Annotated in this window: 118 protein-coding genes (2 of these 118 only partly in view); 68 read left to right on the forward strand and 50 right to left on the reverse strand. The window is 71.4% G+C overall.

The annotated features are described in order from the left end of the window. The 6 genes from EDF63_RS17350 to EDF63_RS17375 form a co-directional block, all read left to right on the forward strand. Positions 1-1,040: the 3' portion of an NAD(P)-dependent oxidoreductase gene (locus EDF63_RS17350; RefSeq protein ID WP_123314245.1), read on the forward strand. Its footprint begins 28 nt before the window's first position; 1,040 of the gene's 1,068 nt are visible here — the last part of the coding sequence; its start codon lies beyond the left edge, outside the window; the stop codon is at positions 1,038-1,040. 11 nt (positions 1,041-1,051) lie between these two features. After that, positions 1,052-1,582: an ATPase gene (locus tag EDF63_RS17355; protein ID WP_123314374.1), complete on the forward strand. Its 531-nt coding sequence runs from the start codon at positions 1,052-1,054 to the stop codon at positions 1,580-1,582. A 91-nt stretch (positions 1,583-1,673) separates the two neighbouring features. Then, positions 1,674-3,518, forward strand: a complete 1,845-nt coding sequence (locus tag EDF63_RS17360) for a thioredoxin domain-containing protein (protein ID WP_123314246.1) — start codon at positions 1,674-1,676, stop codon at positions 3,516-3,518. A gap of 18 nt (positions 3,519-3,536) precedes the next feature. Beyond that, on the forward strand, positions 3,537-7,394 hold the full coding sequence (gene hrpA, locus EDF63_RS17365) for an ATP-dependent RNA helicase HrpA (RefSeq protein WP_123314375.1): 3,858 nt from the start codon (positions 3,537-3,539) through the stop codon (positions 7,392-7,394). A 19-nt stretch (positions 7,395-7,413) separates the two neighbouring features. Next, entirely contained in the window at positions 7,414-7,782 is a 369-nt protein-coding gene (locus EDF63_RS17370) for a VOC family protein (RefSeq protein ID WP_123314247.1), read from the forward strand. A 61-nt stretch (positions 7,783-7,843) separates the two neighbouring features. Beyond that, the gene (locus EDF63_RS17375; protein WP_123314248.1) at positions 7,844-8,497 is read left to right on the forward strand and encodes a CatA-like O-acetyltransferase; all 654 of its coding nucleotides are present in this window, start codon (positions 7,844-7,846) and stop codon (positions 8,495-8,497) included. A gap of 108 nt (positions 8,498-8,605) precedes the next feature. Here the strand turns inward: EDF63_RS17375 and EDF63_RS17380 are convergent, their stop codons facing one another. The 3 genes from EDF63_RS17380 to EDF63_RS17390 are packed head-to-tail and all read right to left on the reverse strand — an operon-like array spanning position 8,606 to position 12,157. Further along, entirely contained in the window at positions 8,606-10,240 is a 1,635-nt protein-coding gene (locus tag EDF63_RS17380) for an extracellular solute-binding protein (RefSeq protein ID WP_123314249.1), read from the reverse strand. Between the two features lie 4 nt (positions 10,241-10,244). Further along, positions 10,245-11,171, reverse strand: a complete 927-nt coding sequence (locus EDF63_RS17385) for a carbohydrate ABC transporter permease (protein WP_123314250.1) — start codon at positions 11,169-11,171, stop codon at positions 10,245-10,247. Next, entirely contained in the window at positions 11,168-12,157 is a 990-nt protein-coding gene (locus EDF63_RS17390; RefSeq protein ID WP_260233158.1) for a sugar ABC transporter permease, read from the reverse strand. Before EDF63_RS17390 ends, EDF63_RS17385 begins: the two co-directional genes overlap by 4 nt. 164 nt (positions 12,158-12,321) lie before the next feature. Between EDF63_RS17390 and EDF63_RS17395 the strand changes: the two genes are divergently transcribed. Beyond that, positions 12,322-13,329, forward strand: coding sequence for a LacI family DNA-binding transcriptional regulator (locus EDF63_RS17395; RefSeq protein WP_123314377.1), 1,008 nt, complete (start codon positions 12,322-12,324; stop codon positions 13,327-13,329). A 36-nt stretch (positions 13,330-13,365) separates the two neighbouring features. Then, the gene (locus EDF63_RS17400; protein WP_260233159.1) at positions 13,366-13,752 is read left to right on the forward strand and encodes a VOC family protein; all 387 of its coding nucleotides are present in this window, start codon (positions 13,366-13,368) and stop codon (positions 13,750-13,752) included. A 103-nt stretch (positions 13,753-13,855) separates the two neighbouring features. On the opposite strand, the gene EDF63_RS17405 is transcribed toward EDF63_RS17400, so the two are convergent. After that, a complete protein-coding gene (locus tag EDF63_RS17405) occupies positions 13,856-14,593 on the reverse strand; it encodes a triacylglycerol lipase (protein ID WP_311316895.1) in 738 nt (245 codons plus the stop codon). Then, positions 14,590-15,363, reverse strand: a complete 774-nt coding sequence (locus EDF63_RS17410; protein WP_148061828.1) for an alpha/beta fold hydrolase — start codon at positions 15,361-15,363, stop codon at positions 14,590-14,592. Before EDF63_RS17410 ends, EDF63_RS17405 begins: the two co-directional genes overlap by 4 nt. Before the next feature lie 83 nt (positions 15,364-15,446). Here EDF63_RS17410 and EDF63_RS17415 point away from each other — a divergent pair, with 83 nt between their 5' ends. The 3 genes from EDF63_RS17415 (at position 15,447) to EDF63_RS17425 (ending at position 17,781) form a co-directional block, all read left to right on the forward strand. Next, entirely contained in the window at positions 15,447-15,815 is a 369-nt protein-coding gene (locus tag EDF63_RS17415) for a hypothetical protein (protein WP_123314252.1), read from the forward strand. A 19-nt stretch (positions 15,816-15,834) separates the two neighbouring features. Continuing rightward, entirely contained in the window at positions 15,835-16,383 is a 549-nt protein-coding gene (locus tag EDF63_RS17420; protein ID WP_123314253.1) for a dihydrofolate reductase family protein, read from the forward strand. 99 nt (positions 16,384-16,482) lie between these two features. Then, the gene (locus tag EDF63_RS17425; protein ID WP_123314380.1) at positions 16,483-17,781 is read left to right on the forward strand and encodes an NAD(P)/FAD-dependent oxidoreductase; all 1,299 of its coding nucleotides are present in this window, start codon (positions 16,483-16,485) and stop codon (positions 17,779-17,781) included. A 130-nt stretch (positions 17,782-17,911) separates the two neighbouring features. Here EDF63_RS17425 and EDF63_RS17430 read toward each other — a convergent pair whose 3' ends face one another. Beyond that, the gene (locus tag EDF63_RS17430) at positions 17,912-18,817 is read right to left on the reverse strand and encodes an SDR family oxidoreductase (protein ID WP_123314254.1); all 906 of its coding nucleotides are present in this window, start codon (positions 18,815-18,817) and stop codon (positions 17,912-17,914) included. A gap of 109 nt (positions 18,818-18,926) precedes the next feature. Between EDF63_RS17430 and EDF63_RS17435 the strand changes: the two genes are divergently transcribed. Both EDF63_RS17435 and EDF63_RS17440 read left to right on the forward strand, forming a co-directional pair. Continuing rightward, positions 18,927-19,499, forward strand: coding sequence for a TetR/AcrR family transcriptional regulator (locus EDF63_RS17435; RefSeq protein ID WP_123314255.1), 573 nt, complete (start codon positions 18,927-18,929; stop codon positions 19,497-19,499). 35 nt (positions 19,500-19,534) lie between these two features. Further along, complete coding sequence (locus tag EDF63_RS17440; RefSeq protein WP_123314256.1) at positions 19,535-20,716, forward strand: NAD(P)/FAD-dependent oxidoreductase; 1,182 nt, start codon at positions 19,535-19,537, stop codon at positions 20,714-20,716. A 49-nt stretch (positions 20,717-20,765) separates the two neighbouring features. Here the strand turns inward: EDF63_RS17440 and EDF63_RS17445 are convergent, their stop codons facing one another. After that, a complete protein-coding gene (locus EDF63_RS17445) occupies positions 20,766-21,635 on the reverse strand; it encodes a UbiA family prenyltransferase (protein ID WP_185021501.1) in 870 nt (289 codons plus the stop codon). After that, positions 21,632-22,555: a DMT family transporter gene (locus EDF63_RS17450; protein ID WP_123314257.1), complete on the reverse strand. Its 924-nt coding sequence runs from the start codon at positions 22,553-22,555 to the stop codon at positions 21,632-21,634. Before EDF63_RS17450 ends, EDF63_RS17445 begins: the two co-directional genes overlap by 4 nt. Positions 22,556-22,626: 71 nt before the next feature. Between EDF63_RS17450 and EDF63_RS17455 the strand changes: the two genes are divergently transcribed. The 8 genes from EDF63_RS17455 to EDF63_RS17490 all read left to right on the forward strand — a co-directional run bounded on the left by EDF63_RS17455 (position 22,627) and on the right by EDF63_RS17490 (position 31,031). After that, positions 22,627-23,475, forward strand: a complete 849-nt coding sequence (locus tag EDF63_RS17455) for a LysR family transcriptional regulator (RefSeq protein ID WP_123314258.1) — start codon at positions 22,627-22,629, stop codon at positions 23,473-23,475. Positions 23,476-23,549: 74 nt separating this feature from the next. Then, positions 23,550-23,984, forward strand: a complete 435-nt coding sequence (locus tag EDF63_RS17460; protein ID WP_123314259.1) for an excisionase family DNA-binding protein — start codon at positions 23,550-23,552, stop codon at positions 23,982-23,984. 28 nt (positions 23,985-24,012) lie between these two features. Then, complete coding sequence (locus tag EDF63_RS17465) at positions 24,013-24,579, forward strand: putative toxin-antitoxin system toxin component, PIN family (protein ID WP_123314260.1); 567 nt, start codon at positions 24,013-24,015, stop codon at positions 24,577-24,579. Between the two features lie 45 nt (positions 24,580-24,624). Beyond that, positions 24,625-25,437 (forward strand): fructosamine kinase family protein, encoded by an 813-nt coding sequence (locus EDF63_RS17470; RefSeq protein ID WP_123314261.1) that lies wholly within the window; start codon positions 24,625-24,627, stop codon positions 25,435-25,437. A gap of 330 nt (positions 25,438-25,767) precedes the next feature. Next, the gene (locus EDF63_RS17475) at positions 25,768-27,930 is read left to right on the forward strand and encodes a glycosyltransferase family 39 protein (RefSeq protein WP_260233160.1); all 2,163 of its coding nucleotides are present in this window, start codon (positions 25,768-25,770) and stop codon (positions 27,928-27,930) included. A gap of 35 nt (positions 27,931-27,965) precedes the next feature. After that, complete coding sequence (locus EDF63_RS17480) at positions 27,966-28,688, forward strand: response regulator transcription factor (RefSeq protein WP_123314383.1); 723 nt, start codon at positions 27,966-27,968, stop codon at positions 28,686-28,688. A gap of 41 nt (positions 28,689-28,729) precedes the next feature. Further along, positions 28,730-30,322 (forward strand): cell wall metabolism sensor histidine kinase WalK, encoded by a 1,593-nt coding sequence (locus tag EDF63_RS17485; protein ID WP_123314262.1) that lies wholly within the window; start codon positions 28,730-28,732, stop codon positions 30,320-30,322. 220 nt (positions 30,323-30,542) lie between these two features. Beyond that, positions 30,543-31,031, forward strand: a complete 489-nt coding sequence (locus EDF63_RS17490; RefSeq protein WP_111084734.1) for a hypothetical protein — start codon at positions 30,543-30,545, stop codon at positions 31,029-31,031. A gap of 39 nt (positions 31,032-31,070) precedes the next feature. Here EDF63_RS17490 and EDF63_RS17495 read toward each other — a convergent pair whose 3' ends face one another. Further along, positions 31,071-31,886: a helix-turn-helix transcriptional regulator gene (locus tag EDF63_RS17495; protein ID WP_123314263.1), complete on the reverse strand. Its 816-nt coding sequence runs from the start codon at positions 31,884-31,886 to the stop codon at positions 31,071-31,073. 113 nt (positions 31,887-31,999) lie between these two features. Between EDF63_RS17495 and EDF63_RS17500 the strand changes: the two genes are divergently transcribed. The 3 genes from EDF63_RS17500 to EDF63_RS17510 all read left to right on the forward strand — a co-directional run bounded on the left by EDF63_RS17500 (position 32,000) and on the right by EDF63_RS17510 (position 40,989). Beyond that, on the forward strand, positions 32,000-33,307 hold the full coding sequence (locus EDF63_RS17500; protein WP_123314264.1) for a bifunctional glycosyltransferase family 2/GtrA family protein: 1,308 nt from the start codon (positions 32,000-32,002) through the stop codon (positions 33,305-33,307). A 327-nt stretch (positions 33,308-33,634) separates the two neighbouring features. Then, complete coding sequence (locus EDF63_RS17505; RefSeq protein WP_123314384.1) at positions 33,635-39,202, forward strand: glutamate synthase-related protein; 5,568 nt, start codon at positions 33,635-33,637, stop codon at positions 39,200-39,202. Further along, positions 39,199-40,989 carry a sulfite reductase subunit alpha gene (locus EDF63_RS17510; protein WP_123314265.1) on the forward strand — a complete coding sequence of 597 codons (1,791 nt, stop codon included), beginning with the start codon at positions 39,199-39,201 and terminating at the stop codon, positions 40,987-40,989. The genes EDF63_RS17505 and EDF63_RS17510 overlap by 4 nt, the downstream gene beginning before the upstream one ends. Before the next feature lie 412 nt (positions 40,990-41,401). Here the strand turns inward: EDF63_RS17510 and EDF63_RS17515 are convergent, their stop codons facing one another. The 4 genes from EDF63_RS17515 to EDF63_RS17530 are packed head-to-tail and all read right to left on the reverse strand — an operon-like array spanning position 41,402 to position 44,364. Beyond that, the gene (locus EDF63_RS17515) at positions 41,402-41,797 is read right to left on the reverse strand and encodes an ATP-dependent DNA ligase (RefSeq protein WP_111084738.1); all 396 of its coding nucleotides are present in this window, start codon (positions 41,795-41,797) and stop codon (positions 41,402-41,404) included. Between the two features lie 8 nt (positions 41,798-41,805). Beyond that, positions 41,806-42,987 (reverse strand): S9 family peptidase, encoded by a 1,182-nt coding sequence (locus tag EDF63_RS17520; protein ID WP_123314266.1) that lies wholly within the window; start codon positions 42,985-42,987, stop codon positions 41,806-41,808. A gap of 4 nt (positions 42,988-42,991) precedes the next feature. After that, a complete protein-coding gene (locus EDF63_RS17525) occupies positions 42,992-43,897 on the reverse strand; it encodes a hypothetical protein (RefSeq protein ID WP_123314267.1) in 906 nt (301 codons plus the stop codon). Then, the gene (locus EDF63_RS17530) at positions 43,897-44,364 is read right to left on the reverse strand and encodes a hypothetical protein (RefSeq protein ID WP_148061830.1); all 468 of its coding nucleotides are present in this window, start codon (positions 44,362-44,364) and stop codon (positions 43,897-43,899) included. Before EDF63_RS17530 ends, EDF63_RS17525 begins: the two co-directional genes overlap by 1 nt. Before the next feature lie 120 nt (positions 44,365-44,484). Here EDF63_RS17530 and EDF63_RS17535 point away from each other — a divergent pair, with 120 nt between their 5' ends. Further along, entirely contained in the window at positions 44,485-45,468 is a 984-nt protein-coding gene (locus EDF63_RS17535) for an SRPBCC domain-containing protein (protein ID WP_123314269.1), read from the forward strand. A gap of 82 nt (positions 45,469-45,550) precedes the next feature. Here the strand turns inward: EDF63_RS17535 and EDF63_RS17540 are convergent, their stop codons facing one another. From EDF63_RS17540 to mvk, 5 genes are read right to left on the reverse strand one after another with little or no spacing between them, the layout of a single operon-like run. Then, entirely contained in the window at positions 45,551-46,726 is a 1,176-nt protein-coding gene (locus tag EDF63_RS17540) for a hydroxymethylglutaryl-CoA synthase (protein WP_123314270.1), read from the reverse strand. After that, positions 46,723-47,787 (reverse strand): hydroxymethylglutaryl-CoA reductase, encoded by a 1,065-nt coding sequence (locus EDF63_RS17545; protein WP_111084744.1) that lies wholly within the window; start codon positions 47,785-47,787, stop codon positions 46,723-46,725. The genes EDF63_RS17540 and EDF63_RS17545 overlap by 4 nt, the downstream gene beginning before the upstream one ends. Further along, positions 47,780-48,862: a phosphomevalonate kinase gene (locus EDF63_RS17550; RefSeq protein ID WP_123314271.1), complete on the reverse strand. Its 1,083-nt coding sequence runs from the start codon at positions 48,860-48,862 to the stop codon at positions 47,780-47,782. The genes EDF63_RS17545 and EDF63_RS17550 overlap by 8 nt, the downstream gene beginning before the upstream one ends. Beyond that, positions 48,859-49,869: a diphosphomevalonate decarboxylase gene (gene mvaD / locus EDF63_RS17555; RefSeq protein WP_260233162.1), complete on the reverse strand. Its 1,011-nt coding sequence runs from the start codon at positions 49,867-49,869 to the stop codon at positions 48,859-48,861. Before mvaD ends, EDF63_RS17550 begins: the two co-directional genes overlap by 4 nt. Continuing rightward, positions 49,869-50,864 carry a mevalonate kinase gene (gene mvk / locus EDF63_RS17560; RefSeq protein WP_123314273.1) on the reverse strand — a complete coding sequence of 332 codons (996 nt, stop codon included), beginning with the start codon at positions 50,862-50,864 and terminating at the stop codon, positions 49,869-49,871. The genes mvaD and mvk overlap by 1 nt, the downstream gene beginning before the upstream one ends. A gap of 107 nt (positions 50,865-50,971) precedes the next feature. Between mvk and EDF63_RS17565 the strand changes: the two genes are divergently transcribed. Genes EDF63_RS17565 through EDF63_RS17575 form a run of 3 tightly spaced genes read left to right on the forward strand, consistent with a single transcriptional unit; the run spans position 50,972 to position 52,873 of the window. Continuing rightward, a complete protein-coding gene (locus EDF63_RS17565; RefSeq protein WP_185021503.1) occupies positions 50,972-51,430 on the forward strand; it encodes a MarR family winged helix-turn-helix transcriptional regulator in 459 nt (152 codons plus the stop codon). 21 nt (positions 51,431-51,451) lie between these two features. Next, positions 51,452-51,874 (forward strand): organic hydroperoxide resistance protein, encoded by a 423-nt coding sequence (locus EDF63_RS17570; protein WP_071406102.1) that lies wholly within the window; start codon positions 51,452-51,454, stop codon positions 51,872-51,874. 24 nt (positions 51,875-51,898) lie between these two features. Then, a complete protein-coding gene (locus tag EDF63_RS17575) occupies positions 51,899-52,873 on the forward strand; it encodes a zinc-binding dehydrogenase (RefSeq protein WP_111084791.1) in 975 nt (324 codons plus the stop codon). A gap of 70 nt (positions 52,874-52,943) precedes the next feature. On the opposite strand, the gene EDF63_RS17580 is transcribed toward EDF63_RS17575, so the two are convergent. Together EDF63_RS17580 and EDF63_RS17585 are read right to left on the reverse strand one after the other, a co-directional pair. Then, entirely contained in the window at positions 52,944-54,401 is a 1,458-nt protein-coding gene (locus tag EDF63_RS17580; RefSeq protein ID WP_123314274.1) for a sugar porter family MFS transporter, read from the reverse strand. Between the two features lie 158 nt (positions 54,402-54,559). Beyond that, positions 54,560-55,096 (reverse strand): hypothetical protein, encoded by a 537-nt coding sequence (locus tag EDF63_RS17585; protein ID WP_123314275.1) that lies wholly within the window; start codon positions 55,094-55,096, stop codon positions 54,560-54,562. 69 nt (positions 55,097-55,165) lie between these two features. Here EDF63_RS17585 and EDF63_RS17590 point away from each other — a divergent pair, with 69 nt between their 5' ends. Further along, complete coding sequence (locus EDF63_RS17590; RefSeq protein WP_123314276.1) at positions 55,166-56,065, forward strand: LysM domain-containing protein; 900 nt, start codon at positions 55,166-55,168, stop codon at positions 56,063-56,065. A 221-nt stretch (positions 56,066-56,286) separates the two neighbouring features. Here the strand turns inward: EDF63_RS17590 and pgi are convergent, their stop codons facing one another. From pgi to EDF63_RS17610, 4 genes are all read right to left on the reverse strand, one after another. Further along, positions 56,287-58,008, reverse strand: coding sequence for a glucose-6-phosphate isomerase (gene pgi / locus EDF63_RS17595; protein WP_123314277.1), 1,722 nt, complete (start codon positions 58,006-58,008; stop codon positions 56,287-56,289). A 167-nt stretch (positions 58,009-58,175) separates the two neighbouring features. Continuing rightward, the gene (locus EDF63_RS17600; RefSeq protein ID WP_123314278.1) at positions 58,176-60,416 is read right to left on the reverse strand and encodes a cation-translocating P-type ATPase; all 2,241 of its coding nucleotides are present in this window, start codon (positions 60,414-60,416) and stop codon (positions 58,176-58,178) included. Then, positions 60,413-60,631, reverse strand: a complete 219-nt coding sequence (locus EDF63_RS17605; protein WP_260233163.1) for a heavy-metal-associated domain-containing protein — start codon at positions 60,629-60,631, stop codon at positions 60,413-60,415. The genes EDF63_RS17600 and EDF63_RS17605 overlap by 4 nt, the downstream gene beginning before the upstream one ends. 35 nt (positions 60,632-60,666) lie before the next feature. After that, the gene (locus tag EDF63_RS17610; protein WP_111084793.1) at positions 60,667-60,957 is read right to left on the reverse strand and encodes a metal-sensitive transcriptional regulator; all 291 of its coding nucleotides are present in this window, start codon (positions 60,955-60,957) and stop codon (positions 60,667-60,669) included. 115 nt (positions 60,958-61,072) lie between these two features. On the opposite strand from EDF63_RS17610, the gene EDF63_RS17615 reads away from it, so the two are divergent. The 11 genes from EDF63_RS17615 to EDF63_RS19020 all read left to right on the forward strand — a co-directional run bounded on the left by EDF63_RS17615 (position 61,073) and on the right by EDF63_RS19020 (position 67,282). Further along, complete coding sequence (locus EDF63_RS17615; protein WP_185021504.1) at positions 61,073-62,281, forward strand: helix-turn-helix domain-containing protein; 1,209 nt, start codon at positions 61,073-61,075, stop codon at positions 62,279-62,281. Between the two features lie 162 nt (positions 62,282-62,443). Further along, complete coding sequence (locus EDF63_RS17620) at positions 62,444-62,911, forward strand: Asp23/Gls24 family envelope stress response protein (protein ID WP_111084754.1); 468 nt, start codon at positions 62,444-62,446, stop codon at positions 62,909-62,911. After that, on the forward strand, positions 62,908-63,099 hold the full coding sequence (locus EDF63_RS17625; protein WP_123291766.1) for a DUF2273 domain-containing protein: 192 nt from the start codon (positions 62,908-62,910) through the stop codon (positions 63,097-63,099). The genes EDF63_RS17620 and EDF63_RS17625 overlap by 4 nt, the downstream gene beginning before the upstream one ends. Continuing rightward, a complete protein-coding gene (locus EDF63_RS17630) occupies positions 63,096-63,410 on the forward strand; it encodes a hypothetical protein (RefSeq protein WP_123314280.1) in 315 nt (104 codons plus the stop codon). The genes EDF63_RS17625 and EDF63_RS17630 overlap by 4 nt, the downstream gene beginning before the upstream one ends. Positions 63,411-63,419: 9 nt before the next feature. Beyond that, on the forward strand, positions 63,420-63,995 hold the full coding sequence (locus tag EDF63_RS17635) for a DUF6286 domain-containing protein (RefSeq protein WP_123314281.1): 576 nt from the start codon (positions 63,420-63,422) through the stop codon (positions 63,993-63,995). Then, the gene (locus EDF63_RS17640) at positions 63,992-64,555 is read left to right on the forward strand and encodes a hypothetical protein (protein WP_123314282.1); all 564 of its coding nucleotides are present in this window, start codon (positions 63,992-63,994) and stop codon (positions 64,553-64,555) included. Before EDF63_RS17635 ends, EDF63_RS17640 begins: the two co-directional genes overlap by 4 nt. Positions 64,556-64,653: 98 nt before the next feature. Next, a complete protein-coding gene (locus EDF63_RS17645) occupies positions 64,654-64,827 on the forward strand; it encodes a CsbD family protein (RefSeq protein WP_123314283.1) in 174 nt (57 codons plus the stop codon). A gap of 77 nt (positions 64,828-64,904) precedes the next feature. Beyond that, positions 64,905-65,990: an Asp23/Gls24 family envelope stress response protein gene (locus EDF63_RS17650; protein ID WP_185021505.1), complete on the forward strand. Its 1,086-nt coding sequence runs from the start codon at positions 64,905-64,907 to the stop codon at positions 65,988-65,990. Further along, on the forward strand, positions 65,987-66,403 hold the full coding sequence (locus EDF63_RS17655) for an MFS transporter permease (protein WP_123314285.1): 417 nt from the start codon (positions 65,987-65,989) through the stop codon (positions 66,401-66,403). Before EDF63_RS17650 ends, EDF63_RS17655 begins: the two co-directional genes overlap by 4 nt. A 38-nt stretch (positions 66,404-66,441) precedes the next feature. Beyond that, a complete protein-coding gene (locus tag EDF63_RS17660) occupies positions 66,442-66,633 on the forward strand; it encodes a hypothetical protein (protein ID WP_123314286.1) in 192 nt (63 codons plus the stop codon). Between the two features lie 73 nt (positions 66,634-66,706). After that, positions 66,707-67,282 carry a gamma-glutamylcyclotransferase family protein gene (locus EDF63_RS19020; protein ID WP_260233164.1) on the forward strand — a complete coding sequence of 192 codons (576 nt, stop codon included), beginning with the start codon at positions 66,707-66,709 and terminating at the stop codon, positions 67,280-67,282. On the opposite strand, the gene EDF63_RS17670 is transcribed toward EDF63_RS19020, so the two are convergent. The 4 genes from EDF63_RS17670 to rimK are packed head-to-tail and all read right to left on the reverse strand — an operon-like array spanning position 67,258 to position 73,317. Next, positions 67,258-68,265: an NAD(P)-dependent oxidoreductase gene (locus EDF63_RS17670; RefSeq protein ID WP_123314287.1), complete on the reverse strand. Its 1,008-nt coding sequence runs from the start codon at positions 68,263-68,265 to the stop codon at positions 67,258-67,260. The genes EDF63_RS19020 and EDF63_RS17670 overlap by 25 nt on opposite strands. Then, positions 68,262-70,982: an alpha/beta fold hydrolase gene (locus EDF63_RS17675; RefSeq protein WP_123314288.1), complete on the reverse strand. Its 2,721-nt coding sequence runs from the start codon at positions 70,980-70,982 to the stop codon at positions 68,262-68,264. The genes EDF63_RS17670 and EDF63_RS17675 overlap by 4 nt, the downstream gene beginning before the upstream one ends. Then, on the reverse strand, positions 70,979-72,085 hold the full coding sequence (locus tag EDF63_RS17680) for a 3-oxoacyl-ACP synthase III (RefSeq protein ID WP_123314289.1): 1,107 nt from the start codon (positions 72,083-72,085) through the stop codon (positions 70,979-70,981). The genes EDF63_RS17675 and EDF63_RS17680 overlap by 4 nt, the downstream gene beginning before the upstream one ends. A gap of 53 nt (positions 72,086-72,138) precedes the next feature. Continuing rightward, complete coding sequence (gene rimK, locus EDF63_RS17685; protein ID WP_123314388.1) at positions 72,139-73,317, reverse strand: 30S ribosomal protein S6--L-glutamate ligase; 1,179 nt, start codon at positions 73,315-73,317, stop codon at positions 72,139-72,141. A gap of 87 nt (positions 73,318-73,404) precedes the next feature. Here rimK and EDF63_RS17690 point away from each other — a divergent pair, with 87 nt between their 5' ends. Beyond that, positions 73,405-73,887, forward strand: a complete 483-nt coding sequence (locus tag EDF63_RS17690) for a RimK/LysX family protein (protein ID WP_123314290.1) — start codon at positions 73,405-73,407, stop codon at positions 73,885-73,887. 118 nt (positions 73,888-74,005) lie between these two features. Here EDF63_RS17690 and EDF63_RS17695 read toward each other — a convergent pair whose 3' ends face one another. Then, positions 74,006-74,899 carry an alpha/beta hydrolase family protein gene (locus tag EDF63_RS17695; protein ID WP_123314291.1) on the reverse strand — a complete coding sequence of 298 codons (894 nt, stop codon included), beginning with the start codon at positions 74,897-74,899 and terminating at the stop codon, positions 74,006-74,008. Between the two features lie 117 nt (positions 74,900-75,016). Continuing rightward, positions 75,017-75,577, reverse strand: a complete 561-nt coding sequence (locus EDF63_RS17700) for a TetR/AcrR family transcriptional regulator (RefSeq protein ID WP_123314292.1) — start codon at positions 75,575-75,577, stop codon at positions 75,017-75,019. 53 nt (positions 75,578-75,630) lie between these two features. Between EDF63_RS17700 and EDF63_RS17705 the strand changes: the two genes are divergently transcribed. Then, the gene (locus EDF63_RS17705) at positions 75,631-76,857 is read left to right on the forward strand and encodes an MFS transporter (RefSeq protein WP_185021506.1); all 1,227 of its coding nucleotides are present in this window, start codon (positions 75,631-75,633) and stop codon (positions 76,855-76,857) included. Here EDF63_RS17705 and EDF63_RS17710 read toward each other — a convergent pair. Continuing rightward, on the reverse strand, positions 76,763-77,101 hold the full coding sequence (locus EDF63_RS17710) for a YciI family protein (RefSeq protein WP_123314294.1): 339 nt from the start codon (positions 77,099-77,101) through the stop codon (positions 76,763-76,765). The genes EDF63_RS17705 and EDF63_RS17710 overlap by 95 nt on opposite strands. A gap of 65 nt (positions 77,102-77,166) precedes the next feature. Here EDF63_RS17710 and EDF63_RS17715 point away from each other — a divergent pair, with 65 nt between their 5' ends. The 4 genes from EDF63_RS17715 to EDF63_RS17730 all read left to right on the forward strand — a co-directional run bounded on the left by EDF63_RS17715 (position 77,167) and on the right by EDF63_RS17730 (position 81,432). Then, positions 77,167-78,441 (forward strand): sensor histidine kinase, encoded by a 1,275-nt coding sequence (locus tag EDF63_RS17715; RefSeq protein ID WP_123314295.1) that lies wholly within the window; start codon positions 77,167-77,169, stop codon positions 78,439-78,441. Then, positions 78,423-79,142 carry a response regulator transcription factor gene (locus tag EDF63_RS17720; RefSeq protein ID WP_123314296.1) on the forward strand — a complete coding sequence of 240 codons (720 nt, stop codon included), beginning with the start codon at positions 78,423-78,425 and terminating at the stop codon, positions 79,140-79,142. Before EDF63_RS17715 ends, EDF63_RS17720 begins: the two co-directional genes overlap by 19 nt. A 335-nt stretch (positions 79,143-79,477) precedes the next feature. Then, positions 79,478-80,359 (forward strand): ABC transporter ATP-binding protein, encoded by an 882-nt coding sequence (locus EDF63_RS17725; RefSeq protein ID WP_123314297.1) that lies wholly within the window; start codon positions 79,478-79,480, stop codon positions 80,357-80,359. Beyond that, the gene (locus tag EDF63_RS17730) at positions 80,356-81,432 is read left to right on the forward strand and encodes an ABC transporter permease (RefSeq protein WP_123314298.1); all 1,077 of its coding nucleotides are present in this window, start codon (positions 80,356-80,358) and stop codon (positions 81,430-81,432) included. The genes EDF63_RS17725 and EDF63_RS17730 overlap by 4 nt, the downstream gene beginning before the upstream one ends. A 78-nt stretch (positions 81,433-81,510) precedes the next feature. Here EDF63_RS17730 and EDF63_RS17735 read toward each other — a convergent pair whose 3' ends face one another. The 3 genes from EDF63_RS17735 to EDF63_RS17745 all read right to left on the reverse strand — a co-directional run bounded on the left by EDF63_RS17735 (position 81,511) and on the right by EDF63_RS17745 (position 83,477). Then, on the reverse strand, positions 81,511-81,741 hold the full coding sequence (locus EDF63_RS17735) for a helix-turn-helix transcriptional regulator (protein WP_123291745.1): 231 nt from the start codon (positions 81,739-81,741) through the stop codon (positions 81,511-81,513). Further along, the gene (locus EDF63_RS17740) at positions 81,741-82,352 is read right to left on the reverse strand and encodes a hypothetical protein (protein ID WP_123314299.1); all 612 of its coding nucleotides are present in this window, start codon (positions 82,350-82,352) and stop codon (positions 81,741-81,743) included. The genes EDF63_RS17735 and EDF63_RS17740 overlap by 1 nt, the downstream gene beginning before the upstream one ends. A gap of 93 nt (positions 82,353-82,445) precedes the next feature. Next, positions 82,446-83,477 carry a YeiH family protein gene (locus EDF63_RS17745; RefSeq protein ID WP_123314300.1) on the reverse strand — a complete coding sequence of 344 codons (1,032 nt, stop codon included), beginning with the start codon at positions 83,475-83,477 and terminating at the stop codon, positions 82,446-82,448. Positions 83,478-83,534: 57 nt separating this feature from the next. On the opposite strand from EDF63_RS17745, the gene EDF63_RS17750 reads away from it, so the two are divergent. After that, on the forward strand, positions 83,535-84,200 hold the full coding sequence (locus EDF63_RS17750; RefSeq protein WP_123314301.1) for a hypothetical protein: 666 nt from the start codon (positions 83,535-83,537) through the stop codon (positions 84,198-84,200). A 17-nt stretch (positions 84,201-84,217) separates the two neighbouring features. Here EDF63_RS17750 and EDF63_RS17755 read toward each other — a convergent pair whose 3' ends face one another. Further along, entirely contained in the window at positions 84,218-84,826 is a 609-nt protein-coding gene (locus EDF63_RS17755) for an LppP/LprE family lipoprotein (protein ID WP_185021507.1), read from the reverse strand. A 64-nt stretch (positions 84,827-84,890) separates the two neighbouring features. Between EDF63_RS17755 and EDF63_RS17760 the strand changes: the two genes are divergently transcribed. Then, positions 84,891-85,706, forward strand: a complete 816-nt coding sequence (locus tag EDF63_RS17760) for an alpha/beta hydrolase (protein ID WP_123314303.1) — start codon at positions 84,891-84,893, stop codon at positions 85,704-85,706. Between the two features lie 146 nt (positions 85,707-85,852). Next, a complete protein-coding gene (locus tag EDF63_RS17765; protein ID WP_123314304.1) occupies positions 85,853-86,197 on the forward strand; it encodes a hypothetical protein in 345 nt (114 codons plus the stop codon). Positions 86,198-86,314: 117 nt separating this feature from the next. Here EDF63_RS17765 and EDF63_RS17770 read toward each other — a convergent pair whose 3' ends face one another. Next, the gene (locus tag EDF63_RS17770) at positions 86,315-86,497 is read right to left on the reverse strand and encodes a hypothetical protein (RefSeq protein ID WP_123314305.1); all 183 of its coding nucleotides are present in this window, start codon (positions 86,495-86,497) and stop codon (positions 86,315-86,317) included. Between the two features lie 147 nt (positions 86,498-86,644). Here EDF63_RS17770 and EDF63_RS17775 point away from each other — a divergent pair, with 147 nt between their 5' ends. From EDF63_RS17775 to EDF63_RS17790, 4 genes are all read left to right on the forward strand, one after another. Further along, positions 86,645-87,415, forward strand: coding sequence for a LamB/YcsF family protein (locus EDF63_RS17775; protein ID WP_123314306.1), 771 nt, complete (start codon positions 86,645-86,647; stop codon positions 87,413-87,415). Between the two features lie 5 nt (positions 87,416-87,420). Continuing rightward, positions 87,421-88,044 carry an allophanate hydrolase subunit 1 gene (locus EDF63_RS17780; protein WP_260233165.1) on the forward strand — a complete coding sequence of 208 codons (624 nt, stop codon included), beginning with the start codon at positions 87,421-87,423 and terminating at the stop codon, positions 88,042-88,044. Then, on the forward strand, positions 88,041-88,925 hold the full coding sequence (locus tag EDF63_RS17785; RefSeq protein WP_123314308.1) for a biotin-dependent carboxyltransferase family protein: 885 nt from the start codon (positions 88,041-88,043) through the stop codon (positions 88,923-88,925). Before EDF63_RS17780 ends, EDF63_RS17785 begins: the two co-directional genes overlap by 4 nt. A 101-nt stretch (positions 88,926-89,026) precedes the next feature. Next, positions 89,027-89,329 (forward strand): putative quinol monooxygenase, encoded by a 303-nt coding sequence (locus tag EDF63_RS17790; protein ID WP_123314309.1) that lies wholly within the window; start codon positions 89,027-89,029, stop codon positions 89,327-89,329. An 11-nt stretch (positions 89,330-89,340) separates the two neighbouring features. Here the strand turns inward: EDF63_RS17790 and EDF63_RS17795 are convergent, their stop codons facing one another. The 4 genes from EDF63_RS17795 to EDF63_RS17810 form a co-directional block, all read right to left on the reverse strand. Continuing rightward, on the reverse strand, positions 89,341-90,099 hold the full coding sequence (locus tag EDF63_RS17795; RefSeq protein ID WP_123314310.1) for a glycoside hydrolase family 16 protein: 759 nt from the start codon (positions 90,097-90,099) through the stop codon (positions 89,341-89,343). Between the two features lie 150 nt (positions 90,100-90,249). Then, positions 90,250-91,305 carry a DUF2891 domain-containing protein gene (locus EDF63_RS17800; RefSeq protein WP_260233166.1) on the reverse strand — a complete coding sequence of 352 codons (1,056 nt, stop codon included), beginning with the start codon at positions 91,303-91,305 and terminating at the stop codon, positions 90,250-90,252. Next, the gene (locus EDF63_RS17805) at positions 91,292-92,362 is read right to left on the reverse strand and encodes a DUF979 domain-containing protein (protein WP_123314311.1); all 1,071 of its coding nucleotides are present in this window, start codon (positions 92,360-92,362) and stop codon (positions 91,292-91,294) included. The genes EDF63_RS17800 and EDF63_RS17805 overlap by 14 nt, the downstream gene beginning before the upstream one ends. Next, the gene (locus EDF63_RS17810; RefSeq protein ID WP_123314312.1) at positions 92,359-93,066 is read right to left on the reverse strand and encodes a DUF969 domain-containing protein; all 708 of its coding nucleotides are present in this window, start codon (positions 93,064-93,066) and stop codon (positions 92,359-92,361) included. The genes EDF63_RS17805 and EDF63_RS17810 overlap by 4 nt, the downstream gene beginning before the upstream one ends. Positions 93,067-93,186: 120 nt before the next feature. Here EDF63_RS17810 and EDF63_RS17815 point away from each other — a divergent pair, with 120 nt between their 5' ends. Continuing rightward, positions 93,187-93,831, forward strand: coding sequence for a GntR family transcriptional regulator (locus EDF63_RS17815; RefSeq protein ID WP_123314313.1), 645 nt, complete (start codon positions 93,187-93,189; stop codon positions 93,829-93,831). A 46-nt stretch (positions 93,832-93,877) separates the two neighbouring features. Here the strand turns inward: EDF63_RS17815 and EDF63_RS18480 are convergent, their stop codons facing one another. Then, complete coding sequence (locus EDF63_RS18480) at positions 93,878-94,099, reverse strand: hypothetical protein (RefSeq protein ID WP_148061831.1); 222 nt, start codon at positions 94,097-94,099, stop codon at positions 93,878-93,880. Positions 94,100-94,131: 32 nt separating this feature from the next. Continuing rightward, entirely contained in the window at positions 94,132-94,707 is a 576-nt protein-coding gene (locus EDF63_RS17820) for a TetR family transcriptional regulator (protein ID WP_123314314.1), read from the reverse strand. Between the two features lie 182 nt (positions 94,708-94,889). Between EDF63_RS17820 and EDF63_RS18485 the strand changes: the two genes are divergently transcribed. From EDF63_RS18485 to EDF63_RS17850, 6 genes are all read left to right on the forward strand, one after another. Then, complete coding sequence (locus EDF63_RS18485) at positions 94,890-95,411, forward strand: hypothetical protein (protein ID WP_148061832.1); 522 nt, start codon at positions 94,890-94,892, stop codon at positions 95,409-95,411. After that, entirely contained in the window at positions 95,408-95,665 is a 258-nt protein-coding gene (locus tag EDF63_RS18490; RefSeq protein WP_148061833.1) for a hypothetical protein, read from the forward strand. The genes EDF63_RS18485 and EDF63_RS18490 overlap by 4 nt, the downstream gene beginning before the upstream one ends. Positions 95,666-95,921: 256 nt before the next feature. Further along, positions 95,922-97,391 (forward strand): DUF6421 family protein, encoded by a 1,470-nt coding sequence (locus EDF63_RS17835; protein WP_123314317.1) that lies wholly within the window; start codon positions 95,922-95,924, stop codon positions 97,389-97,391. Further along, the gene (locus tag EDF63_RS17840) at positions 97,388-98,059 is read left to right on the forward strand and encodes an SDR family NAD(P)-dependent oxidoreductase (protein WP_260233167.1); all 672 of its coding nucleotides are present in this window, start codon (positions 97,388-97,390) and stop codon (positions 98,057-98,059) included. Before EDF63_RS17835 ends, EDF63_RS17840 begins: the two co-directional genes overlap by 4 nt. 4 nt (positions 98,060-98,063) lie before the next feature. After that, entirely contained in the window at positions 98,064-99,137 is a 1,074-nt protein-coding gene (locus EDF63_RS17845) for a low specificity L-threonine aldolase (RefSeq protein ID WP_123314318.1), read from the forward strand. 18 nt (positions 99,138-99,155) lie between these two features. Further along, positions 99,156-100,622 (forward strand): SDR family NAD(P)-dependent oxidoreductase, encoded by a 1,467-nt coding sequence (locus tag EDF63_RS17850; protein WP_123314319.1) that lies wholly within the window; start codon positions 99,156-99,158, stop codon positions 100,620-100,622. A gap of 21 nt (positions 100,623-100,643) precedes the next feature. On the opposite strand, the gene EDF63_RS17855 is transcribed toward EDF63_RS17850, so the two are convergent. Next, positions 100,644-101,822, reverse strand: coding sequence for an SGNH/GDSL hydrolase family protein (locus EDF63_RS17855; protein WP_185021508.1), 1,179 nt, complete (start codon positions 101,820-101,822; stop codon positions 100,644-100,646). 174 nt (positions 101,823-101,996) lie between these two features. Here EDF63_RS17855 and EDF63_RS17860 point away from each other — a divergent pair, with 174 nt between their 5' ends. Then, entirely contained in the window at positions 101,997-103,406 is a 1,410-nt protein-coding gene (locus EDF63_RS17860; protein ID WP_148061834.1) for a family 20 glycosylhydrolase, read from the forward strand. Between the two features lie 56 nt (positions 103,407-103,462). Here the strand turns inward: EDF63_RS17860 and EDF63_RS17865 are convergent, their stop codons facing one another. After that, entirely contained in the window at positions 103,463-104,404 is a 942-nt protein-coding gene (locus EDF63_RS17865; protein WP_123314322.1) for a LysR family transcriptional regulator, read from the reverse strand. Between the two features lie 120 nt (positions 104,405-104,524). On the opposite strand from EDF63_RS17865, the gene EDF63_RS17870 reads away from it, so the two are divergent. Further along, positions 104,525-105,511, forward strand: a complete 987-nt coding sequence (locus EDF63_RS17870; RefSeq protein ID WP_123314323.1) for a putative oxygenase MesX — start codon at positions 104,525-104,527, stop codon at positions 105,509-105,511. After that, the gene (locus EDF63_RS17875; protein WP_123314324.1) at positions 105,508-106,557 is read left to right on the forward strand and encodes a methionine synthase; all 1,050 of its coding nucleotides are present in this window, start codon (positions 105,508-105,510) and stop codon (positions 106,555-106,557) included. The genes EDF63_RS17870 and EDF63_RS17875 overlap by 4 nt, the downstream gene beginning before the upstream one ends. Before the next feature lie 129 nt (positions 106,558-106,686). On the opposite strand, the gene EDF63_RS17880 is transcribed toward EDF63_RS17875, so the two are convergent. The 3 genes from EDF63_RS17880 to EDF63_RS19150 all read right to left on the reverse strand — a co-directional run bounded on the left by EDF63_RS17880 (position 106,687) and on the right by EDF63_RS19150 (position 107,793). After that, positions 106,687-107,085 (reverse strand): hypothetical protein, encoded by a 399-nt coding sequence (locus EDF63_RS17880; RefSeq protein WP_123314325.1) that lies wholly within the window; start codon positions 107,083-107,085, stop codon positions 106,687-106,689. A 152-nt stretch (positions 107,086-107,237) separates the two neighbouring features. Next, the gene (locus EDF63_RS17885; RefSeq protein WP_123314326.1) at positions 107,238-107,453 is read right to left on the reverse strand and encodes a hypothetical protein; all 216 of its coding nucleotides are present in this window, start codon (positions 107,451-107,453) and stop codon (positions 107,238-107,240) included. A gap of 4 nt (positions 107,454-107,457) precedes the next feature. Beyond that, positions 107,458-107,793: a PLDc N-terminal domain-containing protein gene (locus tag EDF63_RS19150; RefSeq protein WP_123314327.1), complete on the reverse strand. Its 336-nt coding sequence runs from the start codon at positions 107,791-107,793 to the stop codon at positions 107,458-107,460. Positions 107,794-107,870: 77 nt separating this feature from the next. Between EDF63_RS19150 and EDF63_RS17895 the strand changes: the two genes are divergently transcribed. From EDF63_RS17895 to EDF63_RS17910, 5 genes are all read left to right on the forward strand, one after another. Then, positions 107,871-108,224 (forward strand): SdpI family protein, encoded by a 354-nt coding sequence (locus EDF63_RS17895; RefSeq protein ID WP_148061835.1) that lies wholly within the window; start codon positions 107,871-107,873, stop codon positions 108,222-108,224. Between the two features lie 132 nt (positions 108,225-108,356). Beyond that, complete coding sequence (locus EDF63_RS18805; RefSeq protein WP_185021510.1) at positions 108,357-108,782, forward strand: hypothetical protein; 426 nt, start codon at positions 108,357-108,359, stop codon at positions 108,780-108,782. Positions 108,783-108,868: 86 nt separating this feature from the next. Beyond that, positions 108,869-109,441, forward strand: a complete 573-nt coding sequence (locus EDF63_RS18810) for a histidine phosphatase family protein (protein WP_185021511.1) — start codon at positions 108,869-108,871, stop codon at positions 109,439-109,441. 92 nt (positions 109,442-109,533) lie between these two features. Further along, positions 109,534-109,860 (forward strand): hypothetical protein, encoded by a 327-nt coding sequence (locus tag EDF63_RS17905; RefSeq protein WP_123314329.1) that lies wholly within the window; start codon positions 109,534-109,536, stop codon positions 109,858-109,860. A gap of 13 nt (positions 109,861-109,873) precedes the next feature. Continuing rightward, positions 109,874-110,209, forward strand: a complete 336-nt coding sequence (locus EDF63_RS17910; protein WP_123314330.1) for a hypothetical protein — start codon at positions 109,874-109,876, stop codon at positions 110,207-110,209. 129 nt (positions 110,210-110,338) lie between these two features. Here EDF63_RS17910 and EDF63_RS17915 read toward each other — a convergent pair whose 3' ends face one another. From EDF63_RS17915 to EDF63_RS18495, 3 genes are all read right to left on the reverse strand, one after another. Continuing rightward, a complete protein-coding gene (locus tag EDF63_RS17915) occupies positions 110,339-110,803 on the reverse strand; it encodes a TetR family transcriptional regulator C-terminal domain-containing protein (protein ID WP_123314331.1) in 465 nt (154 codons plus the stop codon). A gap of 30 nt (positions 110,804-110,833) precedes the next feature. Then, positions 110,834-110,935 (reverse strand): TetR family transcriptional regulator, encoded by a 102-nt coding sequence (locus EDF63_RS18815; protein ID WP_185021512.1) that lies wholly within the window; start codon positions 110,933-110,935, stop codon positions 110,834-110,836. 134 nt (positions 110,936-111,069) lie between these two features. After that, positions 111,070-111,504 carry the end of a P-loop ATPase, Sll1717 family gene (locus EDF63_RS18495; RefSeq protein WP_148061836.1) on the reverse strand. The gene runs 1,050 nt beyond the window's last position, so 435 of the gene's 1,485 nt are visible here — the last part of the coding sequence; its start codon lies beyond the right edge, outside the window; its stop codon occupies positions 111,070-111,072.

Below are 111,504 nucleotides of genomic sequence, written 5' to 3' on the forward strand. Positions count from 1 at the left end.
GCGGCACGGGCGGGATCGGTTCCGCCGTCGCCCGTGAGCTGCTCGACGCCTCCGGCCGACGCGGCGACGACTGGCAAGTCGAAGTCCTCGCCCGTCGTGGGGGCCCGGCGGCCGACGCCCTGAGCGCATCGGGCGCGAGCTTCACCGCCGGTGACCGCCGCGACACGAGCACCCTGCGTGACCTCCTCCGCCCCGGCGCGGACCTGCTCGTCGACACCGTGGGGCTGACCCGCGACGACGCGACGCAGCTCCTGCCGTTCCTAGACGACGTCGGCTCCACCGTCTTCGTCTCCTCGCGCGCGGTCTACGCCGACGAGCAGGGGCGGCACGCGAACTCGACCGACAAGCCGGTCTTCGGCGACGCGGTCACCGAGATCCAGCCGACCGTCACCGCGGGCGACGGCGACCCGACCAGCCGCGACGGCTACGGCGCCGCGAAGGTGGCGTCGGAGCAGGTCCTCCTCGACCACGGCGCCCCGGTCACGGTCCTGCGACCGTCGAAGGTGTACGGCGTCGGCATCGGCCGTCCGCGCGAGTGGTTCGTGGTGCGCCGGGTGCTCGACGGGCGCGAACGGATCCTGCTCGCCGACCACGGCCGCGGCGTCGACCACACGACGGCCGCGAGCGGGATCGGCTCGCTCGTCCGCCTGGTCGCCGATGCTCCTGACCGGCGCATCCTCAACGTCGCCGACGACGCCGCTCCGACGGCGCTCGAGATCGTGCGGACCATCGCCGGGCACCTCGACCACCGGTTCGACGAGGTCCTGCTCGACACGGACGCCCCCGCCTTCGTCGGGACCACCCCGTGGTCGTCGCCGTCACCGTTCGTCCTCGACACGACGGCGGCGCGGGCGCTCGGGTGGCAGCCGCCGACCTTCGCCACGGCGGTCCTGCCCGAACTCGACTGGTTGGTGGAGACCGCGCAGAGCACACCGGCCGACGGCGACGTGCCGTGGGCCGACGACCCGTTCTGGGAGCGCATGTTCGACTACGGCCCTGAGGACGCCGCCCTCGCGCTCCTGTCGCTCGGCCTCGGGTGACGGTGCCGAGCGTGCCCCGCTCCGAGGTCCTGTTCGTCGGCGGGCGGTCCGGCGTGGGCAAGTCCACGGCCGCCGAGGCGCTGCACGACCTGCTCGTCGCAGCGGACGTCCGTCACGCGGTGATCGAGGGCGACCTGCTGGACCTCGCGCACCCGGCACCGCACGTCGAGCACCCCGAGGCGCACCTGGCCGAACGGAACCTCGCCGCGATGTGGCAGGCCTACCGCGAGCTCGGCCACCACCGGCTGGTCTACACGAACACGGTGTCCGTGCTCGAGCACGAGCGTCTGGCCGCCGCCATGGGCGACGACCCCGTGGTCACGACGGTCCTGCTGCGCGCGGCAGACGGTCCCACCGCCGAGCGCCTCGCTCGGCGGGCAGGTGGCGAGGTCCCTGAGGCGCAGTTCGCGCACAGCACGCGGACGGCCGGGAGGCTCGACGCGGCTTCCGGGGACACGGTCGCCCGGCTGGACACGGACGATCTCGCCCCCGCCCAGGTCGCGCAGCGTCTCGCCGCGTTGACGGGGTGGCTCCCCCGCTGACCGCTCGGACGAGGGCTGTGGAGACCGACGATCCGTCCACAGATCGCGGCGATCGTTGGTCCGCCCAGTCGCCACGGGGCACGCTGGAGGCATGAACGACAACCGACTCGGCACCTCGGTCAGCCCGTACCTCCGGCTGCACGCCGACAACCCCGTGGACTGGCGCGAGTGGGGCCCCGAGGCCTTCGCCGAGGCACGTGAGCGCGGCGTGCCGGTCCTGGTGTCGGTCGGCTACGCCACGTGCCACTGGTGCCACGTCATGGCGCGTGAGAGCTTCGCCGACCCGGAGATCGGTTCACTGCTCCGCCAGGACTTCGTCGCGGTCAAGGTCGACCGCGAAGAGCGTCCCGACGTCGACGCCAGCCTGATGGCCTCGGCGAGCGCGTTCACGCAGCAGCTCGGCTGGCCCCTGACGACGTTCCTGACGCCCGAGGGCCACGTGTTCTTCGCCGGCACGTACTTCCCGCCGACCCCCGTGGGTCAGGTGCCCGCGTTCCGGCAGATCCTGGCGGCGGTGCTCGACGCCTGGACCGAGCGGCGGCACGAGGTCGACGCGAACGCCGCGGCCATCGCGACGGCGATCCGGCAGGGGGCCGAGGCGGACGCGACCGCCCGCGCCGGCGACGGTCCTGGCGGAGCCGACCCGCGCCTCCCGTCCGTCGACAGCATCCGGGCCGTCACCGGTCAGCTGTCGCGGGCACAGGACACCACCTACGGGGGTTTCGGCGGCGCGCCGAAGTTCCCGAGCACACCGTTGCTGGAGTTCCTCGCCGACGCAGCACGTGACGGCGATGCCGAGGCCGACGGTCTGCTCGACCGGTCGCTGCACGCGATCCGGGCCTCCGAGCTGACCGATGCCGACGGCGGCGTGTTCCGGTACGCCACCAAGCGCGACTGGAGCGTGCCGCACTACGAACGGATGCTCTACGACAACGCCGGCCTGCTCGCGGTCGCCGGGGCCGAACAGGCACGCGGCATCGCGGACTTCCTGCGGGACACCCTGCGGCAGGAGGACGGCGCGTTCGTCGCCGCGCAGGACAGCGAGTCCACGATCGACGGCCGGCGGGTGGAGGGCGAGTGGTACCGACGGCCGCTGTCGGAGCGCGCCCTCCTGGACCCGCCACCACTCGACGACCAGGTCCTGACCGGGTGGAACGGCCTGGCGATCCGCGGGCTCGCGATCGCCGGCGAACGCCACGACGACCCCGAGATGATCGACCTCGCCCGGTCGGCAGCCGACGCGCTGCTGCGGTCGCACGTGCACGACGGGCACGTCGTGATCCGCTCGAGCACGCCGCGCGGGCCGTCGGCGGCCCCGGCGACCATCGAGGACGTCGGACTGCTGGCCGAGGGGCTGCTCGAGCTCGCCCTGGTGACGGGCGAGGCCGTCTACGCCGTGACCGCCCGTTCCCTGGTCGACGACGGCCTGGCCGGCCGGTTCGACGTCGACCCGGTGCTCGCCGGGGCGGGCACGGTGACCGGGGAACAACCACAGACCGCGATGCGCTCCGGGACGGTGGCCCTGGCCGCAGCGGCAGCCGAGCTCGCGGCGTTGACCGGCGACTCCGCGTACCGAACAGCCGCCGAGCGGTTGGTGGCGGACCGGGCGACGACGGGGACCGAGCGGCCGCTCGGGCACGCGGACGCCCTCGGTCTCGCACTCGGGCTGCAACGGCCCTCGCGCGAGATCGTGGTCGTGACGTCGGACCCGCACGACCCGCTGCGGGACGCCGTCCGCGCCGCGCGCCGACCCGGCACGGTCATCACTCGCGTGACCCCGACGCAGGCCACGGAGTGGGCAGCCGCGGGGTTCGAGCTGTTCGAGGCGCGGGATGCGCTCGAACCGGCCGCGTACGTGTGTCACGACCGTGTGTGTGCCCTGCCCGCTCGGTCCGCGGCCGACCTCGCCGCCGGGCTCGCAGCACCGGCGGCGTGACGGTATCCTGGAATGCTCATGTCTCCCACGCCGCCAGTCATCACGTACCCGCCCGAACTGCCGGTCTCGCAGCGGCGGGACGACATCGCGGCCGCCATCCGTGACAACCAGGTCGTCATCGTGGCGGGTGCCACCGGCTCGGGCAAGACCACACAGCTGCCGAAGATCTGCCTCGAGCTGGGACGCGAGCACATCGGGCACACCCAGCCCCGCCGGATCGCCGCCCGCACGATCGCGGAACGCGTGTCCGAAGAACTCGGCAGCAACCTCGGCGACCTGGTCGGCTACCAGGTGCGCTTCACCGACAAGGTGTCGTCGAACACCCGCATCAAGCTGATGACCGACGGCATCCTGCTGAACGAGATCCACTTCGACCGCGACCTGAAGCGGTACGACACGATCATCATCGACGAGGCGCACGAGCGCTCGCTCACCATCGACTTCCTGCTCGGGTACCTCAAGCGGCTCCTGGTCCGGCGCCCCGACCTCAAGCTCATCATCACGAGCGCGACGATCGACCCCGAGTCCTTCTCGAAGCACTTCGGCGACGCCCCGATCATCGAGGTCTCCGGCCGGACCTACCCCGTCGAGATCCGGTACCGCCCGCTCGTGTCCGAGGACCCCGAAGACACCGACGAGGACGACGAGACCGACTCGCGCACGGCCGACCGTGGCGGGTCGAACGGCGCCGACGACCGCGACACCCTGCAGGGGATCACCGACGCGCTCGACGAACTCGCGCGAGAAGAACCCGGCGACGTGCTCGTGTTCCTGTCCGGCGAGAACGAGATCCGTGACGCGCAGGACGCCATCGAGGGCAAGCGGTACCAGGGCACCGAGGTCCTGCCCCTGTACGGTCGGCTCTCCGCCGCCGATCAACACCGTGTCTTCGACCGACGCACCACCCCGGGGGTGCGCCGGCGCGTGGTGCTCGCCACGAACGTCGCCGAGACCTCGCTGACCGTGCCGGGCATCAAGTACGTCATCGACACCGGGACCGCCCGCATCTCCCGGTACTCCCCGCGTGCCAAGGTGCAGCGGCTGCCGATCGAAGCGATCTCGCAGGCCAGCGCGAACCAGCGTTCGGGTCGAGCGGGCCGCACCAGCGCTGGCATCGCCATCCGGCTCTACTCGGAGGACGACTTCGAGCGTCGGGACGAGTTCACCGACCCGGAGATCCTGCGGACGAACCTCGCGGCGGTGATCCTGCAGATGATCTCGCTCGGTTTCGGCGACATCGAGTCGTTCCCCTTCCTGCAGCCGCCGGACTCCCGCGGCGTGAAGGACGGCCTCGACCTGCTGCGCGAGCTCCGCGCCGTCGACAAGGACGGCCGGATCACGAAGTCCGGCAGACAGCTCACCCGACTGCCGATCGACCCCCGGCTCGGCCGGATGGTGCTCGAGGCCGGTCGCCAGGGTGTCGGGCGCGAGGTCGTCGCCGTCGTCAGCGCCCTGAGCATCCAGGACCCCCGTGAACGCCCGCTCGAGAAGCGCGCCCACGCCGACCAGATGCACGCCCGCTTCGCCGACCCGACGAGCGACTTCCTCACCCTGCTCGCGCTGTGGAACTACATCGAGGACAAGCAGGAAGAGCTGTCGTCGAGCGCCTTCCGCCGGCTCTGCAAGGCCGAGTTCCTCAACTACCTGCGCATCCGCGAGTGGCAGGACCTGTACCGCCAGCTCTCCCGCGCCGCGAAGCAGGTCGACGTCCGGGTCGGCCAGTCCCGCTCCGACGACGGCGATGCCGTGCACCGGTCCCTGCTCGCCGGTCTGCTCAGCCAGATCGGTCTGCGCGACCGCGAGAAGCGTGACTACCTCGGCTCGCGGAACACCCGGTTCGTCGTGTTCCCGGGCAGTGTGCTCGCGAAGAAGCAGCCCGACGCGGTGATGGCGGCCGAACTCGTCGAGACCAGCCGGCTGTTCGCACGGACCGTCGGCCGGATCGACCCCGCGTGGGTCGAGCCCCTCGCCGGTGACCTGCTGAAGCGCACCTACGGCGAACCGCACTGGGAGAAGAAGCAGGGCGCCGTCGTCGCGTACGAGCGGGTGACCCTGTTCGGCGTCCCGATCGTGCAGCGCCGCCGGGTGCAGTACGCCCGGATCGACCCGGAGCACTCGCGTGAGCTCTTCATCCGCCACGCCCTGGTCGAGGGCGAGTGGGAGTCGCAGCAGGCGTTCGACCGCGCCAACCGGAAACTCCGCAAGGAGCTCGAGCAGCTCGAGGAGCGCACCCGCCGGCGCGACATCCTGCTCGACGACGAGAACGTCTACGAGTTCTACGACGCGCGCATCCCCGCGGACATCGCCACGACCCGTGACTTCGAGGGATGGTGGCGGACGACGCGCCGCGACCAACCGGACCTGCTCACGATGCGCCGGGCGGACCTGCTGGACGAATCCGCTGCCGAGGCGGCGGAGGACGACGCCGAGTACCCGACCCAGTGGCGCAGCGGCGACCAGCGCCTCGCGATCCAGTACCGCTTCGAGCCGGGCGCGCAGGACGACGGCGTGAGCGTGCAGGTGCCGCTCGCGCTGCTCCCCCGTATGCGCGAGGAGGGCTTCGACTGGCAGGTCCGCGGCCTGCGCAAGGAGCTCGTGACCGCCCTCATCAAGTCGCTGCCGAAGCAGATCCGCAAGAACGTCGTACCTGCCGCCGACTGGGCCGAGAAGATCGTCGCCGAACTGCCGGACGACGCCCCGACCGAGCCCACCGAGTCGTTCCGCGCGACCCTGGCCAAGGCGATCCAGCGCATGACGTACGTGCCGGTGTCGGAGTCCGACTTCGATCTGTCCCGGGTGCCATCGCACCTGCTGCCGACGTGGGCAGTCGTCGACGAACGCGGTCGGCGGGTCGAGGCCGGCAAGGACCTGTCGGTCCTGCAGACGAAGCTCAAGGACCGCACACAGCAGAGCGTCGCCTCCGCCACGGTGCGGGCTGCGGGACGACCAGGAGGCGCGGCTCGCGTCGCCGCCGCCGGTGGCGGTGCCGGGGTGGAACAGTCCGGCCTCACCACGTGGCCAGCCCAGGACCTGCCGCAGACCCTCGACACCAAGCAGGCCGGTGGTGTCATCCGCGCGTACCCGTCCCTGGTGGAAGAAGGTTCCGGCCCGAAGGCGACCGTCGCGGTGCAGTTGCTCGCGACGCCGTCCGACCGGCAGGTCCGCATGCCCGCCGGGGTCCGTCGCCTGGTGATGCTCGCGGTGCCGTCCCCGGTGTCGTACATCCAGTCACACCTGACGGCGCAGGAGAAGCTCGCACTCGCGGCGAGCCCGTACGCCTCCACGAACGCACTCTTCGACGACGTGCTCGCGGCCGTCGTCGACGCAGTGATCCGTCGCGCCCACCCGGACGGTCTCGTGTTCACCAAGGCCGAGTTCGAGGCGGTCCGTGACGCCGTGTCGGCGACCGTCGTCGACACGATGTTCACGGCGGTCTCCGAGCTCGCCGCGGTGCTCGCCGCCCAGCGCTCCGCCGAGCGAGCACTCAAGCAGGCGAACTCGATGTCCCTGCTCGGTGCGTTGACGGACATGCGCCAGCAGCTGGAGCGGCTCGTCTACCCGGGGTTCGTCTCCGTGGCCGGGCTCGACCGGCTCCGACGCATCCGGGTGTACCTGCAGGGCATCGAGGCACGCGTGCAGAAACTGCTGCAGAACCCGGGGCGCGACGCCACGTGGATGCGCGAGGTCACCGTCGCCACCGATCGGTACGTCGACGCGGGCGGTGCGTTCCCGCCGCCGGTCGGCGCACACCCCGAGCTCGTGCACGCGCGGTGGATGCTCGAGGAGTTCCGCCTCAGCCTGTTCGCGCAGGAACTCGGCACCGCCGAGACGGTGTCGTTGCAGCGGATCACGAAGGCCCTGACCGCAGCGCGCTGATCGGTCTACCCTGACGGCCATGATCGGCACACTCGACATGGTCGTCCTGGACTGCGCAGACCCTCGCGGCCTGGCCCGCTTCTACGCGGAGCTGCTCGGTGGCGAGATCGTCGGCTTCGACGAGGACTGGGCCGAGGTCGCGCTCCCCTTCACCGACCAGCGGCCGCTCCTGGCGTTCCAGCAGGTCGAGGACTACCGCGCCCCGGAGTGGCCCGGGCAGCTCGTCCCGCAGCAGAGCCACCTCGACGTGAAGGTCGAGGACCTCGACGACGGCGAGGCCGCGGTCCTGGCCATCGGTGCGACCGCGACGGGATCGGCGACCGAGACGTTCCGCGTGTACCTCGACCCGGCGGGCCACCCGTTCTGCCTCATCCGCCCGAACGACTGAACCCGTTCGAGCGTCGGCATGCCGACCGTCGCAGGGCCCGCACCACGTCCATGCTGGCCCCATGACGGAACTCCGACCGATCGACCTGGACACCTGGCCCCGCCGCGAGCACTTCGAGCACTACCGCCAGCGTGTGCAGTGCTCCTACGAGGTGACCGTCGACGTCGACGTCACGGCGTTCGTCGCGGCGGTCCGCACGAGCGCGGCGAAGACCTACGCGTCGCAGATCTGGGCGATCGCGACCGTGGTCAACCGTCATGCCGAGTTCCGGATGCAGCTGCTCGACGACGGCTCCCCCGGCGTCTGGGACGTCGTGCACCCGATGTTCACGGTGTTCCACCCGGACACGGAGACCTTCTCGGCGTTGGTCGTGCCCTACGACGATGACTTCGGGCGGTTCCACGCCGCCGCAGTCGACACGATGGATCGGTACCGGGACGACGTCCGGATGTTCCCGCAGGACGACCGGCCCCGGAACGTGTTCGACGTCTCCACCTTCCCCCGCACGTCGTTCACGGGGTTCGCGCTGCACGTCCGCGACGGGTACGACCACCTGTTGCCGATCGTCACGCTCGGGCGCTACCGGACCGAGGGCGACCGCACGCTGATGCCGATGGCGCTGCAGATCAACCACGCGGCGGCCGATGGTTTCCACACCTCGCGGTTGGTCCAGGAGCTCGAGGACCTGTTCGCCCACCCGTCGTGGTTGGCGTGACCGCGGAGCGGACGGGAGGCCCGTGGCGGACCCCGCCACGGGCCTCCCGTCCGATCGCCCCGAGTCCAGGGCCACGCAAGACGCCGTCATGTCGCCGAGACGACGGCGTCACGCGCCCGCGCGCGCCTCCAACGCCTGCTCGAACTCGCGCCGCATCGCGTCGCCGCCCCGGCGGCGCCAGTCGCGCACGACGGCCTTCCACCCCGACACCGGCGCTCGGCCGAGCAGCACGTCGTTGATCGCACTCGTGGCGTAGGTCCCGATGGCCGGTCCCTTGGTGGAGTTCGTCGGCGAGTAGAGCCCGTAGGTGGGGTTCGTGATCCCGTCGTCCAACCACGAGGACAGCGACTCGTAGACGACGTCCGTCATCTCCGGGGCTCCCGAGTAGAAGAGCGGCAGCGGGCACTCCGTGAAGTACTGCAGCGGGAACTCGCCGAGCGCGGTCTCGCTGTTGCCCGTCTTGGTGAGGACGGGGGCGCCGTCGCGGAAGTCGAAGTCCCGGCCCTCGATGCCGAACTTCCGGTACATCCAGGCCTCGGTCCCGAACGGCGACGCACACCAGTTCAACACGCCGAGCAGCATGCGGATGCGCTCCTCGGGCCCGGCCGCGAGTGCGGTGATCGCGTTGTTCGGGTCCCCGAGCCACGGTTTCGGCTTCGCGCCGCCCGGTCCGACGAACGGCGCCATGGTCATGCGGAACCCGCTGGCGGGCTCGGCCTGCTGCAGCAGGCCGGGGATCGCGCTGTAGCTGTCCTGGAGCATCAGCGCCGAGCCCTGCACGAACCACACCTTGCCGTTGTAGGCGGTGACGCTGTCCGGGTGGACGAGGCCGTCGGCGAGGAGCTTCCGCGAGGCCTCGAGCATGTCCTGGTACGCGTCGACCTCGTACATGTGGGTCAGGCGGCCGCCCTGCTCGTCCCACTGGTTGGGCACACCGAACATCGACGCGAGGATGTTGGTCGGCACGGAGCCCAGCGCCCAGCGGTTGCGCTGCGGGTCGGAGACCTCGCGGCAGAGCGCCTCGAACTCGTCGAGGTCACGGAAGGACGGGTCGACGCCGAGCTGCTCGAACAGGTCCTGCCGTCGGTGCAGCACACCGGTGGTCAGGGGCCCGCGGGGCACGGGGACACCGTAGATGCCACCCGAGAACACGGTGCCGCGCCAGGACGCGGTGGGCAGGTTGGCCAGGTACGGGTAGTCCCGGACGCCGCTGCCGGAGAGGATCTCGGTGAGGTTCGCCGCCTTCGCCTCGAGGAACTGCGGCAGGTACGAGAACGTCCCGAACACCGTGAACACGTCGCCGAGGGTGTCGCCCGCGACCTGCGTGGCGAACTTGTTGCCCCAGTCGGCGTTCGGGGTGATCGTCAGGTCGAGGTCGACGCCCATCCGCTCGTCGAGGCCCTGCCAGTACGGGTTGCTGCCCTTCGACGGTGGGACGGGCGAGTTCGTCGGGACGCTGCCGTGCAGCGTCGACCCGTCGCCGGGCACCCGGTCCGTCGGCACCAGGTCCGACGGGATGCGTCGGAACGCGGACGGCATGAGCGCGCTGGTCTTCGGGAGCACCGGGTCCGGTCCGCCGGCCCACGGCACGTAGTCCGGCAGCGTCACGGCCCGGTTGATCGCCTTGACGTCGGTGGAGCGGGTGACGGTGTCACAACCGGCCAGGAGGCCCGTGGCCGCGATCCCGAGACCGCCAGCGATGAGGCCGCGGCGGGTGATGCCCCGTGGTGCGTTGGTCGTCATGGTGTCAGCCCTTCACGGCGCCGGTCAGGACACCCTTGGCGAAGTGCCGCTGCAGGAACGGGTAGAGGATGAGGATGGGGACGATCGAGACGACGAGGATCGCCATCTGGATCGACGCCTGCGGGGGCAGCGCGTCGGAACTCGTGCCGAGGTCGGCGCCGCCGAGCTGCGCGTTGTTGATGACGTAGGTGCGCAGCACGAGTTGCAGGGGCCACTTCGCGGTGTCGTTGATGTAGAGCAGGGCGTTGAAGAAGGCGTTCCAGTACCCGACCGCGTAGAACAGGCCGATGACCGCCAGGACGGCCTTCGACAGCGGGAGCACGATCCGCAGGAAGACGCCGAAGTCGCCGGCGCCGTCAATGCGGGCGCTCTCGATGAGCTCTCGCGGGATCGCCATGAAGAACGAGCGCATCACGATCACGTTGAACGCGCTGAGCGCCGTGGGCAGGATGAGCGCCCAGTACGAGTCGAGCAGCCCGAACTGCTTGACGACGAGGTAGTTCGGGATGAGCCCCGGCGCGAACAGCAGGCTGACGAGCACGAGGCTCAGGACCACCCCGTGTCCGTACGACCCCGGCCGGCTCAGCGCGTACGCGAGCATCGCGGTGACGAACAGGCTGATCAGGGTGCCGACCGTGGTGATGCCGACGCTCACGAGCAGTGCCCGGGTGACGACGCCGCCGGCGAAGATGCTCTCGTAGGCGCTGAAGTCGAGCCCGGTCGGCCACATCACGAAGCCCCCGGCACCGTTGACCTGGCTGGACGGCGCGACGCTCGTCGAGACGATGCCGAGGAACGGCAGCAGGACGACGAGGCAGATCACGAGCAGGACGAACCCGGTCAGCAGCCGTCCGGGCAGCGGCGGGGCGTCCAGCGGGCGGTGCTTCCGGGCGGCCCCCGCGGGCACGGTCACGCTCCGGGTGGCGCTCATCGCGACTCCTTCTGGTAGACGCCCGCTTCGCCGAAGACGTGCGCGAGCTTGTTGGCGCCGAGGACGAGCAGGACTCCGACGACGCCCTTGACGAGTCCGACGGCCGCGGCGACGCCCCACTGTCCGCCGAGCACGCCGTTGTTGTAGACGTAGGTGTCGAGGACCTCACTGGCCGCTCGACCGACCGCGGCCTGCTGCAGGAGGATCTGCTCGAACCCGACGGTGAGCGAGTCGCCGAGCCGGAGGATGAGCAGCAGGATGATGATGCCGCGCATGCCGGGCAGGGTGACGTGCCAGAGCTGCCGCCAGCGCGAGGCGCCGTCCATCTTCGCCGCCTCGTACAGGCTCGAGTCGATCTGGGAGAGCACGGCGAGGAACAGGATCGTCGCCCAGCCGGTGTCCTTCCAGATCACCTGGCTGGTGAGCAGCGCGATGAAGCCGTTCGGGTTGCCGAGGAAGTCGATCGCGTCGCCACCCGCCGCCCGGATCGCGTTGTTCACGAGCCCGGAGCCGCCGAGGATCTGCTGGAACACCGCGACGACGATCACCCACGACAGGAAGTGCGGCAGGTACAGGATCGACTGCACGACTTGCTTGATCCGCTCGGACAGCAGCGAGTTGAGCATGAGCGCCAGGATGATCGGCGCCGGGAACACGAACACGACCTGCACGAGCGTGATCACGAGGGTGTTCCGGAGCGCCCCGAGGAACTCCGGATCGCCGTCGAAGATCACCGCGAAGTTCTCGACCCCGACCCACGGGCTGCGCCCGAGCGGGACGAAGGGCAGGTACTCCTGGAAGGCGATGAGGTTGCCGAGCAGGGGTAGGTAGTGGAACCCGAGCAACAGGGCGACGCCCGGCAGGCCCATCAGCAACAGCACTCGATCGCGCCGGATCCGCTGCCAGGTCGTGCGCCGCCGGAGCCCGGGGTGCGGCGGCGGTGCGGTGTGCGCGGTGGTCGTCGCGCGGTCGTCGAGCTTCGTCACTCGGTGGCCTCCTCCGTTGGATTCCTGCAGCGACCCTGGCGTGCGGGGCAACACGGTGGCAATCCGTTGCCAAACTTTTCCATCGTTGTAACGCTCCAGTGAGCGCACACCCGCAGCTCAACGACACGACGCCACCGGCGACCGCCCGCGCTACGCTCATCCCGATGCGCGCAACCGTGCGGGACGTGGCCACCCTCGCCGGGGTGTCGCCGAAGACCGTCTCCAACGTCATCAACGGCGGCGTGGTGGTGCGCCCCGAGACCCGCGAGCGGGTCGAGCGTGCCGTCGCCGAGCTCGACTACGTGCCGAACCTGTCCGCCCGCGGGCTGCGGAACGGCCGGTCCGGGGCGATCGCCCTCACGCTGCCGGAGATGGGCAGCGCCTACTCCGCCGAGCTCGCGCAGTGGTTCGTCGAACTCGCGCGCGAGCGGGGGTGGGTCGTCCAGCTCGACCAGACCGGCAGCGACCCGGCCCGCGAGCGCGAGCTGGTCTCACGGGCACGCGCCCACCTCGTCGACGGGCTCGTGCTCAACCCGGTGTCACTCAGCGCGAGCGTCCTGGCGTCGACCGAGGGGCTGCCGCCGACCGTCGTGATCGGCGAGGTCGAACCCGAGCACGTCGACCAGGTGCACGTCGACAGCCGGGCCGCCGCCGAGCAGGTCACCGCCCACCTGGTGTCCCGCGGCCACCGCAGGATCGCGATCGTCGGTGCCGCCCGCGCGTCCGAGGCCACCGCCACGAGCGAGCTGCGGGAGCGCGGGTACCTCGCCGCGCTCGCGAGCGCCGGGATCGAACCGGACCCCGCGCTGCGGGTACCGCTGCCGTCCTGGACGACGAGTTCGGCGGCGACGGCCTTCGCGACCTGGCTCGACGAGCACCCGCTGCCCGACGCCGTGTTCGCGTTCACGGACTCGATCGCCTTCGGCGTGCTGCACGTCCTGGCGGCCCGGGGTGTCCGCGTTCCCGAGGACGTCAGCGTCATGGGGTTCGACGACATCGACGGAGCGGCGTACGCGATCCCCGCGCTCAGCACGGTGTCGTTCGACCGGCGGGCGTTCGCGACGGCGGCGCTCGACCTGCTCACCCGGCGGATCGAGGACCGGGACCTGCCGCCGGAGACGGTCGTGGTGCCGCACCGCATCGTCGAGCGTGCGAGCGTCGCCGACCGCTGAACAGCTCCGACCGCTGCTCGGCGTACGCTGCGCGGCATGACCAGCGAAGACGCCTCGATGCCGACGCTCGCCGCCACCGTCCTGCAGTCCCCGCAGCCGATCGCGCTCGCCCGGTTCTACGGCGCCCTGACCGGGTGGACCGTGTACGAGGACGGCCCGACCTGGGCCCGGATCCGTCCCGCCGACGGCCCCGGCCTGTCCGTGCAGTTCGAGCCCGAGTACGTCGCCCCGACCTGGCCCGGCACCGCGGACGCCCCCGGCATGCAGCTGCACCTCGACTTCCAGGTGGAGGACCTGCCGGCTGCCGTCGTCCGTGCCGAGGAACTCGGTGCCACGCAGGCCGCGTTCCAACCGCAGGACGACGTCCGGGTGCTGCTCGACCCCGACGGGCACCCGTTCTGCCTGTTCCTGCCCGGGGCCTGACACCGGCTGGCCACGTCTCGAGGTTCCACAACACGCCGGATGATCGCCGCCGAGGTTCCGAACTGCGGCGATCCGAGCGCCGACATGCCGAGATTTCGGAACCTCAGGACAGGCCGGGGTCGGCCGCCGCCAGCACCGCGGCGCACGTGCGGGCATCGCCGAGGATCCGGAAGTGCCCGCCGACCGGCAGCCGCACGTTCGTCGCCCCCGACAGCTCGCTGCCCTCGGGGATGAGCGTGTCGAACACCCCGTAGACCGACGTGATGCGAGCGTTCGCGTCGAGTTCCCGCGCCAGTCCCGCCAGCACGGGGTCGGCGGCCCGGAACACCCGGAGGTGCCGCACCGGAGCGAGCCGCGCGTAGCCGGACCCGGCGAACGGCGTCGACACCGCGACCATGCGGTCGATGCGGCCGTGGTCGTCGAGCTGGGTCATCGCGTACTTCCCGATGAGCCCGCCCTTGCTGTGCGCGAGCACGAGGACGTTCCGCAGGTCGTGCTCCTCGAGGTACGCGAACACGTCGCGCGCCGACACCGGCACCGGCCGCAGGTTGTGGCGCAGCACCGGCAGCACGTGCACGGGATGGCCGCGGTCGTGCAGGGCGTCCATGAGCGGCCGCATGAAGTGCCAGGTCTCGTAGACGCCGGGGATCACGACGACGGGTTGCCCGTCGCCGGTCCGGTAGTCGTCGGCGGTGGTGGGTCCGAGGCTCCGCACCTGCCACGTGATCGCGTACCACCAGTCGAGTGCGGCCCACGTCGCGCGTCGCACCAGCGGGATGCCGGGAGGCACGGGTCGGCTCGTGCCCGTCGCTTCCGTCGAGGACGTGGTCGGCTCGGTCATCGGAGGCCCTCCAGCGTCTGGGCACGGCGGAACTCGTCGACGAGCCGGGCGAACGCGACGGGGTGCCGCTCCTGCAGGTGGTGCGGCCCCGGGAGTTCGACGAACGACCCTCGCTGCGCGCGCGACGCCACGCCGACGGCCCAGTCGCGGCGGACGATCGGGTCGTCGCTGCCCCGGACGACGAGGACGGGTCCGTGCACGTCGGCGATCGTCTCCTCCAGCCGGTACCGGAGCATCGGGCGCAGCTCGCGGACGTACTGCCGGACGCTCCGCAGGTAGTCGGTGACGAGTACCCCGTTCATCCGGAGTCCTTCGCCGGTCCCGTCACGGAACAGGTCGGACGCCACCAACGGCAGGGACCGCCGCTCCACCGGGACCACCGGACTGACCAGGACCACGGAGCCGACGGCCCCCGGGTGCCGCCGGGCTGCTTCGGTCACGACCTGCGCGCCCATCGACTGTCCGACGAGCACGAGGTCCTCCGCTCCCCGCGCACGGACGGCCCGGACGACCAGGTCGCCGAGCTCGGCCATCGACAGCGTCCGGCCGGCAGCGGGGAGCCCGCCGAAGCCGGGCAGGTCGACGCTGACGGTGCGGTGGGTCGCCGCGATGGCCTGCTGCGACCGGCCGAACGACCGGTGCGACATCCCGATGCCGTGGACCAGCACGACGGTGGGGTCGAGGTCGCTCCGCACCCGGCCTGCAGGCGCAGCGGTGTGGAGGCGCACCGGCAGGCCGTCGATCCGGATCGTCTCCACCTTGGCGCGCACGACCCGAGGGTACGCGGCGGTTCGCAGCACCGCGTCAGGCGCGTCATCGACCACACATAGACACGGGGTGTGCACTGCCTTCCATGAGCGACACCACTCCCCCGAACGGCCACGCGCCGGGCGACCCCACCCGCACCCCTCCGGTAGCGGCTCCGGCCGGCTGGGGTTCGGCCCCGACGCCGACCTCGACGGCCACCCTCGACGCCCCCGCCCCGAACGGCGCCACCCCCTGGTACGGCACCGCGGCACCGACGAACCGCACGAGTGCCCCGAAGCCGCCGTGGTTCTGGCCGGTCCTCGCGGCGATCATCGGGCTGGCCGCACTGCTCGTCGGCGGTGGCATCGGCTTCGCCATCGGGCACGCGATCGGCGGGGACCAATCCCGGTCGACCACGCAGCTGCCCGGCACGAACGGTGGGACGAACCAGTTCCCGGGCGGCACCGGCAGCTGATCCGCAGTACGCTCCGGCCATGCGCAAGGTGACAGCAGGGCTGTTCACGTCGGTCGACGGCGTCGTGCAGGACCCGTACGAGTTCCAGTACGACAGCTTCGACGACGAGCTCGGGGCCGGGATGGGCGCGTTCATGGCCCGCACCGACACCGTCCTGCTCGGTAGGAACAGCTACCTCGAGTGGTCCGAGTGGTGGCCCGCGCACCCGGACGACGGCTTCGGTCAGTGGATCAACCCGATCGAGAAGTACGTGGCCTCCACGACGCTGGGCGACGACCTGACCTGGCAGAACACCACCAGGATCCCGGGCGACCTCGACACGTTCGTCCGCGAGCTCAGGGAACGTGACGGTGCCGACATCGCCGTGTGCGGGAGTGTGAGCGTCGTCCGGCACCTGCTGTTCGCCGGACTCCTGGACGAGCTCCAGCTGATGGTGCACCCGGCGATCGCCGGATCCGGCCGGAAGCTCTTCGAGCCGACCGACCCGGCCACGCGCCTGCGGCTGGTCGACAGCACCAAGACGAGCAAGGGGAACGTCCTGAGCACCTACGCACGGCTCGACGCCTGACGGAGCCGACCCGTGCCTCCCGTCCGGCAGTGAACCGGAGCGCTCCGGAGCGCGCGTACCCTCGTGGGTGACCAACTCACCGAGGAAAGCCGGATCAGCATGCCCCAGGACACCCGCCCGCACGTCGTCATCGTCGGCGGTGGATTCGCCGGTGTCGCTGCCATGCGCGAGCTGGCGGACGCCCCGGTCCGGGTGACGCTCGTCGACCGGCACGTCTACAACATGTTCCAGCCCCTCATGTACCAGGTGGCGACGGGCGGGCTGAACGCGGGCGACGTGACGTACTTCCTGCGCAGCCTGCGGGCGAAGCAGGACAACGCCGAGTTCCGGCACGGCCTGCTCACCGGCATCCGGACCGACGAACGCATCGCCGAGATGTCCGACGGCGAGCACCTGCACTACGACTACCTCGTGCTGGCGAACGGCGTGAACACGAGCTACTTCGGCACCCCGGGCGCGTACGAGTACGCGTACTCGATGTACTCCCGCTCGCAGGCCCTGCGGATCCGCGACGAGCTGTTCACCCGGCTGGAAGAGGCCGCTGCGAACCAGGGCCCCGACGAGATCAAGATCGTCATCGTCGGCGGCGGTGCGACCGGCGTCGAGATGGCCGGAGCGCTCGCGGAGCTCCGCGACCAGGCACTCGAGGGCGCGTACCCCGAGCTCGACAAGGGCGCCATCACGATCACCCTCGTGCACCGCAGCGGCGAGCTGCTCAAGCCGTTCGCGCCGCGCCTGCGCCGGTACGCGGCCAAGGTCCTGCGGAAGCGCGGTGTCGTGCTCCGGCTGAACACCGGCGTCTCCGAGGTCAAGACCGACGGCGTGATGACGGCCGACGGCGAGTTCATCCCCGCCTCGCAGGTCATCTGGGCAACCGGCGTCGCCGCCCACAAGGAGGTCTCCGGCTGGGGCCTGCCGCAGACGAGCGGCGGACGCATCCAGGTGGGCGACGACCTGCGCGTCAACGGTGTCGAGCGGATCTTCTCGGCCGGCGACATCGCGGCGCAGTCCGAGGCCCTCGCGCAGCTGGCCCAGCCGGCGCTGCAGGGTGGACGGCACGTCGCGAAGCAGATCAAGCGCCTGCTCGAGGGCAAGCCCACCGAGCACTTCAAGTACTTCGACAAGGGCACGATGGCGACGATCGGCACGAACGCCGCAGTGGCCCAGCTGCGCGGCGGGATCACCATGGTCGGGCCGATCGCCTGGGCCGCGTGGGTCGTGGTGCACATCGCGTCGCTGCTCGGCAACGGCAACCGGCTCTCGACCCTGTCGCACTTCTTCGTCCGTTACCTGTGGTTCATGCGGAAGCGTGCCATCCCGATCGTCGGTGACGTCCGCCCCGTGCGCCCGAACGGCGACCGCGAGCCCGACCCGTGGCAGATGCAGAAGGCGGAGTAGCAGGGCGTTCGCGGCGTTCGCGGCGTTCGCGGCGTCCGCGGTCGCTTCGTGAGCAGAAAGGGTCGGGTCCGGAGACGGAACCCGACCATTCCTGCTCACGATCCGCGGGTGCCGGTACTGCCCCAGCCGCCTACACGACCCGCACGCCGGAGTAGGCGCCGGCGGCGATGTCCTCGAGCAGCCCGGGGCCGGTCGGCTGCCATCCGAGGAGCTCCCGGGTGGCCTCGGACGTTGCGGACATCTCCATGCCGAAGAACCGGCCGATGAACCCGAAGTGCGCGTCCGCGTCGGCCGGGTCGATCGAGGTCACCGGCAGACCGAGGACCTCGCCGATGGCCTCGGCGATCGCGCGGGTCGGGATCGCGGTCTCGGCGACGGCGTGCAGCCGCGTGCCGGCCGGTGCCTGCTCGAGGCCGAGCCGGACGAGCCGTGCGGCGTCGGTGACGTGCACGGCGGACCAGCGGTTGGTGCCGTCGCCCACGTAGCCCGAGACTCCGGTCGTGCGAGCGGCCCCGACGATCGCTGCGATGAACCCGTGGTCACCGGTGCCGTGGGTGGTGGGGCTGAACCGGGCCGCGATCGTGCGCACTCCCTGGTCGACGAAGTCGAAGCCGCGGTTCTCGCTGCCGCCGCGCATGCTGTCCGGCCCGACGAACGGGTTGGCGTCCGCTTCGGTCGAGGGGCGGCCCTGGGCGAGCCCGGCGACGCCGGACGCGAGCACGAACGGGCGGTCGGTGCCGACGAGCGCTGCACCGATGGTCTCGACGGCGGCCCGCTCGCTGGCGTTGGTGGCGGCGGCGTTCGCCCAGTCGTGCTTGTTGGCGAGGTGCAGGACGCCCTCGGCCTCGGCGGCTCCGCGGCGGATGGCGTCCAGGTCGTCGAGGTCACCCCGGACGACGGTGCCGCCCTTCGCCTCGAGCGCTGCGGCTGAGGCGTCGGACCGGGCGAGACCGGTGACGGTGTGTCCGGCGGCGAGCAGGTCGTCGACGGTGTGGGAGCCGATCCAGCCGGAGGCCCCGGTGACGAACACGTGCATGAGTGGTCCTTTCGCAGGTGTCCACGGCGGTGATGTCATGAACTGACATCACCGTAGCACTCGATGTCAGCCGCTGTCATCAACGCATCCTGATCAGTAGACTCTGTGCATGGCTCGCTGGCAACCCGGAACGCGTGAACGACTGCAGGCGGTCGCGCTGCAGCTCTTCGCGTCCGAGGGCTACGACGGCACCACGGTCGCGCGGATCGCCGCCGAGGCCCAGGTCACCGAGCGCACCTTCTTCCGGCACTTCGCCGACAAGCGCGAGGTCCTGTTCGCCGGCCAGGACGACTTCCTCGCGATGTTCGTGGATCCGATCGCGGCCGCACCGGCCGACACAGCGCCCTTCGACCTGGTCGGCCGCGCCCTCGACGCCGCCGCGGGGTTCTTCCCCGAGGACCGCCGGTCGTGGTCACGGGCCCGGCAGACGATCATCGACGCGAACGCAGCGCTCGGCGAACGGGAGCTCGGCAAGCTCGCCACCCTGAAGGCACGCCTGGGCGAGGTCATGCGCGAGCGCGGCGTCCCCGAACCGGCGGCGACCATGGCCGCCGAGACCGCCGTGACGGTGTTCCACCTGTCCTTCGCACAGTGGATCGCCCCGGGTGAGGAGCGCCCCTTCCCGGCGATCGTGCACGAGCGGCTCGACGCCCTGACGGCACTGGTGCACCCCGCTCGCTGAGTGCACGGCGGTCGACCCGACCGTAGGCTCGGCCCGTGACCACGGAGCGCACCGACGTCCTCGTGGTCGGCGGCGGTCCCGTCGGCCTGTTCCTCGCCGCGCTGCTGGCCACCCGCGGTGCCACCGTGCAGGTGTGGGAGCGCCGCCCCGGTCCGCCCGAGGGGTCCCGCGCCATCGGCATCCACGCGCCGTCCCTCGACGCCTTCGCCGAGATCGGGCTCGACGCCCCGGTGCTCGCCGAGGCGACCCTCGTGCGTACCGGCGTCGCCCGGAGCCGTGGGCGGACGCTCGGCACGCTGACGTTCGACCGCGCCTCGGACACCCACCCGTACGTCGCGACGCTCGACCAGCACCGCACCGAGTCCCTGCTGCGGGACCGGCTCGCCGACCTGGACCCGACCGCGCTGCACACCGGGACGACGGTGACGGGCCTGACCCGCCACCGCGACCACGTCGACGCGGTCGGCAGCGGCCCGGACGGCACAGCGGTCGCCGTGCGCGCTGCGTTCGTGGTCGGTGCCGACGGCGCGAGGAGCGTCGTCCGTGACCTGCTCGGCATCGGCACCACCGGACGCGACTACCCGGACCGCTACGTGATGGGCGACTTCGCCGACCCCGAGGACGCCGACGCGCGGACCGCCGCCCTGGTGGACGTCGGACCCTGCGGCGTCGTCGAGTCCTTCCCCCTGCCGCACGGTCGACGCCGGTACGTCGCACTCGTACCGGACTCGCTCGCGTTCGCCCCGAGCGGCGTCGCGCCCGACCCGGCGACGGCCGCACGACTGGCCGCGATCGTCACGGCACGCACCGGCGTCACCCCGGATCCGTCCACGTGCACGATGCTCAGCGGGTTCCGGGTCCGGCGTCGCGCCGCCGACCGCGTCGGGGTCGGCCGGGTGGTGCTCGTCGGCGACGCCGCCCACGAGATCAGCCCGATCGGCGGGCAGGGCATGAACCTCGGTTGGCTCGACGCGGCCGAGCTCGCGCCGTTGCTCGCCGGCGCCGTCCGGACGGGTGTGGCCGGACCGTGGCCCGGCTACGCCGCCCGCCGCCAGGCAGCCGCCCGCCGCGCGGCCCGGCAGGCCGAGGCGAACATGGGGCTCGGTCGTCCGCTCGGCGCCGTCGCCACCATCGGACGGGAGGCGCTGCTCCGGACCGTCCTGTCGCTGCCGACCGCGCACGGCCTGGCCCGGCTCTACGCCATGCGCTGGGCCTGACGGCTCGCGTCGGCTCCGGGCGGCGCGGTCCGAGCCGCGCGGAAGCGCGTCAGGCGACGAGTCGCGCCCCGGCGAAGCCGAGCTCGACGACGAGCACCAGGGACGACGCGATCACGAGCCGGAACAGGGTCCGCGACGCCCGTCCCGCCAGCACCAGTCGGACCCCCACCACGGCGAGCGCCAGCACGACGACCGCCCCGACCACGGCGAGCACGACACCGACGCCACGGACCGGGTCGTCACCGAGCACCTGGCCGCCGAGCACCAGGGCTGCTGCGACCACGAGCGAGCCGAACGCCGTGATCCCGGCACCCCGGAGCCCGAGGCGGTGCGGGAACCCACGGACCCCGGTGGCGGCGTCGTCGACCAGGTCCGGCAGGACGTTGGTGCAGTGGATCGCGACACCGAACACCGCGCCGGTGGCGATCGCCCACCAGGCCGGCCACAGCCCCTCGGGACCGGCGGACACCGCGACCACGGGCAGCAGTCCGAAGGCGACGACGAACGGCACGACGGACCACACGGTGCGCTTCAGCCCGGCGTCGTAGGCCCACCCGGCGGCGACGAGCACGAGGTGTGCCACGGCGGCGACGGGGCCGAGGAACAGCGAGAGGACCACCGCGGCTCCGGCCGTCGCGAACGCTGCCGTGCGGACCGTCCCGACGGCGATGAGTCCGCGGGCGACGGGCTTGTCGCTCCGGCCCACGGCGCGGTCACGGTCGGCATCGATCCAGTCGTTCGCCAGGCCGATCGACAGTTGCCCGGCGACCACCGTCAGCGCGACCAGCGCCACGAGCCAGAACGGGTGCCCGACGGCGGCGGCGATCACGGCGGCGAGCACCGTGACCGTGACCGTCGGTCCGGGGTGGGACGAGGCGAACAGCAGTCGCACCACGTGGGGGTCCTGGCCGGCGGTCACCCGGCCAGCGTACGGGCGGGGCGTGCGCGACGGCGCAGACTCCGGCGGCCGAACACCCCCGAGGCCAGCGCGATGCCGAGCAGCACGACCAGCCCGCCGACGGGCTCGTTCCACCGGACCCGCTCGCCGAGGACGAGCACGCCGAGCGCGACCCCGACCACCGGCGTCAGGTAGGTGACCGTCGACGCCCGACCGGCGCCCCACGCCTGCACCAGCCGCGTGTTCCATGCGTAGGCCAGCCCCGTGCCGACGCAACCGAGCGCGACCATCGCTGCCACGATCCTCCCGTCCAGCTGGACCGGGCCGGTGGCGATGACGGGCGCGACCAGCAGGAGCATGCCCGATGCCAGCGTGAGCTGCACCGTCGCGATCGTGACAGGGTCGTGGGCGCTGCCCACCGCCACGCGCCGGAGGTAGGCGAGTCCGATGCCGTAGGACGCGGTCATGCCGAGCAGCGCCACCTGTCCCGGGACGCTCGCCAGGACCGCGGGGTCGCCGAGCAGGTCCCACGGGCCGACGAGCACGAGCACACCGACGATGCCGACCACGATGCCCGCCACCTGCCGACCCCGCAGCCGTTCGGACGGGACGAGCACCGCGAGTGCGGCCAGCGTCATGATCGGGGTCGTCGCGTTGTAGATGCTCGCGAGCCCGGACGGCACGGTCTGCTCGGCCCACGCCATCAGCGACGACGGCAGGGCGTTCAGGAAGAACGCGACGACCGCCAGGTGTGCCCACACACGCAGCTCCCGCGGCCAGCGCCGACGGGTCGCGAGCAGCAGGACGACGAGCGTCACGCCCCCAAGCACGGTCCGCACGGTGGCGACCTGCTGCGGTGCGAGCCCGTCGAGGCCGATCTTCGCGAACAGGAAGCTCGAGCCCCAGGTGAGGGCGACGAGACCGTAGAGGAGGGCGTTCATGTGGCCTAGTGTCGAACCACTCCCGCACATGCGGCAAACGCATGTGGTTCATACCCTCATGAGGAGCACGCATGCCCGTCTCGGTCCCCCAGCTCCGTGCGTTCGTCGCGACGCTCGACGCCGGGTCGTTCACGTCCGCAGCATCCGTGCTCGGCGTGGGGCAGTCCGCCGTCTCGCACGCCGTCGCCGGGCTCGAACGCGAGGTCGGCGGGCCGGTCGTCCGTCGTGGTGCGGTCGCGGTCCCGACCCCCCTCGGTGACCGCCTGCTGGCCCACGCCCGCAACGTGCTCGCCTCGGTCGACGCCCTGGAGGCGGTGGTCCGGCCCGCCACGGCGCGCGGCACCGTGCGCCTCGCGGCCGTCCCCACCGTCTGCCAGGGCCTGCTGCCGCGGCTCCGCGAACTGTGGGCGGTGACGGTGCCCGACGTCGACGTGCAGGTCTACGAGGGCGACGACGACGAGATGCCCGAGTGGCTGGAGAGCGGGACCGTGGACGCCGCCGTGCTCGTCGACCCCTCCCCGCTGCCGGCCGGCGGCGTGGTCGTCGCCCGGGACGAGATGGCCGCGGTCGTCCGGCGCGACCACCCGCTCGCCGAGCTGCCCGCCCTCACGCTCGACGACCTGCACGAGGACGGCCTGGTCGCGGGCGGCGGCGGGTGCGAGTACCAGATCCAGAAGCTGCACGAGCTCGACGGACGCCCCTTCCGCTACGCCCACCGGGTGCGGGAGATGAGCACCATGTTCGGGATGATCGAACGGGGCGAGGGGGTGTCGATCGTCCCGACGCTCGGCCGGGTGATGCTGCCGCCGGACCTCGTGATGATCCCGATGGCCAGGCGGCTCGAGCGGACCCTGGTGCTGAGCGGGCCGTCGTCGCGGGACTGGCACCCGTTGGCGAGGGCGTTGGTCGACGCGGTCTGACGGGTTGCACTTGCAAGTGCAACCCCGGTACCGTTGAGCCAGTTGCCCACCAACGGACGCGAGACGGAGATCCGATGCGCCAGACGACGACACCACGGCCCCTCCGCGTCGACGAGGTCGCTCGCGCCGAGGCCGTCGACATCGTCGAGCGCGCTGGCGATCGACAGGTCGCGACCGTCGAGCTCCACCTCGACGACGGCACGGAACTCGTACTCCCGGAGCGACTCGGGGGATTCGTCGCGAACCTCGTCCGCAGCATGGCCGACGGGGCAGGCGTCTCGACGAGCATCCTCCCCGACGAGATGACGACGACCGTCGCCGCCGACGTCATCGGGATCTCACGGCCCACCTTGATGAAGGCCATCGGCCGAGGTGAGATCGCTGCACACACCGTCGGGACCCACCACCGGCTCCGGCGCGCGGACGTCCTCGCAGCCCGAGACACACGACAGGTCGCCCGCGCAGCGGCAGCTCGCGAACTGCTCGAGTCCGGTGAGGCCTTCGACTGACACCCGGCCGCACTAGGCTTGATATGTGATGCTTCAGCGAGTCTTCGTCGATGCGAACGTCTTCTGTAGCCGGACGTTGCGAGACTGGACGTGCCTGCTCCGACTGCACACGGACGGGATGTTCCAGCTCCACACGACCGAGGACGTGCTGGCCGAGACCACGCACACCCTCCGTCGACTGCACCCCGACCGGCCCGGGTCGGCCGTCTCCCGGCTGCGAGCAGCGATCCTCACCTCCGTCGACGAGCTCGTCGACGACTTCGACGCCACGGTCGAGTACCACGGAACCGATCCCGACGACCGGCACGTGCACGCCGCCGCGATCGCCTGCGGGGCGCACGTCCTCCTCACGCAGGACCGTGGTCTCCGCGCGACGGATGCAGCGATGTACGAGGTGTACCGCTGTGACGAGTTCTTCAGCCTGGTCGACGACTCGGCGCCGTGGATCGTGCGCGACGTCGTGCGCGAGCAGGCGCGGTACTGGTCCAGCCGTCCCCGCGGCGCACGGAAGAGTCTGCCCGGGGCACTCCGCGACGCTGATTGCCCGACGTTCGCCGGGCGGGTGGAACGACATCTGCGATTCCTCGCCGGATGACCGTGCGCTGAACGGACGTCGACGACCCGTCGGCAGGATGGACCGATGGCCGAGACGCACGTGAAGACCTTCACCACCCCGGACGAAGCGGCAGCCGAAGCCGCCGGACTCCGGTGGCTCGCCGACGCAGAGGACGCGGGCGGCACGAGGACCGCGCGGGTGCTGGGCCGACCGAGCCCGACCGTGCTGGACCTCGAGCTGATCTCCGACGGCTCCCCCACCGCTGCGCAGGCCGAGCGCTTCGGCCGCTCCCTCGCGCACACCCACGCCGCCGGCGCCGACCACTGGGGCGCGCCGCCCGCCGGCTGGACGAAGGGGGCCCCACTGCGGATGGGACGCTCCCGCACCCCGTTCGTCGACGCCGCACACGCACCGGCCACGTGGGGCGAGTTCTTCGCGCAGTACCGGATCCGCGACTTCGTCCGTCGCATCGTCGACGCCGGCGGGTTTGACCACGCCCAGGCCGCGGTGTTCGACCGGGTCGCCGACCGGGTGCAGGACGGCACACTCGGGTCCCCGCAGCCGGCGCTCGTCGGGGACCGTCCTGCACGGCTGCACGGCGACCTGTGGGCGGGCAACGTGCTCTGGCCGACGGACTCGTCCGAACCGACCGGGGCGGTGCTCATCGACCCGATCGCGCACGGCGGGCACGCGGAGACGGACCTGGCGCTCCTCGGACTCTTCGGGCTGTCGCGGCTGGAGACGGTGCTCGCCGCCTACGACCGCGAGTCGCGGCTCGCCGACGGCTGGCAGGAGCGCGTCGAGTTGCACCAGCTCGCGCCGCTGCTGCTGCACGTGTTCCTGTTCGGCGGCTCGTACACGGGGGCGGCTCTGCACGCTGCGCAGCGGTACGCCTGACCGCGCACGGTGCGGGGGGCGCGGCACCGTGCGCGGGTCGCGGCCGAACGGTGCGAGGTTGCTCGCCCGGGGACCGGCGCCGCACCGTGCGCGCTCGCTCACTCCGTGCGAGGTTGCCCGCTCCGTGCAGCGCCACAACCGCGCACCGGGCAGGCAACCCGGCACGGGCCGGCCGATAGCGCACCGTGCGCCGCCCCAGCCCAGCCAGCCCCGCCGGCGCCGAGTCAGCCAACCTCGCACCGTGCGTCCTTAGGCAGCACACAGCCGGCGCAGTGCCGCGCTCGGGGAACGCCCCGGATGCTCATCGACATGACCACGTACCCGATACCCGTGACCGACCGAACGGGCTCCGCGCAGACCGACGCGCAGGATCGGCGCCGCAAGCCGCTCGCCCGCCTGTTCCTCGGCGAGCGCGAGGACGCCCGCTGGCTCCGGCCGGCGTTCTGGGCGCTCCTCGCCGTGACCGCCGTGGTGTACCTCTGGGACCTCAGCGTCTCGGGGTACGCCAACAGCTTCTACGCCGCCGCCGTGCAGGCTGGCACGAAGTCGTGGGAGGCGTTCTTCTTCGGCTCCCTCGACTCGTCGAACTTCATCACGGTCGACAAGCCCCCGGCGTCGCTCTGGGTGATGGTGTTGTCGGCCCGGTTGCTCGGCTTCTCGAGCTTCAGCCTGCTGCTCCCCCAGGCGCTCATGGCCGTCGGTTCCGTCGCCCTGGTCTGGGGCACGGTCCGCCGCACCCTCGCCCGCGTCGGCACCACGACCGCGAACGTCGGTGCGCTGCTCGCCGGCTTCGTCGTGGCGGCGACCCCGGCGGCGGCCCTGATGTTCCGGTTCGACAACCCGGACGCGTTGCTCGTGTTCCTGATGACCGCCGGCGCGTACTGCACCGTGCGTGCCCTGCCCCGGGGCAGCTGGAAGTGGATCGCCCTGGCCGGGGTCGCCCTCGGCTTCGCGTTCCTGACGAAGATGCTGCAGGGCCTGCTCGTCCTGCCGGCCTTCGGCCTGGTCTACCTCTTCGCCGCCCGCACCGGATGGGTCCGGCGCGTGGTCGGTCTGCTCATCGCCGCGGGTTCCCTCGTGGTCGCCGCCGGCTGGTGGGTCGTCGCCGTGTGGCTGTGGCCCGCGGAGTCCCGCCCGTACATCGGCGGTTCGACGGACAACACCGTCCTCGACCTGGTGTTCGGCTACAACGGCCTCGGTCGGATCTTCGGCGGCTCGGGCAACGGCGGCGGAGGCGGGGGCGGCGGCATGACCGGTGGCACCGCGGGCGGCTCGTTCGGTGGCTCGACGGGCCTGAACCGACTGTTCTCGTCCGAGATGGGGCTCGAGACCTCGTGGCTCCTGCCCGCGGCGCTCATCGCGCTGGTCGTCGGCCTGGTCGTCGTCGGCCGTCGGCGCCTGGCTGATCCCGCACGCGCCGGGCTGGTCTTGTGGGGCGGCTGGCTCCTGGTCACCGGACTCGTCTTCTCGTACATGTCCGGCACGATCCACCCGTACTACACGGTCGCGTTGGCCCCGGCGATCGCCGGGCTCGTCGGCACCGGCGGCGCGCTGCTCTGGCACGCACGAGCGCGGTTCGTCGGCCGGATCGGCCTGGCCGCCATGATCGGCACCACGGCCTTCTGGGGTTGGTGCCTGCTCAACGAGAACCCGACCTGGCTGCCGTGGCTGCGCTGGGTGATGCTCGCCGGGGGCCTGCTGTCCGCAGCGCTGGTCGTCATCGGCAGCGTGCCGTCGCTGCGCAGGCTCGTCACGATCGGCGTCCTCGCCGGCACCCTGTTCGGGCTGTCCGGCACCACCGCCTACGCCCTCGCCACGACGACCGTCGCGCACTCCGGTTCGATCCCGAGCGTCGGTCCGGCGGGCAGCGGCTCCGGCGGGATGGGCGGCGGTGGCACCGGCGGCATGCCGGGAGGCACGGGTGGACCCGGCGGTTCGGCCGCCGGTTCCGACAGCGACGACTCCACCGCCGGCGACGGCTCCCAGCAGGGTCCCGGCGGGACCCCGCCGGAGGGTGCCTCCGGCGAGGCGCCGGAGATGCCGGACGGCACGTCCGGCACGGCACCGGGCAGTGGTCAGGACGACACGGACGACGCGACCTCCGAGGGCGGGTCGGGGACGGGCCTCCAGGCCGGGGGTGGTGGCGAGGGTGCGTCGACCTCCTCCGCCCTGCAGGAGCTGCTCGAGGCGTCCGACGCGAAGTGGGCGGCCGCGGTGAACGGCTCGCAGTCGGCGGCGCAGCTCGAACTCGACACCGACACCGCCGTGATGGCGATCGGCGGCTGGTCGAGCGACCCGGCACCGACGCTCGCGCAGTTCAAGGCGTACGTCGCCGACGGTGACATCGGGTACTACGTCTCGTCCGGCTCCGGTGGCGGCGGCATGGGCGGCGGATCGTCCACGGCGTCGGCCATCCAGGAGTGGGTCGCGGCGAACTACGAGTCCACCACGGTCGGCGGGCAGACCGTCTACGACCTGAGCACCACGAAGTGATCGACGACGAGGGCGCGGTGGATAGGCTCGCGGACGTGACCGGCCAACCGCTGCTGCGCATCGACGGCACCCCCGTCCGCGCCCTCGTCGTCGACGACGAGCACGCCCTGGCCGACGCCGTCGCCCTCGCGTTCGAGGGAGACGGCTGGGCCGTGCGGACCGTGCACCGAGGCCGCGACGTCCTGTTCGCCGCACGGGAGTTCCAACCCGACGTCATCGTCCTCGACGTGATGCTGCCCGACATCGACGGCTTCGAGGTCCTCGAGCGGCTCCGGGACTCCCGCGACGCCGTCCGCGTGCTGTTCCTCACCGCGCGCGACGCCCCCGAGGACCGCCTCGCCGGACTCACCGGCGGGGGTGACGACTACCTGACGAAGCCCTTCGGCATCGAGGAGCTGCTCGTCCGCGCGCGGATCCTGGCACGGACCTCCGCTCGGGTCGCATCGGTCGGAGGGAGCGTGGAGGTGGTGGTCGGTGACCTCCGCCTCGACGAGGACGCCCGCGCCGTCAGCCGTGGCGGCGACCCGATCGAGCTCACGCCGACCGAGTACGAACTGCTGCGGCACCTGGCGCGGAACGCCAACCGGGTGCTCTCGCGGGAGCAGCTGCTCGCCAACGTCTGGGGGATGGACTTCGGATCGTCGTCGAACCTGGTCGACATGTACGTGTCGTACCTGCGGAAGAAGCTCGACGCAGGACGCGAGCCGATGCTGCAGACCGTCCGTGGGGCGGGGTACGTGCTGCGGCCGACGACGTGAGCCGCCCCCGGAAGGCGATCCGGGCCTCCCCTCCGACCCGCGTGGGACGGGTGCCGTCGTTGCGGTGGCGGGTCGTCGCCGCCGTGGCGCTGCTGCTCGTCGCGACGAACGTCGTCGTGGGGGCGGTGACCGTCGTCGCGTTCCGGGGGTACCTCGTCGACCGTCTCGACGCGGAGCTGTCGACGGCGGCGAACCGGACCCCCGGCGGCCGGGACGGTGCGGAAGCGCCCACCGGACCGCCGCCCGGGTCGTCGTCGTCGGATCGTCCGGATCCGGACAACGCCTTCATCGGAGCGCCCGGACAGTCCGCCGGCACCGTCGTCGCGATCGTCCGCGACGGCGTCGTCGTGCTCGGCGGGTACACCGACAGCGACGGCGACCAGCACGGGCTGTCGTCGGCGCAACGGAAGACGCTCACCGCGGTCGACAGCGGCGCCGAGCCGGCGACGATCGACCTCGGCTCGCTCGGCACCTACCGGGTGCAGGCGGTCGGGGACGACGGCGACGTGTTCGTCACCGCGCTGCCCCTCGGCGACCTGGACGCCGCCATCGCACGCCTGCTGCTCGTCATCGGGATCGTCACGGTGCTCGGCCTCGTCGTCGCCGCGTGGGCGCTCGCACTGCTCGTGCGGCGCTCGCTCCGGCCACTCGAACACGTCGCCGCGGTCGCCTCCGGGGTGACCGCCCTCGACCTGGAACGCGGCGACACCGACATCCCGGCGCGGGTCGCCGACGCCGACCTGACCGCGAACCGCGAGGTCGGGCAGGTCGGCACCGCACTGAACCGGCTGCTCGGGCACGTCGCCCGCGCACTCACGGTGCGCCGCGACGCCGAGGCCGGCATGCGGACCTTCGTCGCCGACGCCTCGCACGAGCTGCGGACCCCGATCGCCACTGTCCGGGCGTACGCCGAGCTGTCGGAGCGGACCTCCGACCTGGACGCCGTACACCGCAACGTCGAACGGATCGGACGCGAGGCAGTCCGGATGGGCGACCTCGTCGACGAGCTGCTGTTGCTCGCACGGCTCGACGCCTCGGCCCTGGCGTCGGGGGCTCCCGTCTCCCCGCTCGTGCGCGAGCCCGTCGACCTGACGTCGATCGTGGTCGAAGCGACGATGGACGCCCGAGCCACCGCCCCCGGGCACCGGTGGACGCTGCAGATCGTGGACGACCAGCCGCTGCTCGTGGCCGGCGACGAGGTGCAGCTCCGACGGGTGGTCACGAACCTGTTGACGAACGCCCGGACGCACACGCCGCCCGGGACTGCCGTCGTGGTGTCGTTGCAGTCGGTGCCCGGGTCGGGGTCTGCGTCTGCGTCTGCGTCTGCGTCTGCGTCTGCGTCTGCGTCTGCGTCTGCGTCGGACGGTGCCGTCGTCCGCTTCGTCGTGGCGAACGACGGGCCGCCGATCCCCGCCGAGTCCCTGCCGACCCTGTTCGACCGGTTCACCCGAGGTGCGGCCTCGCGCTCGCGGGAGCACGGGACGAGCGGCCTCGGGCTCGCGATCGTACGGGCCGTGGTCGTGGCGCACGGCGGCAGCGTGCGGGTCGCGTCCGAGCCGGGCCGGACCGCGTTCACCGTGGACCTTCCGAGGACGCCCGACATGCTCGCCGAGCTCGTCCCACTCGCCGAGTGAGCAGAAGACGTCGAGTCCCGCGACCGGATTCGACGTCTTCTGCTCACTCGATGCGGCCGGGCCGGAGGATGGCACACCATCGCGGCGCTGGACGGATCGTCAGACGATCGTCCAACGTCCGGGCCGAACGCGTGCGGCCGGAGACCCGGCGACGCAGGCTGGGTCCTGTCCGAGCAAGACGACCCGACCGGGTCACCACTGCAGAGATGGGAACACGATCATGAACTCGTTCAAGCGCAAGTCCGTCAAGCTCCTCGCCGGCACCGCCCTCGGCGGCGCCGTCATCGCCGGGGCGTTCGTCGCAGCACCGGCACAGGCCGCCGAGCCCGCACCGAGCACCTCGGCCTCCGTCGGCGGCAACGTCAACGTCAACCTCGACCCGGTCGCGATCGTCAACGCGATCAAGGACGCCGTGAACGACCAGAGCGACCGCGGCGGCGCCGTGCAGGCAGCGCTCGACGTCGGCTACTGGAACGCCGGCAACCCCGACCGCCTCACCGTCGCGGTGGTCAACAAGAACCAGGACATCACGGTGTCCGGCGACGTCGCGGACGCACAGTCGATTGACATCAAGGGCGGCAACTACGTCATCTACTGGTTCAAGGGCCCCGGATCGATCACGAACAACGGCGACGGCGGCTGGCTGAACTGGGGTGCGTTCGGCAACATCGAGCGCATCGACAACGTCATCCACGTGAACGGCGGCTGATCCACCGGCGCTGCAGCGACGCCCCCGGAGACCTCGGTCTCAGGGGGCGTCGTCGTGCGTCGGCGCTTCGATCGCCGGCGGCGGATTGCGCGCAGCCAGCCGGAGGTCCCGCCGCGACCGGATCCAGCCCCGGACGAAGGCGACCGACACCAGCGCCGTCCGGTTCGGCGCGTTCCACGACTTCATCAGCCGCCCGAGGTGCCAGGCCACGGCCTGCCGGCTGTACGCGGTCTCCTTCGCGATGGCGTCGTTCGAGAGCCCGCGGGCGGCGAGCGCCAGCATCCGTTCCTCGGTCTCGTCCAGGCCGGGCGCCGACGCCACCAGGTCGATGTCGTCGGTGCCGAGCGCTGTCGTCGCGTCTCCCGACGCGCCTCCCCGGTGCTGCGCCCAGGCCTCGGCCCAGCACGAGCCGAGTTCGTGGGCGACGAGTGAGGCTCGGCTCATCGCGAGCATCGTCCGGCCGGCGTGGTCGATCGTCGTCGCGTGCTCGCGGGTGGCCGTGTGCATGACGAGGGCGAAGACGCGGATGGCGGGCAGGGCGCCGCGGAGCACGACCGAGACGTCGACCTGCGGGTCTCCGGCGCTGGCGGCTGCGACCTCGCGCAGCCGGACGAGGCAGTCGGGATCGAGCGGCTCACCGTGCTCGACGGCCCGCAGCGCCGCGGGGAGCACGAGGGGGACGATCTGCTCGTAGCGACGCCGGAGCCAGTCGTGCCCGTCGGGTCGGATGCCGTGCAACGGTGGCGCGAGCAGCAGTTCCTCGAACTCCGGACACCGCTCGTCGAGCGCCAGGCCCAGCCGCTCCCCGGGGAGCAGCACGGCCGTCCGTCGTGCGTCGTCGCGCTCGGTCGTCATCGTCCGTCGACCGTATCCGGACAACAGGTGTCGTGTCCGCTGCGTTCACGTGGTGTTCGTTCTTACCCGGGCCACAGCGCCCTGCCTCGGCCCCCGTAGCCCCGCTGCCGAGCATGAGCGGCATGACGGAGACGAACCAGACCCTCGACATCGACATCGTCGTCCCCTGCTACAACGAGCAGGACACGCTCGCGGCCCACGTCCGACGCCTGCACACCTTCTGCCGGACGTCGTTGCACCACACCTGGCGGATCACGATCGCCGACAACGCCTCGACCGACGACACCGCGCGCATCGCCGACGACCTGGCTGCCATGCTGCCCGGCGTGCACGCGGTCCACCTGGCCGAGAAGGGCCGTGGCCGGGCGCTCAAGGCCGTGTGGGGTGCTTCCCCGGCGACCGTGCTCGTGTACGTGGACGAGGACCTGTCCACCGACCTCGCCGCCCTCGAGCCGCTCGTCGCACCGCTGCTCTCCGGGCACTCCGACCTGGCGATCGGCACACGGCTGGCGGACTCGTCGCGTGTGGTCCGGGGCAGCAAGCGCGAGTTCATCTCCCGCTCGTACAACCTGCTGCTCCGCACGACGATGGGGGTGTCGTTCTCGGACGCGCAGTGCGGGTTCAAGGCCGTCACGAAGCGCGCGGCGGAACGGCTGCTGCCGTTGTGCGAGGACGACGCGTGGTTCTTCGACACCGAGATGCTCGTGCTGGCCGAGCACGCGGGGCTGCGGATCCACGAGGTGCCGGTGGACTGGGTCGACGACGTGAACTCGTCGGTGCAGATCGCCTCGACCGCCACGGAGGACCTGAAGGGCATGTGGCGCGTCTCGCGGGGCATCGCCACCGGGCGGGTGCCGGTGGGCACCGTGTACGACGCGATCGGCCGTCGACCGTTCACGCCCCCGCACGTCGGGTTCCTCGGGCAGGTGCTGCGCTTCGGCGCCATCGGGGTGCTGTCGACCGTGGCGTTCGCGGTGCTGTACGCCCTGTTCCGTCCGGCGATCGGGGCACAGACGGCGGACTTCCTCGCCCTGCTGCTGACGGCGATCGGCAACACCGCGCTGAACCGTCGCTTCACCTTCGGGGTGCGCGGACGTGCCGGTGCTGGTCGGCACCACGTGCAGGGGCTGGTCGTCTTCGGCATCGCGTGGGCGATCACCTCAGGATCGCTGGTCGTGCTGCACAGCAGCGTGCCGGGAGCATCGCACGGTGCCGAGATCCTGGTGCTGACGGCCGCCAACCTGTTCGCGACGTGCGTCCGGTTCGTGCTGTTCAAGGCATGGGTGTTCCGCAGCGGTCGTCGTCGTCCCGAGCTCATCCGCCCGGGGACGACCCCCGCCGCCGACGCCAGCACCGCGGCGACCGAGCCGATCGCCGTCGACGAGCGGACCGACGAGCGGACCGGCGAGCGCGCAGCCTGACACCGTGCCGGGCTGTCCACCCCGTGCGCGGTTGTTCGGCACGCGCGGCCCGCCGCACCGTGCGCTGTGGACCATCCCGTGCGAGCTTCCACGCTCCGTGCAGCGCAACGACCTCGCACCGAGCGGGCAACCTCGCACCAGCCGGACAGACGCGCGCGGTGCGGCGCACGGCGCGGTGTTGCGTGGGCGGTATACCAAGCCGTAGCATCGCGGTACCGCACCACCACCCCACAGGGCCCGACTGCCACCATCGGTCTGCCCGCGGCGAGCGCTCCATCGATGCAGCCCGCGCCGTCCGCTGCCGGCAACGCCCCACTGGACCCGCACGTGAACCCCACCTCTTTCGGTCTCTACGACCCTGCCCGCGAATCGAGCGACTGCGGCGTCGGTTTCATCACCCGACTCGACGGGACGCCGAGCCACGACGTCATCCGCAAGGGCGACGAAGCACTGTGCGCCATCCCCCACCGCGGCGGCAAGTCCGCCGAGGGCGTCGGGGACGGCGCGGGTGTCAGCATCGACCTGTCGGTGGAGTTCTTCAGCGCCATCACCGGACAGGAGCTGCGCGCCGGCCACTTCGGCGTCGCGAACTGCTTCGTCCCGAGCAGCGACGGAGCGCACGGCGCCGACGAGCGCGCCCGCGCCGAGCAGACCGTCACGGACGCCATCACGGCCGAGGGCTTCGAGCTGCTCGTCGTCCGCGACGTCCCGGTGGACCACTCCGTCGCGCGGCCCGAGGCCGAGCAGTACCAGCTGCCGATCGTGCAGTGGGTCTTCCGTGCGCCCGAGCAGTGGGATCGCGCCGAGGTCGACGCGGCAGCGAACCGTGCCCTGCTCGCGATCGAGTCCGTGTCCTACGGCGAGGCCGCCGAGCAGCGCGCCGAGCACGCCGCGCTGTACCCGCTGTCGCTCAGCGCCCGGACCCAGATCCTGAAGGGGCGCCTGAACTCGGGCGAGGTCATCGGGTACTTCACGGACCTGCGCGACCCGCGTCACTCGGTGCGGACGCTGTACTTCCACACGCGCTTCTCGACGAACACCGAGCCGCACCCGACGATGGCGCAGCCGTTCCGTCTGATGGCGCACAACGGCGAGCTGAACACCGACCGGAAGAACCGTCTGTCGGACGAGGCGCTGGCCCGTGCCCGCACCCGCAGCATCGTCCGCCCGCCCGGCCAGTCCGACTCGAGCCGCCTCGACCAGACCCTGCAGAGCCGTGTGTTCGACGACGGGCTCGAGATCGTCGAGGCCGTGGTGTCGCTCATGCCACCGGCGTGGGAGAACGACCGCACGCTCACCGCCGACGTGCGGGACATGCTCGAGTACTTCTCGCTGTACGAGGAGAAGAACGACGGCCCTGCCGCCGTGATCTTCAGCGACGGCGACGTCGTCGGCGCGCGCCTGGACCGCCTCGGGCTGCGCCCGCTGCGCACCGTCGAGACGACCGAGTACCTGATGGTGTCGTCCGAGGCCGGCCAGGTCACGTTCGACGCGGACGAGGTCGTGCACCGCGGCCGCATCGAGGCCGGCGGCATGCTCGTCGTCGACCACCGCACCGGGACCCGGATGCGGACGGGCGAGGTGCTGCGCATGCTCGCGGCCCGCCGTGACTACGGCACCCTGCTCGAGGCCGCCCGCGTCAACCTCGACGACCTGCCCGCGCCCGCGTACGACCGCACCAGGAACACCCTGGGCTACGCGGGCGACCTGTCGCTCGCCGGCCGGTACGTGGCGTACTCGCTGAACCAGGAGAGCTTCCGGTTCATGCTCGACCCGATGCTGCAGAACGGCTCGGAGCGGATCTCGGCGATGGGCTACGGCAACGCCATCAACGCGCTGAGCGACACCGAGGGCGGGATGGCGAAGTACTTCTCGCAGCGCTTCGCCCAGGTGACGAACCCGCCGCTCGACTCGATCCGCGAGGCCGACGGCATGTCGATGCGCGTCGCGCTCGGCGCGAAGCCCGACGGCACGGGCACCACGGGCCGTCAGCTCGTCGTGCAGTCGCCGATCCTGGGGCACCTCGACATGGTGCGACTGCGCGAGCAGGACATCGTGCCGCTCGAGCGCTTCGACATGCTCTACGTGCCGGTGCCCGCCGACGAGCAGGCGAACGCCGACGCGATGCGCGGCGCGCTGGACGCCCTGTGCGACGCGATCGAGGCGTTCGCGGCGCGCGGTGGCGGGATCGCGGTCGTGACCGACCGCGAGGTGTCGTCGACCCATGCGCCCCTCCCCGTGATCCTGGCCGTGGCCGCCGTGAACCAGCGGCTCATCGAGACCGGTCTGCGCCTGCGGGTGTCCGTCGTGGCGGAGAGCGGTCAGCTGCCATCGTCACACCACGTCGCGACCGCGCTGGGCTTCGGTGCCGCCGCTGTGTACAGCTTGAGCGCTCGGCTGCGTGCGGAGGAGAAGTACCCCGCCGCGCCCGCACCCGCCGGCGAGCTGACCGCGACCGACCTGGCGCTCAAGCAGTTCCGCAAGGCGGCCGAGAAGGCCCTGGCGAAGACCATGGGCCGCGTCGGTCTGTGCACCGCCGAGAGCTACATCGGCGGCGAGTTCTTCGAGCCGAACTACCTCGACACCGGCGACGACGTGCTCGCCCGGATCTTCCCGCACATGCAGGCCCCGGTCGGCGGCGTCGGCTTCGCGCGCATCGCCCAGGCGGCGACGGACTGGCACGAGCGTGCCCGCTCGGTGGCGTCCGAGGGCCAGGTCCCGCTGCTCGGCCTGTTCAAGGAACGCTCCGACGGCGCCGGCCACTCGTTCGGCGTCGCGAGCGTGCGCGGGTTCGGCGGCATGACCGAGGAGCGTCCGGCCTTCGAGCGCTCCGGCGACTCGGACGCGCTGCGCCTGCTCACGCTCGGCCAGCTCGACGACTCGTTCGGCATCACCGACGCCGCGTACCGCAACACCGGCTACGACCGCCTCAGCGACGCCGAGATCGACCAGCACCGGATCACGCCGGGCTACGTCACGTTCCTGCAGACCACGCACGACGAGCGGTCGCGCCGTCCTGCTGCGCTCCGCGACGTGCTCGCGCTGCCCGCGGACGTCACGGGCATCGACACGGCGGAGGACTTCGCCCGCGAGCTCGGTCGCTTCTCGACGAGCGGCAACGCCAGCGTCACGGTGCGCGGGCTGTCCGGCTCGCGTCCGGCGGACGACCAGGACCTGCCGGGAGGCACGGAGCGGTTCCGTCTGCAGCTCACGTCGACGGGCACCACGGGTGCACTGCGCCACCAGGCCCTCGCAGACGGCCTCGCGCTGCTGTACCCGGGCCAGGTCGACGTCGACGCCGTCGACGACACCCGGGTGACGCTCCGCGCCACCGGCGCGGCAGTCGGTCTGCTCGCCCTGCTCGAGAGCGCCCCCGACAGCGTCGCGCTCGACGAGGTGCAGCCGGCGCACGAGATCACCCGGACCCTGGCGTCCGGTGCGATGAGCCACGGCGCGCTCGTCGCCACCGCCCACGAGGCCGTCGCGCACGGCACGAACATGGTCGGCGGCATGTCGAACAGCGGTGAGGGCGGCGAGCACCACTCCCGCTACGGCACCATCCGCGGCTCGCGGATCAAGCAGTTCGCCTCGGGTCGTTTCGGGATCTGGGCGGGCTACCTCGCCGACCCCATGCTCGAGGAACTCGAGATCAAGATCGGGCAGGGTGCGAAGCCCGGCGAGGGCGGCCAGCTGCCCGCGCCGAAGGTCACGGTGGACATCGCCGCGGCCCGTGGTGGCACGCCCGGCGTCGAGCTCATCTCGCCGCCGCCGCACCACGACACGTACTCGATCGAGGACCTGGCGCAGCTCATCCACGACTGCAAGGCCGCCCGCGTCCGGGTGATCGTGAAGCTCGTGTCCTCCGAGGGCATCGGCACCATCGCGGTCGGCGTCGCCAAGGCCGGCGCGGACGTCATCAACGTCGCGGGCAACACCGGCGGCACCGGGGCCGCGGCCGTCACGAGCCTGAAGTACGCGGGCCGCTCGGCGGAGATCGGCGTCGCCGAGGTCCACCAGGCCCTCGTCGCGAACGGCCTGCGCTCGAAGGTCACGCTCCGCTGCTCGGGCGCGCACCAGACCGGCTCCGACGTCGTGACGAGCGCGCTGCTCGGTGGCGACAGCTTCGAGTTCGGCACCACCGCGCTCATGATGCTCGGCTGCGTCATGGCGAAGAACTGCAACGTGAAGTGCCCCGCCGGCCTGACCACGAACGCCGAGGCGTTCGAGGGCGACCCCCGTGCACTCGCGCAGTACCTGCTCAACATCGCGCACGACGTGCGGCAGATCCTCGCCCGCCTCGGCCTGCGCTCGCTGCGCGAGGCACGGGGCCGCACCGACCTGCTGCAGCTCCTCGACCACCCGGCGAGCGTCGGTCGTCTCGACGCCCGCGCCCTGCTCGCGCAGGTGCCGGAGAAGGTCGTGACGGACCCGGAGTACCTGGAGAAGGACTTCCACACCGACGACGCGCTGCTCGAGCGCATCCGCACGGCGCTGGTCGACCACGCCCAGGAGCACGTGCTCGTGCACGGCGTCCTGCTCGGCAACAGCGACAAGTCCGTCGGCGGCCAGCTCGGCATCGACGTCGAGCGCCTGCTCAACCACGAGCTCGGTGCCGAGGACGTCCGGGGCCTGCCCGCCGTGGCGACCGACGACCGCGGGCGCCGCCGGCTGGTCGACGGTGCCGTCACGATCCGCACCCAGGGCTCGGCCGGTCAGTCGTACGGCGTGTTCAACAACGACGGCATCGTGCTCGAGCACACCGGCACCGCGAACGACGGCGTCGGCAAGAGCCAGAGCGGCGGGCGGATCATCGTCCGTGCGCCCGGCGGCGGCAGCGCCGACCAGGGCGGCAACGTCCTGATCGGCAACTTCGCGCTGTTCGGGGCCACCGGTGGCCGCACGTTCGTCGAGGGCGAGGCCGGCGACCGGTTCGCCGTGCGGAACTCCGGCGCCACGGCAGTGGTCGAGGGCGTCGGCGACTTCGGGTGCGAGTACATGACCGGCGGTGCCGTGTTCAACCTCGGCGCGTTCGGGAAGGGCCTGGGCAACGGCATGTCCGGCGGGTTCCTGTACCAGTACGACCCGTCCGGTCAGGTCGCCCAGCGTGCCAGCACCGACTCGCTCCTCGTCTTCCCCGTCACCGACACCGAGCGCGGGGCGTTCCACGAGGCCGGGGCGCGACTGCTGCTCGAGTGGCACCTCGAGGCGACCGGGTCGGCGTTGGCCGAGCGCCTGCTGGCCGACTGGGAGACCACTCGTCAGCACGTGTACGTCGGCATGCCGCGCGCCCTGCTGCTCACGCAGGACGCCGGCGAGATCCTCGCGGCGGCCACCCGTCCCGAGCTGCTCGACGAGCTCGCGACCTCGATCGCCACGGACAAGCTCCGTGCGTTCAAGGTCGACTACCGTGACCAGCGCACCGTCCTCGGTGGTCGTGCCCCGGCGCTCGGCGACCAGGGCGACGACATGTTCTCGCTGCTGTCGTCGTACACGGTGCTCGGCGTCGCCCAGGACGTCGCCCTCGAGCGCGTCCCCGGTGCTGGCCCGAACGACCCCCGGGTCGCCGAGGCGGTGAAGAACCTCGTCCTGACCGAGGACTTCTCGGTCAAGCAGCGCGTCGTGAAGTACCTGCGCGGCACGCTCGACCGGTTCGCCGACGACCAGCTCGCGACGCTCATCGCGATCAAGCGACTCGACGACTACAAGCGTGCGCTCACGCAGCGGAACAACCGCAGCATGGACGCGCCGGGCACCACGGGGTGGATCATGCACCAGAACGCCAAGAACGACGGCCGCGTCCGCGAGGCGCGCTTCGACGAGCTGCTCGCCACCGCGGCGCTCGAGGACATCGCGCGCCGTGCACCGCAGGCGCCGACCGAGGCGGTGTCCGCGTGAGCCTGCTCCCCCCGACCGGGTCGCTGATCCCGGTCGACGCACCGTTCTCGGCCGCCCAGGAGTCCTGGCTCGCCGGGTTCATCGCGGGCATCGCCGCCGCCGGCAAGAAGGCGTCCGCTGCCGCCCCCACGACGACGATCGACGTGCTGTTCGGCACGCAGACCGGCAACGCGGAGTTCCTGGCCGACGAGCTCGTCGCCGGGGCCAAGGCCCGCGGGCTCGGTGGCCGTGCCGCCGCGCTCGACGCCGTCACCCCGGAGCAGCTCGCCGAGATGACCCACGTGCTCGTCGTCACCTCGACGTACGGCGAGGGCGAGATGCCCGACAACGCCGGACTGTTCTGGGACGCGATCCAGGCGTCCACCGTCCCACGACTCGAGGGACTGCAGTACGCCGTCCTCGGTCTCGGGGACACCAGCTACGACGAGTTCTGCCAGGCCGGCAAGCTCCTCGACACCCGCTTCGAGCAGCTCGGCGCGACCCGGGTGCACGACCGCGTCGACTGCGACGTGGACTTCGAGGACGCGGCCGCGCTGTGGAGCGCCGCCGTGCTCGACCGGCTCGCTGCCGAGGCCGGCGCGACGGGCGCACCCGGCGCGACCACGGGCAGTGGTGCCGGCGACGGTGCCACCGCGACCGGCGGGGCGGGCGCGGGCCGTGCCTCCCGGCCGGGGTCGCAGTGGAACAAGCGCAACCCGTACCCGTCGCGTCTGGCCGAGAACCGGCTGCTCTCGTCGCCGCGCAGCGCGAAGGAGATCCGGCACTACGAGTTCGACCTCGGCGACTCCGGCATCGAGTACGCCGCCGGCGACGCCCTGGCGGTCGTGCCGGTCAACGACGAGGTCTTCGTCGCGGAGCTGCTCGAGCAGGTCGGCGCGAACGGCGGCGAGTCGTTCGACGCCCGCCCGATCACCGAGGTCCTGCGGAGCGACCGCGAGATCCGCACGCCCTCGAAGGACCTCATCGCCGACCTCGTGCAACGCGCCCCGGCGAGTGAACTCGCCGCGGTCGTCTCGCACGGCGACAAGCAAGAGCTGGACCGTTGGCTGTGGGGCCGCGACGTCCTGGACCTGCTGCGCGACGCCGGACCGGCCGCCCCCGGGCTCGACGAACTGCTCCCGAACCTGCGCCCGCTGCAGGCACGCCAGTACTCGATCTCGTCGAGCCCGCTGGCGCACCCGGACCGCATCCACCTGACCATCGCGTCGGTGCGCTACGGTGACCCGCACCGGATGTACGCCGGGGTCGCGTCGACGTTCCTCGCCGACCGGGTCGCCCCCGACGGTACGGTGGACGTCTACCTGCAGCCGAACGCGTCGTTCGGCGTGCCGGCGGACGAGTCGGCCCCGATGATCATGATCGGTCCGGGCACCGGCATCGCGCCGTTCCGCGGGTTCCTGCACGAGCGGGCCGCGGCGGGTGCGACGGGGCGCAACTGGCTCTTCTTCGGCGACCAGCACCGCGACACCGACTTCGTGTACCAGGACGAGCTCACCGAGCTGCAGGAGCAGGGCGTGCTGAACCGCCTCGACCTGGCGTTCTCGCGCGACCAGGCCGAGAAGGTCTACGTGCAGACCCGGATGCGCGAGCAGTCCGCCGAACTGTTCGCCTGGCTCGAGGACGGCGGCCACGTGTACGTGTGCGGCGACGCCTCGCGGATGGCGAAGGACGTCGAGGCGGCGCTGCTCGACGTCATCCGGACCGGACGCGGACGGGACGAGGACGACGCGCTGTCGTACCTGGCCGACCTGCGCCGCACGAAGCGGTACGTCCGCGACGTCTACTGAGCCAGCAGCACGCGGAGCGCGCAGCGCACGGGCCCGCAACGCGGGCCCGACCAGGGCAGCAGGACGCCCCGGCAGCGGAACCCGAATCCGACAGCCGGGGCGTCCTGTGGAGGGTGCCGGTCAGTGAGGCCTGACCGACGAGCCCAGAGGCGTGACGCATGGAACCGGGTGCGATGACCCGGCTTCTTGGACGACGAGTCTCCTGATCCGGGACTCCCGTCGTGCACGCCGCTCGATCGCCGATGGTTGGTCGGCGCCGGGCGCGCACTGCGTCACGGTCATTCGGGTCCCCCTCCTCCCGCGGTTCCTTGCCGTCACCGGCTCCCTGGATGCCGGCCCGAAGGGACGACACTGATCCGCGGTACCGAAACCGTACGACGATGATGTGGTCTTCGGAACCCGTTGACGGGAATCACTCAGCCGTGCTACCGCTCGGTGTCCCCGAAGCGTCATCGGCGTCCCCCGGGGCGACGGCTCGTGACCACGCCGAGTCGGCCGCGGTGCTCGTGTCCGGCGGTTCCGGGGTCAGGACGAGCCCCGAGCCGGACGTGGCCGAGGCGTAGAGGTCCTCGAGCCAGCTGCGGTTGATCGACGGCACCCGACTGCCGGAGAACTTGAAGTGCAGGCTGACGTTCGGGTTCAGCCAGATCGTGCTGCGGCCGTTGCCGTGGATGACGTCGTCCTTCCACGAGAACGCGAACCGGTGCTCACGTCGGAGCATGTTCACGATCACGATCTGCAGGTGTGTCATGGCGCGGTCGTCGATGCGGAGGTCGAGCGGCTGGCCGTCGTAGATGAGCTGACCCATGGCCCCTTCTACTCCACGGTGCCGGTGTGCTCGAGCGATCTCGCCCAGGTCGTGATCGTGGTGTCGAACCAGACGGCGTCGACGTTCCGTTCCCAAGCGTGCTCGGCCGGCTCGCTGACCGCCAACGTCACCGTGCCGGGGTGCGCGTCGGCGAACTCCTGGCTGACGGCGAACGGCACGGTGGTGTCCCCCGACGAGTGGATGAGCAGGGTCGGCGGCAGGTTCCGCGGCGCGTGCAACCAGGACAGCGCGCGGACGTCCACCGGCGAACGGAGCCCGACGACGCGGCACACGAGCGGCAGCGCCATCGCCCGGAGCGCGGCACCGACGACGAACCCGGGGAGTCCGGCACGACCCGCCTGGGACCGCACCGTCGTCTCCCAGTCGAGCGCCGGGGACACGAGGACGAGGCCGGCGATCCGGTCGCGGTGGGCGGATCGAGCGAGCAGTTCGTGGGTGATCGTCGCGCCCATCGACCACCCCACGACCACGAGCCGTCCGGCCCCGTTCGCGACGGCGTGGTCGAGCGCGGCCTCGACATCGGGCCACTCGCGGGCACCGAGGTGCGAGGCCCGGCCCTGCCAGGGCGCCTCGCCGTCACCGCGGAACGACGGGACGATCGAGGTCCAGCCGACCTCGAGTGCCGCCGGGACCGTCCGGAGTGCCGTCACGCGGGTGGTGCGGATGCCGTGCACGTGGACGGCCCACGTCGTGGCGGGCGCGGCCGCGGCGGGTGCGGGTGCGGCGGGTGCGGCGGGTGCGGGTGCGGGGCCGCCGGGCCGGATGACCCACGCCGGCGCCGGCCCCACGGGCGTCGGCAGGTCGAGCTCCGCCCAGTCGACGTCCATCGCGGCGGGGTCCGGGTGCACGTGCCCGCTCCACCGCACCCGTGCCGACACGTCGCCGCTCGTCCGGACCACCGCACGGCGGACGGTGCCGGCAGCCTCGTCGACCTCGAGCACCGGTCCGACCGTGGTGTGCCCGGTGCCGTCGTGCCACAGGCCGTACTCCCCCGGGCGGACGGTGTCGTCGGTGATCGGGAGCTGGATCGATTCGTCGGTCGTCTCGAGCACCGGGGTCCAGCGGTCGCCGCCGGGCAGCACGATCTTGCCGACGACCTTCCGCAGCACGAGCAGGAACGCCGCCGCCAGCACGACGAGCACGCCGAGCACCCACCAGACGATCGTCATCGCATCAGCCTCCGAGACTGCGGGTCAGGGTCAGTTCCGCCGAGCGCACCTGGGCGAGCTCGGCATCGTCCAGGGTGCGGCCCTGCACCTCGGCGTCACGGATCGCGATGACGAGGTCGTAGGTCCGTGCCTGCACGTCGCCGTCCCGTTCGACGGCGCGCACCGCGTGGCGGCGGGCGATGCGGCGGAGTCGTCGGTGGTGCCGACGGCACGTCACGTCGCGCACCCAGCGCCGGAAGGTCAGAGACGCCATCGCGACGACGATGAGGACGATGCCCAGGTAGAACGGCGGGTCGAAGCCCAGGCGGAGTCCGTCACGCACCGCTGCAGGGAACCACCCGAAGTGGTCGGCGGTGAGCGACAGCAGCTCGTCGATGCTCGCGATGACCACCAGCGACTGCCCGACCCGGAAGACCACGAGCGCGACGGGGTTCCGCAGCACACCGTGCCGGAGCGTGGCAGCCGCGATCGCGCCGACGCCCAGCATGTAGATCGAGCTGTACAGCCACATCGCCGGCTGGTGGATCTCCCGCACGATGAAGTGGAAGTCGGTGCCGCCCCGGTCGCGCACGGCGAAGAACGGCACGGCGAAGGCCACGACCACCACGAGCAGTGCCAGCGGACTCGCGAGCAGCGGGCGTTTCGGCAGGTCGGAGGTGCTCGCCCGGAGCATCAGCCAGAAGGCCACGGTGGCGCACACGTTCTGCACGAGGTTGATGAGGTTCGTACCCCCGAGGGCGCCGTCGAGCACGGTCTGTGGCACGACGCTGCCGAGCGTCAGCAACCCGAGCGCGCCGACCCCGGTGGCACCCCAGGCGGCACGGCCGCGCGGGTTCCGGAGCACGTAGGGCGTGCGGGCGAGGAAGATCAGCGCCGCGCACCAGAAGGCGGCGGCGTGCAGGACGACCATCAGCCGTAGGCCCGCTCGTCCGCGCCCGCGCTGCCGGCGAGCAGCACGGTCGCGAGCTCGTACGCGAACCGCTCGGCGAAGTGCTCGTCGTCGTCCGAGATGCTCACCAGCCCGGTGTCGCCGTCGAGCGCACGGCGGCACACGTGGCCGCCCGAGGCGAACTCGGCGATGGACGTGGCCGAGGGCGCACCGACGTCGCCGTGCACCAGGTGGCCGAGCTCGTGCAGGACACAGTGCATCCGGTACAGCTCGGGAGCGCCGGCCGGCACCAGGACGAGGTTCTCGTGCTCGAACTGCGACACCAGCGCGGTGAGCGGGCCCCAGCTCGGACCGTCGACGTCGACCACGCGGGTCGTCTTGCCGACGAACCGCCCGACCCCGGCGACGACGTCGGGGAGCCTCGGCGACGGGGGAAGGGTCGCGACGAGGGCTCCGACGGTGTCCGACGCACTCCTGCCCACTGACATCGCCCCTTTCGATCTCCGCGGACAGACTACCTGCACGATCCCCTTGCGCACGAGGTCGCTCGGACGGAGCCTGGGACCAGGACCGAACCCGACGACCGAACCCGACGACCAGGAGCGACGATGCCCACCACGTCCGTCCACACCGAGCCCGAGGCCCTCGCGATGACCCTCGTCGCCGAGTCCACGGTGCCGGTCGAGCGCCTCTGGGGCGCCTTCGCCGATCCCCGTCAGCTCGAACGCTTCTGGGGCCCGCCCGGCTTCCCCGCCACATTCACCTCGTTCGACCTGCGGCCCGGTGGCCGCGCGGACTACCGGATGACGTCGCCGCAGGGCGAGCGGTTCCACGCCGTCTGGCAGGTCACCGAGGTCGACGAGCCGCACCGCATCACCGTCCGCGACCTCTTCACCGACGCCGACGGCACGGTCGACGACTCCCTGCCGACCAGCGAGACGGTCCTGTCCTTCGAGGCCGTCGGCTCCGGGTCGCGCGTGACCGTCCGGTCGTCGTTCGGGTCCGCCGCCGACCTCGAGACGATGATCGACATGGGCATGGTCGACGGCTACGAGCAGGCCTTCGGACAGCTGGACACCGTCCTCGCCGACCTGCGCGAGGACGCCCTCGGCACGGGCACCGTCACCGAGCTGGTCGACGACACCCACGTCCGCATCACGCGGGCCTTCGCGGCGCCGCGCCATCTACTGTGGCGGGCGCACACCGAACCCGAGCTCGTCCGGCAGTGGCTGCTCGGTCCGGACGGGTGGGAGATGACGGTGTACGAGAACGACCTGACGCCGGGTGGCACGTTCCGGCAGGCGTGGGCGCCGACGGGTGACACCGAGGGGGAACCGTTCGGGTTCGAGGGCGAGAACCTCGTCGTGGAGCCGGAGCGCCGGATCGTGTCGACCGAGCGGATGACCGGTGCGCCGTTCCCCCCGAACACGAACGACCTGCAGTTCGACGAGGCCGACGGGGTCACCCTGATGACGCTGCTCGTCACCTACCCCGACCGGGCGCAGCGGGACATGATCCTCACCACCGGCATGACCGACGGCATGGAGACCAGTTACCAACGTCTGGAACGCGAGGTCCTGTCCGCCACGTGACCTCCCGTCCGTCACGCGAAAGCGACAGATCCCCGCGAACGTTCCGCGGGGATCTGTCGCTTTCGCGGGTGGGTCGGACCGGTCAGGCCGGCGCGGTCGCCTCGTAGTGGCGCGCGCCGCCGCGCACACCGGCGAACCGGTACGGCCCTGCCGTGACGCGCGGACGCTCGAGGTCGTCGCTCGTCGCGGCGCCGGTCGCGTGCAGCTCGCGGTACGCGTCCACGGTCAGCGGGACGCGGGCGGACAGCAGCTGTCGGACCCGGCCGACGCGACGGTGGTCGCGGTACGACGGCTGCACGATGCCCGTGAGGAGCTCGCCGACGCTGCCGGAACCGTAGCTGAACAGGGCGATGCGCTCCCCCGCCAGGTCCTCGTCGAGGTCGAGCAGTGCTGCGAGCCCGATCCAGAGCGACGCCGTGTACGTGTTGCCGGTCTGCTTGTTGTACGTGAAGCCGACGAACAGCTCCGACTCGTCGAAGGGCACACCCACGTGCTGCGTCAGCTTCCGGTGGGCCTTGAGCGCCATCTTCGTGAACGGCTGGTGGTGGACGAAGCGCACGATGTCCTCGTACGCGGGGCCGCCCTGGTCCGCCAGGTCGTCCCACGCGCCGACGAACGCGTCGACGTAGGCGCTCACGGACAGGCGGCCGTCGACCAGCGCCGTCGACCGGTCGTTCGGGCGCCAGAAGTCGTCGACGTCCGCGGTGAAGACACCGGCGGCCGGCTCGATCTCGATCAGGTCGGGATCGGCGGACACCAGGATCGCGGCGGCGCCGGCGCCCTGCGTGGGCTCGGCGGCGGTGTCGACGTCGTAGCGCGCGACGTCGGCGGCGATCACGAGGACCCGCTCGCCCGGCGCCCGGGCGATGATGCCGAGGGCGAGCTGGACGGCGGCCATCCCGCCGTAGCAGGCCTGCTTCAGCTCGACGACGCGGACGTTCTTCGGCAGGCCGAGCAGGCCGTGCACGAAGACGCCGGCGGCCTTGGACTGGTCGACGCCGGACTCGGTGGCGAACAGCACGGTGCGGATGTCCTCGACGCCGTGGCGGTCGATGACCTCCTTGGCCGCGGCGGCGCCCATCGTGACGATGTCCTCGTCCGGGGCGGGCACGCTGAAGGCGTCCTGGCCGATGCCGACGTGGTACTTCGCCGGGTCGACGCCGAGGCGCTCGGCCAGGTCGTCGAGTTCGAGCACGTGGTGCCCGGTCGCGATTGCGATGTCGTGGATGCCGATGCGCAGTGCGCCGTTCGCCGTCATGCTGCACCTCCGGCGGGCTTCGCGCCGCGTCGCTCCATGGCGACGTGGGCGGCCATCAACTCACCCGGGTTCGTCTGGGCGGCGAGGAGCGAGAGCTCCCCGCACAGCACCGTGGCGGCGCAGAGCGCGGCGAGACGACGGGCGTTCGCACCGGGCTCGCGGTCCTCACGGCAGCCGAGCCGCACCAGGGCGTCCTCGACGACGGGCAGGTCCCCACCCTTGCCGTTGCCGACCGTGCCGACGATCAGGTGCGGCAGTGAGGTGGCGAAGTACAGGTCGCCGTCGCGGTTCTCGGCACTCGTGATGCCCTGCGAGCCCTCGACGATGTTGGCGGCGTCCTGTCCGGTGGCCAGGTAGAAGCCGAGCAGCATGTTCGCGTAGTGGGCGTTCGCGGAGCGCAGGGCGCCGGCGATGGTCGACCCGATCAGGTTCTTCGCGATGTTCAGTTCGACGATGCGCTCGGTGCTCGACCGCAGGCGCTTCTCGACGACATCGCCGGGGATCACGATCTCGGCGATGGTGTTGCGACCACGGCCACGGATGCCGTTCACCGCGGTGGCCTTCTTGTCGGTGCAGAAGTTGCCGGACACGGAGACGTACCGCAGGCCCGGCTGCCACGCCAGGATCGCCGGCAGGAGCTTGTCCGCCGCCTGCGTGACCATGTTGTGGCCGGAGGCGTCGCCCGTCGTGAACGCGAACCGCAGGAACAGCAGGTCGCCGACGATCTCCGGGTGCACCTCGATGAGCTTCGCGAACCGGCTCTGCCCGGCGACCAGCGCCTCGAGTTCGTCCTGTCGCGCCAGGATCTGCCCCGCAGCGACGTGCGCCGCGGCGGCACTGGCCGCGCGGACGACGACCGATCGGGTCATGCGCTCGTCGACGACGGTCGCGACGATGCCGTCGTCGACCATGCGCGAGATCCGGGCGCCACGGCCGACGGACGGCCAGAGCGGCGACTCGTACGTGGCGAGCGGGACCTCGTGCTCGCCCTGGACCGCGTTGCCGCTGATGCGGATCGGTCCGACCCATTTGGTCGGGATCGGCGTGAGCAGGTCACTCATCGAGGGCTCCTTCTGGTGCTCGCACCGCGACGCTGAGGTGTCTGATGTCGTGCGCCTCCCAGGCGCGGTGGATGCCGGCGGGGTCGGTGTCCGCCGGGACGAGCGCGATGCCGCAGTCGCCGCCACCGGCGCCGGACGGCTTCGCCGCCCCGCCGGCCGCTTCGACGACGTCGCACAGGGTCGCGAGGCGTTCGGTCTCGATCTTCGACCCGACCGAGTCGCCGAGGCGCTGCATGAGCACCCGGGCACGTCGGAGCGCGTCGAGCGTCTGCTCCGCGTCGCCGGTCTGGAGGCCCGTGGTCAGGTCGTCGACGCAGCTCCGGCTCTCGTCGAGGAACGCCTGGTACCCGCCGTTGCGGTGCCGACGCACCACCCCGACGAGCTTCGTGGTCGAGGCCGGCGAGCCGGTCCAGCCGACCAGGAGCTGCAGGTTCTCGGGGGCCGGGAGTCGCTGGACGTCGAACCCCGCCCACGCGTCGGCGTCGGCGAGTATGTCGGACACCCGGCGCTCGTCGACGAACGAGGCGAGGTGGTCGCGGTCCGGGGCGCTGTAGCGCAGCCAGCCGCCGAAAGTGCTCGCGGCCAGGTCGCCGCCGGATGCCCGCGGGTTCACCCGGATGGTGGCGAGCAGGGCGACCTGGAAGCGCTGCCGCTGGGTCAGGCCGATCCCGTAGAAGCGGTCCAGGGCACCGACCGTGGCGACGGTCACCGCCGCTGAGGACCCGAGCCCGAACTTCCGGCCGCTGGCGTCGTCGAGCTGGCTCTCGATGCGCAGGTCGTGGAACCGCGGCGCGATGCCCCGTTCGGCGCGGAGCTTCTCGACGAGGTCGATCGTCGCCATCACGTAGTCGTAGGGGTGGTGCTCGCGGTCGAGGGCGAGGCCGTCCTCGTCCCGCGTCCACGTCAGCGGCAGGTGGCCGTACTCCTCCGAGTGCACGCTGCCCGCACCGTGCGCCTCGGACACGCGCGCCGTGATGGCGCGGTCGAGGGCGATGAGGACGGACGGCTGGCCGGGCTCGACGACGGCGTACTCGCCGGCGACGAACAGCTTGCCGTGGGCGCGGAACTCGATCACTGCACGGACTCCTTCTGGTCGGGATTGCTCCCCGACTCTTCGGAGCGGAGCACCCGAGCGGCAGGTCCGGTGCCGGACTCGATCACGTCGCCGAACGACGCCAGCGAGGTGGCCACGGCGGAGCGGTCCGCGGGCTGGCAGAGCACGACCACGTTCGGGCCGGCGTCGGCCGTGGCGTAGGCCTCGAGCCCCGCGGCGCGGAGTTCGCCCACGGCGTCGAACACGGCGACGCTACGCGCGTTGAGGTAGCGGATCGGCGGGAAGGCGCCCTCGATCGTGGCGTGCATGCGCAGCGCGTTGCTCTCGGTGATCTCGCCGATGCGGGTGAAGTCGCCGGCTGCGCAGGCGTCGAGCATGTCGCCGACGGTCTCGGTGGTCGAGGTGACCCACGCCGGGTAGAACGGCGACGTCGCGATGGTGCGGCGCATCGCCTCGCGCGAACCGATGGGCTTCGGGCCGGCGTCGATCGTCACGACCACCATGGCCATCGGCGGTGCCGGGATCGGCTCGGCGAAGGAACCCTGGTCGTCGCCGGCGTGCCAGACGGCGACGCCCCCGGGGATCGACCGGGTCGCCGAACCCGAGCCGCGGCGGGCGAGGCGGGAGAGGTCGCGCGCGGACAGGTCGAGACCGTACGCCGCCGACGCGGCGGTCGCGAGCGCCGCGAACCCCGAGGCGCTCGACGCCAGCCCGGCACCGGTCGGCACGGTGTTCTCGGACACGACGGACGCGCGGGCGTCACTGCCGGCGAGCTCCCGCACGAGGTCGAGGAACTGCTGCACGCGCACCAGGGCACCGTCCTCGACGACGTGGCCGTTCAGCGTGAAGGCGTCCCGAGCCTCCGCACCGGCACCGGACCCGCCGTCCAGCGTGACGGTCGTGGTCGTCGGGAACACGTCGAGGCCCATGGAGACGCTGCCCGTGGCGGGCAACGCCAGCTGCGCGTCCGCCTTGCCCCAGTACTTGACGAGGGCGATGTTGGGGTGCGCGACGGCGGTGGCGGTCATCAAGCGCGGGCTCCGATCGTGGTGGTCCAGGTGGCTGCGGCACCTGCGCCGCGGAGTGCGGCCGCGATGCGGTCCGCGTGGTCGTCGTCCGCGGCGAGTGCGAGCACGCACCCGCCCCGCCCGCCGCCGGTCAGCTTCGCGCCGAGGGCGTCCGCAGCACGTGCGGCGTCGACGAGCCGGTCCAGGTCGGCACTCGACACGTCGATTGCGCTGAGCAGGTCGTGCGCGGCGTCCATGGTGACACCGAGCCCCTGTGCGTCGCCAGCCTCGAGTGTCCCCCGCGCCTGCCGTGCGAGTTCGCCGATCCGGTCGATGACGCCGTCGACCGCCACCGGGTCCTGGTCGTGCCGTTCCCGCACGGCCGCGACGGCCTGCCGGGTGTGGCCGGGGACGCCGGTGTCGGCGACGACGAAGGTGAAGCGTGCCCCGAGCGCGACGGGCTCGATGCGGCCCCCCTCGAACCAGACCGGCACCGCGGCGACGACCCCGCGGGCGTCGAGGCCCGACGGTCGACCGTGGGCGACGCGCTCGCACTCCTGGATGAGGTCGTGGTGGGTCTCGGCGTCGAGGGTCTCGCCCAGCGCGTCCGCGACGGCTGCCGTGACGGCCGCGGCGACCGCTGCGCTCGAGCCCATGCCGCGGGCCGTGGGGACCTCGCTGTCGACCCGGACGTGGAAGTGCCGGTCGGTCACGCCGAAGTGCCGCAGCGTCGCCGTGACGGCGGTGACCGTCGGCATCACGGCCGCGGGTGCGAGGTCGAGCGGGCCGGTGTGCACCGTGGACTCGAGGGTGTGCCCGACGGTCGTGCCGGCGGCTCCGTCCGCCCCGGCGGTGACCGGGCTCACCGTCGCGACGACCCGTGCGTCGAGCACCGGCAGGACGAGAGCGGGTGCGCCGTAGACCACGGCGTGCTCACCGATCAGGATCGTCTTGCCGTGGGACGACGCCGATCCGTTGCCGGGGGTCGTGGTGGTGTCGAGGTGGGTGCTGGTCATCGTGGGTCACGTCAGCCTAACCGTCCGGGCCGCCGGCGTGTTCGTCGTGACCTGAGCATCCGCTGCGATGAGTTGTGCACAACCGGGTTGCGTGACAGGCTGATGCCATGCCCGTGACCGACGAGATGGTGTGCTTCTCCCTCTACGCAGCGAGCCGCGCGACCACGCAGGCGTACCGCACGATGCTCGAGCCCTGGGGCCTGACCTACCCGCAGTACCTGGTGCTCGTCACCCTGTGGGTCGAGGGCGACCAGACCGTCTCGAGCCTCGGGGAACACCTGCAGCTCGACTCCGGCACCCTCTCGCCACTGCTCCGTCGCATGGAGCAGAGCGACCTGGTCGGCCGAGAGCGCCGCAGCACCGACGAGCGCGTCGTCACCGTGACCGTGGGTGACCGCGGACGCGAGCTCCGGTCTGAGCTGAGCGGCATCCCCGCACGCATCGCCGCCGGCATGGGCCTGGCCGACGAGCGGGCCGCCGCCGAACTCATCGCGACCCTGCACCGGCTGACCGAGACGATGCACGCCGCGGCGGACGCCCCCGATCGCGCCGTCACGGACCACTGACCCCACGAAGGAAGGAACACCATGGAAACCCTCTACACCGCCGAGGCCCTGGCCACCGGCGAAGGCCGCAACGGCCACGTCGCCACGAGCGACGGCACGGTCGAGTTCGACCTCGCCATCCCGAAGGAGATGGGTGGCTCCGGCAACGGCGCCAACCCCGAGCAGCTGTTCGCCGCCGGCTACGCCGCCTGCTTCCACTCCGCACTGCAGGGCGTCGCCCGCAGCCAGAAGGTGAAGATCACCGACTCGTCCGTCGGCGGTCGCGTGTCGATCGGCCCGAACGGCAACGGCGGCTACCAGCTCGCCGTCATGCTCGAGGTCGTCATCCCCGGCCTGGAGCACGACCAGGCCCAGGCCCTCGCCGACGCAGCCCACCAGGTCTGCCCGTACTCGAACGCGACCCGCGGCAACATCGACGTCACCATCGTCGTCTCGGAGGACTGACCCATGAGCACCACCCCCACCACCATGCGCGCCGTCGTCCACGAGACCTTCGCCGAGCCCGCCGACGTCCTCGAGGTGCAGGAGCGCCCCGTCCCGACACCCGGCGCCGGCGAGGTCCTCGTCCGCACGGTCCTCTCCCCCATCCACAACCACGACCTGTGGACCGTCCGCGGCACCTACGGCTTCAAGCCCGAGCTGCCCGCAGCGTCCGGCACCGAGGCGCTCGGTGTCGTCGAGGCACTGGGCGAGGGCGTCACGAACCTGACGGTCGGCCAGCGCGTCGCCGGCGGCGCCTTCGGCGTCTGGGCCGAGTACTACACCGCGAACGCCGCAGGACTCGTCCCGGTCCCGGACGCGATGTCCGACGAGGCCGCCGCACAGCTCGTCTCGATGCCGTTCAGCGCGATCAGCCTGCTGCACTCGCTCGACCTGCACGAGGGCGACTGGCTGATCCAGAACGCCGCGAACGGCGCGGTCGGCCGCATGGTCGCCCAGCTCGGTGCAGCCCGCGGCATCAACGTCATCGGCCTGGTGCGTCGTGCCGCCGGTGTCGAGGAGCTGCGCGAGCAGGGCATCGAGCGCATCGTCGCCACCGACGCGGACGACTGGAAGGACCAGGTCGCCGCGATCACCGGAGGCGCTCCGATCGTCGCCGGCGTCGAGTCCGTGGGCGGCAAGGCCGCCGGCGACATCGCATCGGTGCTCGGCGAGAACGCCACCCTCGTCGTCTTCGGCGCGATGGCGTCGCCGACGCTCGAGATCCCGTCGGGCAAGGTCATCTTCGGCCAGCTCACCGTGAAGGGCTTCTGGGGCTCCGTCGTCAGCAAGACGATGCCGGCCGAGACGAAGGGGCAGCTCTTCGGTGAGCTCATCACCCGCGTGCTCGACGGCTCGCTGACGCTCCCCGTCGCCGAGACCTTCGCCTTCGAGCAGGTCCGCGACGCCGTCCGCGCCTCGGACACCGCCGGCCGCGTCGGCAAGGTGCTCCTGCGCCCGTGACGCGAGCACAGGACGGACGGGAGGCCCGGTGCCAGCTGGCACCGGGCCTCCCGTCTGTCCGTCGTTGCGTCTAGCGGCGCGACGCCTTGTCGGGGACGGTGAAGATGTTGCCGGTGGTGACGCCCTCTTCCACTTCCTCGAGGGTGCGACCACGGCTCTCCGGCACGAACTTCCAGATGAAGAGCAGCGCGAGCAGACCGACGATGCCGAATCCGAAGAACGTGCCGGTGATGCCGGTCGCCGCGACGATCGTCGGGAAGTACAGCCCGAGGAACGCGTTCGCGATCCAGAGGCAGAACACCGAGATGCCCATGCCGAGCGCGCGGATCTGCGTCGGGAAGATCTCCGACAGCACCACCCACACGGCGATGTTCAGGAAGGTCTGCATCGAGCCGACGAACGCGACGACGAGGAACAGGATCACCCACGGGCGGGCCGGGTTGCCCTCGGGCAGCGCGACCGAGGCGATGCCGATCAGGAAGTGGCAGACCGTCGTGAGCGAGAACCCGATGATCAGGGTCGTCCGGCGGTTGATCTTCTCCATGTTGTACAGCGCGATGACGCCACCGACCACGGCGATCACGCCGGGGGCGATGTTCGCGATGAGCGCCGCCGACGCCTGGAACCCGGACTCGATGAGGACGGTCTGGCCGTAGTACATGATCGAGTTGATGCCGGTGAGCTGCTGGGCCACGCCGAGCCCGGCACCGATGAGCACGATGCGGATGAGCCACTTGTTCCCGCGCAGCGTCTGCCATCCGCTGACCCGATCGGCCTTCGCCTCGAGGTCGTTGCTCCGCTTGATGTCGTCGAGCTCGGCGGTCGCACGCTCCGTGGTCCGGACCTGCTGCAGGACGGACAGCGCTTCGTCGTACCGCCCCTTCGACGCGAGCCAACGCGGCGACTCCGGCACCCGGAGCATGCCGACGAAGAGTGCGATGGCGGGGAGCGCGCAGACGGCGAGCATGACGCGCCAGACACCGTTGCCCTCACCCCAGAGGTTGCCGATGATGGCGTTGACCACGAACGCGGCGAGCTGCCCGATCACGATCATGAGCTCGTTGCGGCCGGACAACGAACCGCGGATCTCGTACGGGGCGAGTTCGGCGAGGAACACCGGGACGACGGTCGATGCACCACCCACCGCGAGGCCGAGGAGCACGCGGCCGACGACGATCACTCCGAACGTCGGGGCGACGACGCAGATGAGCGTGCCGAGGAAGAACGTCACGGCGAGGGCGATGATCGTCTTGCGGCGGCCCCACCCGTCGGCGATGCGGCCGCCGAGCATGGCGCCGATCGCGGCACCGAACAACAGGGAGCTGGTGACGACGCCCTCGGTGAAGTTCGTGAGACCGAGCTCGGCCTTCATCGGGTTCAGGGCACCGTTGATGACACCGGTGTCGTACCCGAAGAGCAGTCCGCCGAACGTGGCGACCAGGGCCAGGACGCCGAGGCGTCGGCGGTGCGGTCCGGTCCCGATCGGGGGCAGTGCGACAGTCGGGGCTGTCGGCTTGATGTCGACCATTCGGTGACTCCTTCGTCGGTGATCGCGCTTCAGTGCGTGCACCGATGGTAACCCGAATCCATGTCCTGTCAATTGGACATTCTGTCGTCAGGACGATTGGATCGGTCCACATAACACCTGATCAGAACGGGAGCGCTCCAACGCACTCCGAGCCCGCGTCAGGACTCGTCGGGCTCCGGGCTGTCCCCCAGCACGTCACCGAGCGAGGCCATGTCCGCACCGTGGTCCGTGTACCGGCGGACCGTACGCCGGGCCGCTGCGCTGGCGGCACCGGAGAGCGCCGGGTTGCGTCGCGCGGCATCGGCGACGCGACCCGCGTGCCCCGCGGTCGAGAGCAGGACGTTCGCCAGCGCCCGGGCATCGCCGCGCTCGGGCACCCCGGTCACGGTCCACGCCGTGCGCACCTGGGCGTCGGGCGTCACACCGCGTCGCGTGCCCATCCGGTGCCAGTCGGACAGCACGCCCTCGGTCCGGGAAGCCGCACGGTCGGCCTCGGCCGCACGCCGGCGTGCGGCGTCGCGCGCGTCGGACTCGCCACTCGTGCCCTCGACCGTGTCGTACCGGTCGGTGAGGCCGTCGGCTCGGCGGCGGACGCTGTCGGCCCGTTCGCGCGCGGCACCGTCGTCACCGCCTTCCTCGGCGATGCGGGCGGCGTGCGCGGCGGCAGCCGCGGCGAGGATCTCCGAACGCTCCATGGCCTCGACCGTAGCCGCTCCGACCGACACCGAGCTGCCACCGGGTTAGCATCGACCTGAGGGGGAATCATGAACCGGATCGGCGCCATCGCTGTCGTCCTGGCCGCGACGGTGGCGGTGTCGGGGTGCTCCCTGCTGCGCGGGCCGGATCCCCTGCCGGCACCCTCGACGCCGTCGGCGACCACGACCCCGAGCGACACCCCGTCCGCGACACCCGACGGCGAGTCCGCATCCGACCTGCTCGAGGCCTCGGCGAACCCGCGCACGCCGACCCCCGAGCCGACCGAGTCCGCCGCGCCCGCACCGACACTCACGCCGATCCCGGCGGGCACCGTCCTCGCGCAGGGCGACGTCGCATCGCCGAAGGGCAGCATCCACTTCCACTTCCGGGTGATCGCGAACGGCGACGACACCTTCACCGCGCAGTACTCCGGCTTCACCTCGACGCTGCCGGTGCCGGTCGGCGTCGGGCTGTTCGACCTGCCGCGAGCGGTCGGCGACGGCCTGACCTACCCCGGCGTCGGCGACCGGGTCCTCGGCGGCCCGACCAGTGCGGCGACCGCGGTGGACGTCCCGCTGAGCGGCTCCGGGGTCGACCCGTCGCACCTCGGCACCCTCGTCGTGTCCTCGGCGGCGGCACCGGGACAGGACGTCCCCGTGGAGATCGCGGCCGGCAAGGTCCTCGCGGTGTCGACCGTGCGGTGGTCGGTGCCCGCACGGCAGACGAACGTGCACCCGAAGGACGCCGGAACCCGTGCGAACGCGGCCGGGGCCGTCGCGGGGACGACCGCCGCCGGGGCTCCGGCGGCGTACACCGTCGCACCGGACGACCTCATCGGTGACGTCGCCGCGCGGTTCGGCATCACCGTCCGGGACCTCGTGTGGCTGAACGAGGGCGTGCAGGTCTTCGGCCAGGACCAGCACCTGTACGAGGGCACGACGCTCAACCTCGACCCGCTCGGCCGCTGACCACGAGTCTCGGGCATCGTTCCGGTGGTGCGGGGCGGTCTCGCAGTGGGGCCTCCGCGAAAGCGACACTTCTCCGATGAACATCGGCGCACATCTGTCGCTTTCGCAGGCCTGACGACAACCCAGGGCACGCAGCTGTCGCTTTGACAGCACGCACGAGACGGACGGGAGGCCCGTGGCGGATCCGCCACGGGCCTCCCGTCCGTCAGGTGGGTGCGTCGCTACTTGCGCAGCTCCAGGTACTTCGCGATGAGCGCCTTGGTCGAGGCGTCCTGCGCGTCGAGCGCGGCCTGGTCGCCCTCGACGGCCGGCGTGACCTGCAGCGCCAGCTGCTTGCCGAGCTCCACACCCCACTGGTCGAACGAGTCGATGCCCCAGATGGTGCCCTCGGTGAACACGATGTGCTCGTAGAGCGCGATGAGCTGGCCGAGCACGCTCGGGGTGAGCTCCGGCGCCAGGATCGACGTCGTCGGCTTGTTGCCCGGGAACGTGCGCGCCGCGACGATGCCCTCATCGGTGGTGCCCTCGGCGCGGACCTCGTCGGCGCTCTTGCCGAACGCCAGCGCCTTCGTCTGCGCGAAGAAGTTCGCCAGGAACAGCGTGTGCACGTCGGTGCCGGGCGCGACGCCCTTGCCGTCACCGGTCTCGTCCTTGAGCGGACGGGCCGGGTTCGCGACCGTGATGAAGTCGGCCGGGATCAGGCGGGTGCCCTGGTGGATGAGCTGGTAGAACGCGTGCTGGCCGTTCGTGCCGGGCTCGCCCCAGAAGACCTCGCCGGTCTCGGTGGTGACGGGCGAGCCGTCCCAGCGGACGCGCTTGCCGTTCGACTCCATGGTGAGCTGCTGCAGGTACGCGGCGAAGCGGTGCAGGTACTGCGTGTACGGCAGGACCGCGTGGCTCTGGGCGCCGAGGAAGTTCGTGTACCAGACGTTGAGCAGGCCCATCAGGACGGGGACGTTCTGCTCGAGCGGCGTGGTGCGGACGTGCTCGTCGATGGCGTGGAACCCGGCGAGGAACTGCTCCCAGTTCTCCTGACCGATCGCGACGATGACGCTCGTGCCGATGGCCGAGTCGACCGAGTAGCGGCCGCCCACCCAGTCCCAGAACCCGAAGGCGTTCTCGGGGTCGATGCCGAAGGCCTCCACCTTGTCGAGGGCGGTGGAGACGGCGACGAAGTGCTTGGCGACGGCGTTCTTCTTCTCGTCGTCGGCGGCGTCGGTCAGGCCGAGCTCCTCCCACAGCCACTGGCGGGCGAGCCGCGCGTTGGTCAGGGTCTCGAGCGTGCCGAAGGTCTTCGACGCGACGATGAACAGCGTGGTCTCGGGGTCGAGGTCCGCGGTCTTCTCGTAGATGTCCGCCGGGTCGATGTTCGACACGAAGCGGGCTTCGAGGCCGGGCTGGACGTAGGGCTTGAGCGCCTCGTAGACCATGACCGGGCCGAGGTCCGATCCGCCGATGCCGATGTTGACGACGGTCGCGATGCGCTTGCCGGTGACACCGGTCCACGAGCCGTCGCGCACCTGCGACGCGAAGCCGTAGACCTTGTCGAGCGTGGCGTGCACGTCGGCGTCGACGTCCTGGCCGTCGACGGTCAGCGGGGCCGCCGGGACGAGGCCCTCGGTCGCCTTCGGACGGCGGAGCGCGGTGTGCAGCACGGCGCGGTCCTCGGTGACGTTGATGTGCTCACCGGCGATCATCGCCTGGAAGCGCTCGGCGACGCCGGTGTCCTTCGCCACCTGCAGCAGGGCGGCGAGGATCTCGTCGGTGACGAGGCCCTTCGACAGGTCCACGGTCAGGTCGGCTGCCTGGAACGTGTACTGCTCGGCACGGCCGGGGTCGCTGTCGAACCACCCGCGCAGGTCAGGGGTGAAGTCGGCGGCGATGCCGTCGAGCTTCTTCCAGCCTTCGGTCGATGTGGGGTCGACGGGAGCGGATTCGGTCACTTCGGTCCTCCTGGGATCACGTTCGAGACGTACAGCCCGCAGGTCACCGCACCAGTGCGTCGCGGACCGTCTTCGAGCGTAGTGCCGTCGGCACCGTGGTGCGCACCGCCGGACGGGAGGCGCGGGCTGCGTTCGCTGCGCGCGTCACGTCCGACGGCTGGTCGGCCTCAGGGCCGGGGTGCGAAACGACGCAGCCGCAGGCTGTTCGTCACGACGAAGACGGACGAGAACGCCATGGCGGCGCCGGCGAGCACCGGGTTGAGCAGCCCCGCCATCGCGAGCGGGATCGCCGCCACGTTGTACGCGAACGCCCAGAACAGGTTGCCCTTGATGATGCCGAGCGTGGCCCGCGACAGCCGGACGGCGTCGGCGACGACGGTGAGCCGACCGCTCACGACCGTGATGTCGCTGGCCGCGATCGCCGCGTCGGTGCCGGCGCCCATCGCGATGCCGAGGTCGGCCGCGGCGAGCGCCGCGGCGTCGTTGACACCGTCACCGACCATGGCGACGCTCCGCCCCTGGGCCTGCATGCCCCGGACGGTGTCGAGCTTGCCGGCCGGGGTCGCACGGGCGTGCACCTCGTCGATGCCGACCTGCGCGGCGACGGCTCGGGCTGCTCCGTCGTTGTCGCCGGTGAGCAGGACGGGGTGGAGGCCGAGGGCCACGAACCGCGCGACGGCGTCGGCCGCCTCGGGCTTCACGGTGTCACCGACGACCACGACGCCCAGCACGCTGCCGTTCCGGGCCACGACGACCGCGGTCCCGCCGTCGGTCTCCGCGGCGGTGATCGCCGCGGTCACCGCGTCGGGGACGGGGATCGCCCACGACGAGGTCAGCCAGCGGGTACCGCCGACGAGGACGACGTCGCCGTCCACGACGGCCTGCACGCCGGCGCCGGGGGTCGACTCGAACTGCTCGGCGGTCGGGACGTCGAGGTGCCGGGCCGCTGCCGCACGGACGACCGCACGGGCCACGGGGTGCTCGGACCCGTGTTCGACGGCCGCGGCGAGGCGGAGCACGGCATCCTCGTCGAGGGCGGCGTCGGCGGAGGTCACCGCGCGCACGGTCATCTCGCCGGTGGTGACGGTGCCGGTCTTGTCGAGCACGATCGTGTCGACGCCACGGGTCTGCTCGAGCACCTGCGGCCCGCCGATCAGGATGCCGAGCTGCGATCCACGGCCTGTGCCGACGAGCAGCGCGGTCGGCGTCGCGAGCCCGAGGGCGCACGGGCAGGCGATGATGAGCGTGGCGACGGCCGCGGTGAACGCCGCCGTGACCGAACCGCCGAGCACGAGCCAGCCGACGAACGCCAGCACGGCGAGCGCGATGACGATCGGCACGAAGACGCCGGACACCCGGTCGGCCAGGCGTTGCACGTCGGCCTTGCCGGTCTGCGCGTCCTCGATGAGCCGCCCCATCCGGGCGAGTTCGGTGTCGGCGCCGACGCGGGTGACCTCGACCACGAGCCGGCCGCCGACGTTGATCGTCGCACCGGTCACCCGGTCGCCCGGTCCGACCTCGACGGGGACGGACTCGCCGGTGACCATGCTGCGGTCGACGGCCGACGACCCGTCCTGCACGAGGCCGTCGCTCGGGATCCGCTCCCCCGGCCGCACGACGACGACGTCCCCGACGACGAGGGCCGACGCCGGGACGCGCCGCTCGACGCCGTCCCGCCGCACCGTGGCCTCCTTCGCGCCGAGTTCGAGCAGGGCGCGGAGGGCTGCTCCGGACTGCCGCTTGGCGCGGGCCTCCATGTACCGGCCGGCCAGGATGAACACCGTGACGGCCGCGGCGACCTCGAGGTACAGGTCGGTCGCCTCGGGGTCGGTCGCGATCCACGAGAAGGTCATGTGCATGCCGGTCGTGCCGGCGTCGCCGAAGAAGAGGGCGTACAGGGACCAGCCGAAGGCCGCGAGCACGCCCACGCTCACCAGGGTGTCCATGGTCGCCGCGCCGTGTCGGGCGTTCACCCAGGCCGCACGGTGGAACGGGAGCGCGCCCCACACCGCGACGGGGGCCGCCAGCGTGAGGGCGAGCCACTGCCAGTTCGGGAACTGCAGGACCGGCACCATGGAGAGCACGACGACCGGGACGGCGAGGACCGCGGACACGAGGAGTCGACGGCGCAGCGCGGCAGCCGGGTCGTCGGCGTCGGTGTCCGCGTCGGCCGTGGTGTCGGCCGGCGGGGTGGGCACGGTCGCGCCGTACCCGGCGGACTCGACGGCGGCGATGAGGGTCGCGGGGTCGGCGGTGCCGTCGGCCGCGACCTGCACCTGCGCCTTCTCGGTGGCGTAGTTGACGGTGGCGGTGACCCCGGGCAGCTTGCCCAGCTTCCGTTCGATGCGGTTCGCGCACGAGGCGCAGGTCATGCCCGTGATGTCGAGTTCGACGATGCCCTCCGTCACGACGGCACGACCTCGTACCCCGCCTCGGCGACCGCGCCGCGGAGCGCCTCGGGGTCGACGGGTGCGTCCGAGGTGACGGTCACCGACGAGGCACCGCCGGGGACGAGCGCCACGGCGACGTCGGACACCCCCTCGAGTCCGGTGAGCTCCTCGGTCACGCTCATCACGCAGTGTTCGCAGGTCATGCCCTCGACGAGCAGCAGTTCGGTGGTCACGGTGTCTCCTCCTGTGGTTCCGGTGGGGGCGGGGGTCACGAGCGCACGAGCCGGGCGATGGCCTGGCTCGCTTCGCGGACCTTCTCGTCCGCGGCGTCGCCGCCCTCGGCGACGGCCTCGGCGACGCAGTGCTTGAGGTGGTCCTCGAGCAGCGAGAGCGCCACGCGTTCGAGCGCCCGGTTCGCCGCCGAGATCTGGGTGAGGACGTCGATGCAGTACGTCTCGTCCTCGACCATCCGGGCGATGCCGCGCACCTGCCCCTCGGCGCGACGGAGCCGCTTGAGCAGGTCGTCCTTGTCGCCGATGTACCCGACGTGTTCGTGCATGGTGGCCTCCACGGTGCTCAATACGGTACCCCCCTAGGGTATTCCCTCCGAGCGACGGGCGGTGCGCGAACGCGGGTATTCACCTCGGCGCGCGGTCGGTGTCATGATTTCGACCATGACCGATCCGACGACGAACGGCTTCCGCAAGCTGCGGTTCGCCGACGGCGACGGCTCGGACTACTCCGACATCTTCGAGGCGGAGTACCACGGGTCCGGGTTCGCCTCCGAGACGTACGCGACGGACGACGCCCGCTACGAGTACACCGTGGTCGGCGACGACGACCTCACGCTGCGGACCATGCGCGCCGAGGGCGGTCGCCGCGGCGGGGTCATCGGGGCGCGGGAGGACCACGTGGTCTTCTGGCTCACCAAGGGTCGGCTCGAGATGCACTTCCCCGACCGCACGCGGGTGGTCGAGCCGGGCAGCCCCTACATCGCCAGCGCGTCCGAGGCGTACCGCTTCGAGTCGGACGGCACGGTCTACAACGGGGTGCACATCGCGGACTCGTTCCTGCGGACCGTCGGGCGCGACCTCGGCTACCGGCTGCCGGACGGCCCACTGCTGTTCGACCAGCAGGACGAGGTCATCGCCCGCCGCGAACCGCTGCGCCACCTGATCGGGGAGCTCGGCCCGGCACTCGTCGACGACCGCGTGGTCGGACCGATGCGGACCGCGCTGAACCGCCGGCTGGCGGTCGTCGTGCTCGACACCTTCCCGATCCGCAACCGCGGCGACGACGTCCCCGTCGCGAACCGCCTGCGCGACGCCATCCGGTACGTCGAACGGCACGCGGCCGAGCGTCCGGCGGTGTCGGAGATCGCCGCGGCGTGCGGGCTCAGCCAGCGCGGTCTGCAGGACGTGTTCGCACGCACGCTGGACTCGACGCCGCACCGGTTCCTGCGCGAGCACCGGCTCGACCGGGTCCGGAGCGAGCTCCTGCGTACCGGCGACGACCGATCCCCCAACGCCGACAGCGTCGCCGTGGTCGCGCGCCGGTGGGGCTTCACCAACCCGGGTCGGTTCGCCACCGCCTACCGGGAGCGGTTCGGCGAGGACCCCGCCGTCACCCGCCGCGCCTCACTGTCCGCACGACCGGACAGCGGCCGGTCCTCGTGGCGTGTCCGCCGCGCCGTGGCCTTCATCGAGGAGCACGCCGCCGAGGACCTCTCCCTGCAGGAGATCGCCGACGCCGCCGGGGTCCTGCCGCGACGGCTGCAGCAGCTCTTCCGAGCCGAGCGAGGCGAGTCCCCGATGACGTGCGCTCGGGCGATCCGCGCCGCTGCAGAACGCAACGCGGCGGACGGAACGCGCGAAACCGCCTGAGTGGACCACCAGGGGGTACAGCCACATCCCCGTGTTTCCGCGGATCCCTGGAATTCTCCCGAATCCGGAAAGTCATGTGTGACGAATCTCTGGTGCAGCCCGTCTCATCCGTGAACAGCAACCGCTGGGAACGCCCGGCGGGTCAATCGGAAGGAACGAACCATGGCTGACTCCATCACCACCACCCCGGCCACCACCGCAGCGGCCCGGACCACCTCGCACGCCGGCTCGAACAGCGGCGTCACCGGCAAGACCGTCATCGACGACACCGTCGTGTCGAAGGTCGCCGGCATCGCGGCCCGCGAGGTCAACGGCGTGCACTCCCTCGGTGGCGGCGCCGCCCGTGCGATCGGTGCGCTCCGCGACGCGATCGGCCAGCGTGACTTCGGTCAGGGCGTCAAGGTCGAGGTCGGCGAGAAGCAGGTCGCCGCGGACATCGTCATCGTCGCCGAGTACCCGGTGTCGCTCCAGCAGGTCGCCGACGGCGTCCGCAGCAGCGTCGCCCGTGCCCTCGAGCAGATCGTCGGCATGGAGGTCGCCGAGGTCAACGTCACCGTCCAGGACGTCTTCATCCCGGGCGACGACGACGACAACGACAACGACGAGAAGAAGGAAGCGCGAGTCGCATGAGCAACACACTGATCGGTGCCCTCATCGGGGCCGTCCTCGCAGTCGTCGCACTGCAGTTCGGGTTCTGGGGCTTCGTCCTGGTCATCGTCTTCGGTGCGATCGGCGCCCTCGTGGCCGCCCTCGCCACCGGCAAGATCGACCGCGGCGCCCTGACCGACGTGCTCACCGGGCGCCGGAGCTCCCGGTGAACGCCGGCCCGGTCGTCCCGGGCCGCGTCGAGATCACCGCTCGTGCACTGACCTCGCTGGCGCGGGCCGTCGCAGCCGAACGGCTCGGCGCCCCCGCCAAGCGGGTCAGGGTCGGTCTCGGCGACGCGTCCGGTGCGATGTCCCTCGACGTCACCGGCCCGATCGCCGCGGGCGACGACCTCGTCGCCCGCTCGGCCCGGGTCGCCGACGAGGTCAAGAGCCGCGTGAGCGAACTCACCGGCCGACGCGTCGGCAGTGCCCACATCGAACTCACCGGGATCGTGCGCGAGCGCGAGTCCCGAACCCGCTAGGAGACCATCATGAGCAACGGTTCCGTCGAACGACGCATCCGTCGTCGGAGCGTGCACCGCTCCCGCTCGACCGCAGTGGCCGTGGCGCTGGTGGTCCTGGCACTGGTCGCCGCGTGGATCGGCACCGAGTCGGTCCTGCGGGCGGTCGGGCGGCCCCCGCTCCTCGCCGACCCGCAGACCGCCGTCGACGCCGCACTGCAGCCCGACGCAGCCTTCGTCACGATCGCCGAGGTCATCGCCGTCGTGCTCGTGGTCCTCGGCATCGTGCTGATCGTCCTGGCCCTCAAGCCGGGTCGTCAGCACCGCTCGGTCGTCCAGCACGACCGTGGCGCAGTCGTCATCGACACCCGCATCGTCGCCTCGACCGCGGCGAACGCCGCCGGGACGGCAGCGGGGGTCCCCGAGGGCAACGCCTCGGCAACCGCGCGCGGTCGCCGCACCGAGGTCCGGATCGTGCCGGTCACCGGCATCCCGGTCGACGAGCAGGCCGTGCAGGCGGCCGTCCGCGACCGCCTCAGTGGTCTCGACGAACGCTTCGGCCAGAACATCCGCGTCCGCATCGACGAGAAGGGGACCCTCGCATGACCAAGAGCAACCGGACCATGAACCGGATCATCCTCTTCGTCCTCGGCCTCGTCGCCGTCGTCGTCGGTCTCACCATCGGCGCGGGTGTGCTGCCCGCCGTGCAGGACGCGGTCAAGCCCTACGTCGACCTGCCGAGCAACCTGGACGTCCCCGCGTCCTCGCTCTGGATTGTCGCCGTCGCCTGCGCCGTCGTGATCGTGCTCGCCCTCGTCTGGGTGTTCACCCGCGGAGGGGGCGGCACGTCCGTCGCCGTCCGCGAGCGCTCGGGTGAGGACGCCGTCACGGTGAACGTCGCCCTCGTCCGCGACGTCGTCGAGCACGAGCTCGCCGGTGTCCGCGACGTCGTCGGCTCCCGCGTCGACACCTACCTGGTGCGCAAGCAGCGTGCCGCTCGCATCCGCGTCGCGGTCCGCCGCGGCGGGGACGCCGTCTCGGTGCTCGACGCCGTCGACCGCGCCGTCGCGGTCCTCGACCGCACGCTCGGTCGCCAGGTGCCCGTCCTGGTCCACCTCACCGGTGGAACCCGTTCGGCGCTCGCGAAGTCGACCCGCGTCCACTGACACCCGTCAGCCGGACGCGACCCCGGGCCTCCCGGCCCACCGAAGACCCACGCAACACCCACCACCGGGCGCACGCCCGACCGATGAAAGGACCCGTCATGGGACTCGACGACAAGATCAAGAACGCTGCACAGGACCTCGCCGGCAAGGCGAAGGAGGCCGTGGGCAAGGCCACGAACGACGACTCCAAGGTCGCCGAGGGCCAGAAGGACCAGGCCTCCGCGAGCGTCAAGCAGACCGGCGAGGACGTCAAGGACGTCTTCAAGAAGTAGGACGCCCGATGCGTGTCGGGGCACTCGCGACGTCGAGTGCCCCGATGCGTCCCCGCGGACCCGAACGAGGAGGAACCATGCAGCACGACCCCCATGCGCACACGCAGGTCACCGAGGTGGCCCTGCCCGCAGAACTGACGGAGCCGCTGCCCGACGACGCGACCCCCGCGATGCTGATCGCGCGGACCGCGGCGGAGACGGCGCTCGGTGTGCCCGGCGTGCACCACCTCGGCGGGACCGTCTCCCGAGCCGCCGACGAACTGCGGAAGCGGCTCGGCCGCTCCGCCGGGACCGCCGGCGTCCAGGTCGACGACGAGGACGGCACCTTCGCGGTACACGTCTCCGTGATCGTCACCTACCCGCGGAACGTCCGCGAGGTCGCCGACGAGGTGCGCCGACAGGTGACCGCCGCCGCCGGTCAGGTCTCGACCGAGCCGACGACGGTGGACGTCCGCGTCCTCGACGTGCACGGACCGTTCGACGACGAACCCTCGCCCGTCGAGCGTGCCGCCACTGCCGTCGGCGACGCGGTGCAGGACGCCGCGAAGGCGACCAGCGACACCACCAAGCGCGTGGCATCCGCGACCGTCGACGCCACGAAGCAGGCAGCGGACGCCACCGCCGAGGCGACGAAGCGCGCCGCGGACGCCACGGCCGACGTGACGAAGCAGGCTGCGGAGGCCACCGCGGACGCGACCAAGCGTGCAGCCGACGCGACGGTCGACACCGCTCGACGCGCAGCCGACGCAACCGCGGACACGACGAAGCGTGCCGCTGCCGCGAGCGCCGACGCCACGAAGCGTGCCGCCGACGCGACCGCGGACGCAGCGGAGCGGGCCGTCGACGCGACGACCGACACCGCTGCCCGTGTGCACGACGCCGCGTCGGACGCACTCGACCGGGCGTCGGAGGGCGCCCGGGACGCCGCGGACACCGCCCGCGACGCAGCCGACCGCGCACGGACGGCCGCTGCGGCAGACGACACCGCTGCGACCTCCGACCCGGCCGGTGAGACCGCCGCCGACGCAGCGGTGCGTGCCGCCGACTCCGCCGAGGACGCCGCACAGGACGCTGCCGATGCTGCGGCCGACGCCAGTGATGCAGCGCGGGCAGCCGCCCGCGACGCCGACCAGCCGACGACGCCGGCCGCGGACCGCCCGTGACCACCGCCTGGTCCGGCGGTCGTCGGCCCCGCGACCGACGGCCCCGGCCACGCGGCGTGTGGATCGCGGGTGGCATCGGCGTGGTCCTGGTCGCCGGGGTCCTGCTCGGGGCGTTCCTGCCCCTGGTCGGCTTCCTCGGCGGCGTCACGGCCACCACCGCGGGCCTCGTCCCGTTCCCGTTCCTGCGGGTGACGGTCGTCGCGGTCCTCGGGCTGGTCGTCGTGCTGGCGCTCTTCGCGCTGGCGCTCACCCGACGGCACACCACCACGGCGACGATCGCCGTCGTGCTCGCCGTGCTGGTGAGCATCGCCGTCACGATCGTCCCCGTGGTCCTGGTGGCCGTCGGCTCAGCCGACCGTGCCGGCGACGTGTGGCCCATCGTCACCGAGCTCTGGCAACGCTTCACCGGCTGAACCGCCGGCACCTGCACCACCGACCAAGGAGTCCCACCATGCGCAACCGCATCATCGTCATCGGCCTGATCGTCCTCGTCGGGTTCTGGTTCGGCTCGCGCGCGAACCGTCCGGTGATCAAGACGTCCAAGGGCGAGACCGTCCGCAAGGCGTGGAACGACCCGCACGCCCGCAAGGCCCGCAAGAAGCTGGGCAAGAAGATCGCCAAGGCCGCCAAGCGGCACAGCTGACGACCGGGAGGCCCGGATCGCCTGCGCCGATCGGCGCGCGTGATCCGGGCCTCGCGTCCGCTACCCTCGCGACGTGAAGCGTCTCTCCCCCGGCCAGCGCTGGGTCATCGGTCTCGGCGCGTTCGCGCTCGTCTGTCTCGTCGTCGGCATCATCGCGATCGCCGTCGGCGCCGGTTGGGGGATCCTCCTCGTCGTCGTCGGGCTGCTCCACCTCGGACTGACCGGGGTCGCGGGCGCGCTCGTCTGGACCTCGACCCCGACGATCGCTCCCCGGCCCATCAGGCGCCCGACGCCGCGTCCGGGTGAGACGCACCGGGTGTTCTCGTACGGCACGCTGCGGCAGCCGCTCGTGCAGGAGTCACTGTTCGGCGACCACGTGCCCACCACCCCGGACACGCTGCCCGGCTGGCGGCTCGACTGGGTGGCGATCACCGACCCCGAGGTCGTCCGGACCAGCGGTTCGGACCTGCACCCGATCCTCCGCCGCGGCACTGCGGACGACGTCGTCGAGGGGTCGACCCTGACCCTTGGCTACGAGTGGCAGCTCCGCGCGGTCGACGGCTACGAGGTCGCGGACTACCAGCGCATCCGGGTCGAGCTCACCTCGGGCCTGTCGGCCTGGGTCTACGTGGCGGCCGACGAGGTCTGAGCCGCCGCCGAGACTCGGGCCGCGTCCGCCAGGCGCGCGAGGCCCTCGTCGATCGACACCGAGGGCGCCCACTGCAGGTCGGCACGGGTGCGGCGCTGGTCGAACCAGTGCGCCGTCGAGAGCTGCTCGGCGAGGAACCGGGTCATCGGCGGCTCGTCCTGCCCCGGACGCACCCGCCACACGGCCTCGACCAGGGACCCCGCAACCCGTGCGACCGCTGCCGGCACGTGCCACCGCGGTGCTGCCACGCCCGAGGCCGCACAGATCCCGGCGAGCAGGTCCGCGACGGGCCGGGGCTCGCCGTTCGTCACGACGTAGGCGTTGCCGTGCACGTCGTCGTCCGCCGCGTGCTCGAGCGCCGCGACCATGGCCGAAGCGGCGTTGTCGACGTAGAGGGTGTCGATCAGGGCGGCCCCGGAGTCGAGCAGCGGGAGCCGTCCGGCCCGTGCCCGCTCGACGATGCGGCCGATCAGCTGCGTGTCCCCCGGCCCCCACACCAGGTGCGGCCGGACGGCGGCGACGGCGAACCCGGGGGCATCGGCGTCGAGCGCGAGCAGTTCGGCCGCGGCCTTCGTGCGGGCGTAGTCGCCACGCGCGTGCTGCGGCTCGGCGACGCCCGCTCCGGCGCCGACCAGCGACGACCCGGTGTGCGCGACCGACGGCGACGACACGAACACGAACCGCCGGGCGCCGGCACGGCGTGCGGCGTCGACGAGCGCTCGGGTGCCATCGACGTTCACGCGAGCGAAGTCGGCAGGGCCACCGGCCAGGGAGACCTTGGCGGCGAGGTGCACGACGGCGTCGACCCCCTCGACCGCACGTGCCACCGCAGCGTGGTCGGTCATCGTGCCGGCGACGTCCTGCACGCCCGCGACCCCAGAGGGCCGCCGCTGGAACGTGCGGACCTCGTGCCCGGCGTCGCGCACGGCTGCGGCGGTGGCCTGCCCGAGGAACCCGCTGGCCCCGGTCACCAGGACCTTCACGGCAGCGTCATCCGTCCACCGGACAGCACCGCGGTCGCCCAGCGGGACAGCCGGGTGCGGTCGACCTTCGAGTTGTGCCGGATGTCGGTCGGCAGCACCGGCACGGTCAGCACGGCGGCGATCGGGACCCCGGCAGCGGCCCGGACCGACGCGGCCAACGCCGGCGACGCCAGGGCGGGCCGACGGGCACGTCGTCCGTTCGTGGTCTCGACCACGGCGACGACCTGCTGCGTTCCGCGCGGGCCGATCCCTGCGACGCCGGCACGACCGACCCCGGGTACGCCCTCGATGCGCTGCTCCGGTCCGACCGGGGTGACGACGCCGTCGGGCGTGGTGAGCACGTGCTGCATCCGCCCCTCGACCCAGAGGCGCCCGGAGGCGTCCAGGTGTCCGACGTCGCCGGTGCGGTGACCGCGTGGGTCCTCGACGCCGAGTCGCGCAACCCGGTTCGTCCGCCACAGCCGGTCGTAGTGGTCGCGCACGTGCGGTGCTGCGACGACGATCTCGCCGGTGACGCCCGCCGAGTCGGTCAGCGCCCCGGTCGCGGCACCCGAGGCGTCGAGCGGCGCGATCCGCACCCGGACGTTCGCCGCCGGAGCGCCGACGCAGATGCCCTCGTCGTCCGAGGCCGCAGCGGAACGGACGCCGTCCAGGTCGACGTCGGTCATGAGCAGTCCCTCGGTCATGCCGTAGGGGGTGTGCGCGCTCGCGTTCGGCATCAGCTCCGTCGCCGCGGTGAGCAGCGCGGCGGACACCGGGGCACCCGCCGACAGGAACAGCCGGACACGTGCGAGCGCTGCACGATCGGCACCGTCCAGCGCCGACGCCGTCGCCGTCGCCACGACGTTCGCCAGTGCCGCCGGTGACAGGAACACCACGGTCGCGTCCGCCGCGGCCACCGAAGCCGCCACGGCACGGGCCGTCAGGGTGCGGGGCGCGGTGACGTCCATGTCCGGAGCCACCGACCGCGCCCCGAGGGCGGGACCGAGCAGGGCGAAGGGTGCGAAGCCCGCGACGAGCCCGGTGCCGACACCGATGTCGTACTGGGTCGCCAGGACGTCGCGGACGGCTCCGAGCTGTCCGTGCGTGTACACGACGCCCTTCGCCGGACCGGTCGACCCGGAGGTGAACAGGATCGCTGCCGGAGCGTCGGACGTCGGCACCGTGGGGAGCGACGTCCCGTGGGCGAGTCGACGGGCGCCCCGCCGGGCGACGTCGATCAGCGTGTGCTCCACGCGCAGGGCGCGCCGAGCGGGGGCGGGCAGCGGGACGGTCGCGATGCGCCGACCCGGCCAGCCGAGCGCACGGGCGGCTCCGAGTCCGGGCAGCGCGCCGATGATCCAGTCGGGCCGGGCCCCGCGCACCGCACGGGTCAGGCCGCGCAGACCGAGCCCGGCATCCGCCACGACGACGACCGCGCCGATCCGGACACAGGCGTACAGGACGGCGGTCAGGTCGGCTCCGGGGGTGACGAGGAGCGAGACACGGTCGCCGCTCCGGACACCGAGGTCGTCCAGCCCGGCGGCGATCTCGTCCACCCGACGCGCGAGTAGGCGCCACGTGATCGTGCGGGGGCCGCCGGCAGCAGCCATCTCGACCAGGGCGGGTTCGTCGCTCTCGCGCAGGTCCTCGAGCGCAGCGCCGAGCGGGCGGCTCACGTCCGCGCGCTGGTCGGGAGCGGACGGGAGGCCCGGGATGGCGTCGTCGGGGACGCTCCCGCCCGACAGGCGGTCGCCGATCCAGTCGAACACCGCGCCCGCCACGTCGGCGTCGTCCGGCAGCAGGTGGCCCGCGCCCTCGAAGCGGTGCACGTCGGCGTGCGGCAGCCGCTCGGACAGGTCGTCGAGGTAGCGCTCCAGGAAGACGGGGTCGCGCGGGCCCCAGAGCAGCAGCGCCGGCACGTCAAGCGCCGCCACACCCGCGGCGATGCGGTCGAGCTCGGGCGCACTCCTGTGCCGGGCGTCGACGGGGATGTCCGCGACGAATCCCCCGATGCCGCCGCGTCGGGCGGCACCGCGGTAGGGCGCACGGTAGCCGTCGGCCACGTCACGCTCGAGCTTCGGGTGCGCGATGCCGAGCGTCGTCTCGAGGAACGCCGGCGTCACGACGGTCGCTCGGCCGAGCAGCCCCGGGCCCAGGGCGAGCCGCAGCGGCGCGGGGATCGGGGCGTCGTCGGGCTGGTGCACGGCGGTGTTGCACGTCATGACGGCGGCCAGGACGTCGGGGTGGTCGACCGCCCACCCGAGCGAGACCACGCCGCCCCAGTCGTGGCCGAGGGTGACGACCGGGCCGGTCAGTCCGAGTTCGTCGGTCAGGGCGCCGAGGTCCGCGACGCGCTGCGGCAGCCCCCGTTCGACGCCGGTGCGCTCCGAGAAGCCCATGTCGAGCTGGTCGACGGCGACCACGCGCCACGCCGGGCCACCGGCGCGGGCGACCTCGAGCGAGGTGCGGAGCACCGACCGCCACAGGTACGACCACGTCGGGTTGCCGTGCACGCACAGGATGGTGCCGACCGGTTCCACGCCGAGCGCGGCCAGGGACCCGGCCGTGTCGAGGAGGTGCCAGGTGCGCGCGGCGCGATCACGGCCTCCCGACCGGCTCTCGGACCATTCCGGAACCGTGACCAGGCGCGACCACGCCGGGTCGAGACCGGGCAGGGAGGGCGGCTGCGTCGCCGGAGCCGTGCTCGCGGCGACGCGGGGAAGCCGGGACCTCACCAGTGCAGTTCCATCATCGCCGTGTTGATGCCGGAGCCGACCCCGCCCAGGAACACGCGGTCGCCGCGGCGGATGCCGCCGGACTCGACCTCGTCGGCCAGGGTGATCGGGATCGACGCCGGACCGACGTTGCCGAAGCGCTGGTACGTGGTGGGGACCTTGTCGCGCGGGATGCCGATGGCCTCGACGAACGCGTTGGTGTGCACGTCGGAGACCTGGTGCAGGACGTAGCGGTCCATGTTCGCCCAGTCGAAGTGGGCGCGGGCCTCGGTCCACGCGGCGACGACGAGCTCCATGCCACCCTTGAGCAGCATCTTGGCGTCCGTGAACATGCCGTCCACGCTGCCGACGCACAGGTCGTACCACTGGGTCGCCGCGCGGGTGACGCCGCCGACGATCCGGTGACCCTCGGGGTGCAGGTCCGCCGGGCCGAGCACGGCAGCCGCGGCGCCGGACCCGAGGGTCAGGCTGGCGAACTCGCTCATGAAGTCCTTGCGGTTCCGTCCACCCTGGTTCAGACGGTCGATGGTGTTGAGCTGCACCTGGTCGGCGTCCTCGCCGTCGACGACGAGCGCGTACTTGATCTGACCGGAGTCGATCATGCCCGCCGCGACGCTCATGGCGTTGACGAAGCCCAGGCACGCGTTCGCGATGTCGAAGTTGATCGCCGACGACGGCAGGCCGAGCCCGTGGTGCAGGCGCACGGCGACCGACGGCTCGAGGTGCGGACGGGTCACCGAAGTGTTGATGAGCAGCCCGATCTCATCGGGACGCACACCCGCCTCGGCCATCGCACGACGACCGGCGTCGATGGCGGCGTCCTGGAAGGTCTGGCCCTCGCCCCAGTTGCGACGCTCGATCACACCGGCGACGCGCTCGAGCAGGCCCATCGGCAGACGGAGTCGACGGAGCACGCCGCGGAGCCGGGCCTCGATGTCAGCAGAGGTCGTCACGCGTTCGGCGGTGGTCGTCGCCACGGACAGCAGCGAGACGTTGTGGTGCTTCGCCGTGGCGTTGCCGGGCTGCTCGGGTTCACTGCTCGCCGCCCGCTGCCCGTTCGCTGCCTGGTCGACCGGCCGTTCCGTCATGATCGTCACCGACACATACTTCCTCATTTCGCCTGTGTGTGCAGTCCGGCTCGGCTGGACGCGCGGTGTCAGGCGTCCTTCGGGAGCTTCCGGATCGTGCTCCGACGGCGTCGACGGTCCGGCACCATCGAGCGCATCTCCTCGAGCTTGCCGAAGCAGAGCAGCCGGTCACTTGCCTGCAGCGTCACCCCACTGCGCGGGTTCGGGATGACGGTCGCGCCCCGGTGCAGGGTCAGGACGGTGATGTCCCGGTCCCAGAGCCCGGACTCCTTGATCGTCTTCCCGACCAGGTCGGCGTTGGTGTGCACGAGCAGCTCGGCGACGCCGTAGCCCGTCGAGACGCTGAGCCGCTGGCGCACGTCGATCTCCGGGAAGGCGACCTGGTTGCCGATGAAGTCGATGATCGCGCCGGCGACGTCGAGGCCCGTCGCACGCTCGACGCCCTCGAGCCCCGGTGACGAGTTGACCTCCATCACCAGTGGGCCGTCGTTGCCCTCGAGCATGTCGACGCCGGCGACCTTGAGGCCCATGATCTGCGCCGACCGGACAGCCACCGCTTCGTACTCGGGCGACAGCGTGACCTTCTCGACCGTGCCGCCGCGGTGCACGTTGGACCGGAACTCGTCCCCCGACGCCGTCCTGCGCATCGCGGCCACGACCCGGTCGCCGACGACGAGCGCGCGGATGTCGCGGCCACGGCTCTCCGAGATGAACGACTGGATCAGGACGTTCTGCTTCGTCGAGTGCAGGGTCTCGACGATGGACTCGGCGACCTTCTCCTCCGGCGCCAGGATCACCCCGATGCCCTGCGTGCCCTCGAGCAGCTTGATGACGACCGGAGCGCCGCCGACCCGCTCGATCGCGCCGCGGACGTCAGCCCGGCTGTTCACGAACGTCGTCGCGGGCATGCCGATGTGGTGCCGGGACAGGATCTGGTTCGCCCGGAGCTTGTCCCGTGAGTTCGTGATGCCCGTCGCGGTGTTCGGCGTGTAGACGTCCATCTGCTCGAACTGCCGCACGACCGCGGTGCCGTAGTAGGTGATCGAGTTGCCGATCCGGGGCAGGACGGCGTCGTAGTCGGACAGGAGCTTGCCGCGGTAGAGCAGGTCCGGGTCCTCGCCGGACAGGTCGATCGCGAAGCGCAGGGTGTTCAGCACCTTGACCTCGTGACCGCGGTCCAGCGCTGCCGCACGGAGGCGTTGGGTGGAGTACGCCTGCGGGGCGCGCGACAGGATGGCGAGTTTCATCGAGGGGTTCTCCGCGGGGTCGGATCGACGGCGACGGTCCATCAAAGCACGCGGACACTGCCGTCGGGCGTACGACAAGATGGGGCCATGGCGCGTGCTCCGAAGTCCCCCGACGGCGGGCTCGTCGTCGCCGGCTGGCGCGAGTGGGCCGGCCTGCCGGACCTCGGGCTGCCCTGGATCAAGGTCAAGCTGGACACCGGTGCGCGCAGCTCGGCACTGCACGCCTTCGACCTCGAGGAACTGCCCGGCGACCGGGTGCGGTTCTCCGTGCACCCCTGGCAGGACACCGATGCCGACGCCGTCACGATCGAGTGCGCCGTGCACGACCGGCGCGTCATCCGCAGCTCGACCGGGCACACCCAGGAACGCATCGTCGTGCTCACCACGATCACCCTGGCGGGGCGCGCCGTCGAGTCCGAGGTCACCCTGAGCAACCGTGACCAGATGGGGTTCCGGATGCTCGTCGGACGAGAGGCCCTGCGACAGGGGTTCCTCGTCGACCCTGCGAGGTCCTTCATGGCCGGTCGGGCTCCGAAGGAGATCCGGCGCCGGAACCGCGGGCGCGCCTGAGCGCTCCTCGTCACGTTCCGCGTGCCGTGGTCGCGACCGGTCGACGGACGGGAGGCCCGAGGCGGGGCCGCCACGGGCCTCCCGTCCGTCTCGACGCGCGTCCAGGGCGCGACTCGGGTCAGCGACCGAGGTGGCGAGCGAGGAACGCGAGCTGCTGCGGCGCGAGGCGCCGCCAGTAGCCGTGGGTGTGCGCGCCGGGTTCGAAGCCCCCCGCCGGTGGCGCGTCGAACCCGTCGACGTAGGTGTGGACCGCCGGCGCGAATCCGTCGCCGTTGCCGCAGTCGACGCGCACCGCGACCCCGTCGAGCGCGCGCTGCCGACCGAGGACGGTGTTCTCGCGGAAGTCGGCCGCGTCGTCGAAGGCGCCGCGCGCGGTGTCCGCTGCTGACGTCCAGAGTGCAGGGCTGATCGCCGACACCGCGCGGACGCGGGATGCACCGAGCACCCCGCCGAGCCGGAGGGCACCGAACCCGCCCATCGAGTACCCGGTCAGCGCGAGCCGGTCGGTGTCGAACCCGCGCCGTGCGATCCGGGGCAGGAACTCGTCGACGACCATCGCTGCAGGGTCGTCCCCGTCCGAGCGGTGGTGCCAGTACCGGTTGCCGCCGTCGATCGAGGCGATCGCGAAGGGCGCCCCACCGTCCGCGATGTGCGCCGCGAGGAACCGGTCCCAGCCGAGCTCCCGCCCGAAGAACGACGCGTGGTCGTCGCCGTAGCCGTGCAGCGCGACGGCGACGGGCAACGGGGTGTCCGACGCCGGGGCGGCGATGGTCCAGCCGACCGTGCGCCCGTTCCTGGACGCCGACACGAAGGTGCCGGAGACCGAGGGGACCGGGTCGACGTCGGGGATCGTGCCGTCGGCACCGTTCAGCCCGAGCACGCGGTACATCGTCGACCGACCCGGGAGCAGGTCGAGGTTGACCGCCTCTGCGGTTGCACCAGCGGCGACGACGCCGATGCCGCCGATCAGCAGCGACCGCCGGGTGATCGTCGCCGCACGCGAACGGGTCATCCGAGGGGCACCGTTCCATCAGAGGTCACGCGCTGCATCACGAGGGTCGAGGAGGGTCGCTGCACACCGGGCAGGGTACCGAGCGTGGTGTCGGAGAACCCCGGGGCCGACGAGCGGTCAGGCGGCTTCGACGAGCGCTGCGGCGACCGCGCGCGCCGTGGCCGTGCCGACCGACGGGTCGCGCAGGCGCATCGCGAGGTACCCCGAGACGACGAGCAGCAGTTGGTCGGCGAGGGCACCGGCACGATCGCCGACGACGGGCGCGGCCCGCGCGGTCAGCCGGGTGCGGAGCGCGCCGGTCTCGCGGTCGAGCACCGCGTGCACCTCGGCAGGGGCGTCCGCGTACTCGGCAGCGGTCCCGAGGAAGGCGCACCAGCGTGAGCCGGCGGCGGTGGTCCGGTAGTCGTCGAGTGCGTCGAACACCGCGAGCAGGCGGCCTCGGTCGTCCGGAGCGGCCTCGACCGCACGGTCCCACGTCGCGAGCCAGTCGTCGTGCCGGCGCTCGAGTGCTGCAGCGACCAGGGCTTCCTTGCTCGCGTACCCGCGGTAGAGCGTGGCGCTCGAGATCCCGGCGCGGTCGAGCACGGCGTCGATCGGGGTCGCAGCGATGCCCTGCGTGAAGAAGAGCTCCTCGGCCGCGTCGAGCAGCTTCTGCTCGGTTCCTGGACGCATCGCCATGGAAGCACCCTAGGCTCTCAAAAGTGAAACGATCGTTTTCGTTACGACAGTGGGTGTTCCTCGGGAGTGGGGTGGCCCTGATCGCCGCGACGTACGGGCTCGTCCGCCTGGCGTTCGGTCTCTTCCTGCCCGACGTCGAACGTGACCTCGGGCTGCGTCCGGACGCCGCCGGGTGGGTCTCTTCGGGCGCCTCGGCGATGTACTGCGTCGGCGCGGTGGTCGGGTTCCTGGTCGCCGCACGGGTCCCCCGAGTGCTCGTCACCGCGGCGTCCGGGTTCGCCGGGGTCGGCGCACTCGCGATGGCGACGGCACCGGGGCCGTGGATCTTCGGGATCGCCGCGGTGCTCGCCTCGACCGGAGCCGGGCTCGCGTCACCGGCCCTCGTGCAGCTCGTGTCGCGCACGGTGCCGGAGTCCGTGCAGGGAACGGCGCAGGCGGTCGTCAACTCGGGGACCGGCCCGGGGCTGGTCGCCGCCGGCGTGCTCGCGCTCGTGCTGCTGCCGGACTGGCGGACGGCCTGGGCGTGGTCCGGGGTGTTCGCCCTCGTCGTCGGCGTCGTGCTGGTGCTCGTGTCGCGCGGGAGCGGGTCCGGCGCCGACCGGGCCACCGCACCGGGGACGGCGTGGCTCGCGGCGCACCGTCGGGTCCTGACGCTCGCACTGCTCTTCGGCGCCGGGTCGGCGGTCGTGTGGACGTACGGTCGGTCGGCGCTGGTCGACGCCGGCGCGCCGGCCGTGGTGTCCGTGTCGGCGTGGATTGCGCTCGGCGTCGGCGGCGCCGCGGTCGCCGTGACGGCACGGTGGACGAGCGGACTCCGCGCGCGGGTGCTCTGGGCGGTGACCGCAGGCGCCGTGGCGGTGGCCGTCGTCGCACTCGGGCTCGCGCCGCAGGCCACGGCGGTGGCGATGCTGGCCTGCGCGGTGTTCGGCTGGGGCTACACGGCCGCGACCGGGGCGTTGATCGCTTGGACGACCGAACTCGACGCTGCGCGGTCGTCGGCGGGGACGTCGATGCTCTTCGTCGCACTCGTGCTCGGGCAGGCCGTCGGAGCGGCGGCGTCGGGCGCGCTCGTCGGTGTGTCGGGCTACGCGGCGACGTTCGTGGTCGGTGCGGTCGTCACCGCGGCGAGCGCCGTACCCGCCGTGGTCGGCAGGCGCGGAGACCCTCCGCACGGTGACGCCGCCGTCACAGGAGTGGACGCAGCTCGATCTTCCGGTTGCACGCCTGCGACGCCTCGTGCGCCACACGGAGCGCCGTCTCGGCATCCGGCAGCTCCATGACCCAGAACCCCGCGACGAACTCGGAGCTGTCGGCCACCAGCCCTGGCGTGGTGTCCGAGCCACCGCCACGGGCGTCGACGACGATGCCGTCGGCGGGGGCGGACACCCCGGCGGCGAACACGACGGCGTCCCCCAGGCGTTCGTTCAGGACATCGACCGCGGTGGCCTCGGCCTGGGTGGCGGACTCCGTCCGACCGGCAGCGTCGGCCTGCCCGTCGTCGATGACGTTGACGAGGAACTGCATGACGTCTCCCCTGCTCGTTGGCGGGAGGCTACTCCCGCCCGGAGCCACCCGCTAGCGTTCTCTGCATGGGGACGACGGCGGAGTGGTCACGGCTGCCCGTGGGGCGCCGTGAGCACCGGCAGGACGCCGTGCTCGCACTGGTGCTCGCCGCCGGTCTGGCCGTCACCACGGTCCTGTACGGGTCGGCCGGGACCTACGGCGACGACCAGGCGGCCTGGTGGGTCTCCGCGCTGATGATCGTCGCGAACGCCGCCCCGATCGTGTTCCGGCGCCGGTTCCCGATGTCGGCAGCCGTGGTGTCCGCGCTGGCGTTCGCGGCCACGCAGCTGCTGCAGGTGCCCGAGGTGTTCCTGGTCAACTTCACGCTGTTCATCTCGCTGTACTCCGTCGGCGCGTGGTGCTCCGACCGGGTGCGGGCCGAGGCGGTCCGGTGGGTCGTCATCGGCGGGATGTTCGCGTGGCTGTTCATCGCGATCTCGTTCGGCTGGGCGGTGCCGAACGCGCTGCCGAACGACGAGGGTTCCCTCATCCCGCCGTACATCGCGTACTCGCTCCTGAACATCGTGATCAACGTCATCTACTTCGGTGCCGCCTGGTACGCGGGCAACCGGGCATGGGCCTCGGCCGTGGCCCGGCACCAGCTCGACGAACGCACCGCGGAGCTCGCGGCCGAACGGGAGCGCAGCGCTGCCCAGGCCGTCACCATCGAACGGGTCCGGATCGCCCGCGAACTGCACGACGTCGTCGCGCACCACGTGTCCCTGATGGGCGTGCAGGCCGGTGCCGCCCGACGCGTCATCGACCGCGATCCGGCACAGGCGACGGCGTCGCTCGGCGTGGTCGAGGAGAGCGCGCGCACCGCAGTCGAAGAGCTGCGGCGGATGCTCGGCACCCTGCGGTCGGCCGACGAACCGAGCGCCGGGGACCCCGGTGTCGGGGACGGTCCGAGCACCGAGGGCATCGCGCGCATCGTCGAGCTCGCCGAGTCGGCCCGGGTCGCCGGGCACCCGACCGAGTACGTGGTCGTGGGCGACGAGCGTCCGGTGCCGCCGACGGTCGCCGCCGTCGCGTACCGGATCGTGCAGGAGGCCGTGACGAACGTCCTCAAGCACGCCGGCCCCACCGCCCGCGCCGACGTCCGGGTGCGGTACCTGGACGACGGCCTCGAGGTCGAGGTCACCGACGACGGCCACGGCGGCCGCGCGGTGCGGAACCCGTCGGGCAGCGGCCTCGGGCACGTCGGCATGCGGGAGCGCGTCGCGGCCGTGGACGGACGGATCGAGATCGGGCCACGCGCCCGGGGAGGCTACCTGGTGCGGGCATGGCTGCCGACGACGTGAACGAGACGAACGACCGGACCGAGGGCACCGGCGATCTGACCATCGTGCTCGCGGACGACCAGGAGCTGGTCCGGGCCGGGTTCCGCGTGATCCTGGAGTCCGAGCCGGGGTTCCGGGTGGTCGGCGAGGCCCCCGACGGAGCCCGTGCGGTCGATGCCGTTCGGACCCTGCACCCGGACGTGGTGTGCCTCGACGTGCAGATGCCCGGCGTCGACGGGCTCGAGGCGGCGCGGCGGATCGCAGCGTTGCCGGACCCGCCGGCGGTGCTCATCCTGACGACGTTCGACAGCGACGACGCGCTGTTCCAGGCGCTCGAGGCGGGTGCGAGCGGCTTCCTGCTGAAGAACGCCTCCCCCGAACGGCTGATCGACGCCGTCCGGACCGTCGCCGCCGGGGACGCCCTGCTCGCGCCCGACGTCACGCGGCGGGTGATCAGCCGGGCGACGGCAGCGCCGGTGGCGAGCGGCCGCGCCTCCGACCGGTCCGGCGACGCCGCTCTCGCATCCGCCGGGCTCACCGAGCGCGAGACCGAGGTGCTCCGGCTGCTCGCCCGGGGGCTCAGCAACGCCGAGATCGCCGCCGAACTGTACGTCGGTGACGCCACCGTGAAGACCCACGTGTCGAACGTGCTGCAGAAGCTCGCGCTGCGGGATCGCATCCAGGCGGTCGTCTGGGCGTTCGAGCACGGCGTCGCCGGCTGACCGAGCCGGACCGAGGAGGCACCGGCAGGACAAGTCCGCACGGTGCCGCGTTCGCACCACGCCCGCACCGTGCGCCCTCGCTCACCCCGTGCAGCCTTGACCGCACCGTGCCCCGCCACGACCACGCACCGAGCAACCAAAGCCCCACGGGCCGAACAACCCCGCACCGTGCCGGTCGCCGCACACCGCGCGGCACCACGCGACGACCCCGCCCCCTCCCCCGTGCGGTGGAGCCGACCGCCCACCCAAGTCCCGCCGGACGGCGGAGGCGACCCGTGCCTCCTGGCCAATAGCGTCGACGCAGGCGGCGCAGGCCGTCGCGAGAGGGGTACGACATGCTCACCATCGAAGGGGTGACGAAGCACTTCGGCGACCGCCGGGTGCTCGACGACGTGGGGTTCACGGTCGGCGACGGCCGCCTCACCGGGTTCGTCGGCGGCAACGGCGCCGGCAAGACGACCACCATGCGCATCATGCTCGGTGTGCTCCAGGCCGATGCCGGCTCGGTCTCGATCGACGGCACCGAGGTCCGACCCGCCGACCGCCGCCGGTTCGGCTACATGCCGGAGGAACGCGGCCTCTACCCGAAGATGCCGGTGGCCGAGCAGATCACCTACCTGGCCCGGTTGCACGGCGTGGACAAGCGCGCGGCGACCACGCGCACCACCGAGCTGCTCGAACGGCTCGAACTGACCGGCCACGCCGACGACGCCGTCGAGAAGCTGTCGCTCGGCAACCAGCAGCGGGTGCAGATCGCCGCGGCCCTCGCGCACGACCCCGAGGTGCTGGTGCTCGACGAACCGTTCTCCGGCCTCGACCCGATGGCGGTCGACACGGTGCTCGGTGTCCTGCGCGAGACCGCGGCCCGGGGCGTCCCGGTGCTGTTCTCGAGCCACCAGCTGGACGTCGTCGAGCGGCTCTGCGACGACGTCGTCGTGATCGCGGGCGGCACCATCCGCGCCGCCGGCCCGCAGGACGAACTCCGCAAGCAGGCCGGCCCCGCCGCCTGGGAGCTGCTCGTCGACGGTGACGTCGCCTGGCTCCGCGACGAGCCCGGCGTGACGGTGCGCGAGTTCGACGGCGGTTACGCCGTCTTCGAGGCCGAGCCGGCCACCGCCCAACACGTCCTGCAGCGGGCCGTGCAGCACGGCACCGTCGGCTCGTTCGCCCCGCGGGTCCCGCGGCTCAGCGAGGTCTTCCGGGAGGTCATCCGATGAACGACTCCTTCGTGCAGGCCGTGCGGCTCGTCTCCGCACGCGAGATCCAGGCACGCATCCGCAGCAAGGCCTTCGTGGTCTCCGCCCTCATCCTGATCGGCATGGTCGTCGCGTCGATCGTTGTCGGCGGCATCGTGAGCAAGGCCACCGCCGACGACACCACGCCGGTCGCGGTCGTCGACGGCGTCTCGCTGCCGACCACCACGGGCCTCGACGTCACGGACTCCACCTCGGTGGCGGACGCCGAACGGCTCGTGCAGAACGGCGACGTCGACGCGGCGATCGTGCCGTCCGACGACCCGCTCGGGTACAAGGTCGTCGGCCTCGACGAGGCACCGACCGACGTCGTCTCCGCGCTGAGCGTCACACCGCGGATCGAACTGCTCGACCCGGACGCGCTGCCCGGCGGACTCGTCTACCTCATCGCCATCGCGTTCGGTGTCGTGTACTTCGCCTCGGCCGTGACCTTCGGCCAGTCCATCGCGCAGAGCGTGGTCGAGGAGAAGTCGACCAGGGTCGTCGAGATCCTGATGTCCGCGATCTCGGCCAGGGCACTGCTCGCCGGCAAGGTCCTCGGCAACAGCGTCATGGCGTTCGCGCAGATCGTCGCCGTGGCCGTCGCCGCGGTCGTCACCCTGGCGGTCACCGGGCAGGACAACATGTTCTCGATGCTCGGCCCGAGCATCCTCTGGTTCGTCGGGTTCTTCGCCGTCGGCTTCGTCCTCATCGCGTCGCTCTTCGCCGCGGCGGCCGTGCTCGTGTCGCGTCAGGAGGACGTCGGCAGCGTCACCACCCCGGTGATGATGCTCGTGATGATCCCGTACATCCTGATCATCGTCGCGTACAACAACCCGACGGTGCTCGGCATCATGTCGTACGTCCCGTTCAGCGCTCCGATCGGCATGCCGATGCGGATCTTCCTGGGTACGGCCGAGTGGTGGGAGCCGATCCTGTCGCTCCTGATCGTGGTCGCCTCGGTGGTCGTGGTCGTGCTCGTCGGCGCTCGCGTCTACGAGAACGCGCTGCTGCGGACGGGCAGTCGCGTGAAGCTGACGGAGGCGCTGCGCGGCTGACGCCGCCGACCCCGCAGGTCGGACGGGAGGCCCGGATCACGTGAGCAGGTCGGCTCACGTGGTCCGGGCCTCCCGTCGTCAGTCCGCGCGCACCGAGAACACGTCGCCCGGCTGGCACCCGAGCTCCTGGCAGAGCCGGGTGAGGGTGGAGAACCGGATCGCGCGCGCCCGGTTGTTCTTCAGCACCGACAGGTTCACCACGGTGACCCCGACCCGGTCGGCGAGCTCGGTCAGGGTCATGCCGCGAGCGGCGAGCAGCTCGTCGAGGTGGCAGACGACCGCGTGGCCGTCCTCCTGCTCCGGGGGCATCAGACCAGCCCGGACTGGTCGCGCACCATCCGCTGCGAGGCGGTGAGGGCGAACCGGAAGCAGATGACGACGAGCAGGCCGAGGTACACGGGCACGAACTGGTGGTCGACGTCCGGCGTCGGCAGGTGCCCGTCCCACCCGAGCCCCGACACCACCCAGTTCCACCCCATCCGGCGGACGAACTGGGGCACGAAGCCGGCCACCAGCACCGCAGCGGCGAGCCAGTCGAGGATGCGGGTCGTCGACCGGTCGAACAGCCCGCCGCGCGAGATCTTCCAGGCCACCGCCGCGACGAGGGCGATGAGCGCACTGACGAACAGGACCTCGAGCGTGTCACCGACCCGGATGTACCCGATCGCCCCGGCCGGCACGTCCGCGATCGGAGCCCGGAGCACGAGGTGGTCGGCGGTGACGGTCGCACCACCGGGCGGCTGCGGGACGTCGCTCGTCGCGGTCATCCGGACGGGCACCGACACCGTTCCGGAGCCGACCGAGCGGACGAGCAGGTCGACGTACCGCCAGACGACCAGGACGATGCCGATCGCGCAGCAGGCGACGTAGGCGAGGTAGGAGTTCCGCCCGCGGGGCGGTTCGTACACGGGTGCGGTCATGGCGTCTTCCCCTGTCGATCATCGGTACCATCGAAATTCGATACAACGATAAACGATGGGTCCGACCGGTGCAAGAGCCTGCGCCGCTCCGACCTACAGCAGGCCGAACACCGCCTGCGCCCCGAGGCTCGTGCCCGCCACCAACACCCAGAGCGCGATGCCGAGCAGCATCGGACGGAACCCGGCACGGCGCAGCGCCGCGAAGTCCGTCGAGCAGCCGATCGCGGCGAGCGCCACCGTGATGAGGAACGACGCCGCGGTCGAGAACCCCGGGGCAGCCCCAGCCGGCAGCACCCCGACCGTGCGGAGCAACACCACCACCAGGAACCCGATCAGGAACCACGGGACCAACCGGAACACGCGGAACCCGCTGCGCGACCCCGTGTCGGGCGCGAGCTGCTCGCGGGAGGCGCGTCGGGCCTCCAGTCCGGCCAGCCCGATGACGATCGGGATGATCATCAGGGTCCGCACCAGCTTCACGACGACCGCCGTGTCGGTCGCCTGGCGACCGTAGACCGTCGCGGTGGCGACGACGGACGACGTGTCGTTCACCGCCGTCCCCGCGAAGACGCCGAAGGCGTGCTGGCTGAGCCCGAGGGCGTGGCCGAGCAGGGGGAAGGCGAACACGGCGGCGATGTTGCAGAGGAAGATCGTCGACATCGCGTAGGCGACGTCCGCGCTGACTGCACCGATGACGGGCGTGACGGCCGCGATCGCGGACGCACCGCAGATGCCGGTCCCGACGCCGATCAGGGTGCGGAGGGCGCTCGACACCCGGAGCAGCCGACCGATCCCCCACGCTGCTCCGAGGCACACGACCAGGGTCGTGAGCATGACCGGCAGGGTCTCGCCGCCGATGCGCAGCACCTCGCCGATCGACAGCTGCGCGCCGAGCAGCACCACGGCGAACTGCAGCACACGGCTCGACGAGAACTTCACGCCGGGAGCGAGCACGGCGAGGCTGCCACCGGTGCGCCGACGGACGAGCCAGCCGAGCACCGCGCCGATCAGGACGGCGGGGACGGGCCCGCCCACGACCGGGACGGCCGTGCCGACCAGGGTGGCGACGAGGCCGATCGCGACGGCGACGGCGACACCGGGTGCGGCGGTGCGGGCGAACTGCATGGGACCAGCATCTCGTGCTCGCGGCCGTCGTGCGGTGCAGCCGGGCAGGATGGTGCGGTGGAGTACGCGGGCGAGCGGTGGGTGCAGCGGCTGCGCGACGGCGAGATGCCGAAGCGGTGGCCGGTCCTGGTCGGCCTCGCGATCGTCACGGTGGCTGGCGGGATCGGGGTGTACTTCTCGGCTACCCACCTCGACGGCATCCTGCACTCGGACGCCCGACGCCCCTTCGCCCTGCCGCTCTTCTCGGTGCTGCTGCTCGGGTCCGGGCCCGTGGCTGCGGTGCTGTCCTGGTTGCGCGGGCGGCGCGACCGCATGGTGCTGGACCGGATCCGCCGGAACGGGACGACGCCGCGGTTCCACCTGCCCGTTCTCTGCACGGGCCAGTACGCCGCCGACGACTTCCCGGCCCCGAGGCCGGAGATGTGGACGGTCGACGCAGCGGGCCTCCACGCGTGGTCACCCGAGCGCGACGCACCGGTGTTCGACCTGGTGTGGGACGACATCAGGACGATCGAGCTCGCCTCGACGGACATCCGAGGACAACGCACCGACACCGGCATCTGGATCGTCACCGAGGCGGTCGGCCGGTTCGTGCTGCTGCCGCGGGCCGTCATCGGCAGGCCGTTCGGCGCGAGCGTGACGAAGATCCACATCCTGATGCAGGTGCTCCGGTCGCTGCGGCGGGAGTTCGACCCGGGCACGACGCAGCGCACCCCGCGCTGAGCCGACGACGGGCCGACTCAGCCGACGGGCGGGACCTCGCCGGTCATGTCGACGCGTTCGGTGCCGTCGTTCCAGATGTACGTCGCGGTGGTGCGACCAGAGGCGTCCGCGTTCGCCTCGTTCGCCTTCGCGTAGGTGTAGGTCACGGAGATCGAGGCGTCGGACAACCGCTCGACCGCCGGCTCGAACGCGTACTGCTCGGACGTCGCGGTGCCGAGGTAGCGGCCCTGGTGGAAGAGCAGGATCGCGTACGGCGACCCGGCCGTGGCCATCTCGGGTGAGACCACCGACCAGGAGAGTGCCGCGCAGGCGTCGTAGCCGGAGTAGTCGGCGTTCGCGGCATCCCACTTCGTGCCCTCGAGGCCGGCGGGCGACGGCAGCGCAGCGATCCCAGATGCCGCTGCCTCTGCGCCGCTCGCGGGTCCACACGTGGGGGTGGGCGTGGGGGTCGGCGTGGTCGTCGGCGTCGGGGCGGCCGCCGTGTCCGTCGGCGCCGCGGTCACGGTCTCGGTGATGGTCGGGGTCGCGTCACCGCCCTCGCCGCCGTCTCCACCGCCGGAGCACCCGGTCAGCAGGGCCACCAGGGCGGCGCCGGTCAGGAACAGGGCACTCTTCGATCCACGCACCCCTCCACCGTGGACCGTCGACAGCTGTTCCGCTCGCATCGTTACCGGCCCGTAGTCTGCTGGCATGGGGGCAACAGCGGGGACGGTCGACGTCGTGGACGACGTGCTCGCGGGTCCCCACGGCCCGGTGCCGATCCGGCGGTACCGACCTGCGGACGCCCGAATCGCGCCGACGCTCGTCTGGTTGCACGGCGGCGGCTTCTTCCGCGGCGACCTGGACCTGCCGGAGTCGGATGCCGTGGCTCGTGCGCTCAGCGCGCGCGGCGTCCCGGTCGTCACCGTCGACTACCGGCTCGGTCCGATGCCGGGCATGCCCTGGGTCGGTCGGACGGGCCCACGAGCGCGCCGCCGTGCGCCGCATGCACGCGACGAGGTCGTGGCGGCGCTCCGCACACTCGCGACGGAGTGTCCCGCCGGCACGGTGCTGGGCGGCGCGAGCGCGGGAGCGTGCCTCGCCGCCACGGTGATCCCGGCCGCCCCCGCGCTCGCCGGCGCAGTGCTCGCGTACGGGTTCTTCCACGCGCGGATCCCCCGCGACCCGGCCGTGCAGCGGCTCGTGCGCGGGCACCGGCGCATCACGCACGCTCCGCTGCTGCTCGACGCCGCGAACCGCACCTACGCCGGGCCGCTCGGTGCCGGAGCGTTCCCGGCACCGCAGGCGCTCGGCACGTTCCCGCGCACGCTGATGCTCGACGCCGAGCGGGACACGATGCGCGCGTCCGGCGACCGGTTCGCCGGGCAGCTCCGCGCAGCCGGGGTCGACCTCGAGCGCCAGGTGCTGCCCGACAGCCGGCACGCCTTCCTGAACCGTCCGGCGAGCAGCGACTTCGCGGCTGCCGTCGATCGGATCGCGTCCTGGGTGGTCCGACGGCCCGACTGAACGGTCGAGCGTGTGCGACCGTCGGACATTCCGGTGACGCCACGACGAAGCGGACGTATTCTGCTGTCGGAAGCAACGGCGGTTCCGAACACCCTTCGCCACGTTCACCGTCGTGGCGTCCCGCCTCTGCGACGAAGAGTCCCACCGTGACCGAACACCTCATCGAGTACGTCGCCCGTGACCGCACGGGCATCACTGCTGTCGTGACGACCACCAGCGTCATCGACGTCGACACCGTGATCCAGCACATCAGCTCGGGCCACACCGGCTACTACGTCGCTGCCGACTCGTGGAAGCGGACACCGGTCCGGAGCATGTCGTTCATCGGCGGCACCTACCTGTTCGCGAACTGGGACGGCTCGAAACGGAACATGCTGCACGACCTGGCGTTCCGGTCGCCGACGCGGGCGGTGCAGACCGCGGAGGTGCCGGAGTCCCGCTTCGCGCGGTTCCTCAGCGCGGTGTTCGGCCGCCGGCTGCCGCAGCCCTGACCCCTGCACGCTGCTGGCGCCGATGGCGATGCGGTGTCGACGCGGTGTCGACGCGGAACGACGTCCTCGATGTCGTACGACGACGAGGACGTCGTTCCGAGTCGACGAGCGACCCGCCTACTTCTCCCCGTCCTCTTCCGGGTTGAAGTGCGAGTCGTCCCCGACGTGGCCAGCGGCCAGGCCGTCCGGGTCGTTGGGGATGGTGTTGTCGTCGCCGAGCCCGCCCGGCTTCTCGGTGCCCTCGGAGTCGTTCACGGGGGCCTTGGTGTCGTCGTCGTGCGTGTTGCTGCTGTCGGTCATGGTCTGCTCCAGTGCAGTGGTCGAACCGAGGGCGACGCCCCCGGCAGGTGCTGACCTCGGACGCTACGTGCCGCTGCTCGGAATCAGGTGACACGGCGCCGCGCGCTCGGTAGATTGTTCAACAACCCGCGACGACAGGGAGTCCCCGTGACGACGATCGACCTGAACAGCGACCTCGGCGAGGGCTTCGGCGCCTGGACCATGGGCGACGACGCCGCGATGCTCGACGTCGTGTCGAGCGCGAACATCGCCTGCGGGTTCCACGCCGGCGACCCGACGATCATGCTCGCCACCGCCCGCGCCGCTGCCGAGCGCGGTGTCGCCATCGGGGCGCACGTCGCCTACCGCGACCTCGCCGGCTTCGGTCGCCGACCGGTGCACGTCACCGCGGACGAACTCCACGCCGACGTCGTGCACCAGCTCGGCGCGATGGCCGCCACGGCACGGGTCGCCGGAACAGCGGTCACCTACGTCAAGCCCCACGGCGCCCTGTACAACACCGCGTGCGCCGACCCGGTCCAGGCCGAGGCCGTGGTCCGGGCGATCGCCGACGTCGACGGCTCGCTGGCGGTGCTCGCGCTGCCGGGTTCCGAACTCCTGCTCGCCGCCGAACGCCACGGGCTCCGCGCGGTGGCGGAGTCCTTCGCCGACCGCGCGTACGAACCCGACGGCTCCCTGGTGTCCCGCAGCAAGCCGGGCTCCGTGCTCCACGATCCGGACGAGGTCGCCGCCCGGGTACTCCGCATGGTCACCGAGGGCGTCGCGACCGCCGTCGACGGCTCCGAGCTGCAGGTCCGTGCCGACTCCGTCTGCGTCCACGGCGACTCCCCCGGTGCCGTCGCGATGGCCCGCGCGATCCGAACGACCCTGACCGAGCACGGCGTCACGATCGCGCCGTTCGCACCCGCCGCACCGTGACCGGCGTGGACTTCCGGCCCGCCGGCCGCGCCGCCCTGCTCGCCACCTTCGACTCCCTGCCGCAGGTCGTCGCGTTCCGCACGGGGCTGGCCGAGGCTCGGCTGCGCGGCCTGACCGAGGTCGTGTCGGGCGCACGGACGCTGCTGCTCCGGTTCGACCCGGCGACGACCGACGCCACACGGCTCCGCAGTGCACTCGAACGGGTCGCACCCGCCACCGACGCCGATGCGGCGAGCGCCGCGGATCCCCTCGTCGTCCCGGTGGTCTACGACGGCGAGGACCTCGACCAGGTCACCGCCCTGACGGGCATGGACCGCGACCGGTTGATCGCGTGGCACACCGGCCAGCTCTGGACGAGCGCGTTCTGCGGCTTCGCCCCGGGCTTCAGCTACCTCACCGGCACCGAACCGTCGCTCGACCTGCCACGCCGGAGCGCGTCGCGCACCGCTGTGCCGAGCGGTGCTGTGGCCCTCGCGGGCGAGTTCAGCGCCGTCTACCCACGCGTCTCCCCCGGCGGCTGGCAGCTCATCGGCCGCACCGACGTGCCGATGTGGTCGCTCGACCACGAACCGCCGGCACGGGCGCCGGCCGGCACACGGGTCCGGTTCGTCGACGCGGGTGCGGCATGAGTGCGCTGACCGTCCTGCAGGTCGGCTTCGGCGTGGCCACGCAGGACTTGGGACGGCCGGGCTTCAGCGACATGGGACTCGGTGCGGCGGGTGCCGCCGACCGGGGGTCCGCAGCACTGGCCAACCGGCTGGTCGGCAACCGTCCGGATGCGGCCGTCCTGGAGGCTCTGCTCGGCTCCGTCACGCTGCGCGCCGACGCGTACGTGGTCGCCGCCACCGCCGGGGCCGCCTGCCCGGTCGAGATCGAGCGGGCAGACGGCCGGGTCCGCGGAGCGGCCTCGCACGAGGTCCTGATGCTCGCCCCGGGCGACACGCTCCGGATCGGTACCGCCACCACCGGGCTGCGCTCGTACGTCGCGGTGCTCGGCGGGTTCGCGGTCGAGCCCGTGCTCGGCAGCCGCTCGTGGGACGCACTCGCACGCCTCGGGCCGCCCCCGTTGTCGTCGGGCGACGTCCTGCCGATCGGCGATGCCCGCGCGTCGTGGCCGATCGTCGACGCCGTCCCGCAACCCGACGAGCGCTGGCCGGACGACCCCGTGGTGCTCGAAGCGACCGCCGGCCCTCGCGACGACTGGTTCACACCGGAGTGGCGCGACACCCTGACCGGCCAGGACTTCACCGTCGGGTCGGACAGCGACCGCGTGGGTGTCCGCACCACGGCTCCGCAGCCACTCGTCCGCGCCGTGACGGTCGAGTTGCCGAGCGAGGGGGTCGAGACCGGATCACTGCAGGTCCCGCCGGAGGGCTTCCCGGTGCTGTTCCTCGCCGACCACCCGGTGACCGGCGGCTACCCCGTCGTGGCGGTCCTCACACCGGAGTCGGTCGACCGTGCGGCGCAGCTCCGTCCGGGCGACACCGTCCGCTTCCGGCTCGTCGGCTGAAGGCGGGCCTGCGCACCGATCCGGAACAGGTCGGCGCCGCCGCGGGTTGAGTCGGACACTGCCGACCAGTTGCGTCGGAGTGCCGACGAAAGGTGCACCACATGTCGATCACCGTCCTGCTCGATGTCCAGTTCCGGAGCGACGTCCCCACCGACACCGTCGAGGCGGCGATCCGCGAGACGCTCGCGCAGACCCGCGCCTTCGACGGCTGCGAGTCCCTCGAGGTCCTGGTCGACGACGCCGACCCGACGCGCGTGGTCGTTGTGGAGTCCTGGACGAGCGGGGCCGCCCACGACGCCTACGAGGCGTGGCGGGCGACCCCGGACGGTGCCGCAGCGATCGGGCCGATCGTCGCCGCTCCGCCCGTCGCGCGGACGTTCGAGCGGACGATCGCGCTCGGCTGACCGGGTGTGGGTCAGCCCGTGTACTCGTACGTGCTGACCCAGTCGATGTCCAGGTGCCCGGCGGCACCCCAGTTCCCGACCTGGAACATGTAGCGGTGCGCCGTCTTCGGCACGTTCGAGGTGACGGTCTTGATGACCTTGCCGTCGAGCAGGTACTTCACGGACGTGCCGGGGATCCACTCGACCGAGTAGACGTGCCAGCTGCGCCAGGTCACCCCGGTGCTCATGCTCGTCGCGTTCGCCTCCTGCCCGGCGACCATCGAGTGGTGGTGGAGCATCGGCGCCCCCTCGAAGTTCGCCTCGGGGTAGTCGATCTCGCCGTCCGACCAGACGTCGGACGACGGCCACAGCATGAACGCTGCACCGTTCCCGTTGCCGCCGGTGGCCTTCGCGCGGACGCTGAACTTGCCACCCACGTGCGACCACGCGCCGTTCGGGGTCCCGAAGGTCCCGGCGGCGCCGTGCTTGCCGTCGAGCTTGACGTCCATGTAGCCGTCGCGGGCGCTGACCTGCGAGCCCGACCAGTACGTGCCGCCGGTCCCGTCCGGGTAGGGCTGCCACGAGTTCGCGTAGGTCTTCGCGAACGGTCCGTTGGCCGACGCCGCCCTGCTGAAGTTCTCGACGAAGGTCTGCTTGAACTTGCCGACGTTGCCGACCGGGGCGGTGACCCCCGCGTAGGCAACGGTTCCCGCTCCGAGCGGTGCCGCCACGACGACGGCTCCGATGAGTGCGGCGATGAGTGCTGTCCGCCTGATCCTGCGGTGCTGCATGTGTCACTCCCTGCTGTGACTGGTGGCACCCGTTCCCCTCGGGTACCCAGCCGTATCTCGGCTGCGCACCGAGGGTAGGTGCATTGCGCAACCGACGCAGGGGGTTGACAGCAGCACGCCGAACCGGCGACCATGCCCCTCGTTCGGGGGTCAGCGTGCGGCGTGCTCGCGTGCTTCCATGGCGTCCCAGGCGAAGCTCGCGAGCCAGTGCGTGGAGTAGTACTCCTCGCCGACACTGGCTGCCAGCCCGGAGGCCAGCAGCCGGTCGGCCGCCTCGTCGAGCAGGCTCGCGAGTCCGTCGTCGTCCAGCTCGCCGGCGCGCAGGGCGTCCGCGATGCGCCGGGCCGATCCCGCTCGTGACAGGTCGAGCCCGAACAGGTGCACCTGCTGCGGGTCGGCCTCGTCGCGGACCACCGTGGACTGCAGGATCGCGTCGCCCGACCGCACCTGGGCGAAGAAGCCGTCCGACCACGTCGCGAACTCGGCCGGGGTCAGCACTGCCCGCATCAGGTCGGCCTCGGCCAGCCCGGCCGACAGGAAGTCGTGTCCGCTGCGCTCCCAGGCGAACGGCCAGCCGGCGTCATCTCCGAACCACTCGCGCGCGGCACGCTCCACCGTCGCGGCGAGCTCGTCGCGCCCGAGCGACCGTGCGGCCTCGAGCACGAGCAGCAGCCCGAAGGCCGAGTTCGAGTGCACGCCGTGCCGGACGGGGTGGGCGGCACCGTCGACCCAGCGGGTGACGAGGTCCTCGAGCACGTCGACGACGGGCACGAACCCCGGGGCGAGCTCCCGGATCGCCGGGACGTCCGACGCGGAGACCTCGGCGGCGAGCTTCGCGAGCCAGGCCCACCCGTAGGGGCGCTCGTAGTGCGGCGTCGTGTGGAAGTAGGCGGCTTCCGTCGCCAGGTGATCCGCGCTCAGGTGGGCCCGCAGGATCGTGGTGAGTCGGGCCTCCAGGTCGGCCGACAGGCCGTGCGCGACCAGACGCGCTGCGAGCCAGTGCATGTGCACGGACGAGTGCCAGTCGTAGGACGTCGCGAAGGCGGGGTGCAGTTCGACCGGCAGCGCCCGGTCGTCCGGGCCGGACGTCGTGTGGTGCGCCGCGTACGGGTACTCGCGCGAGGTGTTCTCGGCGGCGACGGCAGCGAAGCGGTCGGCCCACGCGGCCCGGGTCAGGTCGAGCGGGGCAGCATCAGAAAGCGACAAGGTACATGACTCCCATGTTGACGACGAGCAGGATGGCGGCGGTCGGGATCTGCGCCTTGATCGGGCCGTACTTGTCCCGCATCTCGAGCAGGGCAGCCGGCACCAGGTTGAAGTTCGCGGCCATCGGCGTGACCAGCGTGCCGCAGAAGCCGGCGAGCATGCCGATGGCGAAGATCGCGGCGGGGTTGCCGTCGAAGCCCTGCACCAGGACGGGCCATCCGATCGCGGCCGTCATGATCGGGAAGGCGGCGAACGCGTTGCCCATGATGATCGTGAAGAGCGCCATGCCGAGGCAGTAGACGACCACCGCGGCGATCAGCGAGCCGCCGGGCAGGATCGACTTGATGATGGTGCCGACGGCATCGCCGACCCCGGCCTGGGTGAAGACGATGCCGAGGGTGGAGAGCATCTGCGGCAGGAGCGCTGCCCACCCGATGGCCTGCAGCAGTCGACCGCCCTCACGGATGGGCGTCGCGATCCTCGGCGGACGCAGGACGAACACCGCGACGACGACGGCGAGCACCGAGCCGATGCCCAGGCCGGTCAGCGTCGCACTGCCCTCGGCGAGCAGGGGCGCACCGCCGATCGAGACGAGCGGCCCGAGCGTCGCGACGAGCACGGCGACCACGGGCACGACCAGGGCCGGGATGAAGAGCCTGTTGCCGAACCGGGTGGCGAACGCCGCGCGCTCGTCGGGGCTGGTCGTCGCGAGGACGCTCGTGCTGGCGGACGGCTTCGTGGCGGCAGCGGTGGGTTCGGCCGGGCCGGTCTCCGCCCCCGTGCCGGCACCGGGGATGCTGGCGACCCGCGTGCGGCTGGTCGTCCCGGTGAACCCGAGTCCGGCGAGCGCGACCATCACCAGGACGGCGATGCCGAGCACCCACGACGGCGCGGTCTTCGCGGCCACGAACGTGCCGTAGAAGAACGAGACCCCGAGGATCCCCCAGAACGCCGCGTTGCCGAGTCGCTTGGCGTGCGAGGTGTCCGTGACGATGAGGACGGCCACCGCGATGAAGAACGCGCCGATGAGCCAGTAGAGCCATTCGCTGGTGATCACGCTGCAGCTCCCTGCGTCGGGGCGTCGACGCGGCCGTCGGCGGCCATCTTGTCGAGCGTGCGGTCGAACAGCAGCAGTCGCGTGCCGTGGACCAGGAGCGCGGCGATGCCCGTCGGGATCGCCCACAGCGCCAGGTCGATGGGCTCGAGCGACAGACCGTAGGTGGCGTCGACGAAGGTGGTGATGAGCAGGATCGAGCCGACGGCGACGAACACGTCCTCGCCGAAGAAGACCCCGACGGTGTCGGACGACGCCGAGTACCCCTTGATCTTCTCGCGCATCCGTTCGTCGATCCGGCCGTACTTCTTGATCGCCGCACCTTCGGCCATCGGGTGCACGAGGGGCCGCACGGTCTGCGCCGGCCCGCCGATGCTGGTCAGGCCGACCGCGGCCGTGACCTGCCGGATGGCCAGGTAGCCCGCCAGCAGACGACCCGTCGTGAGCTTGTCGAGCTTCGCGATCAGGCGCTTGGCCTGGTCCTGCAGCCCGTAGCGCTCGATCAGGCCGATGACGGGCAGGACGAGCGCGAAGGTCGTGACGGACCGGCTCGACGCGAAACCGTCGCCGAACGCAGTGAGGATGCCGACGGGACCGATCCCGCCGATGGCCGCGGTGACGATGCCCGCGACGGTCACGACGAGCAGCGCGTTGATGCGCAACGCGAACCCGATGATGACGACGGCGACGCCGATGAGGACGAACATGCGGGACAGTCTGGCCCGCATTGTTCAACAATCGCAAGAGGCTGTTCTGCTCTGTAACACGACGGTCACACGGTGCGAGGTTCGCACCTGCGATGCCCGAGGCCGTGTCAGGATCGGGACATGACCCGAACCGTCAGTGGTGCCGACTCGACGGCCGATCGGCTGCGCACCATGATCGCGTCGGGCGAGTTCTCCCCCGGGGCGCAGCTGTCCGAGGAGCGACTGAGCGACCAGCTCGGGGTGTCGCGGAACACGCTGCGCGAGGCCTTCCGGCTGCTCGCGCGGGACCGGCTGGTCGAGCACGTCTTCAACCGCGGGGTCTTCGTGCGACGACTCTCCGCCGAGGACGTCACCGACCTCTACGCCGCCCGGCGGGTACTCGAGGAAGCCGCGGTGCGGGCGTGCACACCGACGTCACCGGCGCTCGACGCTGCTGCCGCCGCCGTCACGGCTGCTCGGGACGCTGCGGTCACGGGCGACTGGGGTGCCGTCGGCACGGCGGACATCCGGTTCCACTCCGAGCTCGTGCGCGCGGTTCCGAGCACACGGATCCACGGGCTGATGGACGGGCTGCTCGCCGAGATGCGGCTGGCCTTCCTGACGGCCGACGACCCGGCGTCGTTCCACGCCGAGTTCGTGGAGCGGAACGAGGCGATCGTCGTGGCGCTGCGCGCCGGCGACCAGACCGGGGCCTCAGCACTGCTGGCGGACTACCTCGACGATGCGGAGCGGACGCTGCGGGTCGCTGCGGGCGCGGCAGGCTGACGGGAGGCCCGGTGCGGGTCGTTCCTGCGGCCTCGGGCCGCCGCGACTAGCGCTGGTACCGCCCGAGGCCGCGCTTCTTGTCGCGGAGCGCGACGGCGAGCATGCTGCCGCCGAGCACGAGCCACAGGACAGCCATGAACACGCGGAAGCCACTCGGTTCGATGACCGCCATGACACTCCACAGCACCCCGACCGCGATCCACACCGCGCCGACCCAGACCAACGGCCGCCCGAAGGCTGCCCGGAGAAGACGGCTGTCACTGCTCATGGGCCGAACCCTACGCCCGCGCGCACGACACGTCAGCCCCCGACGAGCGCCTTCACCGCGTCGATCACGATCTGCCGACGCCGCGCAGGTGCGACCGCCGCGACCAACGAGCCGTACTCGGGAGAGGTCGAGCTCCAGAACGCGGCGAGGTGCATCACCAGACCGAGCAGCACCGCCGGCCGGTAACTGCGCGGCAGGACCCCGGCGCGCTGGGCGTGCTCGACCGCGGCGACGGCTTCGGTGTTGCTGGCGATGACGGCTTCGAGCGCACCGTCACTCCCCCGCTCGAGGCGGTGCCACGTCGCGAGACGCTCAGCCCACGGGCGCTGCACGTACGAGTCGTGCAGGCGGGCGGCCCACTCGGCGAGGTCGTCGGTGTCGACGGGGACCTGGTCGAACGTCTCGGCGACGATCTGGGCGAGGAGGGCGTCGAACAGCCCCTCCTTGCTGCCGAAGTAGTGGAAGATCTGCGCCTTGTTGCTCGACGCCGCCGCGGCGATCCGCTCGATCTTGGCGCCGACGAGCCCAGCCGCTGCGAACTCGTCGCGTGCTGCGAGCAGGAGTCGTGCGCGCATCGCGTCGGCGGCTGGGGGCGTGAAGCGTGCCATGCAGACAACCGTATCGACCGAGTCGGCGCCGCGGAGTCGGATGGCCGCGATGCTGGGCCGGTCAGGCGCGCTGCCCTTGAGCACAGCAGCGAACACGACTCGCCGGTGACGTTGCACATTTCACCGGTGACCGGCAGGTTGGTGTCCAGTCGGCGAGGGACGCCGATCAGGAGGGAAGACCCATGACGTCAACTACCGTCTCAGCGAGCAAGCTCGCAGTCGTCGGACTACTAGCAGCCGGACTGTGCGCACCGATGCTGGCCGCCCCGCCAGCTCAGGCAGCGACAGGAGCTCCATCGTCATCGGTCGCCTCGATCGTCGAGGATCTCGACCTTCAGGCCGTCGATGTCGAACGGGGACTAGCGCTCATCGAGAGTATTCCGGAAGCTGTACTGCTGAACGGCCAGACTGCGTACGAGGAATGGGTAGCTGGTAACCCGACGATGCAGCGAGCGGCTCGGGCGAGCATCCTCGAGTGCACGGGCGCGATCGCCCTCTTGATTGCATCGACGGCATTCCCAGTCGCCAAGATCTTGAAGATCAAACGTTTGATCAACTCACTCGGCGGTGTCACAAAGGCAGTCCGAATCATGTGGGGCGCTTCGTTCAGCTGGGAGAAGATCCGAGCCCTCGGCGGGGCCGCGGCCGCACTTGGTGCAGAGCTCCTCGGGGTCGCGGCCGTGAAGCGAGGGTGCTTCCGATGAGTCGCTGGACGCCAGCACTGATCATCCTCGGTGGAATCGCGTTGACCGCCTGCGCATGGCTCACGCTCGACCTGCTCTACTCGTGCATGGCCGCGCTCGCGACGATCACGTACGCCACCTTCGCACCGGGCATCGTGGGAAACACGCCGATCCCGCGAGGGTCAGCGCCTGACCCCAGCCAGGTGAAGAGATGGCGCGAAACGCACCCAGGCTCGACCGTGAGTGAAGCAATCGCAGCCGTCACGAAGCGCTGAGGAGTCGGCTCGGAGGCCTGTCGGGACAGCGCCTCCGAGCCCCTCCCGGTGCCGCTGACTCCGCGCACCATGGCTGCCGGCGCGCGACCAGTGATGCATTCGTGCGCGAGAGAGTCGGTTTGCCGCGCGGAGAACGGCGCCGCGCACGATTTCCCCGCAAATGGGCAAGAATGCGTCCCCCGATCCTCCCTAGGCTCATGACAAGCGCACCACCACGCCGCAGATCCGCGGCCGGCCCAATGACGGGAGGTTCGACATGTCACAGTTCGTCCAGGAGTTCACGCAGGGCGCCATCGTCGGAGAACCCGAGGTCGTCGAGGACCGCACGTCGGTGCGCGAGGTCGCCGAGCATCCCGCGTGGACGCGGCTGAAGGCCGCTGTCGTGTCGTTCCGTGCGTTGCAGACGGCCGACGGCTCGATACCCGACCACGCGGATCACGCAACCGCTTCCGAGCACCTGGCCACGATCCTCCCGGCCATTTCCGAACTGGCACCGTTCTTTCCGCACGATGCGGCGTACCTCGCTGCACTGCAGCGCGACTTCGCACGCTGGGAACGCGACGGTTTCGGCGTCCCCGACTTCCTCGACGCACTGAACGCATTCCAGCCGCAACAGCACCGCGTCGACGGGCTCGGCCACTTGGTCGTCTTCCCGATGGTGACGCAGAACGGCAGTTCCTCGCGGTTCGTCGAGGCCGTCCTGGTCGAGGTCATCTGGCCGGAGTTCATCGCGGAACTCGAAGCGGGCGACTACAGCAACAAGCTCTTCGTCGCACTGCGGTTCGTCGACTTCACGCCCGGCTACGACACGAACTCGGCGGTGCTGTTCCCCGAGACGGTCGCGATGCGCGAGATCCCGACGTTCACGTGGGGTGCGATCTTCCAGGACCGCGAAGCCGCTCGCTACCGCAGAGTCGTCCGTGCCGCTGCGGAGATCACGAAACTGGAACTGCCGGACGACGCTGCAGCGATGCTCGACGACCAGGAGCTGACGGAACAGGTGTTCGTGATGTGGGACCTCATCCACGACCGTTCACACATGCGCGGGGACCTGCCGTTCGATCCGTTCATGATCAAGCAGCGGATGCCGTTCTTCCTCTACTCGCTGGAAGAACTGCGGTGCGACCTGACGGCGTTCCGGGAGTCCGTGCGGCTCGAACGTGCACTTTCTGCATTGCCGGATGCAGATCTCAATGATGCCCAACGCGCGATCCGCGACCACGCCCGCCTGGTGCAGTACGCCGTCGTCTTCGACCGCATCTTCCGGTTCGCGATCACCGGCAGCCGTGTCCGGAACTACGACGGACTCGGCGGGCAGTTGTTGTTCGCGTGGATGCACCAGCACGATGTCCTGCACTGGACGGACACGCAGCTCACCATCGACTGGGATGCGGTGCCGGACGTGATCATCGCGCTCAGCGATCAGATCAACGAGTTGTACCGGCGGTCGATCGACCGGCCGAAGTCGGCGCACTGGCTCGCTGCGTACGAGATGCTCACCCGGACGCTCACGCCGCACCCGGCGTCGAGATGGGCGCGTGGGCTGCCGGAGGAAACGCTCGCCGGAATGTCCAAGGGGTACACCGACGCAGTGATGGACGACGAATTCCCGCTGTCGATGTTCTACGAAGCGCTGAACAAGAAGATGGCTGCGGTCATCGCCTCGACCGCCGGCATCACCGGTTCGTCGTCGGTCGCGCCGTCCGTTGCGGACGTCGCCGCGTGAGCGCTCGGTCCTTGTCCGGTCGCACGGTGCTGATCGCGGGTGCGACCAGTGCCAGCGGCGCGGCGGTCGCGCACGCACTCACCTCCGCCGGGGCGACCGTCGTCGCGGTCGGCACCAGACCTGACGCACTGGAGGCCCTGCACGCCTCCGTCCCGGGCGTCACGACCCACACGTGCGACCTCGCAGACCTCGGTGCGGTCACCGCGCTCGCGGCTGCGGTCCGCGAGACGTCGGGACCGGTCGACGGGCTGGTCCACCTGGTCGGTGGGTGGCGTGGGGGCGGCGGCATCGCCGGCCAGTCGGACGAGGACTGGGACTTCTTCGACAGAGCGTTCCGCACCCTCCGGAACACCACGCGGGTGTTCTACGACGACCTGGTGGCGTCGCCGGCCGGACGGCTCGCGTTCGTCTCCTCCACCGCCGTCGACTCCCCCACCGCGGGTGCCGCCAACTACGCAGCCGCCAAGGCCGCTTCCGATGCTTGGGTCCGCGCCGTCGCACAGGGCTTCCGGAAGGACGCACCGGACTCGGCGGCAGCCACCGTGTTCGTCGTCGGCGCTCTGGCCGGTCTCGAAGAGCGGCTCGGCGACGAGGTCGTGCGGCTCTGGACGGCACCGCCGGCCGACGTGAACGGCGCCCGTCTCCCGCTCTCCCTTTCCTTAGGATGAACCAGTGACCCTTCGACTCCACGACCTGGACCTGCGGGGCTTCGCCTCGGACAACTACGCCGGCGTCCACCCCGAGGTCCTCGACGCGATCGCCGCGGCCAACGACGGCCACCAGATCGCGTACGGCGAGGACGTCTACACGGCCCGCCTCAACGAGGTGATCGCCGACCACTTCGGCTCGCAGGCGCAGGCGTTCCCGGTGTTCAACGGGACCGGCGCCAACGTCGTCGGGCTGCAGTCGATGCTGCCGCGGTGGGGTGCCGTCGTGTGCACCACGACCGCGCACATCCACACCGACGAAGCGGGCGCTCCCGAGCGCATCGGCGGGATCAAGCTGCTGCCGGTCGAGACCCCCGACGGCAAGCTCACCCCCGAGCTCATCGACAAGGAGGCCTGGGGCTGGGGTGACGAACACCGCGCCCAGCCGCTCGTGGTGTCGATCACGCAGACCACCGAGCTCGGCACCGCCTACACGGTCGACGAGATCCGGGCGATCGCGGACCACATCCACCCGCTCGGCATGACGCTGCACATGGACGGCGCTCGGATCTCCAACGCCGCCGCGACCCTCGGGCTCCCCCTGCGCGACTTCACGACCGACGCCGGCGTGGACGTGCTGAGCTTCGGCGGCACGAAGAACGGCATGCTCTACGGCGAAGCGATCGTCGTGCTCAACCCCGACGCATCAGAGGGACTGCACTACCTGCGCAAGATGAACATGCAGCTGTCGTCGAAGATGCGGTTCGTCTCGGCCCAGCTCATCGCGCTGCTGTCCGACGACCTGTACCTGCGCTCCGCCGGGCACGCCAACGCCATGGCCGCCCGACTCCGCGGCGCACTCGAGGCCCGGATCGCCGACGGCAGCATCCAGGGCGTCGGGTTCAGCCAGGAGACCCAGGCGAACGGGGTGTTCGCGACGCTGCCCGCCGGGGTGGCCGAGCGGCTGCGCAAGCACTTCCGGTTCTACGACTGGGACGCCAGCCGCAACGAGGTGCGGTGGATGTGCGCGTACGACACGTCGGAGCAGGACATCGACGACTTCGTGGCGGCGTTGACGCGGGAGCTCGACGCGGCCTGATCCAACGTAGAATCCCGTGTGATCTCCGAGCACCCCGAACCCAGCGGCATCCTCCCCGAGGACCTCGACGCCACGCTCCGGGTGCTCGAGCAGATGACCGAGATCGACGAGACACACCCCGACTTCGTGCGGGTGCGTCAGGCCACGGCGAAGATGTTCAAGGCCGTGAAGCGTGCGCACCGACTCGAGAAGCGCGCGGTCATCGCCGAGGCCGACCGCCTCGTGATCGCCGCCACCGCGACCGGAGCCGCCGACCGGATCGACGACGAGACCCGCGGGGTCCCGATCAGCACCTCGACCACGGCGTCCACCGCCGGCACACTGCTGAAGTCACGCCCCTGCTACATGTGCAAGCAGCGGTACACCGTCGTCGACGCGTTCTACCACCAGCTGTGCCCCTCGTGCGCGGCGATGAGTCACGCGAAGCGCGATGCCCGGACCGACCTGACGGGCAAGCGGGCGCTGCTGACCGGTGGCCGCGCGAAGATCGGCATGTACATCGCGCTCCGCCTGCTGCGCGACGGCGCCCACACGACCATCACGACGCGGTTCCCCCGCGACGCCGTCCGCCGGTTCACGAGCCTGCCCGACTCCGCTGACTGGATCTCGCGCCTCAAGGTCGTCGGCATCGATCTCCGCGACCCTGCTCAGGTCATCGGGCTCGCCGAGGACGTCGCCGCCGCTGGGCCCCTCGACATCCTGATCAACAACGCGACACAGACGGTCCGCCGCTCGCCCGGCGCGTACCAGCCCCTCGTCGACGCCGAACTCGCGCCGCTGCCGGACGGCCCACTGCCCGAGCTCGTGACCTTCGGGCACACGAACGACCAGCACCCGCAGGCGCTCGCCCGCTCGGTCACGGCGCACCCGATCCTCGCGGCCGCCGCAGCCCGCGCCGACGAACTGACCGAGCAGGCGATGGCTCCGGGATCGAGCTCGCTCGAGCGCCTGGCCATGGGCACCGCCATCGATGCCGGCGGACTCGTGCCCGACCTGCACGACGTGAACTCGTGGACGCAAGCCGTCGACGAGGTCGACCCGCTCGAGATGCTCGAGGTCCAGCTCGCGAACACGACGGCTCCCTTCATCCTGATCTCGAAGCTCCGGTCCGCGATGGCGGCGAGCGAGGCGAACCGTACCTACGTGGTGAACGTCAGCGCGATGGAGGGCGTGTTCGGCCGCGCCTACAAGGGGCCGGGGCACCCGCACACGAACATGGCGAAGGCCGCCGTCAACATGCTCACCCGCACGAGCGCGCAGGAGATGTTCGAGACCGATCGCATCCTGATGACGAGCGTCGACACCGGGTGGATCACCGACGAGCGACCGCACCCGACGAAGGTCCGGCTGGCGGAGGAGGGCTTCCACGCGCCGCTCGACCTCGTCGACGGGGCTGCCCGTGTGTACGACCCGATCGTGCGGGGCGAGGCGGGCGAGGACGTGTTCGGTGTGTTCCTGAAGGACTACAAGCCGAGCTCCTGGTGAGCCCCGCGGCCTGTCCGCCGCTCAGTCGCCCTCGTGCGCAGCCAGGGTCGCGAGTACGAGCTTCGTGATCCGACGCTGCCCCTCGTCGTTGGGGTGGATGCCGTCCGTCGAGTAGATCCCCGTCCCGGAGGTGTCGGCCTCGGGGAAGGTGTCAGCCATGCTGACGTACGCGGCGCCGCCCTTCGCCGCGGCACGCTTGATCTCTGCGAGGTAGCTCGACCACGGCTCCGCCATGCCGTCCGTCATGCTCGACGCCGGCGTGAACTCGCCGATCACGAGCAGCGAGGGCTCCGAGGGGAGCGCCGCGAGCGCCGCGAGAAACGCCACGTACTGGGCGCCGAGCTCCTCGGGTGTGAGGTTCGCCGCGTCGTTGCCACCCAGCGTGATGGTGATGAGGTCCGGAGCAGCACGACGCATCGCCGTCAGGAAGCCCTCTTGGTCCTTCGTGAACGTCGCGATCGTCGATCCCGAGTGCGCGGAGTCGTAGCGGTGGATCCCCTTGTCCCGGTCACCGTCGTAGATCGTGAACCCCAGCAAGGAGAACGGCGCGACGGCGGTGACGGTCACCGTGTGCTCCCCGCTCGACAATCCGTCCACCGTCGTGGTCGTCCCGGTGCTGGCGGTCCCCGTCGTGGCCACGGTCGTCGGTGCGGCTCCGTCGACGCTGTAGGTGAAGTCGCCGGACCCGGGGTAGCGCGCCCACCAGATGTCGATCCCTGTGCCCGAGAAGCCGTAGCTCCGCGAAGCGCCCGCCTGCATGGCGACCGATCGGTAGCCGAGGTCGGGGGTGGTGACGTCGAACTGACTCTCCCCCGTGCGCGCCGTCGCCCAGTCACCCCAGGTCGAGTCCGGTGCGTACACGGCGAACTGCGCCGGGAGGTACCCGGCCCCTCCGGTGACCCCGTCGGTCGGGTGCTCCGTGCGCAGCTGGTCGAGCGTGAGGTCCATCCACCGGGTGGGGCGTGACGAGGCGCCCTGCCCCTCGGTGATCGAGTCCCCCAGGGCGACCCAGTTCGCGGGCGCCTCGGTCCGGTCGGCCACGGCGGCGTTCCATGTCGCGAGCGGCTCGGCGACCTCCGGGGTCTTCGCCGCGGAGCACCCCGTCGCGACGATCGACACGAGTGCGACGACCAGGCCTGCGACGAGCCGGGGCGACCCGCGACGCCGACCGCGATCGGTGGTGCGCTCGTGGCCGTTCACGTTGTCTCCCCTGGGTGGGATGTGGTCCGCGACCGGGCGCCGGGTCGGGCAATGCTAACCGCGCAACCCTGGTGAACTACCGTCGTCTTCGTGCCCTCCTCCACCGGAACTCCGGACCCGACCGCCGGTCCATCGACCGCGCCGCACTCCGTCAGACGGACCATCGCGGTCGGTTTGGCAATCGCCGTGTCGGCCGCAGCCCTGGTCGGCATCCGTGCAACGGCAGGATCAGCGGACACCGCAGCCTCGACGGTGACGGTCACGAAGGTCACCGCGTCCACCACCGCCACCTCGACCGGCACCGCCGTCCGCACCACCCTGAAGCTCAAGAACACCGCCTCCGTGCGGAAGCCCGCTACCTCAGCTTGGCTGTACCTGTCCGCCGGCACGAAGAAGTACACGCTCGGCCGGGTCGCGGTGAAGGCGTTGTCCGCTGGTTCGAGCACCTCCGTCACCGCAGTCCGCGCGACGCTTTCCCGTGCCGCAGCCGGCAAGTACTCGGTCCTCGCCTGCGCCGGTGCGTACTCCGCAAAACAGTGCCGCACGTCGACCGCGACCGTCAGCACGAAACCCACGAAGCGCGCGCGTCCCGAAACGGGCGTGATGCTCGACGTCGCTCGCGCCTACTACCCCGTGGCACTTATCAAGCGGTACATCGACCTGCTCGACGACAACGGCGGGCGTTTCCTGCACCTGCACCTCACCGACGACCAGAACGTCGGGATCGAGAGCAAGGTCCTCGGTCAGACCCTCGCGAACGCCGATCTCGACCACGGTGTCTACACGAGCCGTGTGACCCATCGCCCGTTCCTGAGCGCCGCGCAGGCACGCACGATCACCACCTACGCGGCGGAGCGGGGCATCGCGGTCGTGCCGGAGATCGACACCCCCGGGCACATGGCTGCCGCCTTCGCACTGCTCGAGGCGCAGCACGGCACGAAGTGGGTCGATCGCATCCGCTCGGGTGCCAGCGAGCTCGACCCGTCAGCGCCCGGGAGTCTCGCGCTGGCGAAGAAGCTGTACGCGGAGGTGCAGCGGACCTTCCCGTCCAGCCGCGCCGTGCACATCGGCGGCGATGAATGGGGCGGCGACGTCACCGCCGCCCAACGCGTCGCGTGGATGAACGCGATGGCGGCCACGCTCGGCAACCGCGAGGTCTGGGCGTGGAACGACGGGATCGATCGCGCTGCGGTCGGGCGACTGGATCCGCGCATCCACGTCACGTACTGGAGCTTCGACGGCGACACCGAGGACGCAGCCGAGCGCCGCGAACGCCGAGCGCGACGGGCGAGTGCGGTCGACCTGCAGCAGGCCGGGATCGACCTGCTCAACTACAACTCGTACTACCTGTACGAGGTGCCGACCGACCTCGACCCGGCAGACAGCGAGTACACCGTCGCCGACCTCCGCGAGAACTGGTCACTCCGGACGTGGGACGGCGACTCCGGTTCGCTGCTCGCAGCTCCGATGTCGGGCGCGGCCGTCGCGATCTGGGGCGAGGACCTCGACAGTCCACCCGCTGACGCGCTCCTGCGGTGGAGCGCGCCGCACGTGAAGGCGATGCTCGAGACCGCAGCCTCCTGACGGACGCATGACGGGCCTCCCGGCCGACCGCCGGAACCGCGCGAACCGCGGCCTGCCTATCCGAGCGGCTCGACGCCGTAGCCTGCGACCACCGCGCGCAACTCGTCCAGGTAGGCCTGCGCCTGCACGGTGAGGGGCACGGAGGCGTGCGCGATCCAGCCGATCTCGATGCGTTCGTCGACGTCGAGGGGGATGGCGACGATCTCGGGGTCGAGGTCGTCGCTGATGAGCCCGGTCGAGATCGTGTACCCGCCGAGGCCGATCATGAGGTTGAAGATCGTCGCGCGGTCCGAGACACGGATCTCCCGCTTGCTCGACATCGTCGACAGGATCTCCTCCGCCAGGTAGAAGGAGTTGTTCGCGCCCTGGTCGAAGGTCAGCCGCGGCAGGTCGGCGAGGTCCTCGAGGGTCGCGCGCTCCCGTGACGCGATGGGGTTCCGACGGGCCACGAAGATGTGCGGCTGCGCGACGAACAGCGGGGTGAAGACGACGCCGGCGTCCCGCAGCAGCTTGCCGAGCACCTGCTTGTTGAAGTCGTTGCGGTAGAGGATGCCCACCTCGCTGCGCAGGGTGCGGACGTCCTCGATGATGCCCCAGGTGCGGGTCTCACGGAGCGAGAACTCGTACTCGTCCGCAGCGGCCGCTTCGACCATCCGGACGAAGGCCTCCACCGCGAACGAGTAGTGCTGGGCGGACACCCCGAGCAGCCGACGCGACCGCTGGCCGCCGACGTACCGCTGCTCGAGCAGGGAGACCTGCTCGACCACCTGTCGGGCGTACCCGAGGAACTCGACGCCGTCGACGGTGAGCACGACGCCCCTGGCCGATCGGGTGAAGAGCGGGCGCCCGATCCGCGTCTCGAGGTCCTTCATCGCGGCGGACATCGTCGGCTGCGACACGTAGAGCAGGTCGGCCGCTGCGCTGATCGAGCCCTCCGTCGCGACCTCGATGAAGTACCGGAGCTGCTGCAGGGTGATGTCATTCGAGACACGTGCCATAGGCCGAGGCTATACCGGTGCATAGCGTCTCGGTATTACCTGATGGCTCGCGAATCCAGCCATGATCGATGCATCCTTCCCATCGTGCCCACGGGCCGCTCGACGAACAGATTGCCGACCATGGCGAACGACCTCACCTTCAGCATCACCCGGACCCGGTTCGACGAGGACTACTCCCCCGCCGACAGCTCCCGGCTGACCACGAACTTCGCCAACCTGGCGCGGGGCGAGCACCGTCAGCAGAACCTCCGTGCTGCGCTGGCGATGATCGACGGACGCGCGAACGACCTCTTGGCTGCCGGGGACCGCTACCGCCTGGAGCTCGACATCGTTTCGGCCTCGCTGCAGTTCTTCGACGATGGAGCGGACGCCGAGTTCCCGCTGCTCGAGATGCTCGACGTCACGATCGTCGACCAGCACACCGGCGAGCGCCACCACGGCATCCTCGGCAACAACTTCTCGTCGTACCTGCGCGACTACGACTTCTCCGTGCTGCTGCCGTCATCGCCGGGCTTGCCGTCTGACTTCGGGGCGCTGCACGGGGCGCTCTTCCAGCGCTTCCTGGAGTCCTCCGCGTTCCGCTCGGAGTTCGGTGCCGAGCCCGTCGTCTGCATCAGCGTCTCGACGAGTCAGACCTACCGCCGGACCGGGTACGTCCACCCCGTCCTCGGCGCCGAGTACGAGCACGAGCACTCCTCGCTCACCGACGACTACTTCGGACGGATGGGCATGCGGGTCCGGTACTTCCAGCCCGCCGGAGCGTCGGCCCCGCTCGCGTTCTACACGCGCGGTGACCTGACCGGGGACTACACGGACCTGCAGCTCATCGGCACGATCGCCACCATGGAGACGTTCCAGAAGATCTACCGTCCGGAGATCTACGCCGCGAACACCCCGGCCGGCAGCACCTACCGCCCCACGCTCGACCACACCGACTTCACGCCCACCCCCGTCACCTACGACCGTGAGGAGCGCAGCCGCCTCGGGATCACCCAGGGCCGGTGGACCGAGGAGCACCTCGTGACGCCGCACCACGCGCTGCTGTCGCGTTTCGCCGCCGAAGCCGCCGTTCCTTCTCTTCGATCGTCAGGACTCGCAACCGCATGAGCACCCTCCTCCCCACCTCGATCGTCGGCAGCCTGCCGAAGCCGTCCTGGCTCGCCGAGCCCGAAAAGCTCTGGTCCCCCTGGAACCTGCAGGGCGCAGCACTCACCGAGGGCAAGCAGGACGCACTCCGCTCCGCCGTCCACGAGCAGGAGCGCCGCGGCATCGACATCGTCAGTGACGGCGAGCAGACCCGCCAGCACTTCGTCACGACGTTCATCGAGCACCTGGACGGTGTCGACCTCGAGCGCAAGGAGACCGTCCGGATCCGTGACCGGTACGACGCGGCCGTCCCGACCGTGGTCGGTGCCGTGAGCCGCCGGGCGCCCGTGTTCGTGGACGACGCTCGCTTCCTGCGCGCGCAGACCGACCGGCCGATCAAGTGGGCGCTCCCCGGCCCGATGACCATGATCGACACGCTCTCCGACCAGCACTACAAGAGCCGCGAGAAGCTGGCGTGGGAGTTCGCCACGATCCTCAACCAAGAGGCACGCGAACTGCAGGACGCTGGCGTCGACATCATCCAGTTCGACGAGCCCGCCTTCACCGTCTTCCACGACGAGGTGCAGGACTGGGGCGTGGCCGCACTCGAACGCGCAGCCGAGGGCCTGCGCGCTGAGACCGCCGTGCACATCTGCTACGGCTACGGCATCGAGGCCAACAACAAGTGGAAAGAGACGCTCGGCGCCGAGTGGCGGCAGTACGAGCAGTCCTTCCCACTGCTGCAGCAGTCGTCCATCGACATCGTCTCGCTGGAGTGCATTCACTCGCACGTGCCGCTCGAGCTCGTCGAGCTGATCCGCGGCAAGAAGGTCATGCTCGGGGCGATCGACGTCGCGACCGAGACCGTCGAGACCCCGGAAGAGGTCGCGGAGGTGCTCCGCAGGGCGCTCGAGTTCGTCGATGCGGACAAGCTCATCCCGAGCTCGAACTGCGGGATGGCTCCCCTGGCGCGGGGGGCTGCGCTGGACAAGCTCGGTGCGCTGTCCGCTGGGGCGGACATCGTGCGGGCTGAGCTCGTCGGCGCGGCGGTGCCGGCTGCGCGCTAGCGTCCCGGTCCGACCGGACGGCTCGCCTCGGCAACGGGGCGGGCCGTCTTCCATGTCACGCCCGGCAGGGGCTCGCGTCTCGGGCCGGTCTGGAGGCGCGGCTCGGTTCCGGCGATCAGGCCGCGGTCGTCATTTCTGGCTGTCGAGGCTCATCTTCTCGAAGTCCCCCGCAACGCACTGCGAGCTGCCGTCGATCGTGTATCCGCGGGGATCCGCGCGGAAGTCGGAGGAGCTCACCGGACCGCCCCTGCCCCGGACGCCGAGGATCGGGTCCTCGCCGCCGGTCTGGTACCGCTCGGTCGTGACCCCGAGCTCCTTCCAGTGCTGTTCCACCGCCTCGACGTCGGCCTTTGGATCAGCGCTGGCAGCGCGGACCTTGGCGTAGACGTACTGGACGCCGCCGGTCCCGAGGCCGAGTCCGCACTTCCCCAGCCGTGGACCGTCGTTGGGTTCCCAACCGTCACCGACAACGTCCGTCGAACCCTCGACGAACGTGACGATCGACTGCTTCGCTTCTTTCGTGTTCATGCCAGACCCTTCGCTGCAACCAGTGAGAACGGCGACCGCGAGCAGTACGGCTCCTGTCGCCCGGACGACGTTGCCGGCCTTCCGTTGATGTGGCCCCATCTGGCTTCTCCTTCCAGAGACGCATGAGCTTGGCTGCTCCCTGGCAAACCCGATCAGCGTCGAGCGATCAACCCGACTGCACCGATGAGCAGGAGCACACCACCCACGATGGCCAGCGGCACCCCGAGGATCAGCAAGATGCCGGCCCCGATGTTCGCACCGCCGTCGAACCCGCCGTCGAACGTCGCGATCACCGCCAAGCCGCAGATGAAACCGCCGACGGCGGAGACGATGCCGCCGACGAGGGTGAGTACGCGAGGACCGTTCATCTGATCAGCGTATTCGGCGTCTCGGCCCCGATTGCAACGATCTGAACGAGCGTGTGGCGTGGGGGTGGATCCCCCACGAGCCGAAACCGCCGCCGTCGGGCTCGACCCGAGCTCCACGCCGCCGGGCGATGAACCACGCTGCCGGCCCGAGAATCGGAACGAAGAGGACGACGACCACCCATGCGACCAAGCGCCCGCCGGAGGTCGACGCTCGCCGCATCACCGAGATGAAGGCTGCGCCAGCGAGGAACAGCGCGGTGATCGACATCGCCATCAGGACACCGTCGAGCGGTGTCGGAACGAGGGGATGCATGCTCTGCTCCTGAGTCCGGTACGTCATCTTGCAGCCATCCGCCAATTCAACTGCTCAAACGTAATACATTGCCGTTCGCCGTTGAGAACACTAGCGTCGGTCTCATGACTGGAGCAATGGTGTTCGCGTTGACGATCGAGATTGCAGGTGCCGTCCTCGTGACCTGGCTCACCTGGAGGGGTGCCGACGGATCCCTCGCTCGGAACAGCTTGGCCGGCATCCGGACCCGGATCACGATGTCCAGCGAGTTGGCCTGGCGCATCGGACACCGCGCGGCACTGCGGCCGACGATCGCCGCGGGAGCGATCACCGTGGTGTGGTGTTCGGCGAGCCTCGGTCTTCCACCGCTTCGCACGCCGCTCTCCGTGATCGTGGCTGCTGTGGTGCTCCTCGGCGGCGCACTCCTGTCCATCCCGGTGGCACACCGGGCTGTGCGCCGCAGCGCCCCCGGAGGATGACCAGGCGCAACACGGAGAACGTGAGCTCGCGGTGGGACGTGAGCGCCCGATCGCCGCGCCGATCGAAGGCACCCCGGGACACGGCGAGCGCTTCGCCACGAAGCGCCAGGCGGGAGGGCGTTGACTACGTCCATGATCACCAAGAGCACGATCCACGAGGTCGAGAACGCGACCGTGAAGGACCGCGACGGCGCATCGGTCGGCAAGGTCGCGCAGGTGTTCCCTTCCGACGAGGACGGCAGCGCTGCGTTCGTCAGCGTCGCGACCGGACTACTCGGTGGTCACACCGCGCTCGTCCCGGTCGAGGACGCCACCTTCGACGGCACGGACCTGCACGTCGGGTACACGAAGAGCGCGATCAAGAGCGCGCCCTCCCCCGAAGCCGGGAACACCTTGTCCGTCACCGAGACGAACGCCGTCCGCAAGCACTTCGGGCTGTCGCCCGCGGGCAAGGCGACCGGCGACATGGGCGATCCGCACGAGAACCTCGACCAGGCAGGCACCGGCCCGGCCGGCGCAGACGACACCGAGGGCGCGGGCACGACGTCACCGACCTGAGTCGCGCTGGGGCGAGGCACACGCATCTCGTTCTCTCGGCGCGCGCTGCGGGGCCGCCGGCGGCACGTCGAGTGACAGTCGAGTCAGTGAGCGGACGACCGAGCTCGGAGCAGGCGCCGACACTCCTCCCCAGCAGGACTCGACACAGCCGTTCGGATCCAGGACTGCGGTCCGTCGCAGTCGGACGTGCCCGTGCAGCACGCATCGCGGCGACGATCCCCCAACCCCTCCGCATCGTCAGCCGCAGCGAGCGGAAGGCCCTGGACACCGCTGAGATCATCGCCGGACGGTGGGGCACGGAGTTCGAGGTCGACGAGGACCTCGGTGAGATGGGCCGCAGCGCGACCGGCTACCTCGACCCGAGCGCGTTCGAACCGGCCGTCGACGCGTTCTTCGCCGAACCGCAGCGGTCCGTCCGCGGCTGGGAACGTGCGATCGACGCACAGAGCCGTGTCGAGCGCGCGGTCCGACGCTTCGCGGCGCAGACGCCCGAGCGGGGCATCGCGTTCATCGCCCACGGCGGGGTCGGCGCACTCCTGCTGGCGAGCCTCCGACGCGAGCGCATCAGCCGCGCACTCGATCAGCCAGCGAAGGGCAGTTCCTTCACCTTCGACCCGCAGGGCTTGACGGCGCTATCGCCGTGGGAACACGTCCACTGAAGCGGCGCGTGGGTCAGTCAGCCCGGACCCGACAACGGTCCTACCGCTCGACGGCAGTACCCTGACCTGCAGGGGAACACGAGGGTGGACAGATGAGCGACGACGTCCGGGAACGTTCGACGGCATGGCAGCTGGGGTGGCTCGCGGTGTCCGGACCAGCCGCGATCGTCGTCAGCCTGGTCCTGTACTTCCTGCTGCAGGCTGCCTTCATGGGCTACGCCCTGGTGTTGCTGCAGCTCTGGGTCCTCGCCGCCGTCGTCTTCGGCATCTGCGCAGTCGTCACCGGCACGCGTGACCGAAAGCGGCAGCGTCCGGACGCCACCCGCGGCGCTGTGATCGGCGTCGTCGGCGCCGCCCTGAGCGCCGCGGAACTCGTCGGCTTCGGCTCCCTGGTCGCCCTCCTCAGCCAAGTGTCCTGATCGGAGGCACCCCGTGGACGACCAGCGCACCATCGGCGAGATGAACAGCCGCCGCAAGGCCTTCCGAGTCACGGCCCGGACCGGGTTCATCGTCGCGGCGGCGATGTTCTTCCTCCCACTCGTCCTCCCGCTGGTCGGCACCGGCGCCCACGCCGTGGCGATCGTCTCCATGACGGCGGCATGGGCGGTGCTGGTGTCCGCGTCCTCGTTCGCGGCGATGGCGGCCACGAAGCCCGGCGGTCACCCGTGGGTGCACCAGGTGTGGGCGGTCCCCGTCGCGATCATCGTGATGCTCCCCGGCGCAGTGATCGCACTCCTGGTCTACGGGTCGCTCGCGGCGGTGGTCTAGCGCAACCAGGTGACGGGCGGGCGCCGTCGCGCCCTCTGGATGCGGGCCTCCAGACCCGGACTGGAGGCGCGGCAGCGGCCCGCCCCGCCGGTCACGCCGGCGCGGCGTCACCCCGGTGCGTGATGACGCTCAGTTCCAGGGACCGTCCGCGGTGCCGAGGTGCTCTGCGCCGAGCGGTGTGATCGGCAGGGCCGCGAGGCTCGCGATCCCCACCTGCAGGAGGGCCGCTCGCGAGGTCCCGACGCGTCCGATCGCCACCATCCCCTCGATGACCGCGCAGACGTAGGTGCCGAGCGCCTCCACGTCGGCGTCCGCCTCGACCTCGCCAGCCGGATGAGCATCGACGATGCAGGCCGTGTAGCCCGCGCGGATGGTGTCGAAGGCCTCGGAGACGGTCGGCGCGACCTCCGAGTCTCGGGCCAACAGCTCCACCGCTGCGCGGAGCAGCAGCGAGGGTGCCCCCTGCGCTGCCCGGTGCTCGACCGCAACGGACACCAGCTGCGTCCGGATCCGCGCGATCGGGTGCTCGGGACTCCGCAGGACCACCTGCACGACCTCGACAGCCTCGGCGGTGTCGCTGAGGAAGGCGCGCATGAAGAGCTCCTTCTTGCCGCCGAACGTGTTCTAGAGGCTCTGCCGACCGAGGCCGGTCGCCGCGAGCAGGTCATCGAGGGACGTGCCGTCGAAGCCGGACTCCGCGAACGTGCGTCGTGCGCGCTCGACCACGTCAGCTTCGTCGAACTTGCGCGGTCGGGGGATGTGGGCTCCGCGGACCCCCCCCCCCCCGGCCACACAACGACATCAGCGAGTTCCGCTGACGAGTAAACAGAGCTATAGATCAACCACCAGAGCGGGCGATTTCACCAGTCTAAGTTGAACGCGTACGTCAGCGAAGTATGCAGCTCCCATGGCCCTCGGGGGTTGAATTGGTTCGCATCGCGCCGATGGTAGAACTGTGTATAGCCCGAATTTGGATCGTAGTTGCCTAACGCCCCCTGCACGAACAGGTACTCACCCAATTCGGCAACTGTCAAATCTTTTGGCAGCGATGCGGATGCCATGGCTTGCACCACATCGCTCCGATTCACCCGCCGCTTCTGCAATGCACTGATGAATCGAGGAAGCCCTGTGATAACTTTGTCTTGTAATAAGCCGTGGGCTTCCGATTCAAGTTCGTTAAGGAAGTGATTACGAGCAAATTCATCTCGGGCTTTGCGAACGGATTGCGGCGTCGGCAGCTCGCCTCGCGGCGCCTGTGATTGTATCGCCTGAAAAAGGACACTGAAGTCCCGAGG

Origin of the sequence: Curtobacterium sp. JUb34, assembly GCF_003755065.1 — a bacterium.
Taxonomy (GTDB): domain Bacteria; phylum Actinomycetota; class Actinomycetes; order Actinomycetales; family Microbacteriaceae; genus Curtobacterium.

Excerpts from the sequence above, each read along its gene's own strand:
- EDF63_RS17870 (WP_123314323.1), top strand. The coding sequence starts at position 104,525 with ATGGCGAACGACCTCACCTTCAGCATCACCCGGACCCGGTTCGACGAG.
- EDF63_RS17720 (WP_123314296.1), top strand. The coding sequence starts at position 78,423 with ATGGCTGCCGACGACGTGAACGAGACGAACGACCGGACCGAGGGCACC.
- EDF63_RS17735 (WP_123291745.1), bottom strand. The coding sequence starts at position 81,741 with ATGCCCCCGGAGCAGGAGGACGGCCACGCGGTCGTCTGCCACCTCGAC.
- EDF63_RS17520 (WP_123314266.1), bottom strand. The coding sequence starts at position 42,987 with ATGACGATCGTCTGGTGGGTGCTCGGCGTGCTCGTCGTGCTGGCGGCG.
- EDF63_RS17590 (WP_123314276.1), top strand. The coding sequence starts at position 55,166 with ATGAACCGGATCGGCGCCATCGCTGTCGTCCTGGCCGCGACGGTGGCG.
- EDF63_RS17615 (WP_185021504.1), top strand. The coding sequence starts at position 61,073 with ATGACCGATCCGACGACGAACGGCTTCCGCAAGCTGCGGTTCGCCGAC.
- EDF63_RS17810 (WP_123314312.1), bottom strand. The coding sequence starts at position 93,066 with ATGTTCGTCCTCATCGGCGTCGCCGTCGTCATCATCGGGTTCGCGTTG.
- EDF63_RS17610 (WP_111084793.1), bottom strand. The coding sequence starts at position 60,957 with ATGCACGAACACGTCGGGTACATCGGCGACAAGGACGACCTGCTCAAG.
- EDF63_RS17625 (WP_123291766.1), top strand. The coding sequence starts at position 62,908 with ATGAGCAACACACTGATCGGTGCCCTCATCGGGGCCGTCCTCGCAGTC.
- EDF63_RS17545 (WP_111084744.1), bottom strand. The coding sequence starts at position 47,787 with ATGAGTGACCTGCTCACGCCGATCCCGACCAAATGGGTCGGACCGATC.
- EDF63_RS17820 (WP_123314314.1), bottom strand. The coding sequence starts at position 94,707 with ATGGCACGCTTCACGCCCCCAGCCGCCGACGCGATGCGCGCACGACTC.
- EDF63_RS17360 (WP_123314246.1), top strand. The coding sequence starts at position 1,674 with ATGAACGACAACCGACTCGGCACCTCGGTCAGCCCGTACCTCCGGCTG.
- EDF63_RS19150 (WP_123314327.1), bottom strand. The coding sequence starts at position 107,793 with ATGACGTACCGGACTCAGGAGCAGAGCATGCATCCCCTCGTTCCGACA.
- EDF63_RS17880 (WP_123314325.1), bottom strand. The coding sequence starts at position 107,085 with ATGAACACGAAAGAAGCGAAGCAGTCGATCGTCACGTTCGTCGAGGGT.
- EDF63_RS17700 (WP_123314292.1), bottom strand. The coding sequence starts at position 75,577 with ATGGCGATGCGTCCAGGAACCGAGCAGAAGCTGCTCGACGCGGCCGAG.
- rimK (WP_123314388.1), bottom strand. The coding sequence starts at position 73,317 with ATGAAACTCGCCATCCTGTCGCGCGCCCCGCAGGCGTACTCCACCCAA.
- EDF63_RS17375 (WP_123314248.1), top strand. The coding sequence starts at position 7,844 with ATGACGGAACTCCGACCGATCGACCTGGACACCTGGCCCCGCCGCGAG.
- EDF63_RS17395 (WP_123314377.1), top strand. The coding sequence starts at position 12,322 with ATGCGCGCAACCGTGCGGGACGTGGCCACCCTCGCCGGGGTGTCGCCG.
- EDF63_RS17790 (WP_123314309.1), top strand. The coding sequence starts at position 89,027 with ATGTCGATCACCGTCCTGCTCGATGTCCAGTTCCGGAGCGACGTCCCC.
- EDF63_RS17470 (WP_123314261.1), top strand. The coding sequence starts at position 24,625 with ATGGCCGAGACGCACGTGAAGACCTTCACCACCCCGGACGAAGCGGCA.
- EDF63_RS17645 (WP_123314283.1), top strand. The coding sequence starts at position 64,654 with ATGGGACTCGACGACAAGATCAAGAACGCTGCACAGGACCTCGCCGGC.
- EDF63_RS18805 (WP_185021510.1), top strand. The coding sequence starts at position 108,357 with ATGATCACCAAGAGCACGATCCACGAGGTCGAGAACGCGACCGTGAAG.
- EDF63_RS17575 (WP_111084791.1), top strand. The coding sequence starts at position 51,899 with ATGCGCGCCGTCGTCCACGAGACCTTCGCCGAGCCCGCCGACGTCCTC.
- EDF63_RS17710 (WP_123314294.1), bottom strand. The coding sequence starts at position 77,101 with ATGCAGTTCCTCGTCAACGTCATCGACGACGGGCAGGCCGACGCTGCC.
- EDF63_RS17695 (WP_123314291.1), bottom strand. The coding sequence starts at position 74,899 with ATGACCCGTTCGCGTGCGGCGACGATCACCCGGCGGTCGCTGCTGATC.
- EDF63_RS17745 (WP_123314300.1), bottom strand. The coding sequence starts at position 83,477 with ATGCAGTTCGCCCGCACCGCCGCACCCGGTGTCGCCGTCGCCGTCGCG.
- EDF63_RS17895 (WP_148061835.1), top strand. The coding sequence starts at position 107,871 with ATGACTGGAGCAATGGTGTTCGCGTTGACGATCGAGATTGCAGGTGCC.
- EDF63_RS17580 (WP_123314274.1), bottom strand. The coding sequence starts at position 54,401 with ATGGTCGACATCAAGCCGACAGCCCCGACTGTCGCACTGCCCCCGATC.
- EDF63_RS17450 (WP_123314257.1), bottom strand. The coding sequence starts at position 22,555 with ATGAACGCCCTCCTCTACGGTCTCGTCGCCCTCACCTGGGGCTCGAGC.
- EDF63_RS17730 (WP_123314298.1), top strand. The coding sequence starts at position 80,356 with ATGAACGACTCCTTCGTGCAGGCCGTGCGGCTCGTCTCCGCACGCGAG.
- EDF63_RS17565 (WP_185021503.1), top strand. The coding sequence starts at position 50,972 with ATGCCCGTGACCGACGAGATGGTGTGCTTCTCCCTCTACGCAGCGAGC.
- EDF63_RS17495 (WP_123314263.1), bottom strand. The coding sequence starts at position 31,886 with ATGACGACCGAGCGCGACGACGCACGACGGACGGCCGTGCTGCTCCCC.
- EDF63_RS17420 (WP_123314253.1), top strand. The coding sequence starts at position 15,835 with ATGCGCAAGGTGACAGCAGGGCTGTTCACGTCGGTCGACGGCGTCGTG.
- EDF63_RS17500 (WP_123314264.1), top strand. The coding sequence starts at position 32,000 with ATGAGCGGCATGACGGAGACGAACCAGACCCTCGACATCGACATCGTC.
- EDF63_RS17770 (WP_123314305.1), bottom strand. The coding sequence starts at position 86,497 with ATGACCGACAGCAGCAACACGCACGACGACGACACCAAGGCCCCCGTG.
- EDF63_RS17460 (WP_123314259.1), top strand. The coding sequence starts at position 23,550 with ATGCGCCAGACGACGACACCACGGCCCCTCCGCGTCGACGAGGTCGCT.
- EDF63_RS17715 (WP_123314295.1), top strand. The coding sequence starts at position 77,167 with ATGGGGACGACGGCGGAGTGGTCACGGCTGCCCGTGGGGCGCCGTGAG.
- EDF63_RS17415 (WP_123314252.1), top strand. The coding sequence starts at position 15,447 with ATGAGCGACACCACTCCCCCGAACGGCCACGCGCCGGGCGACCCCACC.
- EDF63_RS17405 (WP_311316895.1), bottom strand. The coding sequence starts at position 14,593 with ATGACCGAGCCGACCACGTCCTCGACGGAAGCGACGGGCACGAGCCGA.
- mvk (WP_123314273.1), bottom strand. The coding sequence starts at position 50,864 with ATGACCAGCACCCACCTCGACACCACCACGACCCCCGGCAACGGATCG.
- EDF63_RS17515 (WP_111084738.1), bottom strand. The coding sequence starts at position 41,797 with ATGGGTCAGCTCATCTACGACGGCCAGCCGCTCGACCTCCGCATCGAC.
- EDF63_RS17640 (WP_123314282.1), top strand. The coding sequence starts at position 63,992 with ATGACCAAGAGCAACCGGACCATGAACCGGATCATCCTCTTCGTCCTC.
- EDF63_RS17525 (WP_123314267.1), bottom strand. The coding sequence starts at position 43,897 with ATGGTCGTCCTGCACGCCGCCGCCTTCTGGTGCGCGGCGCTGATCTTC.
- EDF63_RS17385 (WP_123314250.1), bottom strand. The coding sequence starts at position 11,171 with ATGAGCGCCACCCGGAGCGTGACCGTGCCCGCGGGGGCCGCCCGGAAG.
- EDF63_RS17425 (WP_123314380.1), top strand. The coding sequence starts at position 16,483 with ATGCCCCAGGACACCCGCCCGCACGTCGTCATCGTCGGCGGTGGATTC.
- hrpA (WP_123314375.1), top strand. The coding sequence starts at position 3,537 with ATGTCTCCCACGCCGCCAGTCATCACGTACCCGCCCGAACTGCCGGTC.
- EDF63_RS17370 (WP_123314247.1), top strand. The coding sequence starts at position 7,414 with ATGATCGGCACACTCGACATGGTCGTCCTGGACTGCGCAGACCCTCGC.
- EDF63_RS17690 (WP_123314290.1), top strand. The coding sequence starts at position 73,405 with ATGGCGCGTGCTCCGAAGTCCCCCGACGGCGGGCTCGTCGTCGCCGGC.
- EDF63_RS18480 (WP_148061831.1), bottom strand. The coding sequence starts at position 94,099 with ATGAGCAGTGACAGCCGTCTTCTCCGGGCAGCCTTCGGGCGGCCGTTG.
- EDF63_RS17530 (WP_148061830.1), bottom strand. The coding sequence starts at position 44,364 with ATGTCAGTGGGCAGGAGTGCGTCGGACACCGTCGGAGCCCTCGTCGCG.
- EDF63_RS17725 (WP_123314297.1), top strand. The coding sequence starts at position 79,478 with ATGCTCACCATCGAAGGGGTGACGAAGCACTTCGGCGACCGCCGGGTG.
- EDF63_RS17885 (WP_123314326.1), bottom strand. The coding sequence starts at position 107,453 with ATGAACGGTCCTCGCGTACTCACCCTCGTCGGCGGCATCGTCTCCGCC.
- EDF63_RS17875 (WP_123314324.1), top strand. The coding sequence starts at position 105,508 with ATGAGCACCCTCCTCCCCACCTCGATCGTCGGCAGCCTGCCGAAGCCG.
- EDF63_RS17585 (WP_123314275.1), bottom strand. The coding sequence starts at position 55,096 with ATGGAGCGTTCGGAGATCCTCGCCGCGGCTGCCGCCGCGCACGCCGCC.
- EDF63_RS17380 (WP_123314249.1), bottom strand. The coding sequence starts at position 10,240 with ATGACGACCAACGCACCACGGGGCATCACCCGCCGCGGCCTCATCGCT.
- EDF63_RS17795 (WP_123314310.1), bottom strand. The coding sequence starts at position 90,099 with ATGCAGCACCGCAGGATCAGGCGGACAGCACTCATCGCCGCACTCATC.
- mvaD (WP_260233162.1), bottom strand. The coding sequence starts at position 49,869 with ATGACCGCCACCGCCGTCGCGCACCCCAACATCGCCCTCGTCAAGTAC.
- EDF63_RS17635 (WP_123314281.1), top strand. The coding sequence starts at position 63,420 with ATGAGCAACGGTTCCGTCGAACGACGCATCCGTCGTCGGAGCGTGCAC.
- EDF63_RS17620 (WP_111084754.1), top strand. The coding sequence starts at position 62,444 with ATGGCTGACTCCATCACCACCACCCCGGCCACCACCGCAGCGGCCCGG.
- EDF63_RS17865 (WP_123314322.1), bottom strand. The coding sequence starts at position 104,404 with ATGGCACGTGTCTCGAATGACATCACCCTGCAGCAGCTCCGGTACTTC.
- EDF63_RS17535 (WP_123314269.1), top strand. The coding sequence starts at position 44,485 with ATGCCCACCACGTCCGTCCACACCGAGCCCGAGGCCCTCGCGATGACC.
- EDF63_RS17435 (WP_123314255.1), top strand. The coding sequence starts at position 18,927 with ATGGCTCGCTGGCAACCCGGAACGCGTGAACGACTGCAGGCGGTCGCG.
- EDF63_RS18490 (WP_148061833.1), top strand. The coding sequence starts at position 95,408 with ATGAGTCGCTGGACGCCAGCACTGATCATCCTCGGTGGAATCGCGTTG.
- EDF63_RS17570 (WP_071406102.1), top strand. The coding sequence starts at position 51,452 with ATGGAAACCCTCTACACCGCCGAGGCCCTGGCCACCGGCGAAGGCCGC.
- EDF63_RS17740 (WP_123314299.1), bottom strand. The coding sequence starts at position 82,352 with ATGACCGCACCCGTGTACGAACCGCCCCGCGGGCGGAACTCCTACCTC.
- EDF63_RS17400 (WP_260233159.1), top strand. The coding sequence starts at position 13,366 with ATGACCAGCGAAGACGCCTCGATGCCGACGCTCGCCGCCACCGTCCTG.
- EDF63_RS17430 (WP_123314254.1), bottom strand. The coding sequence starts at position 18,817 with ATGCACGTGTTCGTCACCGGGGCCTCCGGCTGGATCGGCTCCCACACC.
- EDF63_RS17490 (WP_111084734.1), top strand. The coding sequence starts at position 30,543 with ATGAACTCGTTCAAGCGCAAGTCCGTCAAGCTCCTCGCCGGCACCGCC.
- EDF63_RS17815 (WP_123314313.1), top strand. The coding sequence starts at position 93,187 with ATGACCCGAACCGTCAGTGGTGCCGACTCGACGGCCGATCGGCTGCGC.
- EDF63_RS17540 (WP_123314270.1), bottom strand. The coding sequence starts at position 46,726 with ATGACGGCGAACGGCGCACTGCGCATCGGCATCCACGACATCGCAATC.
- EDF63_RS17760 (WP_123314303.1), top strand. The coding sequence starts at position 84,891 with ATGGGGGCAACAGCGGGGACGGTCGACGTCGTGGACGACGTGCTCGCG.
- EDF63_RS17835 (WP_123314317.1), top strand. The coding sequence starts at position 95,922 with ATGTCACAGTTCGTCCAGGAGTTCACGCAGGGCGCCATCGTCGGAGAA.
- EDF63_RS17455 (WP_123314258.1), top strand. The coding sequence starts at position 22,627 with ATGCCCGTCTCGGTCCCCCAGCTCCGTGCGTTCGTCGCGACGCTCGAC.
- EDF63_RS17650 (WP_185021505.1), top strand. The coding sequence starts at position 64,905 with ATGCAGCACGACCCCCATGCGCACACGCAGGTCACCGAGGTGGCCCTG.
- EDF63_RS18485 (WP_148061832.1), top strand. The coding sequence starts at position 94,890 with ATGACGTCAACTACCGTCTCAGCGAGCAAGCTCGCAGTCGTCGGACTA.
- EDF63_RS17905 (WP_123314329.1), top strand. The coding sequence starts at position 109,534 with ATGAGCGACGACGTCCGGGAACGTTCGACGGCATGGCAGCTGGGGTGG.
- EDF63_RS17915 (WP_123314331.1), bottom strand. The coding sequence starts at position 110,803 with ATGCGCGCCTTCCTCAGCGACACCGCCGAGGCTGTCGAGGTCGTGCAG.
- EDF63_RS17660 (WP_123314286.1), top strand. The coding sequence starts at position 66,442 with ATGCGCAACCGCATCATCGTCATCGGCCTGATCGTCCTCGTCGGGTTC.
- EDF63_RS17465 (WP_123314260.1), top strand. The coding sequence starts at position 24,013 with ATGCTTCAGCGAGTCTTCGTCGATGCGAACGTCTTCTGTAGCCGGACG.
- EDF63_RS17785 (WP_123314308.1), top strand. The coding sequence starts at position 88,041 with ATGAGTGCGCTGACCGTCCTGCAGGTCGGCTTCGGCGTGGCCACGCAG.